Here is a 115,343-nt window from a genome sequence, read left to right on the forward strand (position 1 = left end):
CACCGCATCGAAGGCGCCCAATTCGTTCACCTGCGTTGCCAGCGCTTTTGTTTCTTCGATGCTCGACAGATCTGCCGTTAGCACCTGTGCTGCGCCGGCAATTTTTTTCAACGCCTCACGTCCACGCTCCGCATTCCGGGCATGCAATACAACCTGATGACCTTGTTCCACCAGCAACCTGGCTGACAGATGACCCAGCCCATCCGCCGAGCCGGTAATGAATATGACCATGATTAGAACAGGATTATAAGATTTAGATCTGGATTACCAAGATTTACAAGATTAGACCTGGATTGCCAAGATTCACAGGATTAACTGGATTTTAATCCTGTAAATCCGTAAATCTTATAAATCCCGGTCGTAAATCCAGGTCAAGGTCTTTCATTGTGGCATCATTCGCAACTGTCACCCAATAAATGGTGTGCTAATTGGTTGGTGTGCATTTCTTTTTTTTTAGTCAACCGTCCAAGCGCTGCATCTTTTTTTGTAATGTCGCTTTTAACCCCGGTAATTGTCGCATGTGCCCTATAAGTGAATTGGTGTTGTTTACGAGCTTTGTATCATAACAAAACGACACAATTATGAACACACGTATTATAACTGGTCTCCTGATTGCCATGGTTGTAACGCTCATGGTAGCCTGCCAAAAAGAAAATCAGGCAACGTCACCTGGGCCGAAAGACACTGTTGCCAGCCAGACCCTGAAGCCGGGTGAAAGCGGCTATGCAGACGTAAACGGATTGAAAATGTATTATGAGGTCTACGGCAACGGTAAGCCCATTGTACTGATTCACGGCTCGTATATGACCATACCGCTGAACTGGCAGCATATTATACCCTTGCTGGCTAAAGACCGGAAGGTAATCGTAACCGAGCTGCAAGGCCACGGACGCACAAGGGATATCGCCCGCGAAATCAGTTACGAAGGTATGGCTGACGATGTAGCCGGTCTGCTGAAGCACCTCGCCATCGATAGTGCCGATGTATTGGGATATAGCATGGGCGGTGGGGTAGCCTTCCAGGTAGCGGTGCGCCATCCTGAGCAGGTACGCAGGCTCGTGGTGTTGTCAGGCACCTATACCCACGATGGATGGTGGCCCGAAGTAGAAGCCATGTATGGTACTTTCACGGCCGATATGTTTAACGGTACGCCTATACAAAAACAATACGACAGCCTCGGAAACGACCCGGCCCATTTCCAGGAATTTGTAAAAAAGGTGATCAGCATAGACCTGAAGCCCTACGATTGGACCAAGGATGTGAAAAAGATCCAGGCGCCGATATTCATGGCCATTGGCGATGCCGACGGTGTGCGGTATGAGCATGCGCTGGAGTTGTTTCGCGCCAAAGGAGGTGGAAAGATGGGAGATCTCAATGGCTTGCCGAAATCCCGCCTGGCCATTATACCCGGTACAACTCATATAGGTATGATCCAGCGAACAAACTGGCTCATCCCCATGATCACTGACTTCCTGGACGCAGACCTCAACGCACCGCCACCAACCTTCTAAGAGCAGATTTGAGATATGAGTCCCGATTAGCTATCGGGATGAGACACGGGACCTTTGTTACAACCAGTGCGGAGAGGAGGGTAGCAAGTCTCATATCTCCCATCTCACAATCTCACATCTAATTACGCCAGAGTTCCTTGATCACCTCTTCCTGCGAGTATCCTATGGGGCAGGCTTCACTTCGTGTGTTGGCCCTGTAGCTTCCGGAGGTCTCGTTGGGGCAGGTGATCATTCGGCAGCCAGGCATTTGCAGATGTCCGTTCGGGTCTGTCTTTCTGATCCATTGATAAGCGTACCTCAGCCATTCGTTACGGTAATGCTCGGGTTGTAAGGAGAACCACGAGATCTCATCCCATCCCCAGATAAAGTGAGAGGTGGTATCGGCTACGTTGGTTTTGTTGCTTCGTCCGAAGTTATCGAACTCCACCAGGTAGGGCAGGCTCTCACAGGTCCAACCGCTGGGCGCCACGCAGCCCTTGCTTTTGTTATAGAGCGCATCGAGGTGGCCCGCTTCCAGTTTACCCTGGTATGGTTTCCGGGGTATCGGTTTTATACGCAGCGGAAACGAGTTGAAGTCGATAAGGCTCGTGCCGTCTTTCACCATTCCACCTTTGGGTACATGCGCGTCGAGCAACACCCAATGGCGCCGCGCATGGTTGGCTGCAAATTGCCTGATCATCGACACAAGCGACACCCACGAAGTTCTTTCAGGATCATTCATGCCAATGAGCTCAACCTGCCCCAGGTGAAAGGCCTCCACACCGATGTTGATATAAGAAGCAGCCAGGTAGTAGAACCAGAGTTGTGTTTCCAGTCGGCTGATATCAGGCACGCTGCTTCCTTTTCGCCAGTGATCCACAAACTTTCCGTTCCCGTTCAGCATGGCGCGGTAAGAGAAGGTGCGGTCTTCTGCAGGCAGCTTGTGATCTGTAAACACCCACGCCGGTATTTTTACCTGCTCCACTTCTTCCGTGACAATCTCGAAGAGGCATCCCTGGAAAATGATCTCGTGGTCGAAGCGATGAAGGGTGTCGATGATCGATCTTGCCCTGTTCCAGAATTCAGGATCGTTCAAAAGACCTTCACCACCCCAGCGGTAAATAGCCCTCCCGATAAATTTGGCACCGGTGTTTCTGATCATGCGCAGATCGTCTTCATGATAAGGGTAGGTACGTTTGCCCTCAGGTTTTGCAGGCACCAGGAAAAAGGCCATGGTAATGGAACGGTCGAGATAATTCTCGAGCACTTCTCTTGAAATACCGTTTCGGTCAAAGTGATAGGATCGTTTCTGGGAGCCAGCACCCGCGGCCACTAACAGCACCGGCAAAACGACCAGGAGCATGCGTAGGTTGATTGTCATGGAAGTAAAAATACCCGCGCAGGCTTAAGAAGTTATTAATTTGAAATTAATGGCAAAAAACTCCCCGTCGTGGCATGGCGCCAGCGTCCCCAACCGACAATAGACGACGAAGCAGTGCGGGCATACATTTGGTGCGGATAAACTTAACAATTCACAGTCATGCCATGATAAATGCCAGCCGCAACAGCATCAGGGAGATCTGGGGTGAAAGAACTCCTTATTATGACCAATGGCCTGAAAGGGTCGATCAATACATTACTGAAGAGCCTGACAAATGGGTACAGTCAGCCTGTGTTCTCTGCTCGAACGGTTGTGGTATTGACATTGGTGTCAAAGATAATCGCATCGTGGGCGTAAGGGGCCGGGCGGTGGACCGTATTAACCATGGCAGGCTTGGCCCGAAGGGATTGCACGGGTGGAAGGCCAACCATAGTAACGACCGCCTGACGGTGCCGCTGATCAAAGAAAATGGCAGCTTTCGGAAAGCTACATGGCAGGAAGCGATGGACCTGATCGTTACCAGGAGCAAAGAGCTTATTGCCAGGCACACCAGTGGGTCGCTTGCGTTTTATAACAGCGGACAACTTTTTCTCGAGGAGTACTACACCCTGAGCGTTATAACAAAAGCCGGCCTTGGAACAAATCACGTGGACGGCAACACAAGGCTTTGCACATCGACGTCGGCATGGGCTTTAAAACTTTCGTTTGGTGCAGACGGGCAGCCGGCTTCTTATCGTGATATTGATCTGACGGATGCGCTTTTGCTCGTGGGTCATAATATGGCATTCACACAAACCGTACTGTGGTCGCGTGTGCTGGACCGGATGAAAGGTCCCAGGCCACCCAAGCTCATTGTGGTCGATCCGCGCAGAACGGCCACGGCTGAAATGGCTGACGTTCACCTGATGCCCCGCGTTGGAACCAATGTACCGCTCCTGAACGGGTTGCTGCACCAGCTGATCGAATGGGACGCTGTTGACCATGACTATCTTGAGAAACACACTGTTGGCTTCGATGCCCTCAAGTCAACGGTCTCGCAATGGACACCCGAGCTTGTCGAAAAAGTTACCGGTGTTCCGGCGAGCCTGCTGTTAAAAGCGGCCAGCATCATTGCGTCAACACCGTCGTTGGTATCTACTGCGCTGCAGGGAGTCTTCCAGGCATGGCAGGCTACGGGCGCGGCCGTGCAGATCAACAACCTTCACCTCATTCGCGGCTTGCTTGGAAAAGAAGGAAGCGGCGTGTTCCAGATGAATGGTCAGCCAACAGCGCAAAACACACGGGAGTGTGGTGCCAACGGAGAGCTTCCGGCATTCTTCAACTGGCATAACGAAAAACATGTGCGGCAATTAGCCGATATCTGGAACGTTGATCCGTCCATCATTCCGCATTGGGGGCCACCCACACCGATCATGGAGATCATGCGGTATGCAGAGCTCGGCTCGGTTAAGATGTTGTGGATCGCAGGCACCAATCCAGCAGTGTCGTTACCAGGCCTCTCACGGATCAGGCACATATTGAAAAAAAATGACTTGTTCGTTGTGGTGCAGGATGCGTTCATGACCGAAACCGCGCAGCTCGCAGACGTGGTTCTGCCAACCGCGCTATGGGGAGAGAAAACCGGTTGTTTTACCAACGCAGACCGCACCGTTCACATTTCTCACAAGGCCATAGATCCACCCGGTGAGGCAAAGTCGGATCTCGATATTTTCATCGACTACGCCAGGCGCATGGATCTTCGGGACAAGGATGGGCAGCCCCTGGTAAAATGGTCGTCGCCAGAAGAGGCCTTCGAGGGCTGGAAGCGCTGCTCGAAAGGAAGACCCTGTGACTATTCAGGCCTGAGCTACGAAAAGCTCAGCCAGGGCTCGGGCATCCAGTGGCCCTGCAACGAGCAATATCCCGATGGCAAGGAAAGATTATATACCGACGGTTATTTTAATACCGACTATGAGCTGTGTGAAGGTTATACGCATGATCTGACAACTGGCGGAGCCGTTCCCCCGGAGAAGTATAAAGAGAACAATCCTGCCGGCCGCGCGATCATTCTTCCCTGCGAATACGATCCGCCGCTTGGCTTCACTGACGAATCATATCCGCTCCTGCTCACCACGGGAAGGGTGGTGTATCATTTTCACACACGAACAAAAACAGGCCGCGTCAAAGAGCTCAATGATGCGGCGCCGGACGTGTTCATCCAGATCTCTCAGGAAGATGCGAATGAGCACAACATCCAGGAAGGGGACCTCGTCAGGCTGGAATCGAGGTTTGGCAGCGTGCAGGGGCCGGCCAGGATCGGAGGCATCGCACCGGGACTGGTGTTTGTTCCTTTTCACTATGGCTACTGGGACGGTGAAGACGCAAAGACCGCGGCCAACGAATTGACGAAACCGAGCTGGGATCCTGTGAGCAAGCAGCCGCACTTCAAATACAATGCGGTAAACCTTGTCAGGCTCGATACAAAGCTCAGCGAATTAGCATCAAAGACGAAGGATACGTTGCGCAGCGCCGTGAAAAGCGCGGTGCAAACGACAAAAGAAACTTTAAAATTATAGGTATGCATGTAGATCAATATTTATCCCACGTGCGGGAGGCAGAAGAAAACCTGGGTCTTGGTTTGAAGAAGATCATGAGACAACATTCTTTTGAGACTGATGTGGTGGAAATGTGCGAACGTTTCGTGCGGTGGTCAGACGAGCACAAGGCTTCGCTGGAGATGTTTAACGCCGAGGACAATACCAATGAAGAGGAATCGCCCGGGCTTTTTAAAGCACTTTTTGCAAACATGCGCATAGGACCGTACGGTTTGCTGCGCGACCTGCATGCACTCTCACTGCTGATCCATGATGCCCACACCAGCTGGACCATTCTTCAGCAGGGAGCCATGGCGCAACGCAATACCCGGCTGGAGCTTGTTTGTAAGGAAGCCCTTGCACACTTAAATAAAGAGAGTATGTGGGTAGAGACGCGGATCAAGAACGCTGCGCCACAAATACTGATCGTCGGGTGAAGCAAGGGACGCCAACAGATCTCTGGTATCACCGGCGTCCGGACATCAGCAAAAATGCAGTTCACGCAAAGTCGCTAAGAAGCGCAAAGAACGCCAAGATATTTTGATGATCATTTCTTTTCGGTCTTCGCGTGAACATAGATTTATTTATAGATAACCATCTAGTTACCAATAATTTATATAAGTTATAAGAAGCTTTTCTTTAGATCTGAATTTCGACACGCTATATCACGCCTGCCTGGCAAATTGATTGCAATTTGTTGGTATTTTTGAGGTTTAACAGCTCGACTTTCTGAAGCATCCCCTGACAATACGCGATCTCCTGAACCTGCTCTACCAGAGCCGCGACTTGGTTGAATTGCTGTTCGGCAGCAAGGACTCCGTGAACAAGTCAGAAATACTGGCCAGGGATGACATGTCTGATGAAAAGCTGGAGAAGCTGGTGGCGTATGAGATCATCCATGAGAACAACAACGTCATCGGGCTCGACGACAGGATCGTCACTTTTATTGAAGAGTTCCTGGAGATCGGCGAGGTAACAACCAGCTTTATCAACGACAATATCCAGTCGCTGAATGAGAACCTGAAATATTACCGCATCGACAACAACCCCAGGTTTCTGCGCAACATCAAACGTTCGTTGAAGAAGATCAGCTCCACCACATCACGCGAGGTGATGAAGCTGCACAAGAACATTGACGAAACCTATAAGAACCAGGATAACTACCTCATCAAGCTGGAGGAGCTGGATAAATACAAACGCAAGCGCGATGATATTATCAACCTGATCAAAGAATCGGAGCAGATTGTGTCAGAGGCGCAGGGATTCTTCAATACGATCATTGACGCGGAGCTGAACTCGATCGTGATCGACCTGCGGTACATCCTGGTGCGCAACCGTGACTACCTCAATGAGATCCAGGCACAGATCATCGACTACATTAACAGGATCCAATACCAGGCCGAGATCTATAAAAAGATCCAGCGGCTGAAGGAGCTGAAAGACTACGAAGAGCTGAAGTATAAAACAAATTTCGTCGAGGTAGTGGCAGAGACGAAAGCCCTGATGTTCCAGAAGCGGAATCCCCTCAAATCGAAGTTGTCCCTCGACTTCCTGCACACAGACCAGGGTTACGCCATTGTTCAGAAAGTTGCCGCCAAGATCAATATGCTGCGCAACACCGTGCGCAAACCGGCGGGAAAAATGGCCGAAGGATTCGATCTCAATAACCTCGAAGAGTCGGCAAGCCTCAACATTGAAGGGCTTGTGAAAAAATTCATGCACAGCGATACAGACCTGTTCCGCTTCGTGCTGGATTACAAGTTCCCGGAAAAAGTGGGCGAGCTGACCCTGGAGAAGAGAATATCCCTGTATGTAGGCATCTCGATAGATTACGACCATAACCTGGTGATCTCGGGCAAGACCGGCAGAATGGAATATATTAATGAAAAGAAACAGCGGCTGCGCCTCGGATATGCGATCATTATCCCCAATAAAAAACAAATGAAGGAATGAATTTACCGAAACAGACACCGGAGATCTTCAGCATCCTGAGCAGGGGCAACTTTATCAGTTCGAACGGAAGCAGGGGAAAGCTCTATGATATCATTGATCATGAGGGCAACTACGAACTGTTGAAAGAGTATTTCCGTCATACAGGATACACGTTGGAGCGTGGACACAACTACGTGTACTTCAGTCAATCCGATGAGCCCAACCTCATCCTGGAAAAGAAGCTGGAAGCATTTTCATACTATATCGATGTGATGGATTTCTTTTCGTCGATGGATACGAAGCCCACCGTGGGAACGCGATACCGTGTTACCCAGATCGCAGAAGAATGTTTTTCGAACGAACGGTTAAAGCAGAAAGTTTTTGCGCTTTCGCGGAAGGAGAAGATGGTTGATAAGGTAGCAGAGATCGCGGGCGACCTGGCGCAGGCTGGATTTTTTGAACAGGAGGATGAGGACACGTTTAAAGTAATGGATGCCATTCACTACCTGGAAGCCGTGATTTCATTGATAACAATTGAACAAGATGGAGAACAGAAGAATCCTTAACCGGATCATTTTTATCAATATAGCCAATACCGACTACAGCAGTGTTGAAATAGCGGGCAATACCTGCTTTGTGGGTACGAACAACATGGGTAAAACGACCCTGCAGCGTGCCATTTTGTTTTTTTACAGCGCCAATACCCGCGGATTAGGAATAGCGTCATCGCAAAAGACGTTCGAGGATTATTATTTTCAATACCCGAATTCCTATATCATTTACGAGATCGCGGCGGGAGACGAGCGGTTTCATGTGATGGTATACCGTAACAACAAGCTCTTCTACAGGTTTGTTGAAAACGAGTTTGTACAGGAACATTACATCACTGATAAGGAGGCATTGCTTCCCAAGGCAGTGCTCACAAAGTTCAACGAGCACCGGGTGAACTACAGCGACCAGATCGAAACGTTCGAACGATACCGTAACATCATCTACGGCGCCGATCCGGACAAGAAGTACAAGAAGTTCGCGCTGATGAAAGGCAATGCCAACTACCACAATATCCCGCTGGCCATCACTTCGATATTCCTGAGCTCGGAGTCGGTGATCAGGGCCGAGTTTGTGAAGGAATGTATCGCCAACTCCATCAGCTCGAAGCATACCACCATCGAGCTGAAAACCATCGAGCGGCAGCTCAGGCAGTTCACGGAGCGTTATCACGACATTGAGACCTTCTTCCGGAAGGAGAATACACAACGGGGCGACCTTATCCGCGACAACTTTTCACACATCCAGCAGCTGAAGGTAAAACAACGAGCCCTGGCCAAAGAACTGGGCGGAGCGTTGAAGTATGCCGAATTGCAAAAAGATACCATCGGTACGCAAGTTCATGAGCGCAAAGAGCACCTGGCCAAGGTTGAGAACGACTTCAGGGAACGGGAGCTGGTGCACCGTGACGAGAACAAGGAAGTGATCCAGGAGATCGGGGCGCTGAAATCGAAGCTGAAGGAAGCGGATAAAAAACAAAAGGAGTACGAAGACAGGAATATCGCAGACCTGCTGCGCGAAGCTGCCGAGAAGCCACAACTGCTGCTGGAGCTCCAGGCCCGTGAACATGAGTATGCAACACTGACAGCCGGATTCAGTGACATAGAACAACAGTTCAAGACTTTATTCGACGCGCTGGAGAATGAAAAGAAGGAGTTCGAACACGTGCTGAACAAAACCGGCCTGCAGCTCGATAAAAAATTCAACGACGACAAGAACGACCTGATAGAATCGCATCGCAAAGAAGAAACCGCGCTGAAGGAAAGACATGCGGCCGAGGCAGACCGTGTCCGGGAATTGAAAACACAAAAGGAGCTCGAGCGTAAGGACGCAAGCTACCGTGAGAAGGAGATCCAGCAACGGCGGTATTTTGACCACGAAATATCGTTGCTGAAGGGGCACCTTGAAGACCTCGCGAAACGGAAAATAGAACGCGCTTCCGCATTGTCAGTGAAGCATAACAACGTGGACTCGCTACGCAAGGAAGGCGAGCACATCCGGGAGCGAAACAGGATCACGTCCGAGCAATACATTGAAAAGAACAAACAGGAAGCAGCCGTACTGGAAGAAAAAATAAAGGTTATTGACGAAAAGCTTTCAGTGCATCAGCATGCATTCTTCGGGTACCTGCAGGATAACTACCCCGATTGGTATGAGACCATTGGCAAGGTGTGTAATGAAGAGATCCTGTTCAATAAGGACCTCAATCCCAAATTGCTGAAGAAAGGAGTGGATGCGTTGTATGGTATTCAGCTCGACCTGTCGCAGGTAAAAGTATATTCCAAAACGCTCGAAGAGTATGAGCAGGAGCGAAGCGCCACCAGGGAACAGATCGCGGCATTGAACCAGGCCTTCCTGGAGTTCCGCGAAGCCCAGGCGCATGAAGAGCAAAGTAAGCTCGCCGGCATTGGAAAGAAGACAGCACAACTGAAAAATGAGATCGCGCAGCTCGACTATGAGGCGGCGCAGGATGCTACGAAGGAGAAACAATACGACCTCGACTTCCACGAGTGGAAACGAAAAGGAGAGGAGCAGCGTGAGCAAGAGCTGGTGGAGGTTTATACCCACCACGATACGTTAAAGAAAGAGATCGCAACCCTGCAGCAGCAGCTGGAAGAGCTGGGCAGCGCCCTGGCGGAGAATATCAAACGTGTTCAGCAGGATTACAATGACCGGTATGTGAAGCTGAAGCGTACCTTCGACAAGGAAGCCGAGAAGATCAAAGAGCAGCGCGACGAAAAGCTCGAGGAATTTGAAGACCGTAAAGGCAAGCTTCAGAAGGAAAAATCCGCTGTGCTCAAGAAAAAAGGCATCGATGACACCCGCATCAAAAAGCTGAAGGCTAATATCGATTCCATCCGCAAGGCGCTCGAGAACCTGGAGAAGAACGGGGAGCTGATCAATGATTACCGCAAAGATAAACGCGAGCTGTTCGATCGCATCGACGAATTTAAACGTGATCGTGAAAAGCTGGAGGAGCGGATCAAACAGTCTGACCGGCACTTTGAACAGGAGCGGGAAGCTTATGAAAAGCGACGCAAGCAGCTGCAGGAAGAAGTGCGTGACCTGAGCGAATCGCTGCGGAAATACACCGAGGGCCTCAATCACTTCGACAATCACTTCAGAGACCGCGCGTTGTACGACCGCCTTCGTTACCTCATCGAAGAAGCGCCTGCCGAATATGCGGATGCCGGTATCGTGGGATTGTGCTCGCAGCTGCTGGCGAACGATACGGAGTTCCATACCCAGTTTGATAAGTTCAGAAGCAACATCGCCGAGTATGCAGGAAGGTTCCGCCCTGATAATCACCTTAATTTCAAAGTCAACCCGGCCGCAGGAGACCTGGAATATGAACGCTTTGCGGCCTACCTGGAAGACTTTCACAACGAAAACAAGATCCAGATCTCCATTGCAGAGGTTGCCAAGAGCCATGGTATGCTGATCGATGCCATAGCCAGCAAGATGAAAGCGCTTACCGAGCATAAAGGCAGGATCAATAAGATGATCAGCAAAATGGAATCTGATTTCAGTAAAGCGTCGTTCGAAGGCTCAAGACTGATCGAGTACATCAAGCTGAAGTCGGAAGACAGTGAGAATAAGGTGCTTCGCAAGCTTCAGCGGATAACGGAGTTTCGCGAGCAGAACCCGTTCCTGTATGGCGAAACCAACCTGTTCAGCCAGGGCAACAAAGCAAAAAGCGAGATCGACAAACGTTCTGTGGAATTACTGAGCGATCTGCAGAAGACCATCAGCGAAGAGCACTATGAGGAGATCCGCGTACAGGATCTGTTCGAGCTGCGTTTCAGGATCAAGGAAGGCCGTAACGATACGGGATGGATCGAAAAAATTGACAAGGTGGGCTCTACCGGCACCGATATGCTGGTGAAAGCCGTTATCTACATTACCCTGCTCAATGTGTTCATTAAAGAATCCACCGAGAAGACGGCGCGCAACTTTAGCGTACATTGTATCATCGACGAAGTAGGGCAGATCTCGGCTTCGTACCTGAAGGAACTGATCGCCTTTGCCGAAGAGCGGAACATCTGCCTCATCAACGGATTGCCCAACGAAAGCAAGCTCGAAACGCATTACAACTATACGTATAAGTTCAGAAAGGATGCGAACGGTTATGTGAAGGTTGTGCCCTTATTGACGATGAGCATCGAGCCTTAAATGCAGGTTCACACAAAGACCGCGAAGAATTTTTAACCGCGGAGAACGCTGAGAAGACGCAGAGGGCCGCAGAGCTTTTTCTTGCACACTCCTTGAACGAGCGTTAGCGAAACCTTTGCGTTCTCCAGTAATATCAGATAAGCGATTCAAGCAGATCTGTGCAGGCCAAAGGAAGTATCACATACATTTTCTCCGCGGTCTTTGCGCTTCCTTGGCGGTCTTTGCGTTTTGCATTTAACCGTGGCGTACCGCAATCAATTGTTTGAATTTCGCAAGTATTGGTTTGAATCTGTCAAGCGGCGCCGGTTTTGATTTAGTAACTTTGAATAAAGATACCGGATCTGAAGCGGAGGGCTTTTTTAAGGATATATCGATAGCGAGCGTTGATAAACAAGCAATTCATGGCGAAGATAAAGAAGACGGAAACAATCGAGGAATTCTATCAGCAGAAGTTCAACTGGATGCCCGAGAACCTGAGGCAGGAGATCGGTCATTTCAATGTTTTTCGTATTGAAGATTGTGTTGGTCCTAACGCCCAGCCGGTGGCCTATAGCAGGCGTGATTATTACAAGGTCACGCTCATACGCGGCCGCCATGTGTACCACTATGCCGAAAAAAGTGTGGAGGTATCCGGTACATCGCTCATTTTTTTCAATCCCCAGGTCCCCTATACATTTGAACAGCTCTCCGGTGACCCGACGGGATATTTTATCATTTTTAAAGAAGGCTTCTTCACGCGGCACCTTCCGGGAAGTATCGGCGACTTACCAATGTTTCAACCCGCTAACATGCCAGGTTACTTTCTCAATAAAACCCAGGACAAATACGTGAGCGGTGTATTCGAGAAGATGCTCGGAGAGATCAAATCAGACTATGTTTACAAGTACGATCTGCTGAGAAATTACACCATGGAGATCGCACACTATGCCCTGAAGATCCAGCCGACCGAAACATTGTATCAGCACACTCCGGCCAACACTCGGATCACCGCGATCTTTACAGAGCTTCTCGAAAGACAATTTCCCATCGAATCGCCCACGCAACGTTTCACGCTTCGTTCGGCAAGTGACTTTGCTGCACAGCTTTCTGTTCACGTGAACCACCTTAACCGCGCAGTTCGTATTACCACTGGCCGCACCACCAGCGATCATATTTTTAACCGGCTGGCCAGTGAAGCGAAGATACTGTTGAAACATACCAACTGGAATATTGCCGAGATCAGTTACGCGTTGGGTTTTGAAGATCCTGCTCACTTCAATCATTTCTTCAAAAAACATGCGCAGGTCACACCTTCCGCATACAGGAAGTAACGGCCATGCTCACCTTAAGCCGGAATAACGGTCAGTTCGATATCACCCACACATCGAACCAAACAGGCGTCGGCTCGTGTATTCATTTTCTGCCGATTTTCTGCCCGCCACCACGGTGCGCCATGTAAATGCCCTCGGGGTCTTTTCCCGGAAGAAAGTTAGTTATCAGCTGAGCGCAAAGGACGACAGGGCTATCGTAGAAGTATTGCGCAAACTTGATAGCGAAAAACGCTCGACGTATATTTTCTCCAGCCATCTTCAGAAAACTTATCTGATCGAGTTCATCCACATCATTACAAAATTGCATTTTCGCAACACTGTTTGAATCGGACAAGTATTGGTTTCAATGTAACAATGTGGAGCCTGTAACGGGTGATAATTTTGTTGAATAAATCAAAAACAAAATGTCACATATGAAAAAAACATGGTTTGTTACAGGCGCATCCAAAGGCTTGGGATTGGTAATGGTGAAGAAGTTGCTGGCAGCAGGTTATAATGTTGCTGCAACTTCACGAAACCTGAAAGAGCTGAAGAAGGCTGTAGGAGAGAGTACCTCCAGCTTCTTACCGCTTGCTGTCGATCTCGTTGACGAAGACAGTGTCGGTAACGCGATCGATGAAACGGTCGGGCAATTTGGCTCCATCGATGTTATTGCAAACAACGCTGGTTATGGATTGGCTGGCTCGCTGGAAGAGCTTTCCGACGCAGAGGCGCGCGCCAACTTTGATGTCAATGTATTCGGCTCATTGAACGTGATCCGGCGGGTGTTGCCCCACATGCGCAGGCAGCAGTCAGGCCATATTTTCAACATCGCCTCCGTTGCAGGCTTTATCGGCTCGTTCCCCGGCTTCGGCATCTACTGCGCTACAAAGTTTGCTGTTCATGGTTTTTCCGAATCGCTCGCCGAAGAGGTAAAACCGTTTAACATCCGCGTCACGATCGTGTCTCCCGGATACTTCCGCACAAACTTTCTGCAAAACGATTCGCTCCAGGTACCGAAGCATGAAATTGCAGATTATAGATCTGTGCGGGAGGTACTGTCTCTTCACCAGCATGGCATCAATGGTAATCAACCGGGCGATCCTGAAAAAGCAATTGACGCGATTATTCAGGTAGCCGAGGCTGGAAAAGCATTGACCCATCTCTTTCTTGGAAGCGACGCCTATGGCTTTGTCGACCAGAAGATCGCAGCCGTTGCCAAAGACATGGCCGAAGTCAGGGCGCTCGCTACCAGTACTGACTTCTAAACAAGTATCGCTTTCAGTAAAAAGTCCCTCCATGCAGGGACTTTTTTTATTTCCGGTGCGATGTTCTTTCGCAGGTTTTTAATAATTTGTTAACAAAACCTGCCCTGCCAGGTTCGGGAGCCCATTTAACTTGCAGTCAGAACGTGGAACAGGATTTACATCTCATCGAGCAGATCAAAAAAGGCAATCGTGTTGCCTTCAATGCGCTGTACCTTCGCTACTGGGAGGAGCTTTACCGTTTCGGTTATGGCATCCTGGGAGACGAAGACCAGGCTAAAGACATCCTCCAGGATATCTTCTTTGCCATCTGGCGAAACAGAGAGGCGCTGGAGATCAGGTCCGTTTCTGCGTACCTCCACACCGCGGTCAGATATGAAGTAACGCGTGCCCTTCGCAATGGAAAGCTCACTGCATCGCACGAAGAATGCCTTTCCGCATTGCCTTCGCCCCATTCCTCAGAGGCGCACCTGCACCTGGCCGACCTGGAAGATCAGGTGAAAGAAACATTGGAAAAACTGCCACAGAAATCACGCGAAGTGTTCTACCTGAGTCGTTTCCAGGAGCTCTCTAATAAAGAGATCGCGCAAAAGCTGAGCTTATCGCAGCGCACGGTTGAATGGCACATCTCCAGTGCCCTGCAGCATTTGCGTCAGTCCATGAACCACCTGGCCACATGGGTGGTATTGACCATTTCCCCGTTTTTGTAAGTTAATTATATGTTGCCGGGTTTACATCAATATTAAATCCGCTGTTCGACCCCGTGTGACCCGGTCCTTTTTACTCTTATGTGTAAAAGGATCATATGACCAAAGCGGAGTTTCTCGCTATACTGGAAAAAAACCTCGATGGCACCGCCACAGAAGCTGAACAAAAGCTGCTGGACGATTTTTACCGCCATCAGCTCGCGCAGTCGCAACAGAAGTGGACGTTCACAGAAAAGGAACGCATCCGCTTAGAGGTGTTCGAATCGCTCAACCGCGCCATCGATGAAGATGTGCGTCAACAGCGCCGCGCCCGTTTTGCACGGATCTGGCGGGTAGCAGCTTCCATCGCCGTTGTGCTTGCCGTTGGCCTCGGGCTTTACCTCGCACGGTTTGCTTCGAAAGAAATACAGTATCTGACCATAATTACACACCGGGGCGAGCAGAAAACCGTGACCCTGCCCGATGGCTCCCGCATCTGGCTTAACGCCGAAAGCTCCATCACTTATCCTGAGGAATTCACAGCGCTGGAAACGCGAAATGTTCAACTGAAGGGCGAAGCATTTTTCGAAGTAGCGCGCGACGAAGCAAAACCTTTTGCCATCCGTTCAGGCGATCTCATCACCACCGTTCTCGGCACAAGCTTCAACATCCGCGACTACCCCGAAGATCAGACGATCGCTGTCACCGTGGCCACGGGAAAAGTAAAAATCGAAACCGCAGGTGATCAACATCAGCAGACAGAAAGCCAACTTCTCGTTCCCGGTGAGCAGGGACTCTACAACAAGCAATCTGCCAGCATAGCAAAGATGCAGGTGAAGCTGGAGAAATACCTGGCGTGGCAAGGTGGTACCATTCTGCTGGAAGGTGTTTCATTGAAGGAGGCCACGGATATATTGAGCCGGCGGTATGATGCCGAATTTGTCTTCAAAAATCCGGCCCTGGAAACCTGCACGATCGACGGAAAATTCAGGAACGACAAGCTGGAGAATATTCTTGAGAACATACGCTTCCTGATGGGCATCGAGTACCGCATCGGGGAAGGCAACAAAGTAATTATAGATGGAGAATCATGTCACTAAACCACCATGCCTATGAAGAAATGCTGATAACCTGACAACATCGGGGACACTGATCCCTCCAAAAAAGAAAGCCCGCCCCTGCGCCAACAGGTTTGGGCTTCGAAAACCTTAATAACTAAGATTTTACACTAAATGCATTCAAATTTACTAAAAACGTTGATGTTCGCATCAAAGCAGACACTTTATGTCTTTATGCTGCAGGTTGCTGCCATGCAGCTGTTGCTCGCCAACACTTCCTCCAGTCAGTCGCTGAAGGAGACGAAGATCGGTATTCACGTGCGCAACGTGGAGCTGGTAAAGGTCTTCGGGGTGATCGAGTCGCAGACTCCCTTTGCTTTCACTTACAGGAAAAGCACACTGGGCGACGATCGCTATTCGTTCGACCATGATGAAATATCGGTTGAACAGGTACTGAACGAAATTTCGCGGAAGAGTAACCTGGAGTTTCGCCAGGTCAACAACAACATCTCGGTGATCAGGGCGCGGAGCCGGCAAACTTCTGTGGAGGTGCCACAGGAATCGCGCGGCGACATCCGGATCACGGGCCAGGTGCTCGATGAGAAAGGCGAGCCCATGCCCGGTGCCACCGTGCAAGTGAAGGATACCTCTATTGGAACTGTTACCGATGCCAACGGGAGCTTTACGCTTTCAGCGCCCGAGGGCAGTGTGCTGGTGATCTCTTTCATCGGCTACCGGCAGAAGGAAGTTACGGTTGGCACCAGCACCACCATCAATGTAGCGCTGGAGCCAGACATTTTGGGCCTGGGCGAAGTGGTGGTGATCGGCTATGGACAACAGGAGCGGAAAGAGGTGACCGCGGCCATCGCAAGCTTTAAACCTACGAACGAAAACGCACGGCCTGTGCTGGGCCCTGACCAGGTGATGCAGGGAAGGATGCCTGGCGTGTATGTGGGCGCCGGTGCAGGTACTCCCGGCAGCAATGTACGCGTGAGCATTCGCGGCATTGGCTCACTCAGTGGTCAGAACGAACCGCTCTATGTGGTGGATGGTATTCCGCTGGCCAATCACAACGCTGCCATGTTTGATATGGGAGAGGGCATGAACCCGCTCGCGCAATTGAACCCCAATGATATTGAGTCCATTGAAGTATTGAAAGATGCGGCTGCCGCGGCGATCTACGGTTCGCGCGCAACCAATGGTGTTGTGATCATCACCACCAAGACAGGTAAGAAAGGTATCTCACGCCTGGACGTGACGGCAAACTTTGGCGTTCAGTATCTGCCTTACACCAACAAGCTGAAAATGGCTGATTCGGATCTTTACCTCGAGGTAATGAATGAGGCCATTTATAACTATAATAGTCAGAATGGTTTCCAGCCCGGGGCGGCGAACTTTGTCGATTACCAGGTCAACCCTTATCCCGGATTGCCGGATAACGACTGGCTGAACCAGGTAACGAGGAACGCGGTCACGCAAAACGTGAATGTTTCATTCTCCAACGGCACCGACAAAACAAAACTTTACCTGTCTGCGGGCTACCTCGACCAGGAAGGTGTTGTGCTGACCAACCGGTTCAGGAAGTACAATGCCAAAGTGAATGTACAGCACGCGCCAACGTCATGGCTGGAACTGGGCACGAACTCCACTTTCAGCTTCACGAGGAATGAACGGATCCCCAATGGAACGATCGGTTCGGCCATCATGCTGAGAAGTGTTGGCCAGCGCCCTTATGATCGCCCTTACAAACCAAACGGTGAGTACTACACCGGCGGCACGGAAGAGCTGGTATATCACAACAACCTTCAGATCCTGAATGAGCAGGACAACCAGCTCGACAACTTCCGGTATTTGGGCAACTTCATTGGCGATGTCAGGTTTACGCCGTACCTGCATCTTAAAAATTCTTTAGGTGTCGATGTTATTTACACGGAAGACTTCACGTACTACAACGAAAAGCACCCGTACGGCGCAGGCCAGGGCCAGATCCTCGACGACAGAAGGATGATCACCAACGGGCTGATCGAGAACACACTTCATTTCGATAAAACTTTCGGCAACCTGTCGGTCAGCGCGCTCGTGGGGCATTCGTTCCAGAAAGTGAACACCAGCACATCGTACATCGACGGCCGCGGGTTTCCTTCTCCTTCTTTTGATGTGATCAGCGTGGCAAGCCAGATCGCCAGTGCTTCCACCGGCTACGGTCAGTATGCCCTGGAATCTTATTATAGCCGCGCCAATTTGAACTGGTCCGATAAGTACCTGTTGTCCCTTTCGATCCGTGCCGATGGCTCTTCGAAATTCTCGCCCGAAAAAAGATACGGTTCGTTTCCGTCGGCTTCCGTGGGATGGAATATCTCCAATGAATCTTTCTGGCCCCTGAACAGCACCGACCTGAAGCTGCGGGGAAGTTACGGCTCTACCGGCAACCAGGATGGTATCGGCAGCTACGCGTCACAGGCGCTCATGAGCGGTGGAACAAACTACAACAACAAGAGCGGATTGTCTATCACTACGTTTGGCAATCCGGATCTGACATGGGAAACCGCCGAACAGTTTGACGTAGGGATGGACCTTGCGATGCTGGAGGGTAAGCTCAATATCACCACCGACTATTTTGTGAAGAATACAAAGAACCTGCTTTACAGCATGCCCATCCATTCTACCAGCGGTTTTTCAAGTGTGACGAGCAACATCGGCTCGATGCGAAACAGTGGATTGGAATTGATGGTGAACTTCGGTCACAGCATCGGCCCGGTAACGTGGACGTCTGATTTCAACATTTCATTCATCCGCAACAAGCTCACGGCACTGCTGGGTGACGAGCCGCTGCTCATTGGCGCGAACAGGACCCTGCAGGTAGGTAAGGAGGTGGGAAGCTTCTATATGTACAAGATGCTGGGGATCTATCAGTCTGATGAAGAGGTTCCTGCACCGCTGTACGCACAAGGTGTAAGAGCGGGCGATGTGCGTTATGAAGATGTGGATGACAGCGGAACCATCACGGTTGACGACCGGCAGATCGTAGGAAGCTCCAACCCTGATTTCTATGGTGGATGGTCCAATACATTCCGCTACAGGAGTTTCGACCTGAGCGCTTTCGTCACGTATGCGCAGGGAGCGGAGATCTACGCCACCTGGAGAATTACAACGGATAGGTTAGGCTCCGGCAAGCAAGGTATCCGGCGGGAGGAAGCCCTGAACCGGTGGACAGGCCCTGGTACCAGCAACGAGGTGCCGAGAGCGATCTATGGGAACAGTTACAACCTTCAGAACTCTTCACGTTTTCTGGAAGACGCGTCTTTTGTTCGACTGAGGTCGGTGACGTTGGGTTATTCACTTCCAAAACCGGTCCTGGACAAGCTGCACATGGCAAGGTTGCGGGTATACGTTCAGGGCGATAACCTGGCCCTGCTCACGCGTTATTCCGGTATCGATCCGGAGGTCTCCAAAGATTACGATGCGCGTTTTATGTCTGATGACAACATGAACCTTCCGCAGCCGAGGACGATCAGTTTTGGTATCAATGCAGGATTTTAATCAAATCTCATGTCCCGTGTCTCATATCTCAAATCTCACATCTCATATCTATGAAATTACTTCTTAAAACATATTTATTGATCGCGCTGGTGGCAGTGACGTCGTGCAGCGATCAGTTGGACCTTTACCCCAGGTCTGCCGTGTCTGCGGATTCGGAGCTCACGGAGGATGATGTTGAATCTTTCCTCATCGGGGTTTACGCTTCTGTTCAAAACAATCCGGGCAGGGAGTCTTATATATTTCCCGATCTGCTCGGCGGAGACCTGAACTCGGCCAGTGCTACCAACGGTGCCGGTACCAACATTTTCATCAGCAACCTGCTGAGGCCCGAGCACGGCTACATCAGCGCTACCTGGAACGGCTATTTCAAAGCGCTTTACCAGGTGAATACGCTGATCACCAGCCTTAACCGGATGTCGGAGACTCCAAGAAGGCTGCAAATAAAGGGTGTGGCACATTATTTCAGGGCTTACCTCTATTACAACCTGGTGACCAAGTTTGGTGGTGTGCCCTTGCTGAGAGAAAATACCCTGGAGAAACTGCCCAGAAGTTCGGCTGCAGAGGTGTGGCAGCTTGTAGAAGAAGACCTGACCATTGCCATGAACAATGCCCCGGCCTTCACCGAAATAGGAGGGGATTTTTATTTCGTTTCCCGCGAAGCCGCACAGGCGTTGATGGCACGTGCCAAGCTCACACAAGGCAAAAACAGTGAAGCTGCTGCGCTGGCCGAGCAACTGATCGCTTTGCCAACTTTCAGGCTCGATCGCTTTGACAAGATCTTCCGCGGCGCTGCCAACACCGAGCTGATCTTCGGCTTTAAAAATCAAACGTCGGAGTCCAGCATCAACATGTCTACACTCTTTTACACTTACGCTCACCCGCAAAGTGGCTCTTATGTTTACAAACCCAACCCCGGCGCCATGACGATGTTCGAGTCGGGCGACCTGAGGGCTGCCATATCGGTCGATACATACAGTGGCCTGAACGTGGTGAACAAATATCCCAGCGGACAAAAGGGAACGGATCCCATCAACGTGAGCAGGCTGGCGGAGTTGTATCTCATCAGCGCAGAGGGGCAGGGCCTTGCAGGAATTGGCAGGCTTAACGAGCTGCGGGCGGCAAGAGGGCTTGGCGCCGTGAGCGCAGGCTCGGATGATCAGTACCTCAACCTCATCCTGGAAGAAAGAAGGCGGGAATTGTTCGCCGAAGGATTCCGGTGGGTAGACCTTGTGAGGACCGGCAAGGCGAAGGCGGTGCTTGGCATCCAGGACCGCGAAGTATTGATGCCCCTTCCGGAAACAGAGCTGCTGCTCAATAAGAAGCTGAAGCAAAATGACGACTATTAATCTATCGGAATAAAGAGATCAATCATGAACAATTATATAAAACGTTGTTATTCAATTCTTGCGTTCGCTGCGCTGCTGTGTGCGGCGGGCTGCGGGGAAGACGAACCTGGCATTGCGAAACGCGACTATGCACCCGTAACCCGTGCGTTGATGGATAATTCAGACCTGGTGAGCACCGTATTCTGGGATACAACCTTTGTGGTGGCGCCTGGTGTTGAGGAGACGGACATTCATTACCTCTCGATGAAGGGCCTTGGCATGCACATGTTTGTGCTGAAGGTCGATCTGAATGCGGAGGGTGTGCAGCTTTCGCCGATGACTCCTTACGGGGCCACAAGTTTCGGGATGCAGTCCATACCCGAGATGATGAAATGGGTTGATGTGCCCGGCAAAAAAGTGGTGGCCGGGTTCAATGCCGATTTTTTTGATATGGCCTCGGGTTTGCCAAGAGGTGTTGTGCACCTCGACGGGGCGATCATCAAAGACACCCCGATGGCCGGAAGGTCGATATTTGGTTTAAACGATCAGGGAAAGCCAATGATCGTACACTCCAATGATTACCCTGCAGCGAAAAGTACATTGTTCGAGGCGCTGGGTGCCAGCAACATCCTGGTGAAAGATTACCTGCAGACCCCCATTCCCGCCGAAGCGTCACTGGTGGATCCGGAACCGAGAACTGCCGTGGGATTCACCGCAGACAATGTGGTGTATTTTGTGGTGATCGACGGAAGAAGATTTGAATACTCCAACGGTATGTCTCTTGCCGAGGTCTCTGAAGTGTTCATGGCATTGGGGGCTAAAGACGCCACCAACCTTGACGGCGGCGGCTCCTCTACCTTCGTTACGCTGCATTCCGTTGCCGATGTGTGGCATGTGAGAAACAAGCCGTCGGACGGAACCCCCAGGCCCGTTGGAAATGGCTGGGCCATATTGGTCAATAAAAATTAAGGGCGACAAAATTTGTACATCATGAAATCTATTCAATATATCATCATAACATTTTTTTGCGCTGCCTTTTGCGCGTGCTCCTCTGACGACGATTCACCCGCCAGAAACAGGTCACCGTTTGTGATGTCTGTTTCACCCGTGCAGGGTCAGCCAAAGGAGGTGATCAGAATTCAGGGACGCAATTTCAGCGGCATCAGAGAGAACAATGAAGTAATGTTCAATGACCTGCAGGCGGTGGTGATCGAAGCCAACAGTAATGAGTTGCAGGTAGTGGTTCCGTCAGGTGTGGGCCAGGCCATGGTGCATGTGCGGGTAGGAGGTCAGGAAGCACAGGGCGCCGTACCTGCGTTCACGTACCTGGAGCTTACGGACTACGCGGTGGTTACGCTGGCGGGAAGCAGCAACGCCGGGTTGCAGGATGGCACAGGGCCGTCGGCGCTTTTCAGAAACCCAGAAGGTGTGGCGATCACGCCTGGCGGAGACATTATCGTAACGGATAGGGCAAATAACAGCATCCGGAAAGTCACGGATGATGGCGTGGTGACAACGATCCTTGGCAATGGAACGAGCGGGTTCTCGAATGGCGATGTATCGGTGGCCACGCTTGCTTTTCCGTGGAAGTCGTGCGTTGACAAGAACGGAAATATCTTCATCGCTGACAGAGACAATCACGCCATCCGCAAGATCGATATCAGCAACGGACTGGTGAGCACCGTGGCAGGCGCAGGCACCGCAGGGTTTGCCGATGGTGCCGGAGCCCAGGCAAAGTTCAATCAGCCCCTCGACGTCGCCGTAGATGGCAACGGCGTGTTGTATGTGGCGGACAACAACAATCACCGGATCAGGAAGATCTCACCTGAGGGCGTAGTGAGCACCCTGGCAGGCGGTACAGCCGGATTTAAAGATGGCGACCTCGCAACGGCGTTGTTCCGGAACCCGTCAGGGCTAACGGTAGGCCCCGACGGCAATGTCTACATAGCGGACAGGCTGAACCACCGGATCCGGAAGATCGACATAACTTCGGGGCAGGTCACCACCGTGGCCGGAGCCGGCACCACCGGAACACGTGATGGCATTGCGGCTGAAGCACAGTTCAATAACCCATACGGCATCGAGGTGGGAGAAGACGGCGCCGTCGTTATCGCCGACCTGAACAACAACAAGATCCGGATGATCGAAGGTGGTACAGTAACCACCATTGCCGGAAGCACTACCGGATTTTTGGACGGCGCAGGGATCCTGGCTAAATTTAATTCGCCCACGGATATTGCCATCCACAACGGGATCATTTATGTGCCGGATCTCACGAACCACCGGATAAGGAAAATTTATAAAAAATAAAGTGTTATGAAGAAAAGAACGATGCGAAAGGCATGGCTCATTGTTTGTGTTGTATTGTCACAGACGGCAGTTTTTGGTCAGCTGCCAGGATTTGAAAAAGTGGAATGGAAAACGGAAGAAGTGGCCAAGGGCATTACGTGGAAGCATGCCCACACAACGGCCTTGCTGAATGCAGCACAAAATATCAACATCCTTGAAATAGACACCCGGAAAAGATCAGTGACGCTGGTCTATGATAAGGATAAGAACAGGATCACGAGTGAAATGTCGCAGGCAGCAAAAGCGCTGGCTTCCGTCAACGGTGGATTCTTTGATATGAAAAACGGCGGTTCCGAGTCGTACATCAAAGTAGATGGCGCTGTGCCGGACAAGGACACGCTGAAATGGTTGTCGCACTCCCGTTATTCAGGTGCGCTGATCATCACCACAAAAGGGCAGATCGTCATTGAAAAAAGAGGCAATTACAAGGCTTATACAGCCAACAGGAAGTATGACGACGTGCTCATCACGGGGCACCTGCTGATAGACGACGGCGCAAGGGTTGCCCTGAAGGATGAACCCTTTGTAACGAAACGCCATCCGAGAACGTGCCTGGGTTTGATCTCCAAAAATAAAATGATCCTGGTGACCGTAGACGGCAGGTTCGAGCAGGCCGATGGCATGAACCTGAACGAGCTTACAGACCTGATGATCTCCCTGGGGTGCAAGGAGGCCATCAACCTGGATGGCGGCGGCTCCACAACGATGTGGCTGGCGGATCAGGGTGTTGTAAACATGCCCTGTGATAATAAGAAGTTCGATCATGAAGGCGAGCGGCCGGTGGCGAATATAGTTGCCGTTCATTGAAATAGTAGGCAGTAGGCAATTTCCGATCGCAGGCGATCGGAGCAGTAGGCAAAGGTGCACCTAACATTCATCGGGCCGTGTGCTCAACCAGCAAATCATAATACGGCCTTGATTCGCACCACCCATCCTTTGCCTACTGCATGATAGCTTCAGCTATCATGATTGCCTACTGCCTACTATTTCCATACTTATTAAAATAACAACCATGAAAATAAGTCTAACGATCGTTTTTTTGTTTTTTGTCTATTACGCAGGATCGGCGCAGGATGTTCAATACACCGATGCAAAGGCGCTGACGTTGTACGGCAGATCCGCTGTATCCGGTCCGCATTTTCACCGTGTTGATACCGCGCGTTATAACGACATGCCAAAACACGTGAAGGTCTTGGCAACTTACCCGGCAGGACTGGCCATCGCGTTTAAGACCGACAGCAAGGAGATCTATGGGCGATGGCGCATAAAACATGGCAGGTCGTATAAGAACATGACAATGATCGCCAGCCGTGGACTGGACCTGTACATAAAGCGCGATGGTCAATGGGTTTTTGCGGGAGCAGGTGTGCCCGGCGATACCGTTACCACACACAAGATCGTTGGCAATATGGCGGATGGCAAAAAAGAATGCCTGCTCTTTCTGCCTACGTATGATGAGTTGCTGGAACTGGCGGTGGGTGTTGAAAAGGGGAGTTATGTACGCCCATTAACAATAGAATGGAAAGGTAAGATCGTGATCTACGGATCTAGCATCACACAAGGTGCATCGGCGTCAAGACCGGGTATGGCGTACCCCGCGCAGCTCTCCCGCCGCCTGGGATATGAGATTGTGAACCTGGGTTTCAGCGGCAGTGGTAAGATGGAAGAAAGTGTTGGCCGCATGGTGGCCGATGCGGGGGCAGACCTTTTCATCCTTGACTGTGCTGCCAATCCATCACCGCAGGAGATCCTCGATCGCACGGAAAATTTTGTGAAGCAGATCCGTGTAAAACATCCTGGTGTGCCCATTCTGATGATCGAAAGTGTAGTGCGTGAAGGTGGCAACTTCGATCAGAAGATCCAAAAGAGGGTATGGGATCAAAACAATAATTTCCGGAGAATGCACGCCAAATTGGTGCAAGAGGGGATGGAGAAACTTTATCTGATCAATGGAGACGATCTTCTCGGGCACGATCACGAAGGCACGGTCGATGGCACACATCCCAACGATCTGGGCTTTGATAGAATGTTACAGGTGATCGAGCCGAAGGTCAGGGCTATTCTGACGGGGAACTATCCAACGGAGTAATTTGCGCTTACTGTTGTACGCGTTCTATTCCTTTATTGATGCCGGTCCTGATCATATTGCCGTAACCGTCATCCGGTAAGAAAGCAGCATAATGAGAAGCCAGCTGATAATTTTCGCGTGCCTGCTCAAGATCGTTCATATCCTCATAACACTTGGCAATATTCAAGTAGAGAGAGGGATATACGGATCTAACTTCCTCGCTGTCGATCTGGAGGGCCTGGCTTAAGGCTGTTTCATCCCATTTCAATTTATCTGCTACCGTGGGCTGATGCCGGGCAACATAGTGCGCAGCGATAAACTTTTCAGTGACGGTTGTGGCCTCTCGCCATGCCTGTTGAAACCGTTCGGCGGCCTCGGCAGATTTTCCTTCGCCTTCTAGCAGCATCCCACCGCCGCAAAGCCTGACAATGTTGTTTTCCGGATCGAATTGCATGGAGTGTTTTTTTTTGAAAGCCTGCCCTACTTGATCTTCATGTGAGGGATCAGCGGTATTGTTTCGATAAGCTCCAGCGACTTTACCATACCCTGAGTACCGTTCTTGTACTTAAGAAAGTGTGGCGTCCGGATGTGTTTTCTGTACGCTTCATCGTTTGCGTAGATCTCAAGAATAGTGATGTGCGTTGGTCTGTTCTTTTCGGCAACGGCATATAAGGTCAATACACCGGGCTCAGCCTTAACCGAGGCCTCGATTTCTTCCTTCAGAAACGTGTTATAACTTTCCAGCTGCGTTGAATCGATCACCAGTTTTGCCAGGCGGACCATTTGTTTGTTTTCATCCTGTGCTAACAGATTGCTGCAAAGCAAAAGAGCGAAAATTAATAGTGACGCGTTTTTCATCGTTTATCCATTGTCATCCGGTGTGCTGTTGAATGCTTTTCGTTTTTCGTCCATCCAGGCAGTCATCGCTTCCTGGGACGTCATGGCGTTACGCATCTCGTTCATCGCTTCGATATGCGCTGCGTCGCCCTGTTGTACCATTTCACGCGCGTGCTTGCTCACCATCATGGCGATCTCGTCGAAACTATTGGCGCTGAAGGTCTGGTTGCAGGCTCCGCCCAGTTGTTTGCAGGTCATTGTTTTCATTTATTCCGCGTTTGTTAACAAAGATACCATTTTCGCTGGCTGTTAAAATAGTATAAGCAGGAGAGGGAATCAGTTTTCTTTTGAAAGAAGGTATGCGTCGTTAATGGCGTGCTCCAGGTCATGGCTGCCCAGCTTACAAACGACAATGGACAGGATTCGCTCAAGCGCTTTTTGATTGCTTGGTTTTACAATGAGACCGTGCGCATTCAGATCGATCGCAATTTCCTTGTCCCTTGGATTGGAGGAAGTGGTGTAGATGATCACAGGAATGCTTTTTAGTTTATGATTCGTTTTTAATGCGGCAAGGCACTGCCATCCATTCATCTCCGGCATATTAAGATCCAGGAAGATCAGATCGGGCAGGCTCGATAGGTTTGTTTCCAGGTGTTGAAGCAACTGCTTGCCATCTTCAAAGCGCATGAACAGCGCCGAGGGACAAGCGTACTGCAGGGCTTCCTGGAATATCTCAGCATCGTCTGAGTCGTCATCGGCTAACAGGATTTTTTTCATTCTTTGGGTAATAGAATTTTGAATTCAGCACCGACATTTTTTTGCCCTTTGGCGCTGATGGATCCACGGTGACTTTCCACGATCTTCTTGCATAGCGCAAGGCCAAGGCCCGAGCCTTCATATTTGTCTTTGGAATTTAAACGGAAAAATGTGCTGAAGATCTTTTCCGCATACACCTGGTCAAACCCGATCCCATTGTCTGCAACCGTTATCTCATGGTATTCCTTTGAATCCTGTTCCTCCGTGGCGGATGAGATCGAGATCTTCGACGGGATCCCTTCGTGCGAGAACTTTAATGCATTGTTGATCAAATTGTAGAATAACTGATAAAGAAGGTCTGCATTGCCATACACTTGCGGCAGGTTCGCAAAATCAATGATCGCTTTCTTTTCGCCGATCGGTACTTCAAGGTCTATCAGGATGTGTTTGACGATTCTATTGAGGTCAACATGCTGAAGGCCATGTTCGCCCGCGTTTAACGAGGCGTAGTTCAGCACCCCGTTGATCATCGCGTACATCCGATCCGTTGCACTGATGATCTTCCTGATAAAGGTGTTTCCCCTGTCACCCAGTGTGTTCTGGAACTCGTCCTGAAGTTTGAAGCTGAATGTTTTGATCTTTCTTAGCGGCTCTTTCAGGTCGTGGCTCGCCACGTGGGCAAACTGTTGCAGATCGTCATTGGATCGCTGAAGCTCGAGCGTGCGTTCCCTGACCAGACTTTCAAGATTCATTTCGAGGGTCTTCTGATCATGCACATCCGTGGCGGTACCATACCATTTTATGCCCTCATCGGTCTCATAGGGATAAGCCCTGCTCAAATGCCACCGGTGCGAGCCGTCTTTCATCTTGATCCTGTGTTCGATCTGATACACCTGATGTGTTTTAACAGCCCTGCTCCATGTTTCCCATGTTTGCGTAAGATCATCCGGATGCACCATGCCCTCCCAATGCCATACGCCGTTATCATCCTTTCTTGCGCCTGCAAACGCCTGGACCCTGTCGTTGTAATAGGCAACACTTCCGTCTTCATTGGCGATCCATACAACCTGGGGCATCGAGTTTGCAAGCGCGCGCAAACGCATCTCGTTTCTTTCAGCGTTCTGCCTGGCGTTCGCGATCTCTGTCACATCGTTGGCAATCGCTAAAAGCCCTTCAATACCTCCCTCAGTATTGCGAAGTGGCTGGAAGGCGAAGTTGACGGTAATGGTTTCCTGTTTGCCGGCCCTCATCACCGTGATCTGCGTTTCCGGCGACGTATAGGGGGCTCCGGTTTGCAAGACATTTTCCGCAATTTTGTCTATTCCCTGGTCCTTTATTTCCGGCAGCGCTTTCCATGCCGGCTGATCAATTACTTCATTCCGCTTGCGGCCCCAAAACTGAAGCATGGTCTCATTCGCCATCTCAATCACCAGCAAAGGCCCTTTGAATACGGCAATTCCTACGGGCGTTTGCTCAAACAATCTTTGCACACTTTCTTCCCGTTCTATCAGAGCAAGTTTATATTTCACCTGGTCGGTCACATCAACGGTCATGTGATGAATGCCGTAAACTTTTCCAGCGCTGTCTTTGAGTGGTTTGTAAGTGTAGTTGAAATAACGCGCCTCAAGCTTGTCGCCGCGTTCCAGTATTGCCTTTTGCTCGGTTCCCGTATAAGCGATCCCGGTTTTATATACCTGATCGAACTGATCAAAAAATGGCTGGCCCTCCAGTACCGGCATGGCCTCCCGGATCGTTTTTCCAATCACCGATTCATCTTTATCCCAGAACCCAAGCATCACGTTGTTGACGTATTTGATCCGTATCTCCGGCCCTGAATACAGCGCCATGCCAACTTCCGGGGTTTCCGTGATCAAGGTTCTGAACCGTGCTTCGCTTTCCTTTAGATTTTCAAGCGAAAGCTTTTCCTCTGTGATATCATGTACGGTGCCGATCAATCGTACAGCCCGGTGATTTTCGTCGAACAGATAAGTGCCGTGCACCTTCACCCATCTTTCATCACCATTGTGCTTAAAGATCCGGGCTTCATAAGAAAGCAGCCCGCTCTCTAAACCGGCGCCATGGGCTGCTTCACGTATACCCTGATCGTTGGGATGGAGCCTTGAAACGTAATCTTCATGCCGCCCCGGCCGTTCGAAGCCGAATATCTGATCAAGTCTTTTGGAAGCATAAAATTCACCCCTTTCCAGATCTTTTTCAAACGTGCCGAGCCCCACGGATTCAATTGCTATTCTTGCACGGGCCTCCGCCTGTTCAAGGCGCTGTTTGGCCACAACCTGGTCGGTGACGTTGTAACCCACTGCCAGCACACCCGCGATCTGACCGTTGTCGTCACGGATTGCTTTAAAAATGAAGTTAACGTAAACCTTTTTAAGCGTGCCACCCAGATTCAGATAAGCCGTCCGCTCTTGTCCTTCAAAAGTTTCACCGGTGCTGTAAACCCGCCTGAGATCTTCAAAAACGGCTTGCCCCGCCATTTCTGGCATCGCTTCGAGCAGCGGTTTTCCAACGATGGACTCGTCCTTGCCCCACAGCATCAATGTGGCATCGTTGGCCATCTCAATGAGAAAGTCATCGCCCGAGAGCAAGGCCGCCGAGAAAGGAGCTTCCTTGAACATGCTCTTGAAGCGCTGCTCGAATACATCCAGGTTCAGAATTGTTCTAATCACCTTTTAATGACTTATCAGATTCCACGTATTATTTACATGCCAAAAAAGATTTACCGGCTGTGCTGAAGTTTTTATCAGTACCCGTTCAGGCTATCGGTTGCTGTTGGCACATCAGGGACCGTTTGCGCTCCAGCCTGACCGGTGAAGCGGCTGACAGTTGGCGCTTCGGGCATGTTATTTGATCATTCAGGCTTCAAGTCTGCCGCATGGAAGCAACAGCAAAAGATCTTCATAAGAAGCACAATCTGAACATAACAGGCCAGGGAGACAAGGTTATGCTCTTTGGGCATGGCCTGGGGCTTGATCAGCAAACCTGGCGGCTGGTAGCTCCAGCGTTTGAAGCCGATCACAAAATAGTGTTGTTCGATTATGTGGGGTGTGGCAGGTCTGATAGAAATTTATTCAACTGCGAAAAGTATCGTAGCCTTGAAGGTTATGCCAATGATGTGAACGATTTGTGTGACCATCTTCACCTGCGGAATGTGATCTTTATCGGCCACTCGATCAGCTCGATGATAGGCCTGATCGCAGCGCTTAATAGACCGGACATTTACAGCAGATTGGTATTCATCGCACCATCGCCCCGATACCTCGATGACGTTGAAGGCTACATTGGTGGCCATCAAAAAAGTGATGTGGACAAGATCATTAAACAAATAGAGGAAGATTACATCGGGTGGGCCAAAAGTGCGATGCCATCGATAGTGAATCAGTCGAACCCGCCTGAGCTGGTTGATGAAGTGATCCGTACATTTATTGCCAATGACAAGGACCTGCTAAAACAATTCGCGCTTGCTTCATTCTTTATCGACTACAGAAAGGACCTGCTGAAATTCGATAAGCCATGCCTGATACTGCAAAGCGGAGATGATGTTATGGCGCCGCTGCAAGTTGGCGATTACCTGCACGCCCACCTTACACAGAGTATGCTGATCAGGCTGAAAGGCAAGGGGCACTTTCCCCAGCTCACATCGCCCCAGGAGGTAATTGCCGGGATCAAAAAATTTCTTGCTGAATAACGATCGTTTCAAATATAGACGTACGCCAGAAAAAAAACAGTTTTCAACCGCACGCTAATGACAGCATTTTTATGTTGCATGGTGCTAAAAACGTAAATTGTAGCCCGGACTAAACGTTATCAGTTAGGAAAACGCGGCTATTCAATGAACTACCAAACATTCCAGCCCCAGTCAGATCTGAGATCGGTCGTAAAATGTTATTGGACGTTGGAAATTCCCGCTCAAAAAGACGTTGAAAAACAGCTCATCATCCCTGACGGATGCATCGACATGATCTTTATTCTCGGCGACGATGTAAAGCGATTTACCTCCGGAGATGAATTTATCATTCAACCCCGCGAAATGGTTCTCGGACAAATCACCGGGCCATTTTATGTGCAGCCATCAGGTTACGTCAGTTCCTTTGCCGTTCGTTTTTATCCTTATGGTTTTTCAAATTTTGTTTCTTCGTCCATCAAGAAATTAGCCAACAAAGAGACACCGCTGGCTTTATTGTTCGGTGATGAGCCTTCACAAGCATTGACCGAAGCCATCATACAGGCAGCGAACACGTCCGCAAGGATCGAAATAGTAGAAGCCTTCCTTTTGGAAAAGCTGACCGACAAAACGATCATTGATAACGTTGTGAAGCGGACCATTGATACCATACTTTCAACCGGTGGAAACACCGCGATAAACACCATTCTGAAAGATGACCTGTCAAAGAGAAGGCAGATGGAGCGGAAGTTCGTTCAACAGATCGGCATCAGCCCGAAACAACTGGGTAAAGTGATCAGGCTGCAATCTGCCCTGAAGAGATTGCTGAACCGGCAGCCCGAAAGTTTGACGGAGATCGCCTATGAAAGTGATTATTACGACCAGGCCCACTTTATTAAAGACTTTAAAGAATTTACCGGCACAACACCCCGCGCATTTTTAGAAGACGGCACCATGGCGCTGTCGTCACTTTTTTATAAAAAAGATTAGTGTGTCGCATTTTTACAATTCCCGCCTTGTCAGGCCCCGTACACTTGCATTGTTAATTCACTATTGAAGAAAATGATCAGGTCAATCATCAGCTCATTGATCGCGGCAAGCGTGTGTGTAACGGCTTGCACCCAACGCGACAGCACTCATTCGCAAACCGAGAAAAGTAGCACCATTGTACATCAAAAAACGGGTCGTATGAAAAATTTAGTTTCAATCGTTGAAATTCCTACCGCTGATTTTTCCAGGGCAATGGATTTTTACCAGAAGATCTTAGCCATCAACATCGAGGTGGTGGAGATGGAAGGTATAAAGATGGGGTTATTCCCCAACGCAGGTGATGGTACAGTTGTGCAGCTGCTCCATGCTGATGGCTATAAACCTTCCGTTGACGGCACCGTGATTTATTTGAATGGGGGTGATGATTTGCAAAAAGTGGCAGACAAGATAGAAGCGAATGGCGGCAGGATAGTGACCCCAAAAACTGAAATAGGACCTGATATGGGTTTCTATGCCGTGTTTACCGATACAGAAGGAAATAAATTAGGATTGCACTCGCTCCACTGAAGTTAAAGGGTTGCGTTGTGCCGGTAGCAGGAGGAATTTATCTGCCTGGCATCGACGTTAGTGAGACGACGTTTCGGCTTTCATATCCTGGAGATCATTCAGCCATCGTTCGTTCTCAATGTCGATGATGGCGAAATGATCGATCCACAGGTAATCGTTAAAGGCGGAATCCGTATTGATAATGACACCAACCAGTACGACACCATAGGCGAAGTCCCTCGATTTTACTTTTGATGCATAGTAGGTCATTCTTTTCTCGGCTTCGCTATGCACAATTCGCGTGAACTGCACCAGCGGTTCCTTTGCTGAAAGTATTTCGTCCTGGTGAGCCAGTGCCAACTGCTCGATGGTTTGTTCCTGGTAATCTTCTTCGGATGGTGTTGCCAGGTGAATGGTATGTTGTCTGAGCTTGTCGAGCGCGGCATGGAGTGCGCCACAACAGGTGCTGGCATGATCCTGGCCATGCCTGTGAATTTTACCCCATCCGTCGTCTGTGCTGTACCCTATGTGCGGTCCCAGAAACAGCACAGCTGTTCCGCCATGTGGAACATGATGCGCGAATGCAACAGTGCCCGTGATCCCCGTGAAGGGCAAACCGGCGAGTCCACCGAAAATAAAGGGGCCTTTGATTTCTGGATGGACGATCTTGTTCTTGGTGTTCGTAATGTCGTCCACGCAGGTTGACTGGCCCCAAAGAATGTCTTCGCTGGAAATCCCTGCACGAGCGAGCCTTGCCAGGATCGAGTCGATGGCTGTTGCATAGGGTAATGCTCCTGGAAATTCGTGCTGGATGGCTTCGTTTACTGCCGGGGGAACTGGTTTGAGACTGTCTGCCGGCGTTACATCAGCCGTTGTTGTCCTCTTGGGAGCACAGCTGATTAGAATTACCAGCAGCGGAAGCAGTGAAGAGGTTGTCATATTTTATGGTTACCCAGGTTTTATGTTTTCACCTGCCTGGCGATTGTGCATCGGACATTTGTTGCAAAGCACCGGTACTTTCTTGTAGCGCAAGACAATTGTAGCTGAAAAATCATTTTGGCGATAGTCAACTACGGTGATAAACTGTTAAACGCCGCTAAAGGTCCGTTTTGTGTTGTAAGGAAAGTCACAAAGTCCGATACGCCGGCTCGATAAATGATCGGGGAAATTCAACTATCTTGTGATCAATTCAATTTTAACAACCCGGCTAAAAAGCATACAATGAAACGCGTAACAGGACTTGGCGGCATTTTTTTCAAATGCCAGGATCCGGAAAAGATCAAACAATGGTACAAGACCCATCTCGGCTTAGACATGGACCAATACGGCGCCAAGTTTATGTGGCAGCAGGAGGGGGATCCGGGCCGTAAGGGATATACATTATGGAGTCCTTTTTCAGACAAGACCAAATATTTTGAGCCCTCATCGCGGGACTTCATGATCAATTATACAGTCGAAAACCTGGAGGCACTGGTGGCGGAGTTGAAGAAGGAAGGCGTGACGGTGCTGGATGAGATAGAAACGTATGATTACGGAAAGTTCGTTCACATCCTTGACATCGAAGGCAACAAAATTGAGTTGTGGGAGCCCATGGGTGATTAAGAGACGGGCCAGAATAAGTATCTGCAGCTTCAGCAATCATGTTGAAGCTTTGAAGCCGATCACAAGAACCCAACACGGGTCAGTTCTCAACCAGCTTAACGTTTATGGGGAAGGGCATTACACCCTCCGTGATATTCTCTTTTCTTTCCTGAGACTTGGATGAATACAGAAAAGCATTTCCATTCACTGCATAGTTGTTGCCGTCTTTCTGATTGATCAGGATCCAGTCAAGCATCAGAATATTCTGTTTTATGATCTGCCCGGAGAAGCAGGTGAAGTCGCATGTTGTCTCGGTAGAGGGACTCCATTCTATCATGAATGCGAGATTGATAACATCGGTCTCCGAAATGTAGTAGCATCCTACGCAGGGATACTCCTTCTTTGTTCCATATTCTGTCAGGGGGAGAAAGGTGCCGGTGACGCTTCCTGAGATACTGAGATTCAATACCAGATTAAAATCCACGGTGTGGAAATGCAGGTCTTCATTCAATTCGCACATTGGAAACCCTCCTTTCTATGTCAGGTTAATGAATTGAAATATAGAAAACCATACATGCATTATTTTGCGTTTTTTGTCTTTTTTATTACATTGATTTAGGCATAGTTCAACACGTTTAAGTTTTATTTAATCGTTGATTCACTCAATTGGTAGGATTTAACCGTTCGAAAATGGCGAAAACCGGACACATTATTACACGTTATTACTGTAGCCGGAGCGTTATAAATTTGAAATGCCGGTAAGCCTTACGTTAATCATGGTTGAAGGTAGCTCAATAACAGTACTGAAAGTACTTAAGGATTTCATTTTGCCCCTGTCAGCGGAAGAGTTCAATATTTTAGAGCAAAGTATATTGAGCGATGGATGCAGGGATCCCCTGATAGTATGGCAAAAACCAGACGGAACAAACATTCTGGTGGACGGCCATAACAGGTTGAAGATCTGCCAGAAGCACGGATTGCCCTATAAAATAAAGAAGCTTGGTTTTTCGGACATGGACCAGGTGAAGGACTGGATGCTTGACAACCAGATGGGCAGAAGGAACCTGACCCCTGACCAGATGAGCTATTACAGGGGCGTGAAATACCTTTCGATCAAGCAGGCGAAAGGCGGATATAAAAACATCCAATCTAAAGGTCAAAGTGGACTTTCGACGTCGGAGGTGCTGGCCGGGCAGTTTAAGGTCAGTGAGAGCACCATCAAACGCGATGCGAAATTTGCCGAGGGTGTGGAGATCATCGGAAAAAGCAATCCCAGTCTGAAATTGCAGATCCTCTCCGGTGAGTCTAAAATTAAAAAAGCCGACATCCGCATTCTAACGGAGCATAAAGAATCCGATAAGCTTACTTTCAGGAATGAAGCAGACCTTTTTAACAAGGCCAAACGGATCAGGGATGAGATCCTCGACGAGGTGGAGCAAGACGTTAAACGAATCAAAGCCCAGAAAATAACAAAAGCGCAGGAGACTCTCAAGAGTCTGGAACCGGCATTTCTGAATAAGGAAGACAGGATGAAAAAAATAAAAGCGTCGATTGTAAGTGTTATCAACAGAGCCATCAACGATAAAGATGTCACGGCGATCAAGGAATTGAAAAAACTTATCGAGCGATTAGAGGGTGAGTTGTTTGATTAACGTCTGTTTTTGACGATCGACGTCAATAAAAAAATATTCGCCGGAGGTTCATCGTGTTTCGCTGCGTTTTTTCGAAACCATATCTTGTTCGGAAAATTCTTTTTTTCTAAGTTTGACTACGTTCATGCGCAACGCCATCGCATATGCCTACAGTTAGCATGTGCGCAACCCCACCAGATGGCTGTAGCCGTGAATGTTGACCAAAGTATTTTCCAGAATTCCCGATCTCGGAAAAGTAATTCATCAAGGTATTTAAGTCGGTTGTGACTTATCATTAGCGAAGCTCTATCTGGCGCAATGCATGTTGCCCAGACCAGCCCCGCCGTGCTTCTATTCGTATAAGTTGCGTCGACGAAAATCATTTTAGCCAGGTGCATTTGCCGTCGCCACACCGCCCCACAGTTGTGACGAGCAATACTCACTACCGGACCAGCAACGGCTGGCCTGGTGAACAATGAATTACAGGTTCACATTTTTCAGCTGTCAGGCGCTTATTCATTTCTTTATATGGAAAAAATGTTTGACCCTCAATGGTATGTTGTGTACACCATGCCAAAATCAGAAAAAAAGGTGGCCGAAAGTATCAACGGAATGGGCATCGAGTCATACCTGCCCATGCACAAAGTGATCAGGCAGTGGAGTGACAGGAAGAAAAAATTGGAGGTGCCGCTGTTTCCCAGCTATGTATTTGTAAAGGTTAACGAAACCAAGCGGGTATCCCTTTTTTCAATCAAGGAGCTGATAAAATTCGTCTCGATAGAAAAGAAACCCGTTGTTGTTCGCGAAAAAGAGATCATGAACATAAAGAAGGTGCTGAGCGAAGATGTGCAGGTGGCCACCGAAGAATATTTTCAGGAAGGCATGAGGGTGAGGATCGGATACGGGCAGTTTGTTGGAATGGAGGGTGTGATTGTTAAAAAGAATAACAGCACCCGGTTAGTGGTCAAAATAGATGGACTCATGAAAGCCTTTTCATTTAATATAGCGAGCCATGTGGTGGAGGCTGTTACGTCACTACAGTCCAGCCCGGAGGAACTTGAATGGAAGAACTGATCTCCAGATTGAAACGTTCCGGGGTGACCATACGGGTCATCGAAAATAACCTCAAGCTGCAATTGCCTCAGGGATTTGCGGACCAGCGGATCATTGACGAGGTGAGGACTCACAAGGAAGAGTTGATCACGTACATTCAAACCGTGCTTCTTTCCGAACCAGGCCTCGCTTCAGAGGAAACAAGCTCAGACAATATCAGGATCCCGCCACAGGCTGAATATCCCGCCACGGAGCGCCAGCACTCTGAGTGGGAGTATACGCTGAACACGAAAAACTATTCCGGTAATATTTCATGCTCCTTTATATTCGATACGCTCGATTATGAAATATTAAAGCAGTCGGTTCTTGCATTGATGAAACAGCATGAGGGTTTGCGGACAACATTTTCATATTCCGGTAACACGCTCACGCAGGTGATCCATGATCATCATAAATTCAAGCTTCCCATAGCGCTCATCGATTTCTCGTCAGAAATGCCCGATGCGGATGCGCTGAGCGAGAACTATGAATCATTTGTCAGTGCCAGGCTGGATCTTTGCACCGGTCCACCCTTCAAAGTGGTGGTGGCGAAAATGCGCGACAGACAATATGTGCTGGTGCTCGTGATCGCGCATATCATTGCTGACGATCTGTCGCTGGAGATCCTCAAGAAAGATTTCATCCATTGTTACGAAAATTTTTCCAAAGGGCGTGCTCCGCAGTTGCCGGTATTGGATTTTCAGATGAAAGAGTTCGCGCTTTGGGAAAAGACGTTTAACGCTTCGAAGACCGGATCGCAGAACCTGGCATACTGGAAGCGTGAGCTTGTAGCCGGGATTGGGGAACTGCCCATTATAAAAAGTGGAACGGAAGACAATGCTGCGATCCATCAGTTCTTTCTGGATGCCGGCAGGTTGCATAAGATCAAAAGCAAATACGATAACGAGTCGTTGTTTTTCATCGCGTGCCTTTACCTGTGGCTTTATGTTACTTTTCAGCAATCGCAGTTTGTCCTGGGGATGCCTTTTTTGTGCCGTGATCGGGAAAAGCTGGAAGGTGTGGTTGGTTATTTGATCTCGGGCATCTACCTGAAAGTGTCGATAAAGGAAAATGATACGTTCAGTACCCTGTTCGATACGGTTGTTCAACAGTACACCCAGGCGTTGTCACACCGGTACTATGCGAGAAGGGCGCTCGATTTTAATGCTGATCCGTATTGTGTTGCCTATTATAACAATGTAACACACATCAGGAAGGATGAAATGTTTGACGTCAGGAATCTGAAAACGACCGGGGCTGCGCACACGCCTTTTTACCCGGTCAGGTTCGATATCAGCCATTTCACCAATGGTTGGCTGGTGTCATGCCATTACCGGAGATCCGTGCTCGATAAGGAGCTCGATTTCAGTGCGATCGATCAATTCATGCAGATCGTTGACAAAACGCTGGAGGCACCGGATTCGCCACTCCACGTTTCATGGTCTGCTGTCAGAAAGCGATAACAGAAGATGGATTCTTTAGAAAAACAGCCAGCCGCGATACACTGGTATGGCGATGCTCCTGATGGGAAGAAGCCCGCCGCGCTTCTCATTCCCCAGTATAACGAAAGCTCTAATGGCACCGATTTCCGATCGAGACTGGCTTACTTCAGTGCTATCGCAAAACAGTTTCACCAAACGCTGGACGTGGTGGTGATCGACGATGGATCGACAGATGACAGCCTCGCCCAGATCAAGTCTTTCAAGGACCGTAACCCGGACTCATTTTTTGTTTCCATGATCACACCGAACGCCAACAAGGTGGGCGCGTTATACAAGACCATACTGGCGCTTTCGCACGAGTTTGTGATCCTGTCGGATTTTGATACCGAGATTCACGGGTTGGACTTATTCTTCAGCAATTTGTCGGTTTTGCGAAACGACAGCCTGATGGGATGTTATTTCAGGATGCTGCCCTTTGAAGGAAATGGAAGCGTTTTCCTGTTCCAGCAGCTCGAATATTCCATGTCAAGAACGTGTTATAAGTTCCATCGCAGCGAACAAAGCGTTCCGGTGATGCCGGGGGCAGGCTGCTGTTACAAGAGAAAGACCCTGGAGGATATTTACAAGCGGCACAGCGGCCTTCGAAGTGGTGAAGACCGGGAGGCTACGTTGCTCGGGCTCAAGCTCGGATACAAGACGTTTTACTTCGAGAATATCCTGACGCTCACCAAACCGCCTTCAACCTTCCGGTCGCTCATCAAGCAACGGGTACGCTGGAACCTGGGGTATATCGAGACCTTTCATAAGGAGAGACGATATTACTTCCATCAGATCAGGAAATTCAGCACCATCGGCATCCGAACGATCGCAGACTTTTTGCGGGTTAATTTTGTGCTGCTGTTTCCATTCATTATGCTGATAGGCGTTTTTGCGAATGTGCAGCTGCTGCTGATCTACCTGGGATTGGTTTATTGTTCGTCACTTTTTTTATCGGTGAATGCTTTGCTCATCGCCCCGCGCGAATCGTATGAATTCAGGAACCGACGCATGTACTCCATTTTATATTATCCGCTATTCAAGATATCACTCGACTGTATCGCCTGGAGTCTCGCACTCATTTCTTTCGCCAGGCGACGCGATCACAAATCGTGACACTGCGCGATCTGAAATTCCGCCCGGATATTACCTTATTGTAGCCGTACCTAAATTATCATTACCATGGAAAGTATAAGCACACTTGTTACGTTCGAGATCTGGCACAGGGCGTATAACCTGAAGGGAAAAGATAACCTCGATGAAGTCCCTGCCGAAAAAGCGGTGTTCGGCATTTTTGGGATCGTTGACGAAGCTCCGGTCAACTGCAGGTATGTAGCTGAAACCGACAACCTGAGAGAAGCGGTAAAAATGCTTTTTGAAAAGCCGGAGGGTACAGGCTTGCTGAAGTTCATGCAGGGCCCCTGGATCAAGATGCTGGTGTTCGAGATTATCCCGGGCGCCTCACCCGACGAGACGCAGACCGTGCTCAGAGAATGGCGTGACCGGTATCATCCACAGATCGATGATGAAGGTGAGTATCCCGGCTATTATGATAATGCCTGACGAGGCCAGTAACCTATTGGTTTTACGAATGATCAGCTTACGAGAACAGTAAAATTCACACACTATGAGAATTGGAAACGTACCAGAGATCAACGCGGTGAAGCAGCACCTGGATCAGTTAAAAGAGCAGCGCCTGGTTAAGGAATGGGAAATTCCCTACGAAGGCATTCTGACCAGGCTGACGGCGGCCATCTTTTTTTTAACACCTACTGAAGATTCGAGGCTCGAAGAAATATGGAAGGAGTTAAGCCGGCATAAGATGTTTCAATACCGGCAGAACGAGGAAAAAAAACTCTCACGCCTGGAATGGAGGGTGGAGTTCAACAAGGGTTTTGAGCTTTAACAGTGAAGCGCACCTTTTTGCAGCATGAATAAGATCACGCTATTCTGTTTTCCCTATGCGGGCGGATCGGCCATGGTGTATAACCCATGGGTAGCGCATCTCGATCGCAGTGTCAGATTGCGACCGGTGGAACTGGCAGGAAGGGGAACCCGTATGCATGAACCGCTTTACAAGGACATACCCGCCGCGGTAATGGATATTTACAAGCTGATCGCTAACGAGATCGATCGTATGCCCTATGCGCTTTTCGGCCACAGCATGGGGTGCCTCATCACCTATGAGCTGGCCCAATTTCTTCGCGAAAGAGGGAAGCCGCAGCCCGCACATATTTTCTTTTCAGGTAAAGGCGCTCCCCATATCAAGCGTGACGACGAAAAAATGTTTCACCTGATGAGTGACGAGCGCTTCAGGGATGAGGTTCTCAAGCTGGGCGGAACACCACCGGAATTTTTCGATCACCCAGAGCTTTTGGACTTGTTTCTGCCCGTGTTGAAGAACGATTTCAGGATAACGGAAACGGCAATCCGCCGCAGCGACGTGCGCCCCCTGGAAAGCAGCATCACTGTTTTTTTGGGGAAATACGATGATCTTGATGATGACGAATGCCAGGGATGGAAGGAGCATACGCAACAAACCTGTAACATCCGGTATTTCGACGGCGGACATTTCTTTCTGCACGATCATACGCAGCAGATCGTGCAACATATCAACCACATCCTTCAGCCGAAGGTTTACAGTTTTTAGCATATCATAACCAGTTACCGATTCATGCAACCTGCCAATCTTATCGAGGCGCTTGAGGCAGTGAGATATTCTCATGCGGGCATCACTTTTTTGAAAGAAGGCAACCGCGAAGAATTTCTCCCGTATGATACCTTGTATCATCGCGCCCTGAATGCGTTGTCATACCTGCAGCAAAAAGGCATCTCCCCCAAAGACGAAGTTGTATTCCAGATCGACGACCTCAGTACTTTTCTCGTTCTTTTTTGGGGATGCGTTCTCGGAAATATGATACCGGTGCCACTGGCGACAGGCCGCACAGACGACCACGTGCAGAAGTTGTTCAATGTATGGCCCGTGTTGGATAACGCGTACCTGGTGGCGCAGGCCGATGCGCTGCAGAAGCTCGGTGAGTTCGCCAGCCGGCGTGGCTACGGAACAACCTACGCGGCAATTGTTGACCGTGTGATCGATGTGGAAGCGGTGCTGGCGTCCACCAGTCAGGGGAATATCCATCCCGTCAAGGAAGATGACATCGCGTTCATACAGTTCTCTTCCGGATCAACAGGCGCACCCAAGGGTGTGGTGCTCACCCATAAGAACCTGCTGACGAACATGACGGCCATCAGCCGTGCCGCGGGGTATTCGGCGACTGACTCCATGATCAGCTGGATGCCGCTGACGCACGACATGGGCCTGATCGGTTTTCACCTCAATCCGCTGCTCTGCGGAATGAATCAATACCTTATTCCCACCAGTCTCTTTGTCAGAAGACCGGCGTTGTGGCTGGACAAAGCCAGTGAGTACGGCATCAGCATTCTGTGCTCTCCTAATTTCGGGTACAAGTACCTCTTAAAACACTGTGCGACTGCTGATGAGTATTCCTGGGACCTGTCGCGTGTAAGAATACTATATAACGGAGCCGAGCCAGTATCCGACACGTTGTGCCATGAGTTCATGCAGCGGTTTGGGCAGTACGGACTAAGAAGCAGCGCGATGTGCCCTGTATACGGGCTGGCGGAAGCAAGCCTGGCTGTTACGATCTCCGGTATTGAAGATGAAGTGATATCGGTTCACCTGGATCGAAACCAGCTGATGGTAGGGGGCAAAGTATCGGAGAACGCAAGCCGTGACCAGTCCGTTTCATTTGTGAATGTTGGAAAACCCATCGATCACTGCCAGGTAAGGATCACGGATGAGAACAATGCCGAAGTTGGTGATGATACGATCGGCCACATACAAATCAAAGGCAACAACGTTACCTCCGGGTACTATAATAACGAAGCCGAGACCGATAATGCCATTGGCCGCGATGGCTGGCTGCGCACCGGCGACCTGGGCTTTTTCAGGCATAACACATTGTATGTTACCGGAAGGGCCAAGGACATCTTTTTTGTCAACGGCCAGAATTATTACCCTCACGACATTGAGCGTATAGCCGAAACGATAGAAGGTGTGGAGCTTAACAAGGTTGTGGTGGCTGGTTTTTTCAATGCAGCAACGGGAAGAGACGAAATTGTGGCGTTTGTTTTCCACAGGGCTTCCCTGGAGACGTTTGTGCCGATAGCCAATGCGCTGCGATCAGTCGTTAACCTTCGGGCAGGGCTCGAGATCGACCGTGTGGTACCGGTAAAAGATATTCCACGAACCACCAGTGGAAAACTTCAGCGATTCAAATTACTGGAGCAATACAGGGAAGGTTATTTCAAGGATGCAATAGAAGCATTGGAGCCGATGCTGACTGGTGAACCGGATGCAAAGGCATTTGATCGAGGTGACAAGCTTTCGTCAACCGAAGAACGGCTCCTCGCGATCTGGAAAGAAGTTTTGAAGACTGACACCGTTACCCTGACGGACAGATTTTTTGAGATCGGCGGAAATTCCCTGAAGGCAGCGGAAGCCGGCATGATGGTGCAGCGGCAGCTGGGTGTCGATCTTCCCTTTGAAGTGTTGTATACCAACCAAACCATCGCTGCGCTGGCGAAAGAGATCGATGCGCGGGAAAGCGTGATGCAGAAGCCGGTGCCCGTCATTGAGAAGGCGGCGCACTATGCTTTGTCCTCGGCACAAAGACGACTCTATTACCTGTGGGCGGCCGACAAGTCTTCCACCGGTTACAATATTCCGGTAGCCTTCCGGATCTCCGGCGTTGTGGATGCGCGCCGCCTCGAACAGGCGATCAGGGCCGTGATCAGGCGCCACGATTCCCTGAGAACAACCTTTCGCGCAGGAGCGGAGCCCCGCTTCATCGTGCACGACAGCACCCGATTTTTCCTGGAAACCCAGCCGTGCACTCAAAGTGATCTCCATGTGCAGCTGAAAGCGCTGGTTCAACCCTTTGACCTGGGTGGCCCTTTGTTCAGGGCGCGTCTGCTGACGATCAGTCCCGCGGAGCACGTGTTGTTTTTTGATTTTCATCACATCATTGCTGATGGGTTATCCATCGGGTATTTCCTCGATGAGCTGCTTCAATGCTATGCCGGCAAAACACTTCCCGAGCAGCGTGTGCAGTATAAGGACTACACTGCGTGGGAGCGAAGCGAGGTGACAAAACAATCGCAGGCGCTGAAGCGCTACTGGCAACATTATCTGCATGGGCTTCCCGTACTGGAAATGCCACTGGATTTTACCAGGCCGGCGGTATGGAGTACAGAAGGTGGAAAGGTTGCGTTTAACCTTGACAAACAAATCACGGAAAGACTGCGGCGATTGGCGGAGACCCATCAGTGCACATTCCAGGTTTTGCTCCTGGCAGTCTATCATGTGCTCTTGTCGAAATACACAGCGCAGGAAGATATCGTCATCGGCATCCCGGTCTCAGGTCGCAGGCATGCAGACCTTCTGCGTGTGCAGGGCATGTTCGTCAATAACCTCGCGATCAGAACGCCCGCACGGGCAGACCAGACTTTTACGGAATACATGAAGGCCGTTAAGCAAAACGTCATTGCGGCCCTCGACCACCAGGATCTTGCCTTCGAAGATATTGTGCCGCTGGTGCAGACGGCGAGAGACGTTAGCAGGAACGTTGTATTCGACACGATGTTCAATTATCAGAACATGGACATGCCGGCAGTACCCGGTTGTGGATTTTCAGTGCAGCCGTATTTTTTCGATCCGGGCATTTCCAAATTCGATCTTTCACTGGAGGTGTTTGATAACAGCGACCGCCCGCAATTTGCATTCGAATATTCAACCCATCTTTTTCAGAGCGCTACCATCGACAGGCTGGTCGGCCATTTCACTAACCTGGTGCTTGACGTGCTGAACGACCCTTCACAAAGGTTGTGTGATCTGTCGCTGCTGAAGGCGCATGATCATCAAAAGTTAATATTCACATTCAATGCCACAGAACGGAGTTATCCGTTGCATAAAACAGTGCACCAGTTGTTCGAGGAGCAGGCCAGGTCTGCTCCGGACAGGATAGCCATTGAATTCGGGGATGACAGGATCACGTACGGGCAACTGAACGCGCAGGCAAACGACCTGGCGGTGCACCTCCGCGAGCAGGGCTTGCTGCCCAACGGCATTGCTGCCATTCTGCTCAGGCGGTCTCCGAAACTGGTGATCAGCTTGCTGGCGGTGCTGAAGGCGGGAGGCTGCTATTTGCCGGTCGACCCTGATCTGCCCGCCGAGCGCATTGACTTTCTCATTGCCGACAGCCGTTGCCAATTGATCATCGCCGGTAAAAATTTTCAGGGCGCACTTTCTCCCATGTTCGATATCCCGGTAGTTGATACCGATGTGCAGCCCCTGGCATCACAGGGATTCTCGCTGGCCAGTACCACCAATGCCAGCGACCTGGCATACATCATTTATACTTCTGGTACTACCGGATCGCCCAAAGGTGTTATGATCGGGCATCGCTCACTGACCAATTATAGCTGCTGGGCGGCGGAGCACTACTGCAAGGGTGAGCAGGTTGCTTTTCCCTTGTTCACGTCCATCTCTTTTGACCTGACCGTTACCTCGATCTTCACGCCGCTCATTACGGGCAACAGGATCGTGATCTATGAAGAGTCGGAACGGAACCTTGCACTGGCGGATGTTATCTCCGATAATAAGTGTGATGTGATCAAACTGACACCGTCACATCTCCGGCTGCTCGCAGAAGGACAATGGCCATTCTCTGAGATAAGGGTTAAACGATTTATCGTTGGTGGCGAGCAATTGGAGACCAGCCTTGCCCGGAAGATCTTCGATGCGTTTCAGGGCAAGGTGGAAATATATAATGAATACGGACCTACCGAGGCAACGGTAGGGTGTATGATCCACCGGTTCGATCCTGAGGAAGAACGGATCGCTGTGCCCATCGGCGTGCCGGCCGCCAACACCCGGATCTATGTGCTGGATAAATTCCTGAAGCCGGTTCCGGAAGGCGTCAGCGGTGAGCTTTATATTGCAGGAGATGGATTGGCGAAGGGATACCTGAATCAGGAGTCGCTCACCAACGCCAGGTTCGTTCCTGACCCTTTCGTACAGGAACAAAAGATGTATAAGACCGGCGATCTTGCCAGGATACTTCCGGAAGGATACATCGAATTTATCGGGCGTGCCGACCTGCAGGTAAAGATCAATGGACATCGCATCGAGCTTCAGGAGATCGAGCGTCACCTTGTGGGCTATCCGGGAATTACCACGGCCCTGGTGACCGTCAACGTAAATAAAAAAGGCGAGAAGAATTTATACGCCTACTATCAGCGTACAGAGCCTGTCGACGAGACCGTCATTCAGCACTACCTCACGAGGCGCCTGCCGTATTATATGATTCCCCTGCGCTTTACACACATCGCTGAGATCCCCCTTACGCAGAACGGAAAGATCGCTTATGACCTTTTACCAGCACCTGCGGAGCGGGTGGCCGAAACCACAAGGCATGATGATACAATGGAAGCATTGATGGTGAAGATCTGGGGAGATGTGTTGGGCGAAGAACGGATCTCGCGTAGTGACAATTTCTTTGAGCTCGGCGGAGATTCTATCAAGGCGGTGCAGGTTGTCTCGCGGCTGGCCGATCATCAGATACACCTGCCTGTAAAAGATATTCTCACGTATCAAAGCATCGGGCAGATCCTGCTTCATGCACGCGTGGCGCATGTAAGCAAGCACTATACGCAAGGATTGGTGGAAGGAGCGCGGGCGCTGACACCGATTGAAACCTGGTTTGCCTGCCAGCCATTCAATAAACCAGGTTACTACAACCAATCCATCCTGCTTACACTGAACAGAAAAACAGACCCACGGCTTTTGAACGAAGCGTTTAAATACCTCGTGAGGCAGCATGACGGGTTGAGGATGAATTATGACTCTGACCGCAGGGTAGTATTCTTCAACCCGCAGCACCTGAACGGGTTCACCGTTGAAGAGTACCATGCCGGCTCCGGTGGAAGCATTGACAGTGTGACAGAAGCCTGCGAGAAAGTCAAAAGCGGTTTTGATCTGGCCTCCGGCACGCTGCTGAAGGCTGCGTTGATCCGGCGGCAAGACGCCCATGATCTGTTGCTGATCACCGCGCACCACCTGGTGGTGGATGGCGTTTCCTGGAGGATCCTGCTGGAAGACCTGCATTTCTTTTATCATTCACTTGAAAAAGGAGAGACCGTGGGTAATCTGAGAAAAACGGCATCGTTGATCGACTGGCAGCGGGCTCTTTCCGCGCTTGCCGCTGACCGGAACCTGGATGCGGAGACGGATTACTGGCAGGAGGTTGAGCAGGTGCCATTTACCATTCCGTGTGATCATGAGACTACTGATTGGACCGAAATGTATTCCGATACATTGTCGGTGACTACCACACGCGAGCATACAGCCTCCCTGTTGCGTCAGAAGGGGAAGCAGCATCAATCAGACGTACCGGTACTGCTGACCGCGGCCCTGGCCCAAACGCTGAAGCGCTGGACGGGATCAAGCCATCTTGTGATCGAAATGGAGAACCACGGACGCCACCTTGAAGACACAGACGTTTCCAGAACGGTGGGTTGGTTCACTGCCCTGTATCCTGTAGCCATTCGGTTGCCAGAGGGGCCTGTTGATGACCAGCTAAGATCCGTCAGGGAACAGCTGCACGCCATTCCGAACCATGGACTGGGTTATGGCTTGCGTAAATACCCGCCGGTAAGACACCTGCCTTCGCGGATCGCCGAAGTGAGATTGAACTACCTTGGCCAGTTCGGTCGCGAGCTGCACAATGAGCTTTTTTCGATCAGTGATATTCCGCATGGACGGGAAAGCGATCCCGCCAATGTTATGACCGCAAAACTCGAGATCAACGCCATGGTTATTAGAGAGCACCTGAACCTGAGCATCAAGTATAACCGGCGTGCCCATAACGCCACAACCATCCGGTGGTTTGCCGCCGCGTTTTCCGACTGCCTGGCCGGTATTCTGGTGAGCAAAGATAAAAGTGATGACGCCCTTGTTGCATCAGATTTTGATGCTGTAGGCCTTGACGAAAAAACGTTCAATGCATTGTTCAGCTGAATTTCCTTTGTCCAGTCATACCGTTGCAGCGCGTTCTTTTCAGCAGGCCGCGTATTGATCCTTACAGATTCCGCATCATGAACACCAAGATAGACAAATCCAACGTTGAAGACATTGTTGAGCTCAACATGGCGCAACAAGGTATGTTGTTCCATTACCTGCGGGAGTCGGAGCAGAGCCTGTATAATGTTCAGTTGTCTTTTCAGATCGAAGGGCAGCTGGATGTAAACAAGCTCAGAAGCGCTTTCAGCAACGTTCAGGCGCGGCATGAGGCGTTGCGGTCTGTTTTCAGGTGGGAGGAAGCCAATACGCCACTTCAGATCATACTTAAATCACATCCTCTTGACTTCACTTTTGAGGATTTTTCACAACGATACGCTGTCAGTGAAATATCCGGGCAGGTTGCCGCTTATTTGTTGAATGACCGCAATAGTAGATTTGATCTTACCCGCCTTCCCCTCAGGGCGGGGTTGATCAGAATTTCAGCTGCCACCCATGTCCTTTTCATCACGCATCACCACATCCTGTATGATGGTTGGAGCACCGCCATCTTTTTGAAGGAGCTTTTTCAATACTACGGCCATGTGAATGGCAACATCGTGCAGGGATTCAATGGTAAGATCAAGTATGGTGACCTGCTTCGCCAGCTTCACAAGGCCATTGATCCGGTAAAAGCATCGGACTACTGGAAGCATTATCTGAGTGGCCACGAGATCGCTCCGCTGGTTTCAGGTACGGTACGCACGTCAGCGAAAAAAAGAGAAGTTAAAAAGCTCGGGATTTGTGATCCCACCGATGCCATAGAAACATGGGCCCGGCAACACCGGGTGAGCAAGGTCTCGGTCATTTATGCGGCTTATGGTTTATTGCTTCAAAAATACCTGGATACACCGGATGTGGTATTTGGAACGGTGGTATCCAGTCGTGATATGTCAGTGCCTGGTATCGACAAGGTTATGGGCAACTTTATCAATACCATTCCCCTGCGCCTTACCGGGGATGAACGGTCGCTGAAGGAAATTGTCAAGGAAGTGAACAGGGATCTTGCAGCGCGCAGCGAGTTCAGCAACGTATCGTACCATGAGATCAAACAAATGCTGGGGCTGAAGCCTGCCGAAGACCTGTTTGATTCGGTGGTGATCGTAGAAAATTATCCCATCGATGAAAATGTGCTCGGGGCCAACGACGAATTCCAGGTCTCATTGAAGTCTGTGCATGAGAACACCGGCATTCCGCTGACGATCACCGTATTCTTCAATCAGGGGGTAAAGGTGGAGTTTGCGTACCGGGATGGAGATGTGGCTGATGATTTTGTGAAAGCATTCGCCGGCCATTTTTTCGCCATCATTGCAACGATCATCAACAACGGAGAAAGTACAGCGGCCTCGTTGGATATTTTGTCGGAAACGGAAAAAGACCAGCTGCTGACAGGGTTCAACGATACCGTTCTTGAATACGCAAAAGAAAAGACCATCGTTGAGCTGTTCCAGTCTCAGGCGCGGCGCTCATCTGCCGACGTTGCATTATCATTCAACGGTCAGTCACTTACCTATAGGGAACTGAATGGAAAAGCTAATTCCCTGGCCGCAGCCCTGCGCAACAAAGGTGTTAAGCCTAACCAGGTGGTTGGGTTGTATACGAACCGATCGCTCGAGCTGTACATCGGCATGCTGGCCGTGCTCAAGTCGGGCGGATGTTACCTGCCGTTGGATCCCTCATACCCAAAAGACCGCCTTGCGTATATGCTGGCCGATAGCGGCGCCCGGGTATTGCTGACGACGCGTGACCTCAGCGTGGCAGACATAGACCCGGGAAGCATGCTCACGGTCATTACAGTGGATTCCGGAGCACTGGGGCAGGCTGCCGATCTCCCGATCGTCAACGACGCCGAAGACCTTGCTTACCTGATCTACACATCGGGCTCAACGGGCAAACCTAAAGGTGTGATGCTGCCACACAGGGCGGTACACAATTATATCGAATCCATGATGCGCCACCTGCCTGCTGGCGGCACGATGGTTTCAGTCACCACCTTCTCGTTCGATATTTTTGTTACGGAGTCGCTGTTGGCACTGACACAGGGCATGCGGGTGGTGATAGCAGATGAAGCATGCCAGAAAGATGCCGCCTTGCTGCTGGCATTGATCGAAAGAGAAAAGGTTGAGCTGATTCAGACCACCCCGTCACGGTACAAGCTGATGATTGATGATAGCGAGGGATTTGCGAAAGCGATGCGCGGCGTTCGTTATCTCCTGGTAGGCGGGGAGGCCTTTCAGGAAGACCTTTTGCGGTCACTGAAAAAGTACAGTCGTGCCAGGATCATCAACGTCTATGGTCCCACCGAAACAACGGTGTGGTCGTCGCTGATCGATCTGACGGAAGAAGACAGGATCACGATTGGCCGGCCTTTGGGTAACACACAGCTCTACGTATTGGATCGCCACCTGCACCTGCAACCCAGGGGCGCGGCCGGAGAGTTATACATAAGTGGTGATGGACTCGCGCACGGGTACTGGAACAACAAAGCGCTGAGCGATCAGCGCTTTATCAGCAACCCTTTTCGACCTGGATTTAAAATGTATAAGACGGGCGACAAGGCCAGGTGGACAGACAGTGGCACCGTTGAATACCTGGGCAGGGTCGATTTCCAGGTCAAGATCAGGGGACACCGGATTGAAACAGGGGAGATCGAATCGTTGTTAAAGGAGCATCCGCAAATCAAAGACGCCGTGGTGATCGCCAAAGCGAGTGGCAATGATACGCACCTCGTGGCCTATTATGTTTGCGGAGAGGAGATCGGAAACGCAACCCTGAGATCATACCTCTCTGGCAAGCTGCCTGATTATATGGTGCCTGCTTACTTTGTGCACCTCGCAGCCTTGCCGTTGACACCCAACCGGAAGCTTGACAGGCGTTCATTGCCCGAGCCCGCGATATCGCCGCAAGACGGACCTGTAGCACCCGCCAACGCTACAGAAGAGCGGCTTGTAAAGATCTGGTCCGAGATCCTGAAGATCGACAGCGACAGGATCAGCGTGCTTGCCAGCTTTTTCGAGCTTGGCGGTCATTCCCTGAAAGCGACCACGCTGGTGAACAGGATCTTCAGGGAGTTTGACGTGAGGATCTCCATCAATGAAGTATTTACCCAGCCGGATATCAGAAGCCTGGCCACAGCCCTTCAGACGCGTATAGCCACAGGGTTTTCTCCCATACAACCAGCGGTTTCACGGGATTTTTACCCGCTCTCTGCTGAGCAGAAACGTATCTATTTCAGCTATGCTTTTGACAGGTCGTCGCTGGCCTACAACGGCATCTTCACCGTGGTGCTGGAGGGTACGCTGGACAAAGCCCTGCTCGAGGATACCTTTACCCGGCTTGTCGCCCGTCATGAAACATTGCGCACCTGTTTTGAGATCATCAACGACGTGCCGGTGCAGCGTATACGGCCACAGGTGGAACTGGTGATGGAACATTTCCAGGCAGATGAAGAACAGGTGAGCGCCATCATGCATGGATTTGTTCGGCCCTTTGATCTGCAGACCGCGCCACTGATGCGCACGGCGTTGATCGAAATTGCCCCGGACCGGCATGTGCTGATCGTGGATATTCATCACATTGTTTGTGATGGCATCTCGCAGGAGATCCTGACGCGGGAGTTCATGGCGATGTACGACAATCAGGCGCTTCCAGACCTGCGGGTGCAATACAAGGACTATGCGGTATGGCAGCAGGAAGAAAAACGCGAGCTTGTCGCAGTCCGCCAGCGGGAGTTCTGGACGAGCATGTTCGCGGATATGCCGGAGGTGCTTACGCTGCCCTATGATTTTTCCAGGCCTGTAACTCAGGACCATCGCGGAGGAGCCATCGATTTCAGGGTGGGTGCCGCAGAGGCAAACGCGCTCAGGGCGATCGCAGCGCGGGAAGGCGCAACCTTGTTTATGGTGACCTTGGCCATTTACAATATCCTGTTAAGCCGGCTCGCAGGCAGCGACGATATCGTGGTGGGTACTGCTATTGCCGGGCGCGAGCACCCCGACCTGGAGCACGTTGTGGGAATGTTCGTGAACACGATCCCCGTCAGGAACCACCCTGCCCATCAGCACACTTTCACTGAATTTCTTTCGGCTGTAAAATCCACGACCCTGTCATGTTTTGAACACCAGGCTTTTCCCTATGATGAGCTGCTCTCGGCTTTGAAGGTTGAGCGCCATAGTGGCCGTAATCCCTTGTTCGATATCATGTTTGCTTACCAGAGCTTTAAGGAGGCTGAACTTCAGATCCCCGGGCTTCGACTCACACCTTTTTCAGGTGAGCAAAGGCTGGCGAAGTTTGACCTTGCCCTGCTGGCTTATGAAAAAGGAGAGGAGCTGCTGTTCACGTTTGAATATGCGGTGGCGTTGTTCAATGCCGAAACCATTGCACGATGGGCGGTTTATTTTAAAAATATTGTATCGGCGATCGTTGCCGGCCCTGATAAAAAAATAGCGGACATCGGCATGCTTCCGGATGATGAAGTGCGCCGCGTGATGGATGACTTTAACAACACAGGCACCGACTACCCGCTGAATGAAACGATCATTTCATTATTTGAAAAGCAGGTTAAAAAGACGCCCGAGAATATCGCGCTCCGTTGCGGGAACAACATCGTAACGTACGCGGCATTGGAGCGGAAGGCAAATGCCGTTGCCACCGCAATAACCATGAAGCTTCCGGAGGGTAATGGCCATAAAGTAGGGTTACTCTTCGATTCATCGGTTGAAATGATCGCCGGTATGCTGGGTGTTCTGAAGGCAGGCTGTGCTTATGTTCCGCTGTCGCCGCAGACTCCCGGTGAGCGAAACAGTTTCATTCTTGCCGACAGCGAAGCGGCGCTCCTGCTGACGCAACGGTCAGTATACATGCAGTATGGCGGACAAACGTTGTCGGGTGCCGGGCGGACCGTTGTCTTTGTGGAATCATGTTTGGAAGGCGAAGTAGTGGATCTTCAAAAGAGCATACGCCCTGATGACCTGATGTATGTTATTTATACTTCGGGAACCACCGGGCAACCCAAAGGTGTGGCGATAAAACATCAGGGCATCGTCAATTTTGCGCAATGGCGCATCACCACCTATGCCTTCACGGAAAGAGATGTTACCCTGCAATTGTTCCCTTATCATTTCGATGGCTTCGGCGCCAACCTGTATCCCAGCTTGCTGACGGGTGGAACGCTGATGTTGCTGCGAGAAACGGAACGCCTGAATGCGGAGCATATCGCGCATGTTGTGAGGTCGGAGAAGATCACGAATGCCGTTGTTACACCCCTCATTTACGACATCCTGTTACGTGAGCTGAACGGCCAGGCATGCGAATCATTGCGGCTGATCGTGCTGGCGGGTGAAAAAGCCGCGCCGGAGCTGATCGAGCGGAGCGGCCGTTTGCTGCCGGGTACCGTATGCTGCAATGAATACGGGCCTACGGAGACATCGATCGGGGCAACCTGGAATGACAATCTCTGCGCAGATAATGTTAATGTGATCGGAAAACCGATTGCCAATACCCGCATCTATATTCTTGGAAAAGGTGATGTGCTGATTCCGGTCGGCGCATGCGGGGAGCTGTGCATTGCCGGCGCGGGACTCGCGCAGGGATATATCCGGAATGAAAGCCTGACCAGCGCGAAGTTCTGTGACCATCCTTTCATTGCCGGAGAACGCATGTACCGTACTGGTGATCTTGCCCGGTGGAGAGACGACGGCAGTATTGTGCTCATCGGGCGCATAGACAGCCAGGTGAAGATAAGAGGCTTCCGCATTGAGCCCGGCGAGATCGAAGGGCAGCTTTCCAAATACCCGCTGATCCGCGAAGTGATTGTGAACGCAAGGGACACAGGCAATAACAAGTACCTGGTAGCCTACTACGTTGCCGATCAGGAGATAAGTTTTACAGAGCTCCGGAATTTTCTCTTAAGCAGGCTTCCAGACTACATGGTTCCGGCCTGTTTTGTTCATGTTCAAAAGATGCCGCTGACGGCCAATGGCAAGATCGATACGAAGGCGCTTCCCGTGCCTGTCATGAAAACGGGTGAAGCACTTCCAACCACGGGTGAAGAGCGCCTGCTGGTGGAAGTATGGGCCAGCGTGCTGGGGATGGAAAACATTGGCGTTACCGACAACTTTTTCGCTGCCGGCGGCGACTCCATCAAGTCGATCCAGATCTGCTCCAGGATGCGCAGCCTCGGCTATGATGTGGCTGTGAAGGATATTTTTACGCATCAAACCATACAGCAGCTGGCGCCACAATTGAAAACTGTTGCGCAGTATGCCGACCAACGTCCGGTCACCGGCCCTGTACCGCTCACGCCGGTGCAGCAATGGTTCTTTGACAATCGTTTGAAGCATACGCACCACTTCAACCAGGCTGTGATGCTGCGGTTCGAAGGCGGAATAACAGAAGAAGTTGTACACGGGATCTTCGAGGAGCTGCAGCGTCACCATGATGCCCTGCGAATGGTATTTACGCAGTCTGCGGATGAGGTAGTGCAAACCAATCGTGACGTTGATCTGCCCGTATCCCTCCAGGTGATTCACCTGCAGCAGGAAACAGGCTGGCATGAAACACTGCTGGAATATGCCGGTGCACTGCAAAGAAGCATTGACCTCGAAAACGGACCCCTGATGAAGCTCGCGCTCTTTCATCTTGCCAATGAGAGCCGTTTGCTGATCGTCATCCATCACCTCGTTATTGACGGGGTTTCGTGGCGTATATTGTTTGAAGACATCGAAAGCCTGTATGCGCAGGTGAAGGGTAATCTGCCGCTGTCTTTGCCGCCTAAAACTGACTCATTTCAGTCCTGGTCGAAAGCCTTACGGTCTTATGTGCAGGGCACTGCCTTTCAGCGCGCTTCGGCGTATTGGCATACCGTTGCAGGTGAAGCGGGCGCCGTTATCACAAGAGATTTCCCGGCAGGTCGCAACACCAGGGAAAGCGAAGCCGTCGAAACCATCAGCTTCAGCGTTGACGATACAGCCAGGCTCCTCGGGGAAGTGCATCGTCCCTTTAACACGGGCATCACCGATATCCTGCTGACAGCGCTTATGCTTGCCTTCAGAGAAATGTATGGCAACACAAGGTTGTGGATCGAGCTGGAAGGACACGGACGGCACGACGTGGTACGTGACGTCAATATCAGCCGCACCGTCGGATGGTTTACCAGCATCTATCCAGTTTTGCTCGACGCGGGCTCCGGTGATTGGCGCGCGGCCATCAAACAGGTCAAAGAGACCTTGAGAAAAGTACCCCATGGAGGTATAGACTACCTGTTGGTGAAACACGCTGCCGGAACTAGCCTGCAGGCTTTTCCAGCACCGCAGGTCAGCTTTAATTACCTCGGCCAGTTCGATGCCGATATGAAAAATGCTGCCTATACCGTGAGCCTTGATCTTACGGGCAATAACATTTCGGACAAGGAAACAAGGTTTCACGATTGGGAAATATCGGGTATGCTCGTCGATGGCAGGCTCGCGCTTAAGATCGCTTACAGCCATGCACAATATACAACGGGAACGATGCACGCTTTCGCCGATCATTACCGGCGCCAGCTGGTCTCGCTGATCGGGTGCTGCTCCACTTACGGGGCAACAGAGCTGACGCCTTCGGACGTGACGTACAAAGACCTGCCTGCTTCCACGCTTGAAACGCTGCAGCAGCAATACCAGCTGGAAGATGTGTATCCGCTTTCTCCCATGCAGGAGGGCATCCTGTTTCATTCGCTGCTGGACGCAGATGCGGATAGCTACTTTGCCCAGATGACCTTGGTCCTGGAAGGAGATGTGGATATCGAGGCAGTAGAAAAAACCATGAACGATATTGTATCCAGGTATGCCACCCTGCGCACTGCGTTCTATTACCAGGGACAAGACCGTGCCCTGCAGCTGGTTTTGAAAGACCGGAAAGCAACATTCCACTACCGCGATCTGCAGGAAGAATGTGCCGTAAATGGCATCGAGAGCACCATCGCGGTCTGCCAGGAAAAAGACAGGCACAACAGGTTCGACCTGCGCAACGATTGCCTTATACGGGCATCCCTGTTCTGCGTTGCACCGTCAAAATTCGTTTTGATATTGAGCCATCACCATATCATCATGGATGGCTGGTGCATGGACATTCTCCTGCGGGACTTCAGGAAGTTTTACGCTGATAACCGCATGCGCCGTGATATGCCGGTTACGCTGGCGCCCCGCTACGCCCGTTACATCGATTGGCTGGAAAGCAGGGAAGCGCAATCTTCTGTTGTGTACTGGAAAGACTACCTGCGGGATTATGAAACGCCTGCGTCCCTTCCTGCCAAAGTACGTTATCGCGAAAGCATACAACGCACAGCGTATGGGTCGCAGTTACTTGTCATCGACAGGATGAAGACCGTACAATTAGGCAAGGTATCTGCTGCCCATGGTGTGACCTTAAACACCGTGCTGCAGACGGCCTGGGGTATCCTGCTGGCAAAATACAACAACGTCACAGACTGCGTGTTCGGAGCTGTTGTTTCCGGCCGCCCTTCAGCGATAGAAGGCGTCGAGACCATGGTAGGCCTGTTCATCAATACCATTCCGGTGCGGGTAAGCTATGAGGCCGGCGACTCCATTGCAGACATGCTCAGGAAGATCCAGCACCGGGCGCTCGAAAGTGAAGCACACCATTATACGAAGCTGGCCGAGATCCAATCGCTCAGTACACCAGGCAACCGGTTGTTTGACCACATCATAGTGGTGGAAAACTATCCGTTGTCAGAAAAGATCCTGAAAGACGCATCGGGTTCTCCGGAAGATCTGTCGATCACGGATGTACGGATCTTTGACCGGACCAACTATGACCTGGTGGTCACGATGATCCCAGGCGAAGAGCTCCGCATCAGGATCGATTACAGCGCCACCATCTATGATCATGAGCTGATCAAAAATGTGCTCGCCCAGCTGGATCAGATCATCACACAAGTCAGTGCCGATGCAGGCGCCAAGGTGGCCGGACTTGAGATCACTACGGAAAATGAAAAGCTCAGGCTGTTGTCCTGGTTAAATCCTCACCCTACCTTTTTTCCTGAGGAAACCGTGGTGTCGTTGTTCGAGCGCCAGGCCCGCATCACACCTGAACAAACGGCGCTCGTTTATCATGACAGTGCCATCACCTACCGCGAGCTGAATGAACGTTCCAACCGGCTGGCGCGATGCCTGGCAGGCAGGGGAGTAGAAAGTGGTAAGGTAGTAGGGCTCATGATTGAACGGTCTGTAGACATGATCGTAGCCATGATCGGCATCCTGAAAGCAGGTGGTACATACCTGCCGTTGGATACAGCGGCACCCGAGAAGAGAATTCTCGCGATGCTCAACGATAGCAGTGCTTCGTTGCTGTTGGCCGATCATGATCACGCCCCCACGTACGAAAAACATGTTGCTACGGCGCGGATCTTCAATTGTGGGCATTGTGGCTATGCCGGAAGCGATCTTGGGCTTTCGATCCCCAATACGGATGTAGCCTACATCATCTACACCTCCGGATCAACAGGCAAGCCGAAAGGAGTTATGGTCCAGCACCGGTCGGTGGCGAACCTGATCCACTCACAAAAGGCCTTGTTCGGGATCAATGAGAAAGACCGCATTCTCCAGTTCTCCACCATTAGCTTCGATGCCTCCGTTGAGCAGATCTGGCTTGCCCTGACCAGCGGCGCTTCGCTGGTACTGATCGATCACGAAACGATGACAGACAACGTGCGGTTCAATGAATATCTTGCCACGAAGGGTGTTACCCATCTTCACGCAACGCCATCATTCCTCGAGCGCATCTCGCTCACCAAGCATCCTCAGCTCAAACGTGTCATCGCGGGCGGCGAAGAATGCAAGCCTTCATTGGCCAGGAAGTTTTACGTCGATTATGAGTTCTACAATGAATATGGCCCTACGGAGACCACGGTCACATCGCTGGTGAAACGCGTCGACAGCCGCGAGTTCGAAAAGGACCGCATCGCCATCGGCACACCGATCAACAATACATTCGTTTATATTCTGGGCAGGCACGCAGAGCTGTTGCCGCTCGGTGCAACCGGCGAATTGTATGTAGGTGGCGCGGGTGTAGCCAAAGGTTACCTCGGAGATGAGGCGCTGACCGGTGAGAAGTTCATAACAAACCCGTTCATGCCGGGTGAGAAGATGTACAGAACGGGTGACCTTGCACGGTGGCGTTCCGATGGAGACCTGGAATACTGCGGCAGAGCCGATGCGCAGGTCAAGCTCCGGGGATTCAGGATCGAACCCGGCGAAATTGAAACCAGGATCCTCGAGCACACGCTGGTCCGCGAGGCTGCCGTGGTGATCAGAGAAAGTGGTGATGACCGTTTCCTGGTGGCGTACTATGTCGCAGAGGGGACCGTGGACGAGGCGATGCTCAATGATTTTCTACGCGACAGGTTGCCTCCTTATATGCTACCGGCCCGTTACCTCCGGCTGGAGCAGATGCCGGCTACCCCGAGTGGAAAACTCGACAAAAAAGCGCTCCCTGATCCAGCCGTCGCCGGTGAAGGTGAATACGTTCTGCCATCTGGCGAGACGGAAGAAGCGCTTCAGCAGATCTGGTCGGAAGTGTTGAACATCGGCCAGGACATGATCGGCATGAACAAAAGCTTCTTTGCGCTCGGAGGACATTCCTTAAAGGCTATGACCCTCGTGAACAGGATCAGGGAACGGTTTGGCGTTGAGGTGCCCTTAAAAGAGGTGTTCAGACATCCGGACATAGCAGGGCTCAGCGGATTCATCCGTGACAGCAAAACTTCAGCGCACTATAAGATCGAAAAAGTAGCTGTCAGTCCCTGGTACAAGCTTTCCTCTGCACAAAAACGGTTGTATTTCTTGTATGAGTTCAACCGGCAATCGCTGGCATACAACGTACCCTATGCTGTTCGCATCGAGGGCAACCTGCAAACTGACCGGTTGATCCAGGTCTTTAAGAAGCTGGTTGCACGTCATGAAAGCTTGCGTACTTCTTTTGAGATCGTTGAGGGGGAACCTGTACAGAAGGTCTCGGCTACGGCGGAACTTGAAATAGAACGTTTCAATGCAGGCACGGGTGATGTGGGCGTGTTGATGGAAAAATTTGTAAGGCCTTTTGACCTCCGCCATGCGCCGCTGCTCAGGGTTGGCCTGGTGGCATGTACGCCGGGTGAGAACATCCTGATCGTGGACATGCATCACATTATTTCCGACGGCGTATCGCACGGACTCATGATCAAGGATTTTGTTTCATGCTACCATGGTGAAGCGCTTCCTCCGGTGACCACCCAGTATAAAGATTATGCGGCCTGGCAACAAAGCGAATCACAGCAGGAGGCCATCCGCAAGCAGAAAGAGTTTTGGCTGAATGAATTTGCTGAAGAACTCCCGGCGCTCAACCTTCCGATGGATTTTTCAAGACCGCCTGTGAAGGATTATGCGGGCAGCGCCATGAGCTTTTCACTGACGCTGGAGGAGACTGCGGGATTGAGGTCAATAGCCGACGCGGAGGGCAGCACCATGTTCATGGTCATCCTATCGGTTTACAACATCCTGCTGACCAGGCTTTGTAACATCGAAGACATCGCTGTGGGCACACCCTCGGCAGGCCGGCAACATCCGGACCTCGAGCAGATCATCGGCATGTTTGTCAACACCCTGGTAATGCGTAACCAGCCAAAGGGCGAGCTCAGCTTCCGGGAATTTTTATCCGCTGTCCGGTCCAAAACATTGGCTTGCCTGGAGAACCAGGCGTATCAGTATGAGGAGTTGATCCAGGAATTGAAAGTTGAACGTGATACTGCCAGAAACCCGCTGTTCGATGTGATGTTCGTCTTCGAAAATTCCGCCGACGTCGCGTTTGAGATGGAGGGCCTTAAGCTTCAGCCGTTTCCCAATACCCACCAGGTTGCAAAATTCGATCTTTTGCTCAAAGCCATTGAAAGTGCAGATCAGGTGTTCTTCGAGCTCCAATATGCCACATCCCTGTTCAGGGAAGAGACCGTGGCCCGGTTCATTGCCTATTTCAGGAACATTTTATCGGCGGTTATTGCCAATATGGATATGAAGATCTCTGCGATCGCGATCATGCAGGAGGAGGAGCGGCATCAGCAATTGGAGCGCTTCAACGATACGGATACCGTTTGGCCGTATGAAGGAACGGTGCTGTCGCTGTTTGAAAAACAGGCCGCAAGGGATGGCGAGCGTGTAGCGTTGAAGTGGCATAACGAAACACTTACTTATGGTGCGCTGAAGGAAATGACAACGAAAGTTGCATCGTACCTCAGAGAAGCTCATGGCGTGCGCACGGGAGACCTGGTAGGGCTGATGCTGGAACGGGAGATGTTGTTGTTGCCTTGTATCTATGGCATCATAAAAGCCGGCGCCGCCTACGTTCCCATAGACCCGGGTTATCCGGATGAACGGATCGATGCGATCGCCGGAAATGCTGCGATGAAATTCTTTATCACCAGGGGCCGGTACCGGAAAGTGGCAACGAAACCTGGCTTTACGGTAATAGACCTTGATGAGGTTGAGCAGGCTATCGTCCGGCAGCAGGTGACCGAATTGCCGGAGGTCAGGAGCAATGATCTTGCCTACGTTATTTATACCTCAGGTTCTACAGGTACGCCCAAAGGTGTCATGATCGAGCATGGCGCCTTGTTGAACATCATCCTGGACCTGCAGCAACGCTATCCGCTGGGTGCCGGAGATACCTATCTGCTGAAGACCACGTTTACTTTCGACGTGTCTGTGGCAGAGATCTTCGGTTGGTTTCTGGATGGAGGTTGTCTGTCGATCCTGCCAGCTGGTGCAGAGGCCGATCCGGATGCGATCGCTGCCGTCATAGCAAGGGACCAGGTCACACACATCAATTTTGTTCCTTCCATGTTTGCTGTTTTTATAGAGATGTTGAAAGACAGCGGTGTAAAACGTATTGAGAGCCTGCGATATATATTCCTGGCGGGAGAAGCTCTGCCGGCATCGATGGTGAACGCATTCAACGCGCTGCGTGCCAACGCTTCGCTGGAAAATATCTATGGACCTACTGAAGGAACGATCTATAGCTCGGGGTACGCAACAAGAGACCTGCAAGAAAATATGAGGGTGCCTATCGGCAAACCTTTGAGCAACATCCGGCTTTACATTGTTGACCGTTACAATAACCTGCTGCCACTGGGTGTGCCTGGTGAATTGTGCATCGGCGGTGCCGGCCTTGCCAGAGGGTACCTGAACAACGAGGCTATGACTGCTGAAAAGTTCGTGCGCAATCCTTTCAGGCCGGGAGAGCGAATGTACAGGACCGGCGACCTCGCAAGGTGGTTGCCGGATGGTAACGTCGAGTACCTGGGCAGGATCGATACGCAGGTCAAAATGCGGGGCTTCCGGATCGAGCTGGAAGAGATCGAGAACCAGCTCATGGCCCATGCGCAGGTCACGAAGGCAGCCGTCGTGCTCCGCGAGGAAAACGGCAATCAATATCTGGTCGCCTATTATGTCTCCGAATCGCCGCGGGAATCAGCTGCGTTGAAGGATCTTCTGCTGGAGAAGCTACCCGTCTACATGGTTCCCCAATATTATGTAAGGCTGGATGACTTTCCGCTCACAGCCAGCGGTAAGCTGAACCGGAAAGCGCTTCCGGCTCCGGTAATCACCACGGACGAGACATACGCAGCGCCGGTGGGAGCGGTTGAGAAAAAGCTCGTGGCGATCTGGGCGCAGGTGCTGAAAATGGATCCGGCAACGATCAGTGCAGACAGCAGCTTCTTCGCGCTGGGCGGTCATTCGATCATGGCCGTGCACCTGATCAATATGATCCGTCAGCAATTCTCTGTCGGTATTGAATTGAGAAAGCTATTCGAAAATCCTTCTATCCGGAGATTAGCCATACTGATCGCCGGTGAGCGTCGCGGGAAAGCGACTAAGATTGCCAGGGTGGAGAAGAAGGAACGCTACGCTGCCTCGCCTGCACAGGAACGGTTGTTCTATCAGCAGCTGCTGAACAAGAGCACGCTGGCTTACAATGTTTCAGGCGCGCTCGAGATCAGGGCTGATATTTCTATCGATGCTGTTAACCATGCGTTCAGGTTGCTGATCGGCAGACATGAAAGCCTGCGAACAAGGTTCCTGTTATCCGACGAAAGTGTAGTGCAGGAAGTTAGCCCGGACGTTGTTTTTAATCCTGTGATGCTGGATGAAACCCGGTATGCCACGGTGGAAGAAGCCTTCCGGGATTTTGTTCGCCCGTTCGATCTTGGAGTGCAGCCGCTCCTGCGGTGTGCTTTACTGAAGCGCAGGGAAGGCCATGTGTTGTTCATCGATATCCATCATATCATCTGCGACGGTTTTTCATTGAACATACTGATGCACGATTTCAGAAAGCTTTGCCATGGCGAATCGCTGGAGCCGGTCGACCTTCGGTATGTAGACTATTCGTCATGGCAAAGGAAGCAACGCGGCCACATGGAAGCACAAAGGGCTTATTGGATGAGCCAGTTGGCGGGAGAGGTTCCGGTATTGGACCTGCCGGTGCGCACCAGAAAAGTAGCGGCAATACATCCCGCATCAAAAAGGATCCTGGAGATCGACGATGTGCACCGCCGTGCGATGAAACGTTACGCGGCAGATTCCGGCATTTCCGACTTCATGTTCCTGCTTTCCGGATTTTTTATCCTGCTGTCGCGGATCTCCGGGAATACCGATATCATCATCGGCACAGATGTCCTCGGACGAACGGGAGCCGGACTGAGAAATGTTGTTGGTACTTTCATCAACCTGCTGCCCCTGAGAATGCAGTTAGATCCTGCGATCACCTGCAGGCAGTTTGTGCAGGAAGTGAAGGCGTGTGTGCTGGGTGCTTTTGATAACCAGGATTTTCAATTCGACCAGATGGTTTCATTGCTCAACCGCGACGCGCGCATGGAAGAGAACCCCATTGTTCAGGTGCATTTTGCTTTTGCCAATTTCTTCGATGCGCAGGAAGACGATCCTCATCTCAGGCCTTTGAAGATCAGCAGGGACTTTACCACGCAGTATGAGTTCAAGCTGGAGGCCGTCGAGCGAAATGGGAAACTGAACTTAGATTTCGTATACAGCCGGGAAATGTACGACGACCTGTTCATCGAAACATTGACAGAATACTATCACAACATATTGAAGGTGGTTTTGACGGATGATTCCATTGAGATCGGCAATATCGCCTTGCAGGACTCCCTGCAGATGGCCTAGCCGTTGAGCCGCCTGGGCGAATCAGGAAACAACCCTTATATCATATTTATGGCCTTTCAGGAAGCATTACTTAAAAGCCTTACATCGAACGGCAACAGGATAGCCATGGAAGAAGGTGACCGCAAACTCACCTTTCGCGATGTGCTCTCGCGGTCAAACCGTATCACTCATTTTTTGCGTCACGCGAAAGCAACGCCAGGGACCCTGGTGGGCATACTGCTGAACGATCGTGTGAACCTGATCTGTTCCATGATCGGCGTGATGAATGCAGGATGTGTCGCCGTACCGCTCAACCCGGAGCTGCCTGCGAAACGCATGATGCACATGATCAATGACCTAGACCTGCGTTGTATGATCCTGTCGTCGGAAACAGCAAACGTCTGCGGCGAAGGTGAAGGGATGAGCAGGTACCGGATCGAGGATATTGTGGCAGAAACCGATAACGTTCCACTCTTGTCAACCGGGTATCCTGAGTTTTCAGAAGAGGATGCCATCTACATTTATTTCACGTCAGGTTCAACGGGAAGACCGAAAGGTATCGTGGGCAAGAACGGTAGCCTGCTGCAGTACCTGCGTTGGGAGATCGATGAATTCAACCTAGATCATAACTGCAGGGTGAGCCAGTTCATCAGCCCTTATTTTGATGCCTTCCTGCGCGACGTATTTGTGCCCCTGCTGGCGGGCGGTACGATATGTTTGCCACCCCGCGATGCGGATTTTTTTACGCCATCTAAAGTAGTGTCCTGGATCGATCGCGCGCAGATAACATTGATCCATTGTGTGCCGAGCGTATTCAACGTGATCTGTAGCGGCGACCTGTCTCCGGATCATTTCAAAACGTTGAGGCATGTTCTGTTGTCGGGTGAGCGGATCGTGCCATCGCAGCTCGAGCGCTGGTATAAAGTTTACGGAGGCAGGATCGGCCTTGTAAATCTCTACGGGGCAACGGAAACTACCATGATCCGTTCCTGTTACCGGATCAGGCCCGAAGATGCAGATAAGACAAGCATACCAGTAGGCCCGCCGATACGTGATACAAGGCTGCTCATCGCCGGCAAGGATCTTCAGCCCTGCAAAATGTATGTGCCGGGTGACCTATACATTATTTCCCGGTATGTGAGTCATGGCTATCTTAATTCGCCTGAGCTCACGCATGAGAAATTCTTCACAATAGATCAGGGAACATCTTCCGAATCGATCGCTTTCAGAACGGGTGATAAAGCCCGGATGATCGAAGCGGGGAACATCGACCTCATAGGCCGTGAAGACCGGCAGGTGAAGATCAGGGGCATCAGGATCGAGCTGGAGGAAATTGAACGTGTGCTGCTGCAATCACGCCTCGTGAATAATGCCATTGTAATGAAATGCGGAGATGGCCAGGAATCGCTTGCTGCATTCGTGATTGGAACTACGGTGGGAAACGCAGACCTGGAGAACAAGCTGCTGGTATACCTGAAAGGTTACCTGCCCGAATACATGTTGCCGTCGAACATCATTGTGATGACCGCCTTTCCGCTCCTGAGCAACGGTAAAATAGACCAAAGAGGTTTGCTGAGCACCCTGACCCGCCGTCAGGTCACGGCACCGGAAAATGAAACGGAGAAAGCGCTGCTGGCGGTGTGGAAAGAGATCCTGGGTGATAAGGAGATCTCTACAACCGATAACTTTCACCAGATCGGGGGAAATTCACTCTCCATCATGCGCCTGATCGCCAAGATCTATAAAGTATATAATGTCAGGGTGGCCCTGAGCGAGCTGTTCAATAATCTGACCATCCGCAAGCAGGCGGAGCTCATCCGGCGTTCGTCGCATGATCACTCACTGGCCATTGTAAAAGCTCCGGAAAAACCTGCCTACCGGCTATCATCGTCGCAGGAAAGGATCTACTTCAACGCCCTGATGGATCCGGCCAGCACGGCCTTCAACCTGCCGATGGTGTGGGAGATCAAGGGTGAGGTTTCAGCCAATCATATAGGGGAAACATTCCGGGCGCTGATCCAACGGCATGAAAGCCTGCGCACGCAATTTGTTTTTAGCAACGACCAGGTGCACCAGGTGGTGTCAGCGAACGTCGATCTGAAGATCAGGGAAATAACAACCACCGAAGAATCGATCGATACCACGATCGCCGGACTTGTCAAACCCTTTGACCTCGAAAGGGCTCCGCTGCTGAGGGCCGCGATCCTATCGGCTGGTAGCCGCAAGTTCCTGTTCACCGACATTCATCACATCGTGTGTGACGGGCTGTCACAGATGATCCTGTTCACAGATTTTCTGCGCCTGTTCCAGGGGGAAGTACTGAAGCCACTCGCCCTGCAGTACAAGGATTACGCCGAATGGGAGCACGCGCACCTGAAAACGAACCACGAATACATCACGGGCCGCGAGTTCTGGTTGAAGGCTTTTGACGGCGCGCTGCCGAAGCTGACGTTGCCTGTAGCAGTGGCGGATGAAGGCGAGGATGCTGACAACGGAGCGATGGCATCTTTTGTGATCCATGAAGCCACCCTCAAGCGGTTAGCCGAGACGTTAAAGGCCCGCGGCATCACACCTTTTTCCGGGTTGTTTGCGATCTACCTGATCTATCTCTACCAGCTTACAGGGCAGGAGGACCTTGTGATCGGCATCAACACCGCCGGCAGGTTGCAGGATGAGCTTGAAGGTGTTGTCGGCATGTTCGCCAAAACACTTCCCATCCGGTACCGGGTCAACGCCGGCCTGCGCTTCACGACGTTTGCGGAAGGTGTTCATCAGTATCTGGTTGAGGCCAACAGCAAACAATTCTACGACCTGACCGATATCGTTAGCGAGCTGAACAAAAACAGGCCGGTGCCTGTCAAGGATCTTTTTGAGACCATGTTTTCGTTCCAGGACCATGGCTATGTACAAAGACAGACAAGCTCTGAGCACTTTTCGAGTTATGCCCTGGAGCGCATCGCAGCGAAGTACCCGCTTCACCTGTTTGCTACAGAGGTCGATGGCGCATTCCACTTTCGCATCGAGTACATGACAAGCTATTTTACCAAAGCCGATATGGAGTTATTGATCGCGCAATTCCAGTCGCTGGTGAAGGACATCGCTGAAAAACCTGACGACCGTATTATGGACTATGTTGATCATGGCGTGGAAGCACAGCCGCAGGTAAGCAAGGATATCGCTTTCAACTTTTAACGCACCATCTGAAAATTTTTCCTTAACCTGACGCAACCTATGGCTGATAAATCAAAACTGGATCTTGAGACCATCAGGGCCAACCGGAATGTTGGTGCCCGCAATTATTGGCAAAATCGCCTGGAGGGCTATACACCCGGTGTTTATTTCGACGATTCGACACAGGCCTCACGGATGGCAAAGAAGCATTATGCGACTGATACAGCCATTGCGGCGGCGCAGCTTTCCGGCATGCTGGCCAGGATTGCTACATCTGACGAAGCGAAACACATTGTGCTGCTTTCGGCGCTCGGTGTGCTTGCTCAAAAGTGTTCTGCCGCCACTGACATCGGTGTGTTCACACCGTTGTACGCAAGCAATGGGCCGTCTCCTTTGGGGGTCATTCCTGTAAGAATGAAAAATTTCACCAGCATACAGTTTGTGAAATTCCTGAAGGTTGTAAAGGATGATGTTGTCGAAGACCTGCGCCATGGCAATTACCCTGTCGAAAAGATATTGGGTGTCGGCAGGGAGGAGATGAGCGATGTGCCAGTCACCGCCATGCTGGTAGAGGAGATCCATAACCTGGTGGCATTCGAGGCGTTGTCACCCGACATCCTGTTTTCTTTCAGCGTCAGGGATTCACTGACGCTGGAGGTCAGGTACAAGATCGGAAAATTCAGCGCGTCGTACATCGCTCAATTAAGTGCGCGTTACTTCAACCTGCTGCACAATCTTCTCTCGGAAAACAGCAAGATCATTGACGATGTAGAGATGGTTTCGGATCAGGAAAAGCACATGTTGCTCTCCGGATTCAACGACACGGCTATCAATTACGAGCACCACGAAACCATTGTGTCATTGTTCGAGCGTCAGGCACGAAGCACACCCGACAAGACGGCCCTGGTATACGAGGGGAAAAAGCTAACCTACCGGGAGCTTAACGATCGGGCGAACGTATTGGCGCACCATCTCAGGGACAAATATCATGTGAAACCTGGCGCGCTGGTAGGGGTGGTAATGCCGCGGTCCGAGCGCATGGTGATTGCGTTGCTGGGCATCCTGAAGTCGGGAGCAGCTTATGTTCCTGTTGATCCTTCTTATCCGAAAGACCGGATACACTACATCCTGGAAGACTCCGGGGCGAAGGTTGCATTGATGAGCCAGGCGTTGCAGGCAGCAACCCCTTTTCAGGGTGACGTGATCAACTTCGATACGTTTACCGAAGACTTTGCAGCCGATCCAGTGCCGGTGAACACACCCACAGACCTGTGTTACCTGATCTATACCTCCGGGTCAACAGGAAAGCCCAAGGGAGTAATGATCTCGCATGGCAACGTGGTCAATTTCTTTGCGGGCATGAATGAGCGTCTGACACGGCGCCAGGACGACTGCATGCTCGCGGTCACCAGCATATCGTTCGATATTTCGGTACTCGAGATCTTCTGGACCCTCTGCCACGGAATAGAGGTAGTGGTGCACCCGTCTGACATTCCACTGACGGGTCTCGACCGGTATGTTCAGGGTGAAGACCTTTCGATCGATTTCAGCCTGTTCTTCTTCTCCAGCTACGATAACCGTGAAGAGAACAAGTACAACCTGCTGCTTGAATCGGTGAAGTATGCCGACCGCGAAGGCTTCAAAGCTGTGTGGACTCCGGAACGGCATTTCCATGAGTTTGGAGGTCTGTATCCCAACCCGGCAGTAACCAGCGCGGCGCTGGCGATGATCACCCGGCAGATCGAATTAAGGAGTGGCAGCATCGTATCACCCCTGCACGACGTGGCCCGTATAGCCGAAGAGTGGTCTGTGGTGGATAACTTATCCGGCGGCAGGGTAGGGCTCTCTTTTGCATCGGGATGGAATCCAAACGACTTTGTTCTTGCGCCGGCCAATTATAAAGAGCGGCAGCGGATCATGTACGAGCAGATCGAAACGGTCAAAATGCTTTGGAAAGGGGGAACCCTTAAACGTGAGAACGGATTCAACAAGGAAGTAGAGTTCAGGATCTTTCCGGCACCGGTTCAAAAAGATCTCCCCATATGGATCACTTCCAGTGGCAATGAGGAGACCTTTAAAGCGGCCGGAGCGATCGGTGCCAACTTGCTGACCCATCTCTTAGGGCAAGACCCGGAGGAATTAGGCAAGAAGATCAGGCTTTACCGTGAAGCACTGAGGGCGAATGGCCATGACGTTGCATCCGGTAAGGTGGCATTGATGCTGCACACCTACATCGGTGACGACATAGACGAGGTGGAGCGGCTGGTGGAGGGGCCTTTTATAGAATACCTCAAGAGCTCCATCGGCCTGAGCAAGATCCTGATAGAGGAAACGGGCCTGAAAGACGAGGACCTGCCGAAGGAAAGAATGGATACTATTTTGAAGAATTCCTTCCGCCGTTATTATAAGACCAGTGCCTTGATCGGTACCCGCAGCAGCTGCAGTGAAATGATCCAGAAGCTGAAAAGGATCGGCGTGGATGAGATCGCGTGCCTGGTGGATTTTGGTGTGGCGCAAGACAAGGTGCTTGAAGGGCTGAAGAACCTGAAAGCATTAAAAGAGCTGTTCTCCAGGAGAGGCGATATGCTTCACCGCCCCATTACCATGATGCAATCCACACCGTCCTTCGTGAAGCTCGCCAGGGATGGAAACGGCTCGCACAAATTTCTGAAAGCGCTGCGCCTGTTGTTGCTAGGGGGAGAGAACGTACCCCTTTCGCTGATCGATAAGCTCAGGTCTGATACGAAAGCTGATCTGTATAATATGTACGGCCCGACTGAAACAACGGTATGGTCATGCGTGCACCGGTTTGAAGAGAAGACCGGGCGCATCAGTGTAGGGAAGCCGATCGCGAATACGCAGGTCTATGTGCTGAACAAAAACCTCCAGGTGGTTCCTGCGGGCATGGCTGGAGATGTTTATATCGCCGGCGACGGACTTTCAAAAGGATACTGGCACCGTGCTGCATTGACGGCGGAACGGTTTATTGAAAATCCCTTCAGCAGGGATCGGAAAATGTATAAGACGGGCGACATCGGCAGGTGGACAGCCGAGGGTACGCTTGAGCTTCTGGGAAGGGAAGACCACCAGGTGAAGATCCGGGGGTACCGGATAGAGCTGGAAGAGATCGAGAGCGCGTTGCTGGGATATGGTACCCTGCAGGAAGCGGTGGTCATTGCCAGGGAGAAGGATGAGGAGAAGTTCCTGGTGGCGTACTATACATCTGCCATGGAAGTAGACAACGCTGCGCTGCGAAGCTACCTGTCAGGGAAACTTCCGCACTATATGGTGCCTTCGTACCTGATGCGTATAGGCCGCATGTTGGTGACACCCAACGGTAAGATTGACCGGAAAGCATTCCCGGACCCGGAGGTCAAGGCAGGCGCGAATTACGTAAAACCATCTACGGAACAGGAACGGAAGCTGGTCAGGATCTGGGCCGGTATCCTTCGCCTCGACGAGAACAACATTGGCATCCGCGACGACTTCTTTGCCCTGGGAGGCCATTCGATCATGGCGGTTCGTTTGATCCAGAGTATCGAACAGCATTTCTCCATTCTCCTGAACCTGAAAGAAATATTCGAATGCGCCACCGTTGAAAAGCAGTGTGCCTTGCTTGGCCGCAGCACGCACCGGAATGTCAACCCCATCAACAAGGCTGAGAAGAAAGAGTTCTATACCGTGTCGTCGGCACAGGAGCGCCTTTTCTATGAACAGATGCTGAACAAGGATAGCATTACCAGCAACAATTCGAGCCTTTATGAGATCAAAGGAGCGCTGGATACGGAGCGGTTGAGGCAGTCATTCAGGGCACTGATAAAACGCCACGAAGGTTTAAGAACCAGTTTTTCGCTCCACGCTCAGGACCCGGTACAACAGATCGAAGCAGAAATGGATTTTGATATCTTGTTTTTGCCACCAGGCCGGTATGCCACCGTTGAAGATGCCTTTCACGATTTTGTAAGGCCATTCGACCTCCTGTCGTTCCCCCTGATCCGGTGCGCATTGTACCAGGACAGCACGCAGCGCAGGTTCCTTTTTGTGGATATTCATCACATTGTATGCGACGGCATTTCTGTCAATGTTTTGATGAACGAATTCAAAATGATCTACGAAGGTGTGCAATTGCCTCCTGTGAGCCTGCGGTATGTCGACTACGCTCACTGGCAGAAGCACCGGAAGAACAGCTTGCATCAGAGCCGGGAGTTCTGGGCAAGGCAGCTGTCGGGCCGGCTTCCGCACATCGATCTGCCGCTGACGGGCAACCGCGAAACTACAGAGATCTACAGGGCGTGCAGAAAAGTATTGCGGATCGACGCGGCACAGTATCAGCAGATCAAAAAGTTCACCACCGAAACGAATGTTTCAACCTTCATGTTCCTTCTGTCTGCTTATTATATCCTGCTCCACAAGATGTCGGGCAATACGGACATCATCATAGGGACCGACGCGATCGGAAGAACACACGCCGGGCTGAAGAATGTGGTCGGTACCTTCATCAACGTGCTTCCGCTGAGGATGCAGATAGCCACGCAGGCCTCGTACAGGGAATTTCTTCAGCAGGTAAAAAGTTGTGTGCTCGACGCCTTCGATAACCAGGAATTCCCTTTTGACCAGATGTTCTCGCTGGTGAACAAAGACGAGAAGAAGCAGATCATCGATGTGTATTTTTCGTCAGCCGATTTCCTCGACAACGAAGCTGAAATAAGCGCCCTGCAATTTGTTCCTACCCGCATCAACAGGCACGTGAACACAACGCGCTATGAGCTCGAGCTGAGCGTGAGTGAAAGCGATGGGCAGCTGGATGTCATCTTCATCTACAGTGATGCCCTCTACGATGCCCAGACGATCGAGCTATTCATGGAGTATTACGCGAACATTCTCACGGCCGCGCTCGAGAATAACCTCACCGATATCGAAACCTTCGAGCTGGAAAGCGCTGTGAACGCCGTGGCCTGAAAAACCGGAAAACTGATAAAACAAGACTAACATGTGTGGTATCTGTGGATTTATAAGATTCAACGGCGCGGTTACGGAAGCTGACCGTGCGATCATCGGCAAGATGAACAGCAAGCTCATTCATCGCGGACCGGACGCGCAGGATACCGTTCTGTTTGACCGTGTGGCGCTGGGGTTCAGCCGGCTCAGCATCATCGGTCTCGAGAATGGCATGCAACCGATCAGGAATGAAGATGGCACCGTGGTGCTGATCTGCAATGGAGAAATATTTAACTACATAGAGCTCCGTGAGCAGCTTAAGAAAGCAGGGCATATTTTCAGAACGGCCTCTGACGTGGAAGTGATCGTGCATCTCTACGAAGACCACGGCATGGATTTCCTGAACAAGCTGAACGGCCAGTTCGCCTTTGCGTTGTACGATTTGCGGACCAACGAGCTTTTCTGTGCCCGCGACCAGATGGGCATCAACCCTTTCTTTTACACCCTCACCGACAACGCATTCATCTTCGGGTCTGAGATCAAGGCGATTCTGGAACACCCGGAGTGTGTGCGCGAAGTGGACCGGGTTGGCCTGGACCAGGTTTTCACCTTTGCCGGCCTGGTGAGCCCCCGCACCATGTTCAGGCACATCAATAGCCTCGAGAACGGGCATTTTATCAACGTTAACCCCAGGGGCAAGATCACGAAGGAAGAATACTGGGACCTGGTGTACCCGGAAGGCGACCCCGGGAATGGCCGATCGGTGAACGATTACGTAGACAGGCTCGAGGACTTATTCGAGGCGTCGATCCGTTTGCGGCTGCGGGCGGATGTACCTTCGGGACTTTACCTGAGCGGGGGGCTCGACTCATCCATGATCGCCATGAAGGTGAATCAGCTGGTGCCACAAGCGAACAAAGAAGCTTTCTCCATTGATTTTATGGAGTCACAGCATTCTGAGTCGTTGTATCAGAAGCTGATCGCACGCGAAAGCAACTCACGCCTGAATCAGAAGACTTTCTTTTACGACGACATCAGCACACGGTTGCAGCATTCTGTTTATCACAGCGAATGTCCTATCAAAGAAACCTATAACACAGCGTCGCTGTCCTTGTCACAGGCTGTTAGATCGAAGGGCATCAAGGTGATCCTGTCAGGCGAGGGAGCCGACGAGTTCTTCGCAGGCTACGTGGGCTACCGTTTCGATAAGATGCGGGCGATGAACCCGTCGCAGTCTGCTCCGGACCCTGCTGAAGAGACCTTGCGCGAGCGGCTATGGGGCGACAGGTCTTTCTTTTATGAAATGAACTTCCTGCAGTTCGACGAGGTGAAACGATCCCTGTATGCCGCGGATGTTGCATCGTCTTTTGAAACGATCAACTGCCTGAATTATCCGCTGCTCAACAAGGAGCGCCTGCTCAACCGGAATGTGCTGAACAAAAGAGCATACATCGATTACAAGATCCGGCTGGTAGACCACCTGGTATCGGATCACGGAGACCGGATGGCCCTTGCCAATTCAGTAGAGGTGAGATATCCCTTTCTGGATAAGGACCTGGTGGAGTACTCGACGCAAATACCGTCATCGCTGAAGCTTCATGATTTCACGGAGAAGTACATCCTGAAAAAGATGGCCAGCCGTTTTGTGCCACAGGCTGTCTTCGAAAGGGAGAAGTTTCATTTCATTGCTCCAGGAAGCCCATACCTGTTGCAGAAGAACATTGAATATATCCAGGATATTCTTTCCTATGACCGCATCCGGCGGCAGGGATATTTCAACCCTGACAAAATAGAAGCGCTGAAAAAAACTTACAGCCAGGAAGGATTCACCGTCAACGCGCCGTATGAAAGTGATCTGCTCATTATCGTGATCACGTTTGGCATCCTGCTCGATAAGTTCTTCAGCGCATAACCGGCCCGTTATCTACAACCGATGCTGTCGTCTCCGGAGCGCTGATGCTGCCGCGTGAATTCGTAATACAAATCTTTAACCTTAAAACAACAAAGCCATGGAAGCCATTGATACCGTAAATCAGCTCAGTCAGCTTGAGTTTCACAGGTCGTACATATGTGACAAACCTGTGGTCATTAAAGGCGGCGTGAAGAACTCGAAAATGTTCAACCGCTGGACTCTGCCTTACCTGCAATCCAAAATAGGATCCAGGATGGTGCAGGTCAGCTACAACAAGGTGGGCGTCTTCAACTACAATGCCGAAAGAACCAAAGTGCCCTTTGACGAGCTGATTGCGCTGGCCACCTCTGAAAGAAGTGATAACAAGTCGTACTACCTGCAACAGGCCTCCATTGTTGAGCACCTGCCCGAGCTGCTGGAAGACGTGGAGCGTCCCGGGCTGATCCTCGACACAGACATGGTGAACGATCCGTACCTGTGGCTGGGTGCCGCGGGATGTGTATCACGCCTGCACTTCGACAACGAAGACAATTTTTTGATCCAGATCAAGGGAAGGAAAGAAGTATACCTCTTTTCCCCGGCGGATACCATTTACCTGTACCAGAGTGAAAAAGCGGGTGGTACACACATGAGTGAGATAGACCTCGACAACATCGACCATGAGCGTTTTCCGCTGGCCCGCCATGCCAGAAAATACCATTGTATTGTGGAAGCCGGCGATATGTTGTTCATACCGCACAACTGGTGGCATCATGTGCGCTCGCTGGATACCTCCATCAGCATCAATTATTGGTTTACACGGTTCGATGTGGTGGACAGCTCGGGACTTGAATCGGCGGGCGTGCAAGACCTCTGCGGACTCATCAAACAGTTCGTGGATAGGGGTGCAAGCATCGATCACAAAGACGTTGACGGAGAACCGCTGCTGCTGAAAGCGATCCGGAAAGGATACGCCAATGTTGTGGAAGCCTTCCTTACGCTCGGGGCCGACCCCAATGTTAAGTCATACCGGTCAAACCCTGACGGTACTTCGGCGCTTCTGCTCGCCATTGCAAACAGGAACCCGGAGATCGTCCGGCTCCTGCTGAGGTTTGGCGCAGATGATCTCCAGACCAGCAACAGGGCGGCGGCATTTGACCTCGCCAAAAAGCAGGGTGGCGCGCAGGTGGCGCAGCTGCTGGAAGAAAGTCTTCTCAAGACCTCGTAAGCCGATATCCATTCAGTGCCAACGGTCTTTCACCATCGCAGACAACCCATAAACCAGATCAGATGATTTTTCAGAATGCACTCATCAAAAGCCTGAAGACGCACCGTGAGCGGATTGCCATAGAAAGCCCTGACCGGAAGATCTCTTACGCAGCCCTGCTGGCGACGGCCAACCGCATATCCGGTTTTTTGCTGGACAGTGATATCGCCAGTGAAACAGTGATCGGCGTAAGCCTGAAGAACCGGGGCGATCTCATTTGCACCATCATCGGTATTCTCAACGCACGGTGCGCATTTGTTTTGCTTGACAGCACACTTCCGGACAACAGGCTTTCGGCCATGATCAGGGACCTTGACCTTCATCACATCATTACGGATGATCGGGATGGCCGCTTTCCAATAGCTGGGAGCGATGCCGTGATCTATACCTATGCGTCGTTACTGGTGGCCGATGCCGACGAAAAGATCCAGTACCCCGAGTATCACCCTGACGACAGCCTTTACGTATTCTTTACGTCAGGCTCCACCGGAACGCCTAAAGGTATCGTTGGAAGGAATGCGAGCCTGTTACAGTTCATCCGTTGGGAGATAGCCACCTTTAGCATTACCAGCGACGCACGGGTGAGTCAGCTGATCAGCCCGTACTTTGACGCCTTTTTGAGGGATGTATTTGTTCCGTTGCTCGCCGGTGGCACTGTATGCATACCGCCTTCTGACGCAGGTCTTTTTTCGCCTGAAAAACTGGTGTCGTGGATCGATGAAGCAGCGATCACCCTGATCCATTGCGTTCCCAGCGTATTCCGCCAATTCAGCAGCGAGCTCCTCACGGCCGATCATTTCAAAGCGTTGAAACATGTTTTGCTTTCGGGCGAGAAGATCCCCCCTTCAGCGCTTGCCCGGTGGTACAACGTCATGGGATCGGGGGTGCAGCTTGTGAACCTCTACGGAACCACGGAGACCACCATGATCAGGTCGTATTATCCCATCAAACCGGAAGATGTCAGGGCGGCGCGGATCCCCGTGGGCATGCCCATTCATGATACACAATTGCTGATCTCCAACAACGACTTCAAGCCTTGTAAGCCATTGATCGCCGGTGATCTTTTTATCATCTCCAACTATGTGACAAAAGGTTATCTGAACAACCCTGAGCTGACTCACGAGAAGTTCATCAGGCTGAACGCGGGAACGCCGGACGAAAAGATCGCTTTCAAAACAGGCGATAAAGCCAGGATGCTGGCGGATGGAACCATTGATCTTATTGGCAGGGAAGACCGCCAGATAAAACTGCGGGGCATGAGAATAGAGCTCGACGAGATCGAGCGTGTGCTTGCGGGTGCCGAGGTTGTCAGAAATGTGGCAGTGGTCAAGCGCACGTTTGAAAATGGCGATGAGTCGCTGGTGGCTTTTGTGATCCCCGCAGCCGAAGACGTCACAGACCTGTCAGGTAACCTCAGGCAGTACCTTGCGTTACATTTGCCCGACTATATGGTTCCCGCGGATATTGTAGCGGTGGAGCAATACCCGCAGCTGAGCAACGGCAAGATCGACTACCAGGCACTTGCCAGCTTACCGGTGCAGGAAACCATCATCGCCCCGGCCAATGCCGTCGAGGCGAAGATCTTGTCGATCTGGAAAGATGTGCTCGGCGACAAATCCATCTCTACAGACGACAGCTTTCATAAGATCGGCGGCAACTCGTTAAGCATCATGAAGCTGATCGGCAGGATCTACAAAGAGTACAATGTCAGGATCAGCCTGAGCGAGCTGTTCAATAACCTCACCATCAAGCAACAGGCCCTGCTGGTGCAGCGCTCCAACAAAGACATGCTGTACATGATCCCACGAACTTCGCCGAAAGCTTTTTACCATGTGTCTTCGGTGCAGGAGCGTATGTATTATAACCAGGAGCTGAAAAAGGAAAGTACTTCCTACAACCTGCCCATGGCCTGGGAGGTCAAAGGTGCATTTGACAAGGCCAGGGTGGAATCCGTTTTCAAGGCGTTGATCCACCGGCATGAGGTCTTGAGAACCGCATTCCGTATCGATCAGGGCGAGTTGTTCCAGTTTGTGGAAAAGGAAGTCGACTTTGAAATAACGGAGGTCAGCATCACCGACGAGAATGTCGACCACGCGATCAGGAGATCTATAAAACCCTTTGATCTCGGCAAGGCGCCTTTGCTGCGGTGCGCGGCCATCCATACACCTGCCGGGAGAAAAATGCTCGTGGTTGACCTGCATCATATTATTTGCGATGGCATGTCACAATGGAACCTGCTGGCGGATTTTTCAAAACTTTACAGCGGAGAAGTGTTGAAGCAGCCGGCGATCCAGTATAAAGATTACGCAGAGTGGGAGTATCATTTCAGGTCAACAGAGGAATATCTTTCTCACCGGGAATTCTGGCTCCGGAGCTTTGAAGGTACTATGCCTGCGCTTGACCTTCCCGTGATCTCCGCGGGCACTGATGATACCGATCATGGCGGCAGCCTGCAGTTCGAGGTCGGCAAGAAAACCCTTCAACCATTGCTGGATTATCTGCATAACGAAGGCATGACCGCCTTTCCGGGATTGTTCTCACTATACCATGCCTTCTTATGCCAGCTGACCGGGCAGGAAGACATCGTCATCGGCACGGCTACGTCCGGCAGGATGCAGCAGGAGCTGGAGGAAGTTGTGGGCATGTTCGTAAAAACCCTTCCCATCCGTTATCAAATGGATCCTGATATTTCTTTCAGCGGTTTGGTGAAAGGCATCAACCACCATCTGATACAGGCCAACAGCAAACAGGTGTATGATCTTGCCAACATCGTGATCGAGCTGAACAACAACAGGGCTACACCCATTAAAAGCCTGTTCGACGCTGCGTTTGTCTTTCAGAACTTCGGGGAGCGCAACCGGGCGAAAGGGGCCGGAGAATTTTCTCTTCATTCCTTCGAGAACATCAGCGCCAAATATCCGATCGTTCTTTTTGCGAGCGAAGATGACGACGCGTTCGTGTTCAGGTTTGAATACCTCTCGTCGTACTTTACAAAAGCAGACGTGGAGCTGCTCGTAAGCCGTTTTAAGCTCTTGTGTGAGAAAGTATCCGAGAACCTCGACGCCAGCCTCATCGAGATCATTGGCGGCAATGAGTCCACAGACGGCCTGGTTGAAGATGATATCCTTTTCAATTTTTAGTGCATCCGTTTTTTTTGCCTGCTGCCGGGCAGAATATCAGTTCACTGTAATAGCCATCTACTGAAACCCCTATGATCGAAGAATCAACCTTAAACCTGAAAGCGCTCAAGGTAAATCAGAACATCGCCTCGCGGAATTACTGGAAGAATCGGTTTTCGGATTTTGAGTTCAGGACATATTTCGAGCACATTCAGCTCACGCAACGACCGCTTGATCACAAACGCCCGGGTGCATGCCAGTCGAAGGCATCCGCCGGACTCTATCAGGACCTCTGTGAAATAGCACCGTCAGACAACGCCAGGCACCTCATCCTGCTATCGGCGCTGGGTATTTTTATTTCGAAGTACGCTTCAACTGATGATGTCTGCGTGTTCAGCTTGCCATACACGAATGACGCGAAACGTGAGCACAACCTGATGCCGGTGAGAATGAACGGTTTTGCCGGGACGGACTTCAGAACATTCCTGTCTCAGCTGAAACAGAACATGCTCCAGGATCTGAAGCACAGGCATTACCCGGTGGAGAAAATATTCAGCCTGGAAGTGTTGGAACACGCGTCGCCGGTAGGTATGCTGCTGGAAGGCAAACACCCTTCGCAAGCGTTTGATGTGCTGCAGCCCGGCATGTTGTTCTGCTTTAAGATACAAGATGCGCTTGCTCTCACGCTCCGGTACGACCAAAACACCCATGACGAAAAATACGTGTCGCTGCTTCCAGGACTTTATTTCAGCCTGCTGGGCAACCTTGTGCGTGATGTTAAAAAGAGCATCGAAGCCGTGGAGCTCATCTCGGAACAGGAGCGGAGTCGCATCATCAATGAGTTTAACGATACCGACAGCAAATACGACAGGAGTGAGTCTGTCATTGAGATGTTTGAATCGCGTGTGGAAAAGAACCCTTTTTCTACAGCCCTGGAAAGCGGTGGACAGGCCATCAGCTTTCACAACCTGAACATCGAGGTAAATAAGTTGTCACATTACCTCTATCAGGCGGGTGTCAGGCCCAATGAGCCTGTGGCGATCCTGCTGCGTCGCTCTGTTGATTTTGTGGTGAGCGTACTGGCTGTGCTCAAGGTGGGAGGCGTGTACCTGCCCATTGACCCTGACTACCCTGGTGAGCGCATCAACTACTTGCTGAAAGACAGCCATGCCGGGTTTCTCATTACACATGACGAGCTGCTGGCTGCCACCACGATACAAACATCTGTAGTAAAGATCGCGCTCGATACAAACAGGAAGGAGATACAGGCTTGCCCGATACTCAACCCAGGCAGAAAGAACGGTGGCAGTATTTATGTGATCTATACTTCCGGATCCACCGGTAAACCGAAAGGTGTGATCGGCACCCAGGTGGGGCTGCTGAACAGGCTTCGCTGGGGATGGCACAAGTACCCTTACACCGCCGGGGAAGTGTGCAGCCAAAAAACCAGCCTGAGCTTTGTGGATCATGTGGCGGAAATGTTTTCACCGCTGCTTATGGGCGTGCCGCTGGCAGTGATCGACGCGGAAGATGTCATGGATGTGAACAAGCTCGTGCATTGCATCACCGGAAGGAAGATCAGCAGGATCACGCTGGTGCCTTCGTTGCTGCAGGCGCTGATACAGGTTGTGCGGGAAAAGAAAATAGAGATCACTACGTTGCAATATGTGTTTTGCAGCGGAGAGAATTTGCCGCTCCCACTTGCCAGGGAGTTCTTCGAGGTTTTTCCATCGGTGAAGCTGGTGAATATCTATGGCTCAACGGAGGTCAGCGCCGATGTTACGGCATATACGGTGAATGATATGTTCCACGCTGAAGAACAAACGTCTCTTTATGTGGAGAACCGTAAAGTACCCATAGGCACCCCGATGTTCAACACCAGGATACTGATCCTTGACAGGAATGACCGGCTGATGCCGATAGGCGTGCCCGGGGAGATCTGTGTTTCCGGCGATGCTGTGGCACCCGGATATCTGAACGGCCAGGAGCTCACCGCCAGCAGAATGACGGACAACCCGTTCTTCAGGAAACAGAAAATGTACAGGACGGGCGACCTCGGCCGGTGGTTGCCCGACGGAAACATCGAGTATCTCGGCAGGCTCGACCATGAAGTGAAGATCAGGGGATTCAGGATCAGGCTCGGAGAAATAGAAGACGCGCTGAGAACCCTGACTGCTATCCACAAGGTGGCAGTGGTTGCCAGGGGAATGGAAGGAGACCAGCAGCTGGTGGCGTATTATGTGAGCGAAACCGATCTCAGAAGCTCGGACCTGCGACTCTATCTCTCGGGGAAATTGCCCGGCTACATGGTGCCGTCACACTACATCCGGCTGCAGCAGCTTCCGTTGACACCCAGCGGTAAAACAGACCGGCATGCATTGCCGGAACCGGAGATCAGGGCAGGTGAAGATTACCAGGCGCCTTCGGATGAGACCGAGAAAAAGCTCGTCAGCATATGGGCCGATGTGCTCAGGCTGGAAGCACCGGTGATCAGCGTTACCGCCAGCTTCTTCGAGTTGGGTGGCCACTCGCTCAGGGCCATGTCGCTGGTTAACAAGATCCAGGAAGTATTTGGCATAACCATTTCCATCCGTGAGGTGTTCGACCGGAAAGACATCCGGAGCCTGGGCAGGCTATTGCGTACTTCGGAACGGTCTGTGATCTCAAGACTGAAACGGGCCGAATCGCGCGAATACTATGAGTTATCCATCGCGCAGCAGCGTGTTTACTACTTTTACGAGCTTGATAAACTTTCGCTCGCTTTTAATTTGCCGGCCGTCACCAGGATCGAAGGCCCGCTCGATATGGAAAAGCTCCGGAGCGTCTTTATGCAGCTTGTTAATCGCCATGAAACCTTACATGCTTCTTTCAGGATCGTCAATGACAAACCGGCCCAATTTATCCATAAGGACTTTACGCTCCCGATAGAAGAATTTCAGTGTACAGAAGACGGGCTCGACTCCATCATCCATCAATTTATCCGGCCTTTTGATCTGAGCCAGGCGCCGTTGTTCAGGGTAGGGCTCGTGCAAACGGCTCAGCAGGTGCATTACCTGATGGTTGATATGCATCACATCATCTCAGACGGTGCGTCTATCGGGTTGCTGATCAACGATTTTATGCTGTTGTATAACGATGTGCCATTGCTTCCGCTGGAGCTCGACTACAAAGATTATGCGATGTGGCAGCAGAGTGCAGGGTACCAGAATAAGATCGCCCGCCAGAAGGATTTTTGGGTAAAACAGTTTTCGGAGGCCATTGTGCCGCTCGATCTTCCGATAGACTTTGCGAGACCCACTACTACGGAAGGTGGCACGTTTGCATTTGCGCTCAGCGCAGACGAGACAAGGCAGCTGCGGGCCATCGCTGAGAAGGAGGTGGCAACCATTTCGATGATCATACTGTCCGTGCTCAATATCCTGCTGGGAAAGATGGCCAACCAGGAAGATGTGGTGGTAGGTATGGCGGTGGCCGGACGGGAACAGTTTGAGCTGGAAGGTATGATCGGCATGTTTCCAGTAGTGCTGCCGTTGCGTACCTATCCTAAGGCCGAGCTAAGCTTCCGGGAATTTTTGACCTCGTTGAAAGCTACGTTCCTATCTTCATTCGATAATCAAAGCTATCAGTACGAAGAGCTTGCGAAGGAGCTGAACCTGGAGCGCACCACCGCGAGAAACCCCTGGTTCGATGTGATGTACCTGTATCAGAATTTCGAGAGGTCGTCGCTGGCGATTCCCGGCGTGGTGGTGACACCTTATAAGGAACAGAACACCGTAGCCTATGAAAAGCTCAACCTGACGGTGATCGAGAACAGGGACCAGTTATGTTTCAGGCTGGTGTATGCTACAGCCCTCTTCAAAAAAGAAACCATGGAGCGGCTGGCGAAATACTTCCGGCATATCGTCAACGTGGTGATCAGAGACACCGGCGTCCGCATCGCAGACATTGAAATGACGGAAGGAGATAACAGGGCGTATGTCGCGCATGCCGGCAACAACAGGAAAAGCATCGCACGGGACAAAGGATTTTCAGCGCTGTTCAGGGACCAGGTCAGCAGAACACCACTGAATATCGCCGTCAGGCATAACGATTCCGCGCTGACCTATGAAGCGTTGAGCCGTGAATCGGTACACCTCGCATCCCGGCTGAAGGCGAGGGGAGTAGCACCTGACAGGAATGTTGCCTTGCTGTTGCCGAGGGGAATTGGCATGCTTACCAGTATTCTCGCGGTCTTTCATGCGGGCGGCGCCTATGTGCCCGTGGATGTTGACTTTCCCCTTCAACGTATCCAGGAGATCCTCTCGGGCTGCCGGCCACAGGTTGTTATCGTGTCGGCGGAGACCTTGCACCTCATCGACGGGATCAAAGGCATCCACGAAATGATGGAAGTTATTTGTATCGACCCCCCGGATGAGGCAAACAAAAAGTTAATTGAACCCGTGCAGCAACAAGGCGATGACCTCGCTTACATCATTTATACTTCGGGCACCACCGGAAAGCCCAAAGGTGTGATGATCCACCAGCTCGGCATGATCAACCACCTGCACGCCATGATCGACATTTTAAAAGTGGACGAAAAGGACGTTATCGCCCAAACCGCTTCACCTTGTTTCGATATATCCGTGTGGCAGTTCCTGACGGCGTTGGTCACAGGCGCCACCACGTGTATCATTGATAAGGAAAAGATCATGGAGCCGGCCGTGCTGGTGGAAACCCTGCAACGAGAGGGCGTCACGATATTCCAGGCTGTTCCGTCGTTGCTGGCCACCTTCCTGGATGAGGTCCCCGAAGGCAGCCGTAAGCTGGAAAAACTGCGCTGGATGATTCCAACAGGCGAATCGCTGACAGCGCCACTAGCCAAAAAGTGGTATTCATACTATCCGCATATTCCGTTGCTGAACGCCTATGGGCCGGCGGAAGCATCAGACGATGTTACCACGTATGTTGTGGCGCCTCCTGAGGAAGGCCAGCTCGCGGTGCCCATCGGAACACCCATTCAGAATATGCAGGTGTACATTGTGAATGACTCGATGAAGATCTGCCCGGTGGGTGTGAAAGGAGAAATATGTGTGGCGGGCATCGGTGTTGGCAAGGGATACTGGCGTGATGAAGAAAAAACCAGGAGCGCGTTTGTATCCAATCCCTTTGTGCAGACCGAAAACGATCCGGACTACGCTACGCTGTATAAGACCGGCGATATCGGCTACTATCTTCCGGATGGAAGCATCATGTGCTGCGGCCGGAGAGATGATCAGGTCAAGATCAGGGGATACAGGATCGAGCTGAATGAGGTAGAGGGACAGTTGTTGCAGCATGACATGATCCAGGAAGTGACTGTTCAGGCGAAAGAGTCCGACGGCATCCGGTACCTTGTTGCCTATTACGCGGCGCCGGAAGAGATCGCGCCCGCTGATATTGAAAAATTCCTGGCAGACCGGCTGCCACAATACATGATCCCGTCTTATTATGTGAGGCTGGCGAAGCTGCCATTGACCCCTAACGGAAAGCTCGACAGGCGGGCGCTACCCGAGCCCGACATAAAAACCGAGATGCAGTATGTTGCACCTGCCAACGAAATGGAAGAGCGACTGGCCGTTGTATGGTCGTCAGTTTTAAAACTCGATGCCGACAGGATCGGCGTAGAATCCAGCTTCTTTACCATGGGCGGTCATTCTTTGAGCGCGATCATATTGCTCAACCGGGTTTATAAAGAATTTCAGGTAAAAGTGCTGCTGAAAGAGTTCTTCATGAAGCCAACCATCCGGTTTACGGCAGAGTACATCGAAACGCATAGGTGGCTGCAAGCGGCGCCTTCTGTGGAAGCTGTGGATGCGACAGAAGTGATCATTTAACCGCCCGGCGATGGGTAGCGTAATGCAAGCCAGACCAGAAAAAGAACCGCCGATCAGGCCACGGGAAATATCCGGCAACATGGCAGATGCCAGGGTGATGCGTCCCGTACAATTGCCCAGAGACGTGGTCGGTGCTTCGGTAGGCCAGGGCAGATCGGCACAGGTTTGCACAGTGCTGGATGCCGTTGAAACAAACAAGCTGAAGGTCATGGTGCAACAACAGGAAGCGTCTCTGTTCGCAGTGATGTTGGCCTGCTACTCCGTTTTATTAAGCAAGCTCAGCGGACAGGAAGACATCGTCATGAACATTGCTGCTCCGGGCGATGTGTGCTCCGGTCTTGAAGACACACGTGAATACACCATTCCCCTGGTCAGCGTTCCGGGCGGAGATCGGCAGTTCAGCGATCTGGTTGCCGAAGTGATGCAGAGCTCCAATGCGTTCCCCGGAGGCCATGATGTGTTTGCGCCACAAGCCAGCGGAACTACGGCAGGAGGTGAGCAGTTTTCTTCCAATGTCTTTTTTGCAGTGCTGTCCCCGGGATGTTTCAACGCCAACACTTTCCCTGAGCGTTTTCCCCTCCTGAGCCATACGCATTTTGATCTCGCGCTGGAAGCTGGAGAAAAGTCTGGCGAAATGCACCTGTGCCTGACATACGCTGTTCGCAGCTTCTCACGCGATACGGTAGAGCGATTTGCGGGCTACCTGAAAAGGATCATCTCAGTTGTTACAGCCATTCCGGATATCAGGATCTCGGATATCCGCATCATCGGTGAACAGGAGATCAACCAGGTTCTGGTCCAGTTCAACGATACTGCACATGACTTTCCCGATGAGTGTGTGATTGCTCTGTTCGAAAAGCAGGTTACAAAAACGCCGGATACAGTAGCCATCCTATTTGAAACGCAGCAGATCACCTATGCTGAGCTTAACAGGGAAGCGTGTAAGCTTGCGGCATATCTCCGGCACAAAGGCATGCAACCGGACCAGGTAGTGGGTGTGCTGCTGGAGCGATCGGTGGCATACATTGTGGCTGTACTGGCCGTGCTGAAAAACGGTGGCCTCTATCTGCCTTTGGATCCGGGGCATCCCGAATGGCGGCTTGATTTTATGCTGCGCGATAGCCTTGCCGATTTTCTCATCACTAAGAAAAATATTCTGCAGAACAAGCATGTGGAATGTTCGGCTACACTGATATGCCTCGACCAGGAGGCGCAGATGATAACAGCTTGCGCCGGTCACATAGAGTTCGCCCCGCATGCGCGCGACATTTATGTTATCTATACTTCCGGTTCAACGGGGAAACCAAAAGGAGTTCTGGGAAGCCAGAAAGCATTGGTCAACAGGTTGCACTGGGGATGGGATCACTATCCTTACACTCCGGAAGAAGTATGCTGTCATAAAACCGGTTTTTGCTTTGTAGACCATGTGGTGGAGTTGTTTTCACCCCTGCTCAGCGGTGTGCGCCTGGTAGTGCTCAACGATCAGCAGATGACAGACCCGGGAGCGATGCTGGCGCTGCTGGCCCAACATCGTATTGGCAGGATCACACTGGTGCCTTCGCTGCTGCAGTCGCTTATCAAGGCGAAACGTCACAACAATGTTCAGATGGACTCACTGCGGTATGTTTTCTGCAGTGGCGAGGTTCTTACGTTTTACCTCGCGCAGCAGTTCTACCGGGAGTTTGGCCGTTCACGCCTGGTGAATATTTACGGCTCAACCGAAGTAGGTGCCGATGTATCATATTGTAACGTTGACCGTTATAATGTAGACGATGTTTTAAAATACTTCAGGAACACTTCCGGTATCGCCTCCGGGCAGGCCCAGGATGGTGGCATGCGTGGCTTTACCTCGGGGCAGGTAGACGTGGCACGGCTGGCAAAAAAGTTTCTCAATAGCGAGATCGCCGATTACCCCGTTCCGCTCTCGGAATATTATGCGAAGCTTGACCGTGACGTCATTCCTTATACCATCGATACCTCATCTCCTGCGTTCATAGGACACATGACCTCCGTTCTCCCGGATTATGTGCATGATCTCAGCAAGCTCATTTCGCGGTTGAACCAAAACCTGGTGAAGATCGAGACGTCAAAATCCGTCACCTTCCTCGAAAGAGAAGCCATCGCTATACTGCACCGCGTTTTCTACGCGTTCCCGACTCAGTTCTATGACGAGAATGTTCAAAAGCTGAACACCAACCTGGGGATCATCACCAGCGGCGGCAGTACGGCAAATATCTCCGCGTTGTTAACCGCGCGAAACAGGGCATTGTATGGGGCACGCGCCAGTGAGAACGGGAAACACGGCGCAAGCATCTACACACTGCTGCGTGCGCAGGGATATGAAGACATGGTATTGATCGGATCGGAGCTCATGCATTATTCGTTCAGGAAGGCGGTGTCGGTATTGGGATTGGGTACCGACAACATCGTTTATGTGAAGAATGATATATACGGACGGATGAGCATCGCGGATCTTGAAGAAAAAATTGCTGCTTGCAAGCAACAAAAGCGTTTGATCCTGGCCATCGTTGGCATTGCGGGCTCGACGGAACGTGGGAGCATAGATCCGTTGCCCGAGATAGGACGGATCGCAGCGGCCCATCACATCCATTTTCACGTAGACGCGGCATGGGGTGGGGCGCTGATCTTTTCAGAGGTACACCGGCACCTGATCCGGGGCATTGAGAACGCCGATTCCATCACCTTCTGCGGCCACAAACAATTGTTCCTTCCCCAGGGCATCAGCATCTGCCTGTTCAGGGATCCCTCACAATTGAGCTACAATTCAACGGTGGCCAATTACCAGGCGAAGCAGGACTCGTATGATACGGGCAGGTTCACCATAGAAGGCTCGAGGCCCGCGTTGTCAATGTGCCTGCATGCATCGCTGAGCGTGATCGGAAAAAAAGGATACGCGCTGCTGATCGACAACGGCATTGAACGCGCTGCATCTTTTGCACACCTCATCGGGGCGCAGGATGCTTTTGAGCTGGTGAGCTGCCAGATCAATATTGTGAACTACCGGTATATTCCCTCTGCCATGAGGGATACGCTGCGCAAAGGTGCGTTGACCCCGGCGATGAATGCAACGATCAATAAGCTCAACAACGACATACAGGAGAATCAATTCTATCAGGGCAGAACATTCGTCTCCAAGACCATCATCCGGCACGTGGCACATGGCGAAATTGTTGTCTTCCGCGCCGTACTTTCCAATCCGCTGACAACACAGGATGACCTGATCAATGTTTTGAAAGACCAGTTCAGCATCATTGAAGCGCTTAGCGGTGACCGAAACGAATTCCGTGCGGTGCCTGAGCCGTTCAGGATGGATGACCTGCCGGAGCACGAAAATGCAGGACGAAGGAGCGAGCACCGGAAAGTATCAATAGGCCGGCCGTTGTACAATACGAAGATCGTGATCGTGGATAGATATGACCGTGTGCAGCCCATCGGTGTTCCCGGTGAAATATGTGTTTCCGGAGCGGGGCTCGCCAGTGGTTATGCCGGCGATGCTTCCCAGCGCACACACCGGTCGTTTGTGCCCAATCCTTACGATAGCAAGGCGCTGATGTACAGGACCGGCGACCTCGGCAAATGGATGCCCGACGGAACCATTGAATTTGTCGGGAGAATTGACCGGCAGGTGAAGGTCAACGGCTGCCGCATAGATCCCGAAGAGATCGAGGATGCACTCTATGCGCATGGCGGTATCGACCACGTTGCCGTCATCGAAAAAGAGAAGGGCACACGCCGGTTCCTGGTGGCATGTTATGTTTCCGAGGAGCCGATAGACCCTGCCGCGTTGCGTAGCTTCCTCTTGCTACGGCTCCCGGCCTATATGGTGCCCGCTTATTATGTAAGCATGCAAAAACTGCCCCTGACCTCCAACGGAAAAATAGACAACCAAACCTTACAGGAAGCCAGTGCCGGGCATTCCTTCACTTAATACAACTTTTATGAAAAACACATCCATCATCATGGGACGATCATTCCCGAACAAAGCGCTCATGCGCACGATCTTGATGCTGCCAGTATGCTGGAGCATGATGCTTCAGGCACAGGAACGTTTCACCGTTGCAGGCCGGAATATTACCGTCAGCACCTTCAACCGGGAAATTGAAAAGATGCTGGATGAGACCGGCATACCGGCGGTTTCATTGGCAGTGATCGATAACAACAAGATCGTTTTTTCCAATGCCTATGGATACAAGAACCTGCCCGAGAAACAGCGTGTCGATAAGAACACAATTTTTGAGGCCGCTTCACTATCTAAGAGTTTCCTGGTGTACGCCGTGTTCAAACTGGTAGATGAAGGAAAGTTTGATCTTGACAAGCCCATGCACGAGTATATGGACCCGGGGCCGCCCCTGAAGTATGATCCACGTCACAAGGCGATCACTCCGAGGATGATCCTCAGCCATACCTCCGGCATCGAGAACTGGCGATGGGAGAACAACAGGGACTCACTCGAGATCTTGAGCAACCCCGGTGAAAAATTTGTTTATTCCGGTACGGGTTATAACTACATGGCCGAGGCGATCGGGTTGATGCTGGGAGAACCGTATGAGAAATACATCGAAAGGATGGTGATCAAACCCTTGAAGCTGCGGCGTTCTTATGTGATGTTCGAAACGCGGGACGGCAAGGAAACACCGTCAAATTTTGCACTCGGCCACGATGCGTTTGGTAATCCCCATGACAAATGGAAAAATACGGAAGCAGTGCCTTCCAGCGCAAACATCGTTACCGCTGAGGACTATGCCAGGCTTATCATTGCCACTTTTGACGGCAAACACCTGTCGGCGAAAAGTATTCGTGACATTCTTCAGCCCATCAGCAAAATGGATAAGGACATGCCTTATTACTACGGTGCCGGCTTCGAGGTTTTTTATCTGGGGAAGGATACCCTCATCGCGCATAGCGGAAGCAATCCGGGATTCAAGGGACACGTGTTTTATTCCGTTGTCAACAAAAGAGGTTTTGTGTTTCTGACCAACAGCGAGCGTGGAAAACTGATCACTACCAGGCTGAGCAGGATGACGGCGGGCTTTGACATCGATCACTACTACATACCATTTTATCCAGACCAGTATCCGAGCAAAGCCATAGACGTGCTGAAGATCTACCGCGACCAGGGCGCCACCGCGATGTTTCAGACGATAACACAGTGGAAGCAGGAGGGCAAGCTTGATATAAAAACCCTCAATGAGGTAGCGCGCGTTTTTATCGACCATGACCGGGCCATCTCCTCTAAATTGCTGTACATGGCCGTCAGGTTGTTTCCGCCATCTGCCGAAACCCATTACCGGTTGGGTGATCTGTACAAGAATGAAACACAGTATGACTCCGCCTTTAAGAATTATACAAAAGCCCGTGCGCTTGATCCGGCACTGCCCGACATAGACCAGGCGCTGAAGCATTGCAGTGAAATGATGGCGGATGCCAGGCGGCGGGAGGCCCTCATCGTTAGCGTTGTTCCGAATGAAAGCGCCACCATACAAGCCGAAGACTACAATACAATGAAAGGTATTGCCATGGAGAAAACTGCAGATGCGGGCGGCGGCCAGAACGTAGGTTTTATAGAAACCGGAGACTGGATGGACTACCGCATCAACGTGCGGGCTGCTGGAACATACGCAGTCTCGTTCCGGGTTGCCAGCTTTAATGGAGGCAGCCAGATCCAGTTGCGCTCGGCTGATGACATACTGGCCACTGTTGATGTTCCCGCTACCGCCGGATGGCAGACCTGGACAACCCTCACGGCCGATGTTACGTTGCCCGCCGGAGAGCAGACGTTACGGCTTTTTACCACTAACGGCGGTTTTAATATCAACTGGCTCCGGCTCACCGCATCCGAAGGGGCGAAACCAAAATAGCGCGGCACGATTACTCACCTTGTAAACCACATAAACCTATGAACGAAACAAAAACGATCGAGGCGATCGGGCTGCCGCTGGTGGTGCAGCTCGACGACATGGATAAGGACGCATTCATTGCTTACTATCGGAAAAATGAAAACGAGATCACGCGAAAGCTGTCGAAGAGCGGCGCATTGAAGTTTACGGGTGTTACGATAAACTCCTTGCAGGATTTCCAGCACATCGTTGATTCCATATCCAGCAAGTTTCTGAACTACATCGATGGCAACTCTCCGCGTACGAAGCTGTCGGGCAATGTATACACCTCTACGGAGTACGATAAAACACAAAAGATAACGATGCACAATGAGCTGTCATACTCGGCGAAGTGGCCCAACAAACTGTTCTTTAGCTGCCTTCAGCCGGCCGAGAGCGGTGGGGAAACGCTGATCGCAGACAGCCGCGAGATCTACCGGAAGATGAGCCGGTCTATCGTGTCGGAGATCGAGAAGCGGGGAATTACCTACATCCGGAACCTGCACGGAGGTATGGGAATGGGGCCTTCCTGGCAGGATACGTTTGAAACCCGCGACAAAGCACAGCTCGAGCAATACTGCACATCATACGGAATAGACTTCGAGTGGCGCGACAACGATATGCTTAGACTCAAACAATTCAGCAAGGGTGTGATCGAGCACCGGCAGAGCGGGGAGAAGCTGTGGTTCAACCAGATCGATCAGTTCCATCCTTGCCACCTGGGAGAAGAGATGTTTGAAACGATCATGATCATGTACGGCGACGAGCAGAACTTTCCCATGTACGTGACCTACGGCGACGGCAAGGCGATAGACAAGAAGATGGTACAGGAAATACTCGACACCATTGATCAGGTCACCATCTATCCGCCATGGCAGAAGCATGAATTGATGATCGTAGACAACGAGCTGGTGTGTCACGGGAGGAACTCATACACCGGAGACCGCCGGGTGCTGGTGGCGATGTCAGAATGATCTTTAACCACCGTGCGATGGACGTTGCCAACGATAACGTGATCGGCATCGTAGGCGGTATGGGGCCTGAAGCGGGAATGGCTTTGTTCAATTCCATACTCACCCATACACGCGCTGCCACAGATCAGGAGCACTTGTCGGTGTTGTTGATGTCTTTTCCCCGGCATATCACAGACCGCACATTGTTCCTGCAAGGTGACGAAGAGATCAATCCGGCCTATAACGTGAGCGACATGATCTGCAGGCTTGAGTATGCGGGTGCCAGGGTGGTCGGTCTGGCGTGTAATACCGTGCATGTGCCGGAGATCTTTGATGTTATTGCAGCAGAGCTTCGTAAAAAGAACAGCCAGGTGCGGTTGCTCAATATGCCGGCGGAGACTTGCCGTTATATCAGGCGCCACCATGCGCAGGTGCACCGTGTAGGACTGATGACAACGAACGGAACGTATCGTTCAGCACTGTATGAAAATCTGCTGCTGGATTTTGGTTTTCATGCCATCGTACCGGATGCGATGTTTCAGAACGACGTTGTTCACAGGATGATCTATGACAAGCACTTCGGTATCAAAGCCAACCCGGGACGCATTACGCCTGAAGTAAAATTACGCGCGGCCGAAGCGATTGAATTTTTCCGGCAGCACCAGGCGGAAGCCATTATCCTCGGATGCACGGAGCTGTCGCTGCTGAAACAGGAATTGAGCCGCGACTTCGTTATCATCGATTCTACCGAAGCCCTGGCCCTTGCCCTGATCAGGGAAGCTACCGTTGCGCTTGCCCAGGCCCCACAGCTTTGATGTGCGCTATCATTATGCTTATTACAACATTTAACTCATCATTATGGATAACTTATCTGTGCTTGTTAAGGAAGAAGTGAATGAGATGGAAAAGACGATCAATGATTTCTTTTCCATTATTCCGGGAATAGAAAATGCTGCGCCGGCGCCTGCTGTGGATGCGCAGACCCTGAAGGAAGATGTTTTTATCAGGGAGTGGGTTTCCAGGAACAGGCCATGCCTGATCAAAGGTGCCGTTAAGCACTGGCCCGCCGTGGAAAAATGGCGACATAAGGAATACTGGCTGAGCAAATGCGAGAACTTTGAAGTGAGCGTTTATCCGCACCAGAATTATATCAACCAGACACTTCACAACAATGGGCATGAGCGCATGCAGTATCACGATGCGATCGAGCGCCTGTTTTCCAACAAAGACCATGTGTTCAGCATGCCGGGAGAACAGATCACTGAAAACAACCGGTTCGCCGCGATCCTGAATGACCTCGGCACCTTTACGTTCATGCCTTCTCCAGACCCGCCAAGGTGGTACGAAAAAAGACGGTTCTTCTCGTACCGGCGTGCCCACACCGCCTGGCATTACCACGGTGTGGATGAAACCCTCATGTGTCAGGTGAACGGAGCCAAACGTGTGGCCTTGTTCTCGCCGTCCATTCCACAAGCGAAGCACGTTACCAATTTTCTGCTCAAAGAAAAGTACCTCGAAGGACAGACCTTGGACAAAGACCTGGACCTGAAACCCATCATCGCAGACGTGGAAGAAGGTGACGCTTTGTACATTCCTCCATACTGGCATCACGGTGTTGTTCCTAAAGACGGAGAGATCGGGTTTACCCTTGCCTTTTGCTGGCCGAGTCCCATTCACATCCTGGGCGATTTTTCCAACTTCTTCGTGCGCGATCTGTACCGCGGAGCCATGTGGCCTTTGGGTGTAAAAACATTCCTGCTTCCCTTGCTGGGATGTTACGCAGGGTTCATGCATTATAAAAGAAAGCTGCTCGGTGCGCAATAACAATCCCTTTCACTCATTGCAGATAAAACATACCCACTCCGTTGTGAAGACCCGACGCATTTACGCTTTTATATTTTTGATCCTTGGCATTTTCTGTGTGATGCCGTGTTCCGTTGCCCAGCAGGTCACGGACGAGGTATTGATGCGCCAGATAGAGAAAGAAGTCAGTCGCCTGATGGAGAAAGGTGACATCCCCGGGCTGAGCCTTGTGATGATCCGCGACGGCAGGCAGACCATCCGGAACTTTGGTTATGCTGACCTGAGATCGCAGCGAAGGGTGACGGACACCACCTTGTTCGAGCTGGGCTCCTGCAGCAAAGCTTTTACGTCACTGGCTGTGATGGTGCTGGTACACCAGGGCAAACTGGCGCTGGATGACGACGTGTCGCTGTACATTCCGTGGTTCAGGGTGTATCACGAATCGGCTCCCGCAAAAATCACCATCCGCAACCTGTTGCACCACACGAGCGGTATCCCATGGAATACCATCTCAGAAATTCCCGAGGATGACACAGAAGATGCGCTCGAGCGCACCGTTCGAACATTGGAAGGACAGGAGCTGAGCCACCTGCCGGGAGAAAAATTTGAATATGCCACCATCAATTATGATGTGCTGGCGCTCATCGTTCAGCGCATTGCGGGAAAACCTTTTGAGACTTTCCTGCAGGAGAACGTGATCGACCGGCTTGAGCTTCGGCATACCAGCATCGGTTATCCTGTTGACAGCACATTGAAGGCTACCGGCTACAAGATCGGGTTTCTGCAACCGAGAGAATATGTGGCCCCGGTTTTCAAAGGCAACAACGCAGCGGGATACGTTTCCTCCAACGCAGCGGATATCGGCCGGTGGTTACGTTTTCAAATGGGCCTTGCCGATCATGAGCTTTATGAGCTGGCCCAGGCAACACACCAGCGCGATGAAACGGTGCCACTACACGATATGTCCTCTTACGCAATGGGCTGGGACGTATCGCTGAATGGCAACCGGGAGATCTTTCACAACGGACTGAATCCCAACTATACATCCTTTATGGTATTCAGACGGGAGCAAAAGCTGGGCGTTGCCGTGCTGGCGAATGCAAACAGTAACTTTACGTTGGTGATCGGCGACAAGGTGATGAAGCTGCTGGCAGGCGAGAAGAGCAGCCTTACCAGCGATCCCGGAGACGGAAACGACAGGTTGTTCTCGGTTGCATCGGTGATGGCAGGCATCTATCTGTTACTCGTTACAGCCTTTGCTTCGCTCATGATCGTCGACATTGTCAAAGGCAGAAGACGGTATGAGCCGTTCACCCTGCGCAAGCTGAAGAGCCTGGTGCTGCAGCTGGTGGCGTTTCTTCCTTTTCTTGTTGCGATCTATCTCCTGCCCAGGGCATGGGCGGGTTTTGAATGGCAGGCCATCGTAGTGTGGACCCCGATAAGTTTTCTCACGTTTGTAACACTTTTGCTGATCGCTTTCGGCGCCAGCTATCTCACCTACGCTGTGAGCCTGTTCTTTCCGGAGCCGAACAAATTTAAACGCATCATTCCCAGGGTATTGCTCACCAGCATTCTTTCAAGCCTGGCCTACATGACCATCATCATACTCATCACCTCTGCGCTGGGCAGCAGCACACTGCCCGTGTACCTGGTGTTTTATTACGTGTTGTCAGTATCTGTTTACCTCCTGGGCCGCAGGTTTGTCGAAATAAGCCTGATCAGGTTTACCATGGAGCTGGTGTACGAGCTGCGCATCAAGCTCATTGACAAGATCTTTTCCACGTCCTATCAAAAGTTCGAGAAGATGGATCGTGGCCGGGTGTATACCGCCATGAACAACGACGTGAGTACGGTAGGTGAATCTACCAGCATGTTCGTTGTGTTGATCACACACTGCCTTACCACAGTGGGCGCGTTGCTGTACCTGGCGTCCATTGCTTTCTGGGCGGCGCTCACTACGGTGCTGCTGATCTCGATACTGGCTACGTTGTATTTCCTGGCGACGCGGAGCACCAATAAATACTACGAGCAGGCCCGTGACACCCAAAATGTGTTCATGCGTCTCATCAATGGTATGATCGATGGATTTAAGGAGATAAGCCTCCATCGTCAGAAAAAGCTGGAGTATAAAGATGACGTGGCAGCAACAGCTGAAGAATACAGGAGCAAGATCACGGTGGCCAGCGTCCGGTTTGTCAATGCCTCGCTGGTGGGTGAGATCCTGTTGATCATTACCCTCGGCGCAGTAGCCTTTGCGTTTCCCCGGATCTTTTCGGGCATCGAGGTGTATACCCTGATGAGTTTTGTCATCGTGCTGCTGTACCTGATCGGGCCCATCAATACCATCCTCACATCGGTGCCCGGCCTTGTGCGGCTCAGGATCGCCTGGAACAGGATCCAGCAGTTCCTGAGCGATATTCCGGCAAACATGGATATTACAAGGCCGCAGCCCATCGCCATGCCACCGGCGGTAGACAGCATCAAAGCACGGGGTGTAAAATTTCAATATAAGAATGGAAGCGAACAGGATGTGTTTACCGTCGGTCCCATCGACCTGGAGGTGAGAAAAGGAGAGATCCTCTTTATCATCGGTGGTAACGGAAGCGGAAAGACCACCCTGGCCAAGCTTATCACAGGTCTGTATGAACCTGATGAAGGAGAATTTCTCATCAACAACAAAACCATCAGGTCCGCCCAGCTCGGTGAGTACTTTTCAACCGTGTTCAGCCCTGCCTTCCTGTTCGAGAAACTGTACAACATAGACCCCGTACAAAAATCGGCAGCGATAGAGAAGTATTTGCAGGTGCTGAACCTTGACAGCAAGGTAAGGGTAGTGGGTAACCGGTACAGCACCATCGATCTCTCCGGTGGCCAGCGGAAACGGTTGGCGTTGTTGCAATGTTACCTGGAAGAATCGCCCATTTATTTGTTCGACGAGTGGGCGGCCGACCAGGACCCTGATTATCGCAATTTCTTTTACCGCACACTTCTCCCTGAAATGAAGGCCATGGGCAAGATCGTCATTGCCATCACCCATGACGATCATTACTTCGATGTGGCCGACAAGATCCTGAAAATGAGTCAGGGACAACCGGAGATCTACACGCGGCAGCATGCCCATGCGTCTCCCGCGGCGGTCATTTTTCCCTAGCATAATTGCATACAGTATGAATAACTTTGAAAGTTTTCACCTGGCGGAAAATGCCAGCGTGGTTTCTCCGGCGCTTCCCGGAAAAAAATCGAAAGAGATCCTGGCGTTCCAGCAGGAAAGAGAAGGCAGTATTGTCTCTTATCCACGGAACATGCCCATCGCCATCAACCGTGCCAAAGGTGCCGTTATTGAAGATGCCGACGGGAACCTGTTCCTGGATTTTTTCAGCGGGGCCGGTGTGCTGAATGTTGGCCATTGCAATGCCTTTGTGCTGGAATACGTGAAGGAGCAGCAGGAGAAGCTGGTTCATGCGCTGGATTTTCCTACCGAGAACCGAACGGACCTCGTCAGGAAAATATTTGAGCAGATCCCTGAAAAAATCCGGGATGAATTCAAGGTGAGCTTTTGCGGCCCTACCGGGTCAGACGCTGTGGAAGCGGCGATCAAGCTGGCCAAGCACAAGACCGGTAGGGAGGGAGTGATCGCCTTCCACGGCTCCTATCACGGCATGACCTCCGGCGCGCTGTCGGTAACAAGCAACGTAAAGCTGCGCAGCCGCATCAGCTCGCTCGTTCCCAACATCAGCTTCATACCCTACAGCTACTGCTACCGTTGCCCGTTCAATAAAGAAGCCGCTTCGTGCAAGCTTGATTGCGCTGATTACCTCAGGTATGTTCTGGAGAACCCGCACTCAGGTTTTGGAAAACCGGCTGCCATCATACTGGAGCCTATCCAGGGCGAGGGGGGAACCGTGATACCCAGGCCGGGTTTTCTTGAAAAGATCGTGGCCATTGCGCGGGCACATGATATTGTTGTGATCTTCGACGAGATCCAGTGCGGCTTTTTCAGAACCGGAAACTTCTGGGCGTTTGAAGATGCCCATACCTTTCCGGATATCATCACCATGTCTAAAGGGCTTGGCGGTATTGGCTTCCCCATCTCAGCTATTATTTACAACAAGTCTGTTGAATCGTGGGGGCCGGGAGATCACATCGGCACCTTCAGGGGAAATCAGGTAAGCATCGCCGCGGGAAACGGCGCATTTGAGTTTATCAGGAATTTTGACGTGGCGCAGCATACCATCGAGATGGGTGCGTACCTCATGAACAGGCTGGAACAGCTCAAGGCAACGTTCCCCTGCATCGGCGAGGTCAGAGGCAAAGGACTGATGATCGGGATCGAATATGTAACGGACAGAACGTCTAAAACGCCCGCGCCCGAGATGGTGAAGAAGATACGGGAGCTCTGTTTCTCCAGAGGCCTGCTGTTTGAAGTAGGCGGGCATTACAACAATGTCATTCGCTTTCTGCCACCGCTGATCATCAACAAGGTGATCATCAACAATGCGATGGAGATCTTTGAAAGCGCTAACCGCGAGGTAATGGCCCAGCCGGCCGAAGTTTACCAGGCCTAGGAAAGCGCTTCCACACAAAATCATCCGGATGAATGGAAAACCTCCTGTACAAGCTCAGGCAATCGCGCATCAGCATCACCGTGGTGGATGATCAGCTGAGGCTGAACATTCCTCATGATCTTGACGCAACGGAAATTGTGAAGGAGGTGAGAAAGAATAAGCAGGAGCTCATCTCTTACATCAGGAACGCCAGGGAAGCTTCCGGATTCGAAACACGTAAGCCTGAACCGGTAAAGAGACAGCAATCCTACGACGTTTCTCACCAGCAAAAAAAAGAGTATTTGCGCTTTTTGATACTGGGTGATCATGCCTTCAACATGAACTTTATACTTCCGTTTGAGGCGCTGGATAAAAAAGCGCTGGAGCAAGCGATAAAAACCCTTTTCGACAGGCACGAGAGTCTGCGCACCACTTTTTCACAAACAGATGGGCAGATCCGTCAGCATGTTCATGAGACCGGCTCCTTTGTCATCAACATCGAATACATCGACCTTGTCAACGAGACGGATAAGCAAAAGATCGCCGAAAGGCTGTTCAACGAGGGCATCAAACGACAATTCAACTTCGAGCGTGTGCCGCTGGCAGAGGTGAAGGTGGCCCATTATTTTGAAGGTGCGCATTTTCTGCTGTTTACCATCCACCATGTAAACTGTGATGCCTTCTCTACGGAAGTGCTGAAACGTGAGATCAGGCAGTTGTATGATGCTTACCGCACCGGGTCCGTAAATCCACTCGAGCCGCTGAAGCTTCAGATCAAAGATTACGCCCATTGGGTGAATGATCTTCTTCACAGCGATCGGGGCAGAGCATCAGCTGAATTTTACAAGAGAACGGTGGCCGGCAGCGTCTGTCATGAGTATGGCGTGCCCGACCGCGATAGCTGGCCACGGTCAGCGATTGGATCCTATAAGAAGGACCTGCAGCAGGAGCTGATCAAAGCAGGCGCTGAACAAAAAAGCAGTCAGTACACTGCCGTCTATGGCACCCTTGTGAACTTGTTTCCCCCAATGGGCGCCTTTTACAGGACATTTGTGAGCGGTGACCTGCTGGACAGGATCAGGAAGCTTGCCGTCGACTGCCAATCGAGCCTCTTTAATATTTTAACGGCCGCGCTGGCGGTAACCCTGTACGAAGCCAGCGGAAATCCCTACATCCGCATATACATCCCGTTTTCCACAAGGGTGTTTGAAGAGTTCGAACATATCGTCGGGTGGCTTACGAGTGAGATTGTGCTGTGCATCGAAGTGAGCAGGGGTGCTACCGTTAGGAGCTTTATTCAACATGTAGCGGGTGTCGTCCTCGAAACATCAAATCATCGGTTTTATCCACATGAAAAGATCCTGGACGACCTTGATCTGCCGCTGCAGGTGCTGGCGCCGGCAGTAATGAACCTGGTGAACATGACCGGAAATAAAATAGCCGACTTCAATCCGGTTCACAACAATCGCGGGTCGGGTCATTTCAATCTTGACTGCCAGGTGGCCGAATATGACAACGGTATGATGCTGGATGTGAACTATAAGCTGAGCAACTATTCATCCGCAACGATAGAGATACTGATGAACCGGTACGTCGATGTGCTTGAAAGAATGAGCCGGAATCCAGGGGCAGACCTAATTGAGGAGTAGCCACACCGTAGTTCTAACTTATCTGTTATCTAAACCTGTCAGCATGACCAAACTTCTCCCTGTATGCGCCTGGTGATCATTTCAAACAGGTTGCCCGTGATCGTTCATGGCGAAATGCCCAACGCCGGATTCGAAAGAAGCATCGGTGGACTGGTTACCGGTATTGATTCGTACGTGAAGATGATCGCAAGTGGAAAAACACGCTTCGATGACTATCTCTGGATAGGATGGCCGGGGACCGATGTTGATGAAAAAGATCAGAATCGTGTGCGCCGGCACCTGTTGGATGAGCACAAGCTTCTTCCTGTCTACCTGAGTGCCGAGATCATCCAGGAGTATTATTACGAATTCTGTAACCGCACGATCTGGCCTTTATTTCATTATTTCCCGGACCATGTCAGTCACAATTTCAGGTCATGGCAATATTATGAAGAGGCGAACGCCATGTTTTATGCCACGTTGCAGCAATGCCTCAGGCCCGATGATGTTGTCTGGATCCACGATTATCACCTGATGCTTTTACCGCAGATGATCCGCCGTGGTTTTCCGGAAGTATCTGTCAGTTTTTTCCTGCACATCCCTTTTCCAACAACGGATATTTTCAGGCATCTGTCGAGAGCAGAACAGGTTGGCATACTGGAAGGGTTGCTCGGTGCCGATGTCATCGGTTTCCATACCTATGGCTACGCGCACGAATTTTTACAATGCATTTTAAAAGTGCTGAAGCTCAAAAGCGATCAGCATGAAATTGTGCTGAACGACAGGAAAGTGAAGGTCGATATATTTCCCATGGGCATTGACTATGCGGGGATACGGCGGCTTTCCCTGTCGAAGCAGTGTGGAAGCATCAGGGAGAGCATCAGGCAGGATTTTTCCGGATACAAGCTGATCCTTTCCGTCGACCGCCTCGATTATACGAAAGGCATTTTGAACCGACTGATCGCATTTGAGCAGTTGCTGGAGCAGTTTCCGGAATGGAGAGAAAAAGTTGTGCTGATGATGATCGTCGCTCCTTCACGACGGGAGATCGGGGCTTATCAGCAGATCAAGAGAAGCATTGACGAGTGGGTGGGCCGCATCAACGGATCATATGGCACCAATAAGTGGGTGCCGGTCATTTATCAATACAAGCAGTTCAACCTCACGGAGCTTTGCGCGCTCTATGCTGCGAGTGATGTTGCGCTGGTGACGCCTCTCAGGGATGGCATGAACCTGATCGCGAAAGAATTCATTGCATCGCATACCGATAAAAAGGGTGTGCTGATCCTGAGCGAAATGGCGGGTGCCATCAACGAGCTGGTTGATGCTGTCGCCGTCAACCCTTACAGCACAGAAGAGATGGTCGCTGCATTGGTCCGGGCCCTGACCATGAGCTGCGAAGAGCAGGCATTTCGCAATGAACGGATGCACCTGAGGCTCAAAAAATATTCCGTTGTGAAGTGGGCACACGAGATCATGGAGGCAACTATCAACAATAAGAACAACAAGCCCGTGCGATCCACCAGACTGCTGGGGCAGGAAGATGAGGCATGGATGGTCTCACATTACAAACAAGCGCGGTCGCGGCTGTTCCTGTTCGATTATGATGGCACGCTCTCTCCGTTTGTCCAGCGCCCGGACGAAGCAAAGCCTACCGGCGATCTGCTGGCGCTCTTGCAGAAGATCGCGGGACAACAAGGCAATAAAGTGGTGATTGTCAGTGGACGCGATCGGAGAACGCTGTCAGACTGGTTTACAGGATGCAACATATCCTTCAGCGCCGACTTCGGAGCCTGGATCAATGGCAATGGAAGCTGGGAGATGCTGCACCGGTTTGACCGCGATTGGAAAAGGAGCATCAAACCCATTCTTGACAGGTATGTCTGTAAGCTGCCGTTGTCTTTTGTGGAAGAAAAGGAATGTGCCATCGTATGGGACCACCGCATGGCTGACCCTGAGCTGAGCAGGTTGCGCATCAACGAGCTTGCAGGCGAGCTCCGGCTTGACTCGGAATTTTATTCACACCTGGATGTGCTGAGAGGTGAGAATTCCTTCATCGTACGCAATGCGGGCAGCGATAAGGGTAATGCGGTGGCCTACTGGCTGGAGAAAGAAAAATATGATTTTATCCTGGCCATCGGTGATGACGATGCCGATGAAGAGCTCTTTAAAGCACTGCCGGCAGAGGCTTATACACTGAGGGTAGGAGAAGGCAGCACCCGCGCCAAATACTATACGCCGGCGCAGCAGTATATAAACCATCTCTTGCACAAATTCGCGTGATACCATGAAGATAATTCAGAGCTTCTGGACGATGCCGATGATCAGTGGTATGGAATCCATTACCAATAACCGTTTTTCCGGAGGCTGGCTCGACTGGAAATATCACCTGATGAGCTGGGCACTCAGTTGCCTGCAGCTACGAACATTTTATAATGAAGTAGAGCTTTTCACTGACCTTGCCGGCAAAAGATTGCTGATAGACCGGTTGCAGCTGCCTTATACAAAAGTGCATGTTGTATTGGATGAGCTCAACAGGTACGATCCGGGTTTATGGGCCCTTGGCAAGATCCGTACATTCAGCCTTCAAAGAACACCGTTCATCCATGTTGACGGAGATGTTTTTATCTGGCAAAAGTTCCCGGCAAGACTCACAGAGGCAGCGCTGGTAGCACAGAACCTCGAGCATAACTTTTCCTTTTATAGCGCGGTGCTCCGTGAGCTGATCGCGGAAAGATGTTATGTGCCCCCGGTCATGCTGGATAACTATGAGAATGAGATTTTTATCAATGCCTACAATGCAGGCATCATTGGTGGCAACGACGTTTCTTTTTTTCGCGATTATACCACCCAGGCACTGCAGTTCGTCGATAACAACCTGACGAACCTGGGCAATATATCGCTGGGCATGTTTAACCCGATCTGCGAGCAGCACCTGTACTATTGTATGGCAAAACAGCGGAATATACCGGTGCAGTGTTACACGGACATAACGGACGAGAAGCTGCTGAATACAATGCTGAAGGGGATCGATCAGTTCATGTGGACGCCCCACAGCACGCAATACATCCACCTGTTTGGCGAAGATGCCAAAAAGAATGAGCGCATCTGTGGGGTGCTGGCCGCCAAGTTGAATGGGAGCCACCCGCAGTACTATCAAAAGGTGATGGAGATCGTGAGGGAAAACGAAGCTGCAAATATAAAGTTCTGATAGGCGTATGGGGCCGTACGAATTGATGTTTGAGATCTCGGCCGAGGTGTGTTTCCAGATGGGTGGAATACACACGGTGATCCTTTCCAAGATCCAGCACATGCAGCGCCTGTGGGGAGACCGTTACGCGCTCATAGGACCTTACATATCGTCCTTCAACTATACGGGTGTATTCGAAGCAGTTCCCGATCATCAGATCCCCAGCCCTCATGTGCAGCAGGGCGTGGTGGCGTTGCGTGAAATGGGTGTAAACATCCACGCGGGTATATGGCAGGTGCCCGGTAACCCGTTTGTTATATTGATCGATCCTGTTCCGGTACCTCCCGGTTTTGACAGCTACAGGTCTGAATTTCTTCATAAGCATCGTATCGAGGCACCCGCAAAAGGCGACCTCATCAACTTATACATCCGGTTCGGTTATTACCTGGAGGCATTTTTCCGGGAATTGTGTGTGGGCATGCAACGCGACCACTGCAAGGTGATGGCTCATTTCCATGAGTATATGACCACGGTGGCGCTACCCGCGATCCGGCAGTTACCCGTACACACGGTTTTTACAACACACGCTACGGTGCTGGGTCGGTTTCTCGCATCGCGTGACAGGTGGTACGGCAAACACACGCCGGAAGATGACTGGCATGACAAAGTGCGTCTCATGTCGCGATACCATCGGTTCTGCCTGATGCTCGAGCGCCTTGCCGCCCGTCATTGTCATGTGCTTACATCGGTGAGCGCGGTTACGGCTGCGGAATGTTCCAGGTTTCTGGGAAGGGCCCCTGAAGTGATCACTCCCAACGGGCTGAACCTTGGGAACATTCAAGGCACTAATGGTGTACACAGCCGGGAAGCGATCAGGAGTGTAGTGTCAAAACATTTCGCCGGAGACCCGGCGGTGAACGGAAGTACATATTATTTCTTCACTTCCGGCCGTTACGAGTACCGGAATAAAGGTTACGACGTTGTAGTGCGGGCATTGGCAAAGCTCAACCGGTGGTTTCGGGAATCTTCCACCACAGCCACGGTGGTAATGTTTTTTATCACCGACCCACCTTATCCCAAATATTCGCATTGGGTTTATCGCATCAGGCAATGGGCATCCCGGGTGTTCTCTTTTCGGAAGAGCGCATCTCCGGGACTTTTTCTTTACGAGGTACCTGACCACGTCAGTAACAGCCACCTCGTCAGCGATCTCAAAAAATACAAGCTCAACAACCAGCCTTCAGACCGCGTTAAGGTATTGTATCATCCACAGTTTGTAACCGCGCAGGGGCCGGGCCTTCGGATGACGTACCTGGATTTTGTCAAAGGTTGTGATCTCGGGATCTTTCCAAGTCATTATGAACCGTGGGGCCTTACACCCGCGGAATGCATCAGTGCCTGCGTGCCAACGGTTACCACCAGCATGACCGGGTTCGCTCGTTATATCTCCACCCATACCCATGCCGTTAAAGATTCCGGCATCTTTATCCTTGACCGGCACCAGGGCGACCCGACAGACGCGCTTTTCGACGTGATGAAGGATTTTGTGACCGATCGTAAAAATTACAGGCCGACGTTGCAGGAATGTTCCCGGCTATTGGATTGGTCTAACATGATCACCTATTACGACGCTGCCTACAAAAAGGCAATGTCATAAGAACCGGTTGCGTCAATTTCGCTTGAGGTTCTTGACAGGCGCCTGAAGCGATACACGAATGGATTGGTAGCTGATGGTGACTACTGCAATGAGCAGCGCTGCAAGCCCCGAGACCAGGAAGATGTCCCAGCCGATCCCTGTTCTGTAAGCGAAATCCTCCAGCCATCGGTCCATCATGTACCAGGCAAGGGGTGATGCGATCAACGCGGCGATCACCACCAGCTTGACAAAATCAAATGTCAGTAGCCTGAAGATGCTGTTCAGCGAGGCGCCCAATACCATTCGTATGCTGATCTCTTTGCTGCGTTGCTCCGCCATGAAGGCTGAAAGCGCGAACAGCCCCAGGCAGGCGATGATGATGGCGAGGATGGCGAAGCTGCTGAAGATCCTCCCCACGCTTTGAACATCATCATACATTCTGGCAAAGCTCTCATCCAGGAACGTGTAACGCATGGGTTGATTCGGAGAGAATTTTTTCCAGGTTGCCGTTACCTTATTCACAAGCCCGGCCATATCGTCTGCGCTTGCCTTGACCGACAGGGTGGAAGGGCTGCTGCCGAGAACAAGGCAGAGACCACCGATATTTTCTTTCAGGGTCTCGAAATGGAAGTCCTCCACCACGCCGATCACCTGCCAGCTGCCGCCTGAATTCCGAATGAACTTGCCCAGCGGCTCCTTCAGGTTGAGCTGGCGTGCTAAAGACTGGTTGATGATCATGGCCTGCGAGTCAGACGCCATTTCTTGCTGGAAATCCCGTCCCTGCACAAGGTTCATACCCATGGTCTTTATATAGTCATGGTCCACGCGCCATATCTGCCCGTTAACAGACTCTGCCTCTGCACCGCCTTCATTCCAGAAGGCGTTTCTGTTTCGCTCCGTTCCTTTCACAGGCAGGTATCCACTGATGGTTGCCGATTGTATGCCCGGCAGGTCTAAAAGTTCATTTTTAAAAGTATTGATCTGCTCGCCGAGGATGTTCGTACTTCTGATCAGCAGCACCTGGTTCTTATCAAATCCCAGTCGTTTGTTGTTGATGAACGCCATCTGACGATAAATGATCAGGGTGCTGATAATGAGCACAACGGATATCGTGAACTGGAAAACTACCAGCAGGCTGCGGATGCCGGCGCTCCGGCTGCCCAGGCTGAGGTTGCCCTTTAAAATATTGACCGGTTTGAAGGAAGAGAGGTAGAAGGAGGGATAGAGTCCCGCCAGGGTTCCGATGGCCACGATCGCCAGGATCAGCACAGGCAGCAGCCACCACGCTATGGGTATGCTCATCGGCTTTCCTACCAGCATGTTGAAATAAGGCAGCAGCAGCCACACCAGCACCATCGCGATAACAAATGAAAAGAAACTGAAGAGTATCGACTCCATAAGGAACTGCTTGACGAGGTGAATGCGAAAGGATCCGACCACTTTACGCAGCCCCACTTCTTTGGCACGATTGGCCGACCTGGCCGTGGTAAGGTTGATGAAGTTAATACAGGCCAACGTGAGAATGAATACGGCGATGGTTCCGAATAACCACAGATACCGCACATCGCCGTGCGAGAGATTATCCCGGATCTCGGCATCCAGGTATATGTCCGTCACAGGCTGCAATTTGAAACTGATATATTTGGAGGCCTCGATCGCTTCCGTCTCACCCGACTCGATCATGGTAGGCATAAAGTACTTCGTCATCAGTGTGGGTAATTTTTGCTCCAGTTGCGCGGCATCACTTCCGTCACGCAGCAGTACATAGGTCTGGTAATTGTAGTTACGCCACAAGGTTTGCTCGCCAGGCCAGAATTCCTGACCGGTCATCGAGATCAGGAAGTCGAACTGAAGGTGCGATGTGACCGGAAGATCCTCAATGACGCCGGTAACTTTATAAGACCTGGCCTTGTCGTTGTTCAGGATGAATATCTTGCCCAGCGGGTCGCCTTCAGGAAAATATTTGTCTGCTTTGCGTTTGGTGATAACGATCGAGTTCGCTTCATCCAGCGCGCGCTCAGGGCTACCGTGGATAAACGACAGCGTGAAGATGTTCAACAGCGTTTTGTCTGCGAAGATGAAACCTTCTTCATGGGTGTTCTCCGATTGATCCGCCCGCCGGATCTCGTTGTTCCCCGCTCCGAAAAGTGCCTGCGAATTGATGCGCGCAGTCTGCTCGATCTCGGGATAGTCATCTTTCAGTGCTCCGGCCAGGGGAGCGGGAAAGTAGACCCGCTTGTTGACTTCACCACCTTTATTGTAAACCTCCACAACCCGGTAGGTTCGTTCATGAAGCGGATAACAAAGATCGTAGCTGAGCTCGTTGTGAATGTACAGTGCGATCATGAGAAAGGCGGCAAGTCCGATCGCCAGCCCGCCAACATTGATCGACGCGTACAGCTTTTGCTTGTACATGTTTCTCCAGGCTGCCTTGAGATAATTGAAAAGCATAGAACGATGATTTATAGATGATATCAAGATAACGAATACAACGATACCTGCATAGTACTTTCTGATTACCGGCGTAATATTTACAGGTTACAAATATCTGCGGGAATTTCAATAGCCGGTTTAAGAAGGTATGTCGCTGCTTCTTGGCACAACGCCACGCGTATGAGTTTCATATTTACTCATATTGTGTATGTATTATATCATAATTATACATACATTTACGTACTTAATGGCCGGAATGAACGGATCTCTTCATGGCCCGGCAAAAAACATGAGCGCGCGGCAACCAGCATCTAATTCCGGTAGGAACCATCAGCCACCCAGGTGGGCGCAACGATTTGTTGAATGGTATTGCAAGCCGCACCTCGCGGAAGACCTGGTGGGAGACCTCAATGAATATTTCGAGCGGAATGTCAGATCGATGGGCCCGCGCCGTGCCAAGCTCATTTACATCATCGATGCGTTCAAGTTCTTCAGGACCTACACGGTGCGGACCCCCAAATTTGTAAACGTCTTAATCAACTGGATCATGATCGGAAGCTACGTCAAAACATCGGTGCGCAATGTATCGCGTAATAAGCTGTTCTCGACCATCAACATCGTAGGCCTTGCCATCGGGATGTCGGTCGGCCTGTTGCTGATCGCTTTTATGCACGACCTGCTCTCGTATGATAAATTCAACGAGAAGGGAAGTCGCATCTACCGCATGACCTCGCATGCCAAGTTCAGGGACGGCTACCGTGAAAAGTTTGCGTCGACGTCTGTCAGGATCGGTAAGCTGATCCGGGAAAAAGTGCCGGGTGTGGAAGAGGTCGTCATCATGCGGAGCGAGTTCTCCGGAGACGCGCAGGTCAGCGACAATGTTGTTCCTTTGACGGGCTTTTATGCCGAGCCTTCGATGCTCCGGATCTTCACGTTGCCGATGTTGAAAGGCGATGCGGCCACGGCCCTGGAAGAACCATATTCCATCGTGCTCACAGAGACCTCGGCAAAAAAATTGTTCGGCACCAGCGAAGCTTTCGGCAAGACCATTCATATGGATAGCCTTGATTACCAGGTTACCGGCATCCTCAAAGACGTTCCATTCTTTTCACACATCCAGTTTGAATCGCTCGTTTCTTTCAGCACGATCGAAAGCCGGATGACGAAAGACCAGGACTTTCTGAAATGGTCAAGCGTTTGGCACAGGAACTATGTTTATTTGTTGCTCCCGGAGAGTTCAAGCGCCTCCGTCGTCCAGGCGCAGATCGATGCGATCTGTGCGGAAGAGAACAAAACGGACGACAAAGCAACCATACACCTCACGCTTCTGCCACTGTACGACATCATGTTGGGAGAAGACCTGCAGCACACGCTTCGGCCCGTGATGCCGGGTATTGTGCTGTGGATCATCAGCGGGCTCGCGTTGGTGGTGATCCTGTCCGCATGTTTCAATTACACCAACCTTTCCATTGCAAGGTCGATGCGGCGTTTCAAGGAAGTGGGATTACGGAAGGTGATCGGCGCGGGAAGGAGCCAGGTGCGCCATCAGTTCCTTGCCGAGGCGGTCGTCATATCGCTGGCCGCGCTTCTTATCTCCTTTGCAATGTTCCTGGTGCTCCGTCCGCAATTTATGAGCATCGCCCCCGAACTCCTGAAAATGGTAAAGCTTGAGATAACCGTGCCGATGGCGTTGGCGTTTATTGTTTTCTCCATGGCGGTGGGCATCGTGGCCGGGTTCTTGCCTGCGATCTTCTTCGCGAGAGTCAACATCATCCACGCCTTGAAAGATGTATCGACCGTAAGAATGTTTAAAGGACTTAGCTTCAGGCGGGGGCTGGTGGTTGTTCAATATACGCTTACGCTGATCTTCATCACCAGCACCCTCATCGGTTACGTTCAGTATAAGGATATTCTCGCTTTCGATCTCGGTTTTAATACAGAGAACATTCTCAATATCAGTTTGCAGAAAAATGCGCCCAATGCTTTGATCGATAAGTTGAAGGCCATGCCCGAAGTGACCGGGGTCTCGCAGTCGCGACTCCTGACCAGCGTCGGCAACGCCTGGGGTGTGCAGATGAAATACAAAAACTTGCGTGATTCCTCGCTCGTGTTCACCAACATCATCGACGAGAACTATATACCGCTGCATGGTTATAAGCTGATCGCGGGCCAGAATTTTATCACCAGGCCGGTAACGCGCGAGGCTACCAGCGAAGTGATCGTGAACGAAAGAACGCTGCGGCAATTTAACATCGCCCATCGCGATCCGGAAAAAGCGATTGGCGAGGAAGTCCTGCTGGATAATAAAAAGCTCACCATTGTGGGGGTGATCAAGGACTTTCATTATGGCAAGCTCGATGACAACATCAAACCGGTTGTGTTTACATACCTCACACCCGATGCATTCCTCACCCGCGATAAGAGAGATGGCCTGGTGAACGTACGCATCAATACCAGCGACCCTGTCGAGACCATGGCAAGGATCCGGGAGGTGTGGAAAAGCGTTGACCCCGTTCATCCACTCGAGGCACAATTTTACGACGATTCGATCGAGGACGCTTACAGCGAGCTCTCCGCCATGATCAAGGTGATCGGATTCCTTTCATTTATCGCTATCTCCATCGCTTCATTGGGCTTGCTTGGCATGGTGGTATTCACTACTGAAACCAGACTCAAGGAGATGAGCATACGCAAGGTAATGGGCGCAACCTCCGGCAGCCTGGTGTTATTGCTTAGCCGCGGATTCGTTGTTCTGCTTGCCGTTTCCGCGCTGATAGCCCTTCCCATCACTTACCTCTTCTTCGAACGTGTGGTGCTTACGCATTTCCCTTTCCACAATCCCATCGGTATTGTGGAGCTGTTCGGTGGGCTGCTGGCCGTTTTGACGATCGCCTTCATCATGATCGGATCGCAGACCCTGAAGACCGCCAGGAGCAACCCGGCTGAGACGCTGAAGTGCGAATAGGCAAAAGCCCGATTTGTGGATTGGGCTAACAATTCCTACATTTGAGTATATTGGTGAAAGCGAGAAGGAAATCGGAATGCCAAAATGAACTTTCGATCCGGATGGGCAGATCATGAGCATTCGACACAATCGGCGGGTGACGAACGGATTTTGAAAAACCAGGATATTTTCGTGGCTGCGGACTGATTTGCCGTTATCATCGTTTTCGAGATTCGATTTCCTGTACTGATTGGCAGCGTACTTCCCGGATGTAATTAAAAAACACGATGCGTGATTTTTTATATATTTTCTTTCACATCTATAAGTGTGCGGGGTCTTCCGTGATCCGCAAGATCAAGGGCGAGAAGCTGAAACGACAGTGCCTGCATGTGCATTTTACGGATCCTGCCGGAAAAAACAACGCAGATACAGTTCCCCTGATCACAGGCCAGACGGTTCTGGAAGATTACCTCGCAAACCTGTCTCCCGCGGAGAAGAACCGGATGAAGTTCATTGTAGGACATAGTACCTACATGGGCGTTCATGAACATTTCCCAGGCAGGCCCTTCCGTTACTTTACCTTTATCAGGAACCCGGTCTCCCGCATGAGATCCCTGTATAACTACGCGCGCTTCAACATGGAAAACGGGTCAACCGACTCCTGGCTCGGGTTTTATAAAAATGCACAGGGCATTCCCATCTCATTCACCGAATGGGTCAACAAGCTGCCGGAACAACATAACCCGATCATCGACCTTCTTTTTCAATTCGACAATGCCAACGGTGTACCTGTTGTAAATAGTCACTATTCAGAACAGGAAGTGGCGAGAGCACAGTCTATTTTACGCAAGTTCCATTTCATCGGTATAACGGAGCATAAGGACGATTACCTGGGATTGATGAAGCTTTTGAACATGAGAGCCGAAGTTCAGTATGTGAACGTGACCCCAAAAAATTATATCCTCGAAAAGGAGCTGCCGCCGGCTACGGAAATACTGCGTGCAAAGATGCAGCACGATCTCAGGTTATACAATGAATGCCTGTCTGGTAATTTCGACAACGTTGGCATTCGCGACCTGGCTGAAAATCATTAACGCAAAACACTGACCATGGTAGTGGCCCACCAAACACATTCCGGAAGGGAAAAGATCAGCTTGAGCAATCTGTCGATCATCTTTTCCGTAAAGATCGACTCCCCAGACCGGCTCAATAATTTCAGGTTCAATGTCGAATACCTGCATGCGTATTTTAGCGACCTGGAGCTGGTGGTTGTCGAACAGGATGGGAGAGGACAGGTGAGGGAATGCCTTGATGCTTACAGCCACTCCGTTAGGTCCATTTACCATTCCATTGACCACGATGGCGTGCACTACAAGACCAGGAACCTGAACCTGGCTACCAACCTGGCCAGCAGGGAGATCATTATGATGTGTGACTGTGACGTGCTGTGTCCGCCCGAAGCCCTGCATAAAGCGGTACAGATCCTGGAGCAGGAGTCGGCCCTGATCTCGCCGCACAATGGCATCATGACCGAGATCGCCAAAGAACATTTCATGCATACACCTCCCGCTGCCGTGCTCGGCCAGCGGACTTTTTTTACAAGAGATTTCAACAAGAATGGCAAGGATCCGGATTATTCAAAAATGTATCCCCTGTATGGCAATGAAAACTATTTTAACATGGGCGGATGTATTCTGTACCGGAAGCGGGATTTTTACCTGGCAGGGGGGTGGAATACGAACATGATCTCGTATGGTTTTGAGGACGACGAATTTGTTTACCGTTTTAAAAAGCTCGGATACAGGCACCGTAAGTTCAGAACGAACAACATTTATCATTTGCAGCACGAAAGGGGGAAGGAGAGTATTTACAATAACTTCTACCGCTCCAACGAACAGGAATACGAGCACGTTCTAAGCATGACGGAAGAAGAGCTGAGACACTATGCCCTGAACGGGTTCAAAAGAATAAAGTACGATGTGGCGAAGGAGCTGGAGGTGATCAATACAGGCACCCGGTTTTCCATAGCAATGAATGATGCCGATAAGGTTGACCTGCAACACACCTCTATCATTGTGCCGGTGCGCATTCCGGACAAATGGTGGCTTCCGCCCCTGAATCATTTTGTTGGATACCTCGAAAGGAAGTTTAAGAACTATGAGGTTATCATAGCGGAAGGCGATTCGAAGAACTGCAAATATTTGCCCAACCGGAAAAACGCCAAGTATATCCGAAGCAGGGAGAAATATGACGTAGGCAGGTACATCGGCATAGCGCTGAATGCCGCGTTGTATGATACCGTTGCCGTGTGGGACTTTTTTACCATGGTCAATCCTGCCGATGTTGGAGCAGCGGTGCAAAAGGTACATCACACCGGCGATGTGGTCTTCTGCCAGGACAACGGATGGTATACTGAGGGCATCTTTAAACGGAAACGTGGCAACGGAGCTGTTTTCTTCTCCCGGAAGCAAATGTCAGACGAGCAGTTGGTAAACGAAAGCCTGTCTTTCTTTAAAGTAGATCATGAACTTACGGAAGCCACGCGGCTTTGGTAAGTCCATGATCCATTTTTATGTTATTCTTCCTTCAAGGTTTTTGTCGGGTTGGCCAGCGAGGCGCGAACCGTCTGGTAGGCCGTTGTGAGTATCGATACGATCACCAGGAATAAACAAGGAACGAGGAACGAGACTGCATTGATCGAGGTCTTGAAGCTGAAACTTTCCAGCCACGCCTTCATGATAAAATAGGCTATCGGAGCCCCCAGTACAATGGAAATGAGCATTTGCTTCAGGTAGTCCCTGGTAAACAACACGAGGATGGTGAGCGAAGAAGCGCCAAAAACTTTTCGAACGCCAACTTCTTTTTTCCTTTTCAGGGATATGAAAAGTGAGAGGCCAAAAAGTCCGAGACACGCTATCACCAGCGATAACCCTGTGAACCACGCGAACAATTTTCTGAAGCTGAACTCTGCGTGATACTGGTCATTGAATCTTGAATCGAGGAAGTGATACTCGAACGACTGATCCGGATAGATCCTGGCCCATAATTTTTTTAACGAGGCGATGCAATCCTGCAGGTCATCGAAGGACGCGTAGTTCTGGGCGTGTATTTTAACGGAGATGTCTCCGCGGTTTCTGTTGAAGCGGAATGCCTGCGGTTTGATCTGATATTTCAGCGAGATCTGATGATAGTCATCCACCACACCGATGATCTCGTAGGTGTTGTTGTTTTCGGTCTCCGTCACCGTCTGTCCTATAGCATCTTCCATATTGACCAGGCCGAGGGCGTTCACGGCAGCCTTGTTCAGGATGATGCCGCCCCTGTTTTTGCCGGGCTTGTCTACCTTGTAATTTTCACCGGCAAGGAACTGGATCCCGTAAAGCGGTAAAAAATTCGCATCCACATCGTTCAGATAGAACAAGTGGCGGTCCTGGCTGGTGGTCAGGCCGAAATTCACTTCGTGCCTGTAATCCTCTCCGGGGGTGGTTGTGCACGAGGCTACGTCTTCAACCATCGCCAGGTCCATGGCCTCGCTTTTGAACGAGTTCAGCCGCTCCATTTTCCCTTCCGAAAGATCTTTAGGAGCCTTGATGGCAACGATGTGGTTGAGCTTGATCTTCAGGTCGTGACGCAGAAAAAAATCGAGCTGGTCGGATACGATAAAGACGCCGATCGCGGCAACAATGGAAATGGTGAACTGGGCGATCACCAGCGCTTTCCGGAAGGTCATGCTGTAACGACCCTGTGTCAATTTTCCTTTCAACGAATTGATCGGGTTTAAAGAAGACATCACCAGTGCGGGGTAGGCTGAGGATGCGAGGGCTCCCGCAATAAAAACGGCAGCGAATATCCCGTTAACCGGAGTAGGGTCGTTGAAAAGCGGAAGCACTTTATTGTTGCTGAAATCCAGCAGCAGGGGCCGAGCCAGGGCAAAGAGCAGCACCGCAAAAAGCAACGCAAACCCGTTGATCAGAACGCACTCAAACACGAACTGGGTGATAACCTGTTTTCGTGTTGCACCGATCACTTTTCTGACACCGGTCTCTTTCGACCGCGCCTGTGCACTGCCAATGGATAAGTTTATAAAATTGATCCAGGAAATGATCAATATAAAGATGCCGGTCATGGCCAGCATATTGTCATTCGGTGAGAGGCTCGTGTCACTTAGCTGCTTCAGGGAAAAATCGATCTTCTTTCCGTCTGACGTTACGACCTGGTTCGTGCCGATATCTTTTGACATTTTCCGAGACAAGGCATCCGCACTGGCGGTTTCATTCAGCAAAAGATAAGTGGCGTAGGAGGGATCGCTCCAGTAAGCTTCCGTGGGAGGGCCTGCGCCGGCGCAGATCAGAAAATCGAACTGCAGGGTCGAATTGATGGGAGGATCGGGTATCACGCACGTTACCTTATGGGTGGATTGCGCACCCCACGAAACACGGGTCGTCAGTATTTGCCCGATGGGATCGCTGTCTCCAAAGTATTTTTTGGCTACCGAGCTTGTCAGAACCATGGCATCGGGTGTTGCCAACGCGGTCTCTATGCTTCCGGCAACGGCAGAAAAGGAAAAGATCGAAAAGAAGGAAGTGTCAACGGTGCAGATCCGGTTTTCATTGAAGCTTATGGGCTCACCTTCTTTGGAGGTTGCCATCACCAGCATCTCGACGTTGGGCGTAAAGTGAGTAGCCATGCTGACTTCCGGATACAGGTCTGCCGCCATTTTCGCCACACCCCAGTAAGTGTTAGATTGCTCCGACCCCTGCAATCCACCCTTGGATTCCTTCTGCTGAACCAAAAAGATGCGGTCTTTATGCTGGTGAAAGTTGTCGAAGGTCAGGTTGAAGCCCACATATTTGGCCAGCAGCAACGTGGCGGCTATCCCTACGGCAAGGCCAAGGATGTTGATGGAAGAATAGAGCTTGGTCCTGTAGAGGTTTCTGAGAACGGTTTTTAGATAGTGTATGAGCATGCTTGATGTTATATTGTGTTGAAAAATGGCTAATTCATGTTTTATACAGTCAAATCCGGCATTAATATAACCAACCTGACCCGTAAAATCTTCCTGTGTTCCGTAATTTGTGTGTCACCGACAAATTTAATGCCTTGTGATGGCCGGTCCAGCGAAATTCGTTGAACTCACCTGCGGAGAGATGTTTACACACGGTCTGTGACGAATGGGGAGTTTGGTGGATGTTTGTAATATGAGTTTAAACAAAAATTGGTTTCTTTAAAGAAAATATCCATTTTAGTACAACATTATTGCAGAGTCAGAGGCGCCCCGGATCAAAAGGGCAAAATGAACGTTCGACTTGAAGCGAAATAAATAAGATCAGCGTAATTCAATAATACGGAAAGGCTATTTGCTGTGAGGCGGCATTGGCTTGTTTAAAACGTCCGCTGCCGGAAGGATATTGCTCATGGTTTTATGACTCGTGTCTCGCCGGCCCGGATGTGGCACCATAGTGTCTGGAAGCTCGCGCGTGGATAGCAAGGATCGCTGAAAATAGGGATCATATGAAAAAGGAACTGCTTTTATTGCTTGTGAGCGCCTGCATCATAAAATTACCGCTGGCTTCACGATGGCACCGAAACGTTCAGGAGCGGCTCCGGGTTAAATATGGCCGGCATATTTCTTTGGATGTGGTAACCATAAACTTTAAAGGCCTGACTGTATCCGGACTGTTTTTCTCCGACGAGCGAAAAGATTGCACCGTTCGGATCAAGACCTTTCGCCTTCGCCCGGTGATCCATCTTCGCGGGTGGGCCATCCGGGGAATTGCCATCAAAGGTATGACAGTGGAATATAACCCACGGGCAGTTAAAACTCCCAGTGCATCGTCGTCCGCTTCCGGCGCTCCCAGCCTTGACAAACTTCACGCGATTTATCCCGTGTTGCACAAGGCGCTCCGGTTATTTTTAAAGCGTACCCCGGAGGTGCTGCGGCTCAGTGACATGTCATTCTCTATCCGCACCAGCGAAAACCGGAAGGGCAGCTTGCACGTCGGTAATTTGACGGTGTTGAAAAATCCATGTGATCCTGGGGCGATCAGCGTGGATTCACAGGGTGGACTCAGCCTGGCGTTGGGTGCCCACAGCATGACGTTGGCCTCTTTCCAGGTTAAGCTTGACTACAACGTGGAAAGCCCTGACAAGATTAGATTCGGGATATCCACCACGACGAGTGCCATTCGTTTTCTGAGTCCGTTCGTCATTACTGACCAGGAGCTTGTTATTGATCCCGTCACGGTGCACATGGCGGGCACATCAGGCGCCAACGGATTGTCGATCGGAAAAGACTCATACCTGAATTTTAACAAGATGCGCTTTGCATTTTCGTACGATCACTGGATTGATCGCAGCGAGCATGTAGCGCTCAATGTAAAATTGCATTATGGCACGGTCAACGACTTCTTATACTCTTTTCCTGCTTTCGTGAATACAGCTATTTACACGGCTTCATTTACAGGAGGATTTGGATTTGAAGCCGCGTTTAAATTAAAGGCCACTCAGCCATTTCCGCACCAGATTGATTTTACCCCTGCACACGACCTCTCGGTTATCGATTGGGGCGATTTGGATCTTCGGAGCCTTCAGGGACCGTTTACCCATTCCATATCTGTTAACGGCAAGCCGGTCAGAGCGATGGAGCTCAGTCCTGAGAGTCCCGGATTTACGGTTGTTGAAGACATTTCACCGTATTTCAAAAAAGCGGTTGTATTTGCCGAAGATTCTGAGTTTTATGAACACCACGGGGTCAGCATCGATTCGCTGGGAGCTGCGCTGCGGCAAAATATGATCACCGGCAAATTTTCCAGCGGCGGGAGCACCATCACCATGCAATTGGTGAAGAACCTATTCCTGAGTCAGCAGAAAAACCTGTACCGGAAAGTTGAGGAGTATTTTCTGTCCTGGCTGGTGACAGACTTTGTGAAAGTAGACAAAAGCCGGCAGTTGGAGATATACCTGAATATAATTGAGTTTGGTCCCGGCATCTATGGCATCACGGAGGCCTCTGAATATTACTTTTCGAAGAAGCCTGCGGACCTCACGTTGAGTGAGACCCTGGTGATGACCTACATTATACCACGCCCGAAGTTCTTTCATGCTGCGTTGCTCGAAAAAACACCGCAGCTTATAAGAAACCTGGGTGTACATTTCGAGGGTGCTTCCAGGCGGTTGCTGAACAACAGGTTAATTAGTCTTGAGGACTTCAGCAGCATGCAGTTTGAGGTACGGTTCGCCAACGGCCTGGGTACACTTTTCCTGCGCCGGGAGATGGATCATCTGCACGTTACACTGAAAGAAACTTATTTAAAAGCGTTAAACCTGTGGTTACGGCGCCACAGAGGTAAGCCGTGCCCGTTTGTGTCGTGTACGGCCCCACGTCGGCCAGAGGGGAGCTTTGCCCGTAAAGATTACGAACGAGACAACGGTATCAATGGCAATGAAAAACCGGTCAGTTATCCAAGTCTTGCCTTCGACGTTGTATTTAAAGACGTCTACGGCCAGCCCAGGGCAGTTGATAATTTATTTGTCTGGTTTGCCGCACTGGTCAGGGAAGTAGACACCGGTGAAAAAGTACAGTGGGGAGGGGATTCCGGCGGGGTGAAGGACCTGCGTCACTTTGAGCTGCTCGATTGGCAACACTTGAACACTGCAGAAATATAAAAACCAAAATACCATGAACGTAAAAGTCTTAAGCTCGCAGGATCTTTCGTTTGCCGATTTGTACTTTGAAGAATTCGGAGAGTCACAAAAATCGTGGGCGGCAAGCCCGAAATCATTGATTTATTGTGGTGACCTTATTCAGTCTCAGAAAATTTCTTCCGTACTGGATGCGGGCAGCGGACTGAGCTCGTATTATTTTCATTCAAATTTTGAGAACGTGTCCACCATCGATGATGATCCATACTGGGCTTCCAGGACACAGGCTTTTGTAGAAAAGAACCTTGAAAAAAAAATAGCGATCACCGACCTCGCATC

Annotated in this window: 63 protein-coding genes (2 of these 63 running past the window's edge); 52 read left to right on the forward strand and 11 right to left on the reverse strand. The window is 51.0% G+C overall.

Annotation, left to right across the window (positions count from 1 at the left end; genetic code table 11):
* On the reverse strand, positions 1-231 hold the start of the coding sequence (locus KK083_RS00825; protein WP_254159136.1) for an SDR family NAD(P)-dependent oxidoreductase. 513 nt of this gene lie to the left of the window's left edge; only the first 231 of its 744 coding nucleotides appear in the window; the start codon lies at positions 229-231; its stop codon lies off the left edge, out of view.
* 350 nt (positions 232-581) lie between these two features.
* Between KK083_RS00825 and KK083_RS00830 the strand changes: the two genes are divergently transcribed.
* Entirely contained in the window at positions 582-1,511 is a 930-nt protein-coding gene (locus KK083_RS00830; protein WP_254159138.1) for an alpha/beta fold hydrolase, read from the forward strand.
* Positions 1,512-1,629: 118 nt separating this feature from the next.
* On the opposite strand, the gene KK083_RS00835 is transcribed toward KK083_RS00830, so the two are convergent.
* Positions 1,630-2,871 carry a hypothetical protein gene (locus tag KK083_RS00835; RefSeq protein ID WP_254159153.1) on the reverse strand — a complete coding sequence of 414 codons (1,242 nt, stop codon included), beginning with the start codon at positions 2,869-2,871 and terminating at the stop codon, positions 1,630-1,632.
* Between the two features lie 164 nt (positions 2,872-3,035).
* Here KK083_RS00835 and KK083_RS00840 point away from each other — a divergent pair, with 164 nt between their 5' ends.
* From KK083_RS00840 to KK083_RS00915, 16 genes are all read left to right on the forward strand, one after another.
* Positions 3,036-5,426, forward strand: a complete 2,391-nt coding sequence (locus KK083_RS00840) for a molybdopterin oxidoreductase family protein (protein ID WP_254159155.1) — start codon at positions 3,036-3,038, stop codon at positions 5,424-5,426.
* A gap of 2 nt (positions 5,427-5,428) precedes the next feature.
* Positions 5,429-5,881, forward strand: a complete 453-nt coding sequence (locus tag KK083_RS00845) for a hypothetical protein (protein WP_254159157.1) — start codon at positions 5,429-5,431, stop codon at positions 5,879-5,881.
* Between the two features lie 349 nt (positions 5,882-6,230).
* Entirely contained in the window at positions 6,231-7,397 is a 1,167-nt protein-coding gene (locus KK083_RS00850; RefSeq protein ID WP_254159165.1) for a hypothetical protein, read from the forward strand.
* Positions 7,394-7,942 (forward strand): condensin complex protein MksE, encoded by a 549-nt coding sequence (locus KK083_RS00855; RefSeq protein ID WP_254159174.1) that lies wholly within the window; start codon positions 7,394-7,396, stop codon positions 7,940-7,942. The genes KK083_RS00850 and KK083_RS00855 overlap by 4 nt, the downstream gene beginning before the upstream one ends.
* Positions 7,920-11,597 (forward strand): ATP-binding protein, encoded by a 3,678-nt coding sequence (locus KK083_RS00860; RefSeq protein ID WP_254159183.1) that lies wholly within the window; start codon positions 7,920-7,922, stop codon positions 11,595-11,597. The genes KK083_RS00855 and KK083_RS00860 overlap by 23 nt, the downstream gene beginning before the upstream one ends.
* A gap of 410 nt (positions 11,598-12,007) precedes the next feature.
* On the forward strand, positions 12,008-12,907 hold the full coding sequence (locus tag KK083_RS00865; RefSeq protein ID WP_254160010.1) for a helix-turn-helix domain-containing protein: 900 nt from the start codon (positions 12,008-12,010) through the stop codon (positions 12,905-12,907).
* 76 nt (positions 12,908-12,983) lie between these two features.
* The gene (locus tag KK083_RS00870; protein WP_254159186.1) at positions 12,984-13,232 is read left to right on the forward strand and encodes a hypothetical protein; all 249 of its coding nucleotides are present in this window, start codon (positions 12,984-12,986) and stop codon (positions 13,230-13,232) included.
* Between the two features lie 88 nt (positions 13,233-13,320).
* Complete coding sequence (locus KK083_RS00875; protein ID WP_254159188.1) at positions 13,321-14,154, forward strand: SDR family oxidoreductase; 834 nt, start codon at positions 13,321-13,323, stop codon at positions 14,152-14,154.
* Between the two features lie 143 nt (positions 14,155-14,297).
* Entirely contained in the window at positions 14,298-14,861 is a 564-nt protein-coding gene (locus KK083_RS00880; protein ID WP_254159196.1) for an RNA polymerase sigma factor, read from the forward strand.
* 95 nt (positions 14,862-14,956) lie between these two features.
* Positions 14,957-15,937 carry a FecR family protein gene (locus KK083_RS00885; RefSeq protein WP_254159198.1) on the forward strand — a complete coding sequence of 327 codons (981 nt, stop codon included), beginning with the start codon at positions 14,957-14,959 and terminating at the stop codon, positions 15,935-15,937.
* A gap of 159 nt (positions 15,938-16,096) precedes the next feature.
* Positions 16,097-19,435: a SusC/RagA family TonB-linked outer membrane protein gene (locus tag KK083_RS00890; protein ID WP_254159207.1), complete on the forward strand. Its 3,339-nt coding sequence runs from the start codon at positions 16,097-16,099 to the stop codon at positions 19,433-19,435.
* Between the two features lie 50 nt (positions 19,436-19,485).
* Positions 19,486-20,781, forward strand: a complete 1,296-nt coding sequence (locus KK083_RS00895) for a RagB/SusD family nutrient uptake outer membrane protein (RefSeq protein WP_254159209.1) — start codon at positions 19,486-19,488, stop codon at positions 20,779-20,781.
* Positions 20,782-20,805: 24 nt separating this feature from the next.
* Positions 20,806-21,729, forward strand: a complete 924-nt coding sequence (locus KK083_RS00900) for a phosphodiester glycosidase family protein (RefSeq protein ID WP_254159211.1) — start codon at positions 20,806-20,808, stop codon at positions 21,727-21,729.
* A gap of 21 nt (positions 21,730-21,750) precedes the next feature.
* A complete protein-coding gene (locus KK083_RS00905) occupies positions 21,751-23,070 on the forward strand; it encodes an IPT/TIG domain-containing protein (protein ID WP_254159227.1) in 1,320 nt (439 codons plus the stop codon).
* Between the two features lie 6 nt (positions 23,071-23,076).
* Complete coding sequence (locus tag KK083_RS00910; RefSeq protein WP_254159229.1) at positions 23,077-23,916, forward strand: phosphodiester glycosidase family protein; 840 nt, start codon at positions 23,077-23,079, stop codon at positions 23,914-23,916.
* A gap of 205 nt (positions 23,917-24,121) precedes the next feature.
* Complete coding sequence (locus KK083_RS00915; protein WP_254159242.1) at positions 24,122-25,198, forward strand: SGNH/GDSL hydrolase family protein; 1,077 nt, start codon at positions 24,122-24,124, stop codon at positions 25,196-25,198.
* A 7-nt stretch (positions 25,199-25,205) separates the two neighbouring features.
* Here KK083_RS00915 and KK083_RS00920 read toward each other — a convergent pair whose 3' ends face one another.
* The 5 genes from KK083_RS00920 to KK083_RS00940 all read right to left on the reverse strand — a co-directional run bounded on the left by KK083_RS00920 (position 25,206) and on the right by KK083_RS00940 (position 29,457).
* Positions 25,206-25,631 carry an rRNA adenine methyltransferase gene (locus KK083_RS00920; protein ID WP_254159251.1) on the reverse strand — a complete coding sequence of 142 codons (426 nt, stop codon included), beginning with the start codon at positions 25,629-25,631 and terminating at the stop codon, positions 25,206-25,208.
* A gap of 26 nt (positions 25,632-25,657) precedes the next feature.
* Positions 25,658-25,960 carry a putative quinol monooxygenase gene (locus KK083_RS00925; protein ID WP_254159253.1) on the reverse strand — a complete coding sequence of 101 codons (303 nt, stop codon included), beginning with the start codon at positions 25,958-25,960 and terminating at the stop codon, positions 25,658-25,660.
* 78 nt (positions 25,961-26,038) lie between these two features.
* On the reverse strand, positions 26,039-26,281 hold the full coding sequence (locus KK083_RS00930; RefSeq protein ID WP_254159255.1) for a DUF1059 domain-containing protein: 243 nt from the start codon (positions 26,279-26,281) through the stop codon (positions 26,039-26,041).
* A gap of 69 nt (positions 26,282-26,350) precedes the next feature.
* Positions 26,351-26,791 (reverse strand): response regulator, encoded by a 441-nt coding sequence (locus tag KK083_RS00935; protein ID WP_254159257.1) that lies wholly within the window; start codon positions 26,789-26,791, stop codon positions 26,351-26,353.
* Positions 26,788-29,457, reverse strand: coding sequence for a PAS domain-containing sensor histidine kinase (locus KK083_RS00940; RefSeq protein WP_254159259.1), 2,670 nt, complete (start codon positions 29,455-29,457; stop codon positions 26,788-26,790). The genes KK083_RS00935 and KK083_RS00940 overlap by 4 nt, the downstream gene beginning before the upstream one ends.
* 206 nt (positions 29,458-29,663) lie before the next feature.
* Here KK083_RS00940 and KK083_RS00945 point away from each other — a divergent pair, with 206 nt between their 5' ends.
* The 3 genes from KK083_RS00945 to KK083_RS00955 all read left to right on the forward strand — a co-directional run bounded on the left by KK083_RS00945 (position 29,664) and on the right by KK083_RS00955 (position 32,009).
* A complete protein-coding gene (locus tag KK083_RS00945; RefSeq protein ID WP_254159261.1) occupies positions 29,664-30,476 on the forward strand; it encodes an alpha/beta fold hydrolase in 813 nt (270 codons plus the stop codon).
* 144 nt (positions 30,477-30,620) lie between these two features.
* Positions 30,621-31,442 carry an AraC family transcriptional regulator gene (locus KK083_RS00950; RefSeq protein WP_254159263.1) on the forward strand — a complete coding sequence of 274 codons (822 nt, stop codon included), beginning with the start codon at positions 30,621-30,623 and terminating at the stop codon, positions 31,440-31,442.
* Between the two features lie 198 nt (positions 31,443-31,640).
* Positions 31,641-32,009 (forward strand): VOC family protein, encoded by a 369-nt coding sequence (locus KK083_RS00955; protein ID WP_254159265.1) that lies wholly within the window; start codon positions 31,641-31,643, stop codon positions 32,007-32,009.
* A 57-nt stretch (positions 32,010-32,066) separates the two neighbouring features.
* Here the strand turns inward: KK083_RS00955 and KK083_RS00960 are convergent, their stop codons facing one another.
* A complete protein-coding gene (locus KK083_RS00960) occupies positions 32,067-32,927 on the reverse strand; it encodes an LCIB family protein (protein ID WP_254159274.1) in 861 nt (286 codons plus the stop codon).
* 282 nt (positions 32,928-33,209) lie between these two features.
* Between KK083_RS00960 and KK083_RS00965 the strand changes: the two genes are divergently transcribed.
* Positions 33,210-33,590, forward strand: coding sequence for a VOC family protein (locus tag KK083_RS00965; protein WP_254159276.1), 381 nt, complete (start codon positions 33,210-33,212; stop codon positions 33,588-33,590).
* A 79-nt stretch (positions 33,591-33,669) separates the two neighbouring features.
* On the opposite strand, the gene KK083_RS00970 is transcribed toward KK083_RS00965, so the two are convergent.
* On the reverse strand, positions 33,670-34,089 hold the full coding sequence (locus KK083_RS00970) for a hypothetical protein (protein ID WP_254159278.1): 420 nt from the start codon (positions 34,087-34,089) through the stop codon (positions 33,670-33,672).
* A 256-nt stretch (positions 34,090-34,345) separates the two neighbouring features.
* On the opposite strand from KK083_RS00970, the gene KK083_RS00975 reads away from it, so the two are divergent.
* The 26 genes from KK083_RS00975 to KK083_RS01100 all read left to right on the forward strand — a co-directional run bounded on the left by KK083_RS00975 (position 34,346) and on the right by KK083_RS01100 (position 102,007).
* Complete coding sequence (locus KK083_RS00975) at positions 34,346-35,221, forward strand: ParB N-terminal domain-containing protein (RefSeq protein ID WP_254159280.1); 876 nt, start codon at positions 34,346-34,348, stop codon at positions 35,219-35,221.
* 507 nt (positions 35,222-35,728) lie between these two features.
* On the forward strand, positions 35,729-36,274 hold the full coding sequence (locus KK083_RS00980; RefSeq protein ID WP_254159282.1) for a UpxY family transcription antiterminator: 546 nt from the start codon (positions 35,729-35,731) through the stop codon (positions 36,272-36,274).
* Complete coding sequence (locus KK083_RS00985; RefSeq protein ID WP_254159284.1) at positions 36,262-37,755, forward strand: condensation domain-containing protein; 1,494 nt, start codon at positions 36,262-36,264, stop codon at positions 37,753-37,755. Before KK083_RS00980 ends, KK083_RS00985 begins: the two co-directional genes overlap by 13 nt.
* A gap of 6 nt (positions 37,756-37,761) precedes the next feature.
* Positions 37,762-38,886: a glycosyltransferase family 2 protein gene (locus KK083_RS00990; protein WP_254159292.1), complete on the forward strand. Its 1,125-nt coding sequence runs from the start codon at positions 37,762-37,764 to the stop codon at positions 38,884-38,886.
* 66 nt (positions 38,887-38,952) lie between these two features.
* A complete protein-coding gene (locus KK083_RS00995; protein WP_254159294.1) occupies positions 38,953-39,333 on the forward strand; it encodes a hypothetical protein in 381 nt (126 codons plus the stop codon).
* A 64-nt stretch (positions 39,334-39,397) separates the two neighbouring features.
* Entirely contained in the window at positions 39,398-39,676 is a 279-nt protein-coding gene (locus KK083_RS01000; RefSeq protein ID WP_254159296.1) for a hypothetical protein, read from the forward strand.
* 24 nt (positions 39,677-39,700) lie between these two features.
* Positions 39,701-40,420, forward strand: a complete 720-nt coding sequence (locus tag KK083_RS01005; RefSeq protein ID WP_254159298.1) for a thioesterase II family protein — start codon at positions 39,701-39,703, stop codon at positions 40,418-40,420.
* A gap of 24 nt (positions 40,421-40,444) precedes the next feature.
* The gene (locus KK083_RS01010; protein ID WP_254159300.1) at positions 40,445-46,873 is read left to right on the forward strand and encodes a non-ribosomal peptide synthetase; all 6,429 of its coding nucleotides are present in this window, start codon (positions 40,445-40,447) and stop codon (positions 46,871-46,873) included.
* 77 nt (positions 46,874-46,950) lie between these two features.
* Positions 46,951-62,118 carry a non-ribosomal peptide synthetase gene (locus KK083_RS01015; RefSeq protein ID WP_254159322.1) on the forward strand — a complete coding sequence of 5,056 codons (15,168 nt, stop codon included), beginning with the start codon at positions 46,951-46,953 and terminating at the stop codon, positions 62,116-62,118.
* A 48-nt stretch (positions 62,119-62,166) separates the two neighbouring features.
* The gene (locus KK083_RS01020; protein ID WP_254159324.1) at positions 62,167-65,289 is read left to right on the forward strand and encodes a non-ribosomal peptide synthetase; all 3,123 of its coding nucleotides are present in this window, start codon (positions 62,167-62,169) and stop codon (positions 65,287-65,289) included.
* A 39-nt stretch (positions 65,290-65,328) separates the two neighbouring features.
* Positions 65,329-70,227, forward strand: coding sequence for a MupA/Atu3671 family FMN-dependent luciferase-like monooxygenase (locus KK083_RS01025; protein WP_254159327.1), 4,899 nt, complete (start codon positions 65,329-65,331; stop codon positions 70,225-70,227).
* A 31-nt stretch (positions 70,228-70,258) separates the two neighbouring features.
* Positions 70,259-72,118, forward strand: coding sequence for an asparagine synthase (glutamine-hydrolyzing) (asnB, locus tag KK083_RS01030; protein WP_254159328.1), 1,860 nt, complete (start codon positions 70,259-70,261; stop codon positions 72,116-72,118).
* Between the two features lie 97 nt (positions 72,119-72,215).
* On the forward strand, positions 72,216-73,325 hold the full coding sequence (locus KK083_RS01035; RefSeq protein WP_254159330.1) for a cupin-like domain-containing protein: 1,110 nt from the start codon (positions 72,216-72,218) through the stop codon (positions 73,323-73,325).
* Between the two features lie 62 nt (positions 73,326-73,387).
* Positions 73,388-76,504, forward strand: coding sequence for a non-ribosomal peptide synthetase (locus tag KK083_RS01040; protein ID WP_254159332.1), 3,117 nt, complete (start codon positions 73,388-73,390; stop codon positions 76,502-76,504).
* Positions 76,505-76,575: 71 nt separating this feature from the next.
* Entirely contained in the window at positions 76,576-82,335 is a 5,760-nt protein-coding gene (locus KK083_RS01045; RefSeq protein WP_254159334.1) for a non-ribosomal peptide synthetase, read from the forward strand.
* Between the two features lie 10 nt (positions 82,336-82,345).
* Positions 82,346-86,284, forward strand: a complete 3,939-nt coding sequence (locus KK083_RS01050) for an aminotransferase class V-fold PLP-dependent enzyme (protein WP_254159336.1) — start codon at positions 82,346-82,348, stop codon at positions 86,282-86,284.
* A gap of 10 nt (positions 86,285-86,294) precedes the next feature.
* Complete coding sequence (locus tag KK083_RS01055) at positions 86,295-88,214, forward strand: serine hydrolase (protein WP_254159338.1); 1,920 nt, start codon at positions 86,295-86,297, stop codon at positions 88,212-88,214.
* Positions 88,215-88,252: 38 nt separating this feature from the next.
* Entirely contained in the window at positions 88,253-89,206 is a 954-nt protein-coding gene (locus tag KK083_RS01060) for a TauD/TfdA family dioxygenase (protein ID WP_254159340.1), read from the forward strand.
* A gap of 17 nt (positions 89,207-89,223) precedes the next feature.
* On the forward strand, positions 89,224-90,000 hold the full coding sequence (locus KK083_RS01065; RefSeq protein ID WP_254159342.1) for an aspartate/glutamate racemase family protein: 777 nt from the start codon (positions 89,224-89,226) through the stop codon (positions 89,998-90,000).
* A 43-nt stretch (positions 90,001-90,043) separates the two neighbouring features.
* On the forward strand, positions 90,044-91,009 hold the full coding sequence (locus KK083_RS01070; RefSeq protein ID WP_254159344.1) for a cupin-like domain-containing protein: 966 nt from the start codon (positions 90,044-90,046) through the stop codon (positions 91,007-91,009).
* A 43-nt stretch (positions 91,010-91,052) separates the two neighbouring features.
* The gene (locus KK083_RS01075) at positions 91,053-94,139 is read left to right on the forward strand and encodes a cyclic peptide export ABC transporter (RefSeq protein ID WP_254159346.1); all 3,087 of its coding nucleotides are present in this window, start codon (positions 91,053-91,055) and stop codon (positions 94,137-94,139) included.
* Between the two features lie 16 nt (positions 94,140-94,155).
* Positions 94,156-95,553: an aspartate aminotransferase family protein gene (locus KK083_RS01080; protein ID WP_254159348.1), complete on the forward strand. Its 1,398-nt coding sequence runs from the start codon at positions 94,156-94,158 to the stop codon at positions 95,551-95,553.
* 32 nt (positions 95,554-95,585) lie between these two features.
* A complete protein-coding gene (locus KK083_RS01085; RefSeq protein ID WP_254159492.1) occupies positions 95,586-97,181 on the forward strand; it encodes a condensation domain-containing protein in 1,596 nt (531 codons plus the stop codon).
* A gap of 63 nt (positions 97,182-97,244) precedes the next feature.
* A complete protein-coding gene (locus tag KK083_RS01090) occupies positions 97,245-99,443 on the forward strand; it encodes a bifunctional alpha,alpha-trehalose-phosphate synthase (UDP-forming)/trehalose-phosphatase (RefSeq protein ID WP_254159500.1) in 2,199 nt (732 codons plus the stop codon).
* A 4-nt stretch (positions 99,444-99,447) separates the two neighbouring features.
* Positions 99,448-100,371, forward strand: a complete 924-nt coding sequence (locus KK083_RS01095; protein WP_254159502.1) for a DUF6734 family protein — start codon at positions 99,448-99,450, stop codon at positions 100,369-100,371.
* A 7-nt stretch (positions 100,372-100,378) separates the two neighbouring features.
* A complete protein-coding gene (locus KK083_RS01100; RefSeq protein ID WP_254159510.1) occupies positions 100,379-102,007 on the forward strand; it encodes a glycosyltransferase in 1,629 nt (542 codons plus the stop codon).
* A 12-nt stretch (positions 102,008-102,019) separates the two neighbouring features.
* Here the strand turns inward: KK083_RS01100 and KK083_RS01105 are convergent, their stop codons facing one another.
* On the reverse strand, positions 102,020-104,437 hold the full coding sequence (locus KK083_RS01105; RefSeq protein WP_254159517.1) for an ABC transporter permease: 2,418 nt from the start codon (positions 104,435-104,437) through the stop codon (positions 102,020-102,022).
* A gap of 271 nt (positions 104,438-104,708) precedes the next feature.
* Here KK083_RS01105 and KK083_RS01110 point away from each other — a divergent pair, with 271 nt between their 5' ends.
* From KK083_RS01110 to KK083_RS01120, 3 genes are all read left to right on the forward strand, one after another.
* The gene (locus KK083_RS01110) at positions 104,709-107,384 is read left to right on the forward strand and encodes an ABC transporter permease (protein ID WP_254159525.1); all 2,676 of its coding nucleotides are present in this window, start codon (positions 104,709-104,711) and stop codon (positions 107,382-107,384) included.
* Between the two features lie 266 nt (positions 107,385-107,650).
* Positions 107,651-108,457 carry a hypothetical protein gene (locus KK083_RS01115; RefSeq protein ID WP_254159527.1) on the forward strand — a complete coding sequence of 269 codons (807 nt, stop codon included), beginning with the start codon at positions 107,651-107,653 and terminating at the stop codon, positions 108,455-108,457.
* Between the two features lie 15 nt (positions 108,458-108,472).
* The gene (locus KK083_RS01120; protein ID WP_254159537.1) at positions 108,473-109,918 is read left to right on the forward strand and encodes a glycosyltransferase family 2 protein; all 1,446 of its coding nucleotides are present in this window, start codon (positions 108,473-108,475) and stop codon (positions 109,916-109,918) included.
* A gap of 20 nt (positions 109,919-109,938) precedes the next feature.
* On the opposite strand, the gene KK083_RS01125 is transcribed toward KK083_RS01120, so the two are convergent.
* On the reverse strand, positions 109,939-112,329 hold the full coding sequence (locus KK083_RS01125; protein ID WP_254159552.1) for an ABC transporter permease: 2,391 nt from the start codon (positions 112,327-112,329) through the stop codon (positions 109,939-109,941).
* Positions 112,330-112,874: 545 nt separating this feature from the next.
* On the opposite strand from KK083_RS01125, the gene KK083_RS01130 reads away from it, so the two are divergent.
* Both KK083_RS01130 and KK083_RS01135 read left to right on the forward strand, forming a co-directional pair.
* Positions 112,875-115,028 carry a transglycosylase domain-containing protein gene (locus tag KK083_RS01130; RefSeq protein WP_254159560.1) on the forward strand — a complete coding sequence of 718 codons (2,154 nt, stop codon included), beginning with the start codon at positions 112,875-112,877 and terminating at the stop codon, positions 115,026-115,028.
* A gap of 13 nt (positions 115,029-115,041) precedes the next feature.
* Positions 115,042-115,343, forward strand: partial view of an O-methyltransferase gene (locus tag KK083_RS01135; protein WP_254159562.1) — the 5' portion only. 232 nt of this gene lie beyond the right edge of the window; 302 of the gene's 534 nt are visible here — the first part of the coding sequence; the start codon lies at positions 115,042-115,044; the stop codon falls past the right edge of the window.

It is taken from the genome of Chryseosolibacter histidinae, assembly GCF_018598225.1.
GTDB classification, from domain to species: Bacteria; Bacteroidota; Bacteroidia; order Cytophagales; family Cyclobacteriaceae; genus Chryseosolibacter; species Chryseosolibacter histidini.

What these genes read in the sequence shown, in the direction of transcription:
- KK083_RS00990 (WP_254159292.1), top strand. Translation starts at nt 37,762, where the DNA reads ATGGATTCTTTAGAAAAACAGCCAGCCGCGATACACTGGTATGGCGAT.
- KK083_RS00845 (WP_254159157.1), top strand. Translation starts at nt 5,429, where the DNA reads ATGCATGTAGATCAATATTTATCCCACGTGCGGGAGGCAGAAGAAAAC.
- KK083_RS01060 (WP_254159340.1), top strand. Translation starts at nt 88,253, where the DNA reads ATGAACGAAACAAAAACGATCGAGGCGATCGGGCTGCCGCTGGTGGTG.
- KK083_RS01000 (WP_254159296.1), top strand. Translation starts at nt 39,398, where the DNA reads ATGAGAATTGGAAACGTACCAGAGATCAACGCGGTGAAGCAGCACCTG.
- KK083_RS01050 (WP_254159336.1), top strand. Translation starts at nt 82,346, where the DNA reads ATGGGTAGCGTAATGCAAGCCAGACCAGAAAAAGAACCGCCGATCAGG.
- KK083_RS00905 (WP_254159227.1), top strand. Translation starts at nt 21,751, where the DNA reads ATGAAATCTATTCAATATATCATCATAACATTTTTTTGCGCTGCCTTT.
- KK083_RS01125 (WP_254159552.1), bottom strand. Translation starts at nt 112,329, where the DNA reads ATGCTCATACACTATCTAAAAACCGTTCTCAGAAACCTCTACAGGACC.
- KK083_RS00875 (WP_254159188.1), top strand. Translation starts at nt 13,321, where the DNA reads ATGAAAAAAACATGGTTTGTTACAGGCGCATCCAAAGGCTTGGGATTG.
- KK083_RS00945 (WP_254159261.1), top strand. Translation starts at nt 29,664, where the DNA reads ATGGAAGCAACAGCAAAAGATCTTCATAAGAAGCACAATCTGAACATA.
- KK083_RS00860 (WP_254159183.1), top strand. Translation starts at nt 7,920, where the DNA reads ATGGAGAACAGAAGAATCCTTAACCGGATCATTTTTATCAATATAGCC.
- KK083_RS01095 (WP_254159502.1), top strand. Translation starts at nt 99,448, where the DNA reads ATGAAGATAATTCAGAGCTTCTGGACGATGCCGATGATCAGTGGTATG.
- KK083_RS00920 (WP_254159251.1), bottom strand. Translation starts at nt 25,631, where the DNA reads ATGCAATTCGATCCGGAAAACAACATTGTCAGGCTTTGCGGCGGTGGG.
- KK083_RS01100 (WP_254159510.1), top strand. Translation starts at nt 100,379, where the DNA reads ATGGGGCCGTACGAATTGATGTTTGAGATCTCGGCCGAGGTGTGTTTC.
- KK083_RS00955 (WP_254159265.1), top strand. Translation starts at nt 31,641, where the DNA reads ATGAAAAATTTAGTTTCAATCGTTGAAATTCCTACCGCTGATTTTTCC.
- KK083_RS00970 (WP_254159278.1), bottom strand. Translation starts at nt 34,089, where the DNA reads ATGTGCGAATTGAATGAAGACCTGCATTTCCACACCGTGGATTTTAAT.
- KK083_RS00960 (WP_254159274.1), bottom strand. Translation starts at nt 32,927, where the DNA reads ATGACAACCTCTTCACTGCTTCCGCTGCTGGTAATTCTAATCAGCTGT.
- KK083_RS00885 (WP_254159198.1), top strand. Translation starts at nt 14,957, where the DNA reads ATGACCAAAGCGGAGTTTCTCGCTATACTGGAAAAAAACCTCGATGGC.
- KK083_RS00925 (WP_254159253.1), bottom strand. Translation starts at nt 25,960, where the DNA reads ATGGTCCGCCTGGCAAAACTGGTGATCGATTCAACGCAGCTGGAAAGT.
- KK083_RS00890 (WP_254159207.1), top strand. Translation starts at nt 16,097, where the DNA reads ATGTTCGCATCAAAGCAGACACTTTATGTCTTTATGCTGCAGGTTGCT.
- KK083_RS00995 (WP_254159294.1), top strand. Translation starts at nt 38,953, where the DNA reads ATGGAAAGTATAAGCACACTTGTTACGTTCGAGATCTGGCACAGGGCG.
- KK083_RS00910 (WP_254159229.1), top strand. Translation starts at nt 23,077, where the DNA reads ATGAAGAAAAGAACGATGCGAAAGGCATGGCTCATTGTTTGTGTTGTA.
- KK083_RS01105 (WP_254159517.1), bottom strand. Translation starts at nt 104,437, where the DNA reads ATGCTTTTCAATTATCTCAAGGCAGCCTGGAGAAACATGTACAAGCAA.
- KK083_RS00975 (WP_254159280.1), top strand. Translation starts at nt 34,346, where the DNA reads ATGGTTGAAGGTAGCTCAATAACAGTACTGAAAGTACTTAAGGATTTC.
- KK083_RS00950 (WP_254159263.1), top strand. Translation starts at nt 30,621, where the DNA reads ATGAACTACCAAACATTCCAGCCCCAGTCAGATCTGAGATCGGTCGTA.
- KK083_RS01065 (WP_254159342.1), top strand. Translation starts at nt 89,224, where the DNA reads ATGGACGTTGCCAACGATAACGTGATCGGCATCGTAGGCGGTATGGGG.
- KK083_RS01090 (WP_254159500.1), top strand. Translation starts at nt 97,245, where the DNA reads ATGCGCCTGGTGATCATTTCAAACAGGTTGCCCGTGATCGTTCATGGC.
- KK083_RS01045 (WP_254159334.1), top strand. Translation starts at nt 76,576, where the DNA reads ATGATCGAAGAATCAACCTTAAACCTGAAAGCGCTCAAGGTAAATCAG.
- KK083_RS00895 (WP_254159209.1), top strand. Translation starts at nt 19,486, where the DNA reads ATGAAATTACTTCTTAAAACATATTTATTGATCGCGCTGGTGGCAGTG.
- KK083_RS01070 (WP_254159344.1), top strand. Translation starts at nt 90,044, where the DNA reads ATGGATAACTTATCTGTGCTTGTTAAGGAAGAAGTGAATGAGATGGAA.
- KK083_RS00830 (WP_254159138.1), top strand. Translation starts at nt 582, where the DNA reads ATGAACACACGTATTATAACTGGTCTCCTGATTGCCATGGTTGTAACG.
- KK083_RS01025 (WP_254159327.1), top strand. Translation starts at nt 65,329, where the DNA reads ATGGCTGATAAATCAAAACTGGATCTTGAGACCATCAGGGCCAACCGG.
- KK083_RS01005 (WP_254159298.1), top strand. Translation starts at nt 39,701, where the DNA reads ATGAATAAGATCACGCTATTCTGTTTTCCCTATGCGGGCGGATCGGCC.
- KK083_RS01015 (WP_254159322.1), top strand. Translation starts at nt 46,951, where the DNA reads ATGAACACCAAGATAGACAAATCCAACGTTGAAGACATTGTTGAGCTC.
- KK083_RS00985 (WP_254159284.1), top strand. Translation starts at nt 36,262, where the DNA reads ATGGAAGAACTGATCTCCAGATTGAAACGTTCCGGGGTGACCATACGG.
- KK083_RS00980 (WP_254159282.1), top strand. Translation starts at nt 35,729, where the DNA reads ATGGAAAAAATGTTTGACCCTCAATGGTATGTTGTGTACACCATGCCA.
- KK083_RS00855 (WP_254159174.1), top strand. Translation starts at nt 7,394, where the DNA reads ATGAATTTACCGAAACAGACACCGGAGATCTTCAGCATCCTGAGCAGG.
- KK083_RS01130 (WP_254159560.1), top strand. Translation starts at nt 112,875, where the DNA reads ATGAAAAAGGAACTGCTTTTATTGCTTGTGAGCGCCTGCATCATAAAA.
- asnB (WP_254159328.1), top strand. Translation starts at nt 70,259, where the DNA reads ATGTGTGGTATCTGTGGATTTATAAGATTCAACGGCGCGGTTACGGAA.
- KK083_RS01080 (WP_254159348.1), top strand. Translation starts at nt 94,156, where the DNA reads ATGAATAACTTTGAAAGTTTTCACCTGGCGGAAAATGCCAGCGTGGTT.
- KK083_RS00935 (WP_254159257.1), bottom strand. Translation starts at nt 26,791, where the DNA reads ATGAAAAAAATCCTGTTAGCCGATGACGACTCAGACGATGCTGAGATA.
- KK083_RS00965 (WP_254159276.1), top strand. Translation starts at nt 33,210, where the DNA reads ATGAAACGCGTAACAGGACTTGGCGGCATTTTTTTCAAATGCCAGGAT.
- KK083_RS00835 (WP_254159153.1), bottom strand. Translation starts at nt 2,871, where the DNA reads ATGACAATCAACCTACGCATGCTCCTGGTCGTTTTGCCGGTGCTGTTA.
- KK083_RS01120 (WP_254159537.1), top strand. Translation starts at nt 108,473, where the DNA reads ATGGTAGTGGCCCACCAAACACATTCCGGAAGGGAAAAGATCAGCTTG.
- KK083_RS00930 (WP_254159255.1), bottom strand. Translation starts at nt 26,281, where the DNA reads ATGAAAACAATGACCTGCAAACAACTGGGCGGAGCCTGCAACCAGACC.
- KK083_RS01115 (WP_254159527.1), top strand. Translation starts at nt 107,651, where the DNA reads ATGCGTGATTTTTTATATATTTTCTTTCACATCTATAAGTGTGCGGGG.
- KK083_RS01010 (WP_254159300.1), top strand. Translation starts at nt 40,445, where the DNA reads ATGCAACCTGCCAATCTTATCGAGGCGCTTGAGGCAGTGAGATATTCT.
- KK083_RS01085 (WP_254159492.1), top strand. Translation starts at nt 95,586, where the DNA reads ATGGAAAACCTCCTGTACAAGCTCAGGCAATCGCGCATCAGCATCACC.
- KK083_RS00840 (WP_254159155.1), top strand. Translation starts at nt 3,036, where the DNA reads ATGATAAATGCCAGCCGCAACAGCATCAGGGAGATCTGGGGTGAAAGA.
- KK083_RS01110 (WP_254159525.1), top strand. Translation starts at nt 104,709, where the DNA reads ATGAGCGCGCGGCAACCAGCATCTAATTCCGGTAGGAACCATCAGCCA.
- KK083_RS01020 (WP_254159324.1), top strand. Translation starts at nt 62,167, where the DNA reads ATGGCCTTTCAGGAAGCATTACTTAAAAGCCTTACATCGAACGGCAAC.
- KK083_RS01040 (WP_254159332.1), top strand. Translation starts at nt 73,388, where the DNA reads ATGATTTTTCAGAATGCACTCATCAAAAGCCTGAAGACGCACCGTGAG.
- KK083_RS00915 (WP_254159242.1), top strand. Translation starts at nt 24,122, where the DNA reads ATGAAAATAAGTCTAACGATCGTTTTTTTGTTTTTTGTCTATTACGCA.
- KK083_RS01035 (WP_254159330.1), top strand. Translation starts at nt 72,216, where the DNA reads ATGGAAGCCATTGATACCGTAAATCAGCTCAGTCAGCTTGAGTTTCAC.
- KK083_RS01055 (WP_254159338.1), top strand. Translation starts at nt 86,295, where the DNA reads ATGAAAAACACATCCATCATCATGGGACGATCATTCCCGAACAAAGCG.
- KK083_RS00900 (WP_254159211.1), top strand. Translation starts at nt 20,806, where the DNA reads ATGAACAATTATATAAAACGTTGTTATTCAATTCTTGCGTTCGCTGCG.